Annotated in this window: 107 protein-coding genes, 1 tRNA gene, 22 pseudogenes, 1 riboswitch and 1 other annotated feature (1 of these 132 running past the window's edge); of the genes and pseudogenes, 26 read left to right on the forward strand and 104 right to left on the reverse strand. The window is 44.6% G+C overall.

The features are described 5' to 3' along the window. Nucleotides 1-103: 103 nt before the first annotated feature. The 16 genes and pseudogenes from MMY81_RS35310 to MMY81_RS15120 form a co-directional block, all read right to left on the reverse strand. Nucleotides 104-537 (reverse strand): annotated as a pseudogene (locus MMY81_RS35310) (isocitrate/isopropylmalate family dehydrogenase). Next, nucleotides 528-1,247 (reverse strand): isocitrate/isopropylmalate family dehydrogenase, encoded by a 720-nt coding sequence (locus tag MMY81_RS35315; RefSeq protein WP_374562021.1) that lies wholly within the window; start codon nucleotides 1,245-1,247, stop codon nucleotides 528-530. The pseudogene MMY81_RS35310 and the gene MMY81_RS35315 overlap by 10 nt, the downstream one beginning before the upstream one ends. 238 nt (nucleotides 1,248-1,485) lie before the next feature. Further along, a complete protein-coding gene (gene citZ, locus MMY81_RS15055) occupies nucleotides 1,486-2,601 on the reverse strand; it encodes a citrate synthase (RefSeq protein WP_252313533.1) in 1,116 nt (371 codons plus the stop codon). 328 nt (nucleotides 2,602-2,929) lie between these two features. After that, nucleotides 2,930-3,406, reverse strand: a complete 477-nt coding sequence (locus MMY81_RS15060) for a DUF441 domain-containing protein (RefSeq protein WP_252313534.1) — start codon at nucleotides 3,404-3,406, stop codon at nucleotides 2,930-2,932. A 121-nt stretch (nucleotides 3,407-3,527) separates the two neighbouring features. After that, nucleotides 3,528-3,917, reverse strand: a complete 390-nt coding sequence (locus tag MMY81_RS15065) for an FxsA family protein (RefSeq protein WP_120192602.1) — start codon at nucleotides 3,915-3,917, stop codon at nucleotides 3,528-3,530. Nucleotides 3,918-4,006: 89 nt separating this feature from the next. Then, the gene (pyk, locus tag MMY81_RS15070; protein ID WP_120192603.1) at nucleotides 4,007-5,761 is read right to left on the reverse strand and encodes a pyruvate kinase; all 1,755 of its coding nucleotides are present in this window, start codon (nucleotides 5,759-5,761) and stop codon (nucleotides 4,007-4,009) included. A 36-nt stretch (nucleotides 5,762-5,797) separates the two neighbouring features. Continuing rightward, entirely contained in the window at nucleotides 5,798-6,757 is a 960-nt protein-coding gene (pfkA, locus tag MMY81_RS15075; RefSeq protein WP_252313535.1) for a 6-phosphofructokinase, read from the reverse strand. A gap of 107 nt (nucleotides 6,758-6,864) precedes the next feature. Further along, entirely contained in the window at nucleotides 6,865-7,854 is a 990-nt protein-coding gene (accA, locus tag MMY81_RS15080; RefSeq protein WP_252313536.1) for an acetyl-CoA carboxylase carboxyl transferase subunit alpha, read from the reverse strand. Nucleotides 7,855-7,876: 22 nt separating this feature from the next. Next, a pseudogene (gene accD, locus MMY81_RS15085) lies at nucleotides 7,877-8,724 on the reverse strand (acetyl-CoA carboxylase, carboxyltransferase subunit beta). Nucleotides 8,725-8,898: 174 nt separating this feature from the next. After that, nucleotides 8,899-10,130: pseudogene (gene ystJ / locus MMY81_RS15090) on the reverse strand (NADP-dependent malic enzyme). Between the two features lie 72 nt (nucleotides 10,131-10,202). Beyond that, nucleotides 10,203-10,583, reverse strand: a complete 381-nt coding sequence (locus tag MMY81_RS15095; protein WP_252313537.1) for a hypothetical protein — start codon at nucleotides 10,581-10,583, stop codon at nucleotides 10,203-10,205. Then, a complete protein-coding gene (locus tag MMY81_RS15100) occupies nucleotides 10,580-10,996 on the reverse strand; it encodes a hypothetical protein (protein WP_252313538.1) in 417 nt (138 codons plus the stop codon). Before MMY81_RS15100 ends, MMY81_RS15095 begins: the two co-directional genes overlap by 4 nt. Next, nucleotides 10,953-11,284 (reverse strand): annotated as a pseudogene (locus MMY81_RS35320) (helix-hairpin-helix domain-containing protein). Before MMY81_RS35320 ends, MMY81_RS15100 begins: the two are co-directional and overlap by 44 nt. Before the next feature lie 47 nt (nucleotides 11,285-11,331). Continuing rightward, the gene (locus tag MMY81_RS15110; protein WP_252313540.1) at nucleotides 11,332-13,536 is read right to left on the reverse strand and encodes a DNA polymerase III subunit alpha; all 2,205 of its coding nucleotides are present in this window, start codon (nucleotides 13,534-13,536) and stop codon (nucleotides 11,332-11,334) included. Between the two features lie 134 nt (nucleotides 13,537-13,670). Beyond that, complete coding sequence (locus MMY81_RS15115; protein WP_252313645.1) at nucleotides 13,671-14,435, reverse strand: DHH family phosphoesterase; 765 nt, start codon at nucleotides 14,433-14,435, stop codon at nucleotides 13,671-13,673. Nucleotides 14,436-14,440: 5 nt separating this feature from the next. Continuing rightward, nucleotides 14,441-14,629, reverse strand: coding sequence for a DHH family phosphoesterase (locus tag MMY81_RS15120; protein WP_252313541.1), 189 nt, complete (start codon nucleotides 14,627-14,629; stop codon nucleotides 14,441-14,443). 92 nt (nucleotides 14,630-14,721) lie between these two features. On the opposite strand from MMY81_RS15120, the gene MMY81_RS15125 reads away from it, so the two are divergent. Next, on the forward strand, nucleotides 14,722-15,042 hold the full coding sequence (locus tag MMY81_RS15125) for a YtpI family protein (RefSeq protein ID WP_170146864.1): 321 nt from the start codon (nucleotides 14,722-14,724) through the stop codon (nucleotides 15,040-15,042). Between the two features lie 99 nt (nucleotides 15,043-15,141). Here the strand turns inward: MMY81_RS15125 and MMY81_RS15130 are convergent. The 3 genes and pseudogenes from MMY81_RS15130 to MMY81_RS15140 form a co-directional block, all read right to left on the reverse strand. Further along, nucleotides 15,142-16,450, reverse strand: a pseudogene (locus MMY81_RS15130) (DRTGG domain-containing protein). Nucleotides 16,451-16,725: 275 nt separating this feature from the next. After that, nucleotides 16,726-17,409, reverse strand: coding sequence for a metal-dependent hydrolase (locus MMY81_RS15135; RefSeq protein ID WP_252313542.1), 684 nt, complete (start codon nucleotides 17,407-17,409; stop codon nucleotides 16,726-16,728). Between the two features lie 77 nt (nucleotides 17,410-17,486). Further along, nucleotides 17,487-18,245, reverse strand: a complete 759-nt coding sequence (locus MMY81_RS15140; protein ID WP_252313543.1) for an SDR family oxidoreductase — start codon at nucleotides 18,243-18,245, stop codon at nucleotides 17,487-17,489. A 175-nt stretch (nucleotides 18,246-18,420) separates the two neighbouring features. On the opposite strand from MMY81_RS15140, the gene MMY81_RS15145 reads away from it, so the two are divergent. Beyond that, the gene (locus MMY81_RS15145) at nucleotides 18,421-18,882 is read left to right on the forward strand and encodes a universal stress protein (RefSeq protein ID WP_252313544.1); all 462 of its coding nucleotides are present in this window, start codon (nucleotides 18,421-18,423) and stop codon (nucleotides 18,880-18,882) included. 86 nt (nucleotides 18,883-18,968) lie between these two features. Here the strand turns inward: MMY81_RS15145 and argH are convergent, their stop codons facing one another. From argH to MMY81_RS15245, 20 genes and pseudogenes are all read right to left on the reverse strand, one after another. Beyond that, entirely contained in the window at nucleotides 18,969-20,345 is a 1,377-nt protein-coding gene (gene argH / locus MMY81_RS15150) for an argininosuccinate lyase (protein WP_252313545.1), read from the reverse strand. Further along, nucleotides 20,342-21,556 carry an argininosuccinate synthase gene (locus tag MMY81_RS15155; RefSeq protein ID WP_252313546.1) on the reverse strand — a complete coding sequence of 405 codons (1,215 nt, stop codon included), beginning with the start codon at nucleotides 21,554-21,556 and terminating at the stop codon, nucleotides 20,342-20,344. The genes argH and MMY81_RS15155 overlap by 4 nt, the downstream gene beginning before the upstream one ends. 363 nt (nucleotides 21,557-21,919) lie before the next feature. After that, on the reverse strand, nucleotides 21,920-23,353 hold the full coding sequence (locus MMY81_RS15160; RefSeq protein ID WP_252313547.1) for a Lon protease family protein: 1,434 nt from the start codon (nucleotides 23,351-23,353) through the stop codon (nucleotides 21,920-21,922). Beyond that, a complete protein-coding gene (locus MMY81_RS15165; protein WP_308215339.1) occupies nucleotides 23,350-23,673 on the reverse strand; it encodes a hypothetical protein in 324 nt (107 codons plus the stop codon). The genes MMY81_RS15160 and MMY81_RS15165 overlap by 4 nt, the downstream gene beginning before the upstream one ends. An 83-nt stretch (nucleotides 23,674-23,756) precedes the next feature. Next, entirely contained in the window at nucleotides 23,757-24,299 is a 543-nt protein-coding gene (locus tag MMY81_RS15170) for a Lon-like protease helical domain-containing protein (protein ID WP_252313548.1), read from the reverse strand. Between the two features lie 132 nt (nucleotides 24,300-24,431). Beyond that, nucleotides 24,432-25,623, reverse strand: a pseudogene (locus MMY81_RS15175) (acetate kinase). 132 nt (nucleotides 25,624-25,755) lie between these two features. After that, on the reverse strand, nucleotides 25,756-26,382 hold the full coding sequence (locus MMY81_RS15180) for a class I SAM-dependent methyltransferase (protein ID WP_252313549.1): 627 nt from the start codon (nucleotides 26,380-26,382) through the stop codon (nucleotides 25,756-25,758). 26 nt (nucleotides 26,383-26,408) lie between these two features. Further along, nucleotides 26,409-26,708, reverse strand: coding sequence for a class I SAM-dependent methyltransferase (locus MMY81_RS15185; RefSeq protein WP_252313550.1), 300 nt, complete (start codon nucleotides 26,706-26,708; stop codon nucleotides 26,409-26,411). Nucleotides 26,709-26,917: 209 nt separating this feature from the next. After that, nucleotides 26,918-27,415: pseudogene (tpx, locus tag MMY81_RS15190) on the reverse strand (thiol peroxidase). Nucleotides 27,416-27,612: 197 nt separating this feature from the next. After that, complete coding sequence (locus tag MMY81_RS34080; RefSeq protein ID WP_308215345.1) at nucleotides 27,613-27,687, reverse strand: hypothetical protein; 75 nt, start codon at nucleotides 27,685-27,687, stop codon at nucleotides 27,613-27,615. 195 nt (nucleotides 27,688-27,882) lie between these two features. Further along, a complete protein-coding gene (locus MMY81_RS15200; RefSeq protein WP_252313551.1) occupies nucleotides 27,883-28,074 on the reverse strand; it encodes a hypothetical protein in 192 nt (63 codons plus the stop codon). A 76-nt stretch (nucleotides 28,075-28,150) separates the two neighbouring features. Then, on the reverse strand, nucleotides 28,151-28,474 hold the full coding sequence (locus MMY81_RS15205; RefSeq protein WP_252313552.1) for a S49 family peptidase: 324 nt from the start codon (nucleotides 28,472-28,474) through the stop codon (nucleotides 28,151-28,153). Beyond that, on the reverse strand, nucleotides 28,471-28,686 hold the full coding sequence (locus MMY81_RS15210; RefSeq protein ID WP_252313553.1) for a S49 family peptidase: 216 nt from the start codon (nucleotides 28,684-28,686) through the stop codon (nucleotides 28,471-28,473). The genes MMY81_RS15205 and MMY81_RS15210 overlap by 4 nt, the downstream gene beginning before the upstream one ends. Further along, nucleotides 28,638-28,820, reverse strand: coding sequence for a hypothetical protein (locus tag MMY81_RS15215; RefSeq protein WP_252313554.1), 183 nt, complete (start codon nucleotides 28,818-28,820; stop codon nucleotides 28,638-28,640). The genes MMY81_RS15210 and MMY81_RS15215 overlap by 49 nt, the downstream gene beginning before the upstream one ends. 35 nt (nucleotides 28,821-28,855) lie before the next feature. Then, entirely contained in the window at nucleotides 28,856-29,101 is a 246-nt protein-coding gene (locus MMY81_RS15220; RefSeq protein WP_252313555.1) for a hypothetical protein, read from the reverse strand. A gap of 59 nt (nucleotides 29,102-29,160) precedes the next feature. Beyond that, nucleotides 29,161-30,537, reverse strand: a pseudogene (locus tag MMY81_RS15225) (amidohydrolase). 228 nt (nucleotides 30,538-30,765) lie between these two features. Then, nucleotides 30,766-31,970 (reverse strand): annotated as a pseudogene (gene thiI / locus MMY81_RS15230) (tRNA uracil 4-sulfurtransferase ThiI). Beyond that, the gene (locus tag MMY81_RS15235; RefSeq protein WP_252313556.1) at nucleotides 31,971-33,113 is read right to left on the reverse strand and encodes a cysteine desulfurase family protein; all 1,143 of its coding nucleotides are present in this window, start codon (nucleotides 33,111-33,113) and stop codon (nucleotides 31,971-31,973) included. A 127-nt stretch (nucleotides 33,114-33,240) separates the two neighbouring features. After that, on the reverse strand, nucleotides 33,241-33,534 hold the full coding sequence (locus MMY81_RS15240) for a septation ring formation regulator EzrA (protein WP_252313646.1): 294 nt from the start codon (nucleotides 33,532-33,534) through the stop codon (nucleotides 33,241-33,243). Then, nucleotides 33,456-34,931, reverse strand: coding sequence for a septation ring formation regulator EzrA (locus tag MMY81_RS15245; protein ID WP_252313557.1), 1,476 nt, complete (start codon nucleotides 34,929-34,931; stop codon nucleotides 33,456-33,458). Before MMY81_RS15245 ends, MMY81_RS15240 begins: the two co-directional genes overlap by 79 nt. Nucleotides 34,932-35,208: 277 nt before the next feature. On the opposite strand from MMY81_RS15245, the gene hisJ reads away from it, so the two are divergent. From hisJ to rpsD, 4 genes and pseudogenes are all read left to right on the forward strand, one after another. Then, nucleotides 35,209-35,631, forward strand: a complete 423-nt coding sequence (hisJ, locus tag MMY81_RS34085; RefSeq protein WP_308215340.1) for a histidinol-phosphatase HisJ — start codon at nucleotides 35,209-35,211, stop codon at nucleotides 35,629-35,631. Nucleotides 35,632-35,681: 50 nt separating this feature from the next. Continuing rightward, nucleotides 35,682-36,023: a PHP domain-containing protein gene (locus tag MMY81_RS34090; RefSeq protein WP_308215341.1), complete on the forward strand. Its 342-nt coding sequence runs from the start codon at nucleotides 35,682-35,684 to the stop codon at nucleotides 36,021-36,023. An 11-nt stretch (nucleotides 36,024-36,034) separates the two neighbouring features. Further along, nucleotides 36,035-36,498 (forward strand): annotated as a pseudogene (locus MMY81_RS15255) (GAF domain-containing protein). A 245-nt stretch (nucleotides 36,499-36,743) separates the two neighbouring features. Further along, the gene (gene rpsD / locus MMY81_RS15260) at nucleotides 36,744-37,346 is read left to right on the forward strand and encodes a 30S ribosomal protein S4 (protein ID WP_120192627.1); all 603 of its coding nucleotides are present in this window, start codon (nucleotides 36,744-36,746) and stop codon (nucleotides 37,344-37,346) included. Nucleotides 37,347-37,760: 414 nt separating this feature from the next. Here rpsD and tyrS read toward each other — a convergent pair. Continuing rightward, nucleotides 37,761-39,038, reverse strand: a pseudogene (gene tyrS, locus MMY81_RS15265) (tyrosine--tRNA ligase). 70 nt (nucleotides 39,039-39,108) lie between these two features. Next, nucleotides 39,109-39,309 (reverse strand) — a binding site (T-box leader). A gap of 127 nt (nucleotides 39,310-39,436) precedes the next feature. Between tyrS and MMY81_RS15270 the strand changes: the two are divergent. Beyond that, nucleotides 39,437-42,730: a transglycosylase domain-containing protein gene (locus tag MMY81_RS15270; protein WP_252313558.1), complete on the forward strand. Its 3,294-nt coding sequence runs from the start codon at nucleotides 39,437-39,439 to the stop codon at nucleotides 42,728-42,730. Here the strand turns inward: MMY81_RS15270 and MMY81_RS15275 are convergent. Both MMY81_RS15275 and acsA read right to left on the reverse strand, forming a co-directional pair. Next, a complete protein-coding gene (locus MMY81_RS15275; RefSeq protein ID WP_252313559.1) occupies nucleotides 42,680-42,937 on the reverse strand; it encodes a hypothetical protein in 258 nt (85 codons plus the stop codon). The genes MMY81_RS15270 and MMY81_RS15275 overlap by 51 nt on opposite strands. 160 nt (nucleotides 42,938-43,097) lie before the next feature. Next, nucleotides 43,098-44,816 carry an acetate--CoA ligase gene (acsA, locus tag MMY81_RS15280; RefSeq protein WP_252313560.1) on the reverse strand — a complete coding sequence of 573 codons (1,719 nt, stop codon included), beginning with the start codon at nucleotides 44,814-44,816 and terminating at the stop codon, nucleotides 43,098-43,100. Between the two features lie 232 nt (nucleotides 44,817-45,048). On the opposite strand from acsA, the gene MMY81_RS15285 reads away from it, so the two are divergent. From MMY81_RS15285 to MMY81_RS15295, 3 genes are read left to right on the forward strand one after another with little or no spacing between them, the layout of a single operon-like run. After that, on the forward strand, nucleotides 45,049-45,681 hold the full coding sequence (locus MMY81_RS15285; protein ID WP_252313561.1) for a GNAT family N-acetyltransferase: 633 nt from the start codon (nucleotides 45,049-45,051) through the stop codon (nucleotides 45,679-45,681). Between the two features lie 22 nt (nucleotides 45,682-45,703). Next, nucleotides 45,704-46,345 carry an acetoin utilization AcuB family protein gene (locus MMY81_RS15290; protein ID WP_252313562.1) on the forward strand — a complete coding sequence of 214 codons (642 nt, stop codon included), beginning with the start codon at nucleotides 45,704-45,706 and terminating at the stop codon, nucleotides 46,343-46,345. Beyond that, nucleotides 46,345-47,517, forward strand: a complete 1,173-nt coding sequence (locus MMY81_RS15295) for an acetoin utilization protein AcuC (RefSeq protein WP_252313563.1) — start codon at nucleotides 46,345-46,347, stop codon at nucleotides 47,515-47,517. The genes MMY81_RS15290 and MMY81_RS15295 overlap by 1 nt, the downstream gene beginning before the upstream one ends. Before the next feature lie 128 nt (nucleotides 47,518-47,645). On the opposite strand, the pseudogene ccpA reads toward MMY81_RS15295, so the two are convergent. From ccpA to MMY81_RS15365, 15 genes and pseudogenes are all read right to left on the reverse strand, one after another. Beyond that, a pseudogene (ccpA, locus tag MMY81_RS15300) lies at nucleotides 47,646-48,651 on the reverse strand (catabolite control protein A). A 261-nt stretch (nucleotides 48,652-48,912) separates the two neighbouring features. Further along, nucleotides 48,913-49,989, reverse strand: coding sequence for a bifunctional 3-deoxy-7-phosphoheptulonate synthase/chorismate mutase (locus tag MMY81_RS15305; protein WP_252313564.1), 1,077 nt, complete (start codon nucleotides 49,987-49,989; stop codon nucleotides 48,913-48,915). Between the two features lie 220 nt (nucleotides 49,990-50,209). After that, nucleotides 50,210-50,659, reverse strand: coding sequence for a YtxH domain-containing protein (locus MMY81_RS15310; protein WP_252313565.1), 450 nt, complete (start codon nucleotides 50,657-50,659; stop codon nucleotides 50,210-50,212). A 5-nt stretch (nucleotides 50,660-50,664) separates the two neighbouring features. Then, the gene (locus MMY81_RS15315; protein WP_252313566.1) at nucleotides 50,665-51,123 is read right to left on the reverse strand and encodes a DUF948 domain-containing protein; all 459 of its coding nucleotides are present in this window, start codon (nucleotides 51,121-51,123) and stop codon (nucleotides 50,665-50,667) included. A 189-nt stretch (nucleotides 51,124-51,312) separates the two neighbouring features. Next, nucleotides 51,313-52,620, reverse strand: coding sequence for a UDP-N-acetylmuramate--L-alanine ligase (gene murC, locus MMY81_RS15320; RefSeq protein WP_252313567.1), 1,308 nt, complete (start codon nucleotides 52,618-52,620; stop codon nucleotides 51,313-51,315). A 122-nt stretch (nucleotides 52,621-52,742) separates the two neighbouring features. After that, nucleotides 52,743-53,402, reverse strand: a complete 660-nt coding sequence (locus tag MMY81_RS15325) for a hypothetical protein (protein WP_252313568.1) — start codon at nucleotides 53,400-53,402, stop codon at nucleotides 52,743-52,745. 17 nt (nucleotides 53,403-53,419) lie between these two features. Then, a pseudogene (locus MMY81_RS15330) lies at nucleotides 53,420-54,519 on the reverse strand (nicotinate phosphoribosyltransferase). 157 nt (nucleotides 54,520-54,676) lie between these two features. Continuing rightward, the gene (locus MMY81_RS15335; RefSeq protein WP_120194355.1) at nucleotides 54,677-54,865 is read right to left on the reverse strand and encodes a hypothetical protein; all 189 of its coding nucleotides are present in this window, start codon (nucleotides 54,863-54,865) and stop codon (nucleotides 54,677-54,679) included. Between the two features lie 195 nt (nucleotides 54,866-55,060). Beyond that, nucleotides 55,061-56,590: pseudogene (locus MMY81_RS15340) on the reverse strand (DNA translocase FtsK); the annotation flags it as partial. A 166-nt stretch (nucleotides 56,591-56,756) separates the two neighbouring features. After that, nucleotides 56,757-57,449: a hypothetical protein gene (locus tag MMY81_RS15345; RefSeq protein ID WP_252313569.1), complete on the reverse strand. Its 693-nt coding sequence runs from the start codon at nucleotides 57,447-57,449 to the stop codon at nucleotides 56,757-56,759. After that, nucleotides 57,446-57,571: a hypothetical protein gene (locus MMY81_RS33390; RefSeq protein WP_256497918.1), complete on the reverse strand. Its 126-nt coding sequence runs from the start codon at nucleotides 57,569-57,571 to the stop codon at nucleotides 57,446-57,448. Before MMY81_RS33390 ends, MMY81_RS15345 begins: the two co-directional genes overlap by 4 nt. A 103-nt stretch (nucleotides 57,572-57,674) precedes the next feature. Beyond that, entirely contained in the window at nucleotides 57,675-58,307 is a 633-nt protein-coding gene (ytpR, locus tag MMY81_RS15350) for a YtpR family tRNA-binding protein (protein ID WP_252313570.1), read from the reverse strand. A gap of 69 nt (nucleotides 58,308-58,376) precedes the next feature. Beyond that, nucleotides 58,377-59,177: a DUF1444 family protein gene (locus MMY81_RS15355; RefSeq protein WP_252313571.1), complete on the reverse strand. Its 801-nt coding sequence runs from the start codon at nucleotides 59,175-59,177 to the stop codon at nucleotides 58,377-58,379. Between the two features lie 80 nt (nucleotides 59,178-59,257). Further along, nucleotides 59,258-59,584, reverse strand: a complete 327-nt coding sequence (locus MMY81_RS15360) for a thioredoxin family protein (protein ID WP_120194359.1) — start codon at nucleotides 59,582-59,584, stop codon at nucleotides 59,258-59,260. A gap of 19 nt (nucleotides 59,585-59,603) precedes the next feature. Beyond that, on the reverse strand, nucleotides 59,604-60,614 hold the full coding sequence (locus MMY81_RS15365) for a PTS sugar transporter subunit IIC (protein ID WP_252313572.1): 1,011 nt from the start codon (nucleotides 60,612-60,614) through the stop codon (nucleotides 59,604-59,606). Between the two features lie 129 nt (nucleotides 60,615-60,743). Here MMY81_RS15365 and MMY81_RS15370 point away from each other — a divergent pair, with 129 nt between their 5' ends. Further along, the gene (locus MMY81_RS15370) at nucleotides 60,744-61,184 is read left to right on the forward strand and encodes a YtoQ family protein (RefSeq protein WP_252313573.1); all 441 of its coding nucleotides are present in this window, start codon (nucleotides 60,744-60,746) and stop codon (nucleotides 61,182-61,184) included. A 131-nt stretch (nucleotides 61,185-61,315) separates the two neighbouring features. Here the strand turns inward: MMY81_RS15370 and MMY81_RS15375 are convergent. From MMY81_RS15375 to MMY81_RS15385, 3 genes are all read right to left on the reverse strand, one after another. Further along, nucleotides 61,316-62,676, reverse strand: a protein-coding gene (locus MMY81_RS15375; protein WP_374562048.1) for an IS1182 family transposase whose coding sequence is annotated in 2 segments (ribosomal slippage) — nucleotides 61,316-62,095 and nucleotides 62,098-62,676 — 1,359 coding nt in all. Because the reading frame shifts where the segments join, the coding sequence is not laid out codon by codon here. 130 nt (nucleotides 62,677-62,806) lie between these two features. After that, nucleotides 62,807-63,319: a DUF84 family protein gene (locus MMY81_RS15380; RefSeq protein WP_252313575.1), complete on the reverse strand. Its 513-nt coding sequence runs from the start codon at nucleotides 63,317-63,319 to the stop codon at nucleotides 62,807-62,809. Continuing rightward, nucleotides 63,320-64,393, reverse strand: a complete 1,074-nt coding sequence (locus tag MMY81_RS15385) for a M42 family metallopeptidase (protein ID WP_252313576.1) — start codon at nucleotides 64,391-64,393, stop codon at nucleotides 63,320-63,322. It lies immediately after the preceding gene. A 149-nt stretch (nucleotides 64,394-64,542) separates the two neighbouring features. Here MMY81_RS15385 and MMY81_RS15390 point away from each other — a divergent pair, with 149 nt between their 5' ends. Beyond that, complete coding sequence (locus MMY81_RS15390; protein ID WP_120194363.1) at nucleotides 64,543-64,848, forward strand: PepSY domain-containing protein; 306 nt, start codon at nucleotides 64,543-64,545, stop codon at nucleotides 64,846-64,848. An 88-nt stretch (nucleotides 64,849-64,936) separates the two neighbouring features. On the opposite strand, the gene MMY81_RS15395 is transcribed toward MMY81_RS15390, so the two are convergent. The 13 genes and pseudogenes from MMY81_RS15395 to MMY81_RS15455 form a co-directional block, all read right to left on the reverse strand. Then, nucleotides 64,937-66,853: a PTS fructose transporter subunit IIABC gene (locus MMY81_RS15395; RefSeq protein ID WP_252313577.1), complete on the reverse strand. Its 1,917-nt coding sequence runs from the start codon at nucleotides 66,851-66,853 to the stop codon at nucleotides 64,937-64,939. A gap of 29 nt (nucleotides 66,854-66,882) precedes the next feature. Continuing rightward, nucleotides 66,883-67,800 carry a 1-phosphofructokinase gene (gene pfkB / locus MMY81_RS15400; RefSeq protein WP_252313578.1) on the reverse strand — a complete coding sequence of 306 codons (918 nt, stop codon included), beginning with the start codon at nucleotides 67,798-67,800 and terminating at the stop codon, nucleotides 66,883-66,885. Then, complete coding sequence (locus MMY81_RS15405) at nucleotides 67,797-68,552, reverse strand: DeoR/GlpR family DNA-binding transcription regulator (RefSeq protein WP_252313579.1); 756 nt, start codon at nucleotides 68,550-68,552, stop codon at nucleotides 67,797-67,799. Before MMY81_RS15405 ends, pfkB begins: the two co-directional genes overlap by 4 nt. Nucleotides 68,553-68,862: 310 nt before the next feature. Beyond that, a complete protein-coding gene (locus MMY81_RS15410) occupies nucleotides 68,863-69,705 on the reverse strand; it encodes a YtnP family quorum-quenching lactonase (RefSeq protein WP_252313580.1) in 843 nt (280 codons plus the stop codon). A 78-nt stretch (nucleotides 69,706-69,783) separates the two neighbouring features. Then, a pseudogene (gene trmB, locus MMY81_RS15415) lies at nucleotides 69,784-70,423 on the reverse strand (tRNA (guanosine(46)-N7)-methyltransferase TrmB). A gap of 21 nt (nucleotides 70,424-70,444) precedes the next feature. Next, nucleotides 70,445-71,385: pseudogene (locus tag MMY81_RS35325) on the reverse strand (carbohydrate kinase family protein). Then, nucleotides 71,345-71,782 carry a phosphotransferase family protein gene (locus MMY81_RS15425; RefSeq protein WP_252313581.1) on the reverse strand — a complete coding sequence of 146 codons (438 nt, stop codon included), beginning with the start codon at nucleotides 71,780-71,782 and terminating at the stop codon, nucleotides 71,345-71,347. Before MMY81_RS15425 ends, MMY81_RS35325 begins: the two are co-directional and overlap by 41 nt. Next, nucleotides 71,779-71,955: a hypothetical protein gene (locus tag MMY81_RS15430; RefSeq protein ID WP_252313582.1), complete on the reverse strand. Its 177-nt coding sequence runs from the start codon at nucleotides 71,953-71,955 to the stop codon at nucleotides 71,779-71,781. Before MMY81_RS15430 ends, MMY81_RS15425 begins: the two co-directional genes overlap by 4 nt. Next, complete coding sequence (locus MMY81_RS15435; protein ID WP_252313583.1) at nucleotides 71,936-72,232, reverse strand: hypothetical protein; 297 nt, start codon at nucleotides 72,230-72,232, stop codon at nucleotides 71,936-71,938. Before MMY81_RS15435 ends, MMY81_RS15430 begins: the two co-directional genes overlap by 20 nt. Nucleotides 72,233-72,464: 232 nt before the next feature. After that, nucleotides 72,465-72,932 carry a hypothetical protein gene (locus tag MMY81_RS15440; protein ID WP_252313584.1) on the reverse strand — a complete coding sequence of 156 codons (468 nt, stop codon included), beginning with the start codon at nucleotides 72,930-72,932 and terminating at the stop codon, nucleotides 72,465-72,467. Further along, nucleotides 72,929-73,789 carry an alpha-amylase family protein gene (locus tag MMY81_RS15445; RefSeq protein WP_252313585.1) on the reverse strand — a complete coding sequence of 287 codons (861 nt, stop codon included), beginning with the start codon at nucleotides 73,787-73,789 and terminating at the stop codon, nucleotides 72,929-72,931. Before MMY81_RS15445 ends, MMY81_RS15440 begins: the two co-directional genes overlap by 4 nt. Then, nucleotides 73,686-74,333 (reverse strand): hypothetical protein, encoded by a 648-nt coding sequence (locus MMY81_RS15450; RefSeq protein ID WP_252313586.1) that lies wholly within the window; start codon nucleotides 74,331-74,333, stop codon nucleotides 73,686-73,688. The genes MMY81_RS15445 and MMY81_RS15450 overlap by 104 nt, the downstream gene beginning before the upstream one ends. A gap of 5 nt (nucleotides 74,334-74,338) precedes the next feature. After that, nucleotides 74,339-74,482 carry a hypothetical protein gene (locus MMY81_RS15455; RefSeq protein WP_252313587.1) on the reverse strand — a complete coding sequence of 48 codons (144 nt, stop codon included), beginning with the start codon at nucleotides 74,480-74,482 and terminating at the stop codon, nucleotides 74,339-74,341. A 105-nt stretch (nucleotides 74,483-74,587) separates the two neighbouring features. On the opposite strand from MMY81_RS15455, the pseudogene purU reads away from it, so the two are divergent. Next, nucleotides 74,588-75,444: pseudogene (purU, locus tag MMY81_RS15460) on the forward strand (formyltetrahydrofolate deformylase). Nucleotides 75,445-75,468: 24 nt separating this feature from the next. Here the strand turns inward: purU and MMY81_RS15465 are convergent. From MMY81_RS15465 to MMY81_RS35335, 5 genes are all read right to left on the reverse strand, one after another. After that, the gene (locus tag MMY81_RS15465) at nucleotides 75,469-75,942 is read right to left on the reverse strand and encodes a hypothetical protein (protein ID WP_252313588.1); all 474 of its coding nucleotides are present in this window, start codon (nucleotides 75,940-75,942) and stop codon (nucleotides 75,469-75,471) included. Between the two features lie 243 nt (nucleotides 75,943-76,185). Continuing rightward, nucleotides 76,186-76,359 (reverse strand): hypothetical protein, encoded by a 174-nt coding sequence (locus tag MMY81_RS15470; protein WP_252313589.1) that lies wholly within the window; start codon nucleotides 76,357-76,359, stop codon nucleotides 76,186-76,188. 89 nt (nucleotides 76,360-76,448) lie between these two features. Then, the gene (locus MMY81_RS35330) at nucleotides 76,449-76,667 is read right to left on the reverse strand and encodes an LrgB family protein (RefSeq protein WP_374562090.1); all 219 of its coding nucleotides are present in this window, start codon (nucleotides 76,665-76,667) and stop codon (nucleotides 76,449-76,451) included. Beyond that, on the reverse strand, nucleotides 76,667-77,356 hold the full coding sequence (locus tag MMY81_RS15475; protein ID WP_374562055.1) for an LrgB family protein: 690 nt from the start codon (nucleotides 77,354-77,356) through the stop codon (nucleotides 76,667-76,669). The genes MMY81_RS35330 and MMY81_RS15475 overlap by 1 nt, the downstream gene beginning before the upstream one ends. Next, nucleotides 77,299-77,505 (reverse strand): CidA/LrgA family protein, encoded by a 207-nt coding sequence (locus MMY81_RS35335; RefSeq protein ID WP_374562057.1) that lies wholly within the window; start codon nucleotides 77,503-77,505, stop codon nucleotides 77,299-77,301. The genes MMY81_RS15475 and MMY81_RS35335 overlap by 58 nt, the downstream gene beginning before the upstream one ends. A 75-nt stretch (nucleotides 77,506-77,580) precedes the next feature. Between MMY81_RS35335 and cysK the strand changes: the two are divergent. Both cysK and MMY81_RS15485 read left to right on the forward strand, forming a co-directional pair. Further along, nucleotides 77,581-78,510: pseudogene (gene cysK / locus MMY81_RS15480) on the forward strand (cysteine synthase A). 241 nt (nucleotides 78,511-78,751) lie between these two features. Beyond that, nucleotides 78,752-78,970 carry a DeoR family transcriptional regulator gene (locus MMY81_RS15485; RefSeq protein ID WP_120194455.1) on the forward strand — a complete coding sequence of 73 codons (219 nt, stop codon included), beginning with the start codon at nucleotides 78,752-78,754 and terminating at the stop codon, nucleotides 78,968-78,970. 78 nt (nucleotides 78,971-79,048) lie between these two features. Here MMY81_RS15485 and MMY81_RS15490 read toward each other — a convergent pair whose 3' ends face one another. From MMY81_RS15490 to MMY81_RS15510, 5 genes are all read right to left on the reverse strand, one after another. Next, nucleotides 79,049-79,756, reverse strand: coding sequence for a pseudouridine synthase (locus tag MMY81_RS15490; protein ID WP_252313590.1), 708 nt, complete (start codon nucleotides 79,754-79,756; stop codon nucleotides 79,049-79,051). Then, nucleotides 79,746-80,408, reverse strand: coding sequence for a hypothetical protein (locus MMY81_RS15495; RefSeq protein ID WP_252313591.1), 663 nt, complete (start codon nucleotides 80,406-80,408; stop codon nucleotides 79,746-79,748). The genes MMY81_RS15490 and MMY81_RS15495 overlap by 11 nt, the downstream gene beginning before the upstream one ends. Before the next feature lie 56 nt (nucleotides 80,409-80,464). Next, the gene (gene ftsW / locus MMY81_RS15500; protein WP_252313592.1) at nucleotides 80,465-81,601 is read right to left on the reverse strand and encodes a putative lipid II flippase FtsW; all 1,137 of its coding nucleotides are present in this window, start codon (nucleotides 81,599-81,601) and stop codon (nucleotides 80,465-80,467) included. Nucleotides 81,602-81,679: 78 nt separating this feature from the next. After that, the gene (locus MMY81_RS15505) at nucleotides 81,680-83,296 is read right to left on the reverse strand and encodes a putative polysaccharide biosynthesis protein (RefSeq protein ID WP_252313593.1); all 1,617 of its coding nucleotides are present in this window, start codon (nucleotides 83,294-83,296) and stop codon (nucleotides 81,680-81,682) included. 104 nt (nucleotides 83,297-83,400) lie between these two features. Beyond that, on the reverse strand, nucleotides 83,401-83,799 hold the full coding sequence (locus MMY81_RS15510; protein WP_120194377.1) for a secondary thiamine-phosphate synthase enzyme YjbQ: 399 nt from the start codon (nucleotides 83,797-83,799) through the stop codon (nucleotides 83,401-83,403). Nucleotides 83,800-83,924: 125 nt separating this feature from the next. Here MMY81_RS15510 and MMY81_RS15515 point away from each other — a divergent pair. Next, nucleotides 83,925-85,194, forward strand: a pseudogene (locus MMY81_RS15515) (BaiN/RdsA family NAD(P)/FAD-dependent oxidoreductase). A 65-nt stretch (nucleotides 85,195-85,259) separates the two neighbouring features. Here the strand turns inward: MMY81_RS15515 and leuS are convergent. Beyond that, a complete protein-coding gene (leuS, locus tag MMY81_RS15520; protein WP_252313594.1) occupies nucleotides 85,260-87,680 on the reverse strand; it encodes a leucine--tRNA ligase in 2,421 nt (806 codons plus the stop codon). A gap of 254 nt (nucleotides 87,681-87,934) precedes the next feature. Here leuS and mnmL point away from each other — a divergent pair, with 254 nt between their 5' ends. From mnmL to MMY81_RS15535, 3 genes are all read left to right on the forward strand, one after another. Further along, a complete protein-coding gene (gene mnmL, locus MMY81_RS15525) occupies nucleotides 87,935-88,900 on the forward strand; it encodes a tRNA modification radical SAM protein MnmL/YtqA (protein WP_252313595.1) in 966 nt (321 codons plus the stop codon). Beyond that, nucleotides 88,897-89,457 (forward strand): tRNA 5-(aminomethyl)-2-thiouridylate-methyltransferase MnmM, encoded by a 561-nt coding sequence (gene mnmM, locus MMY81_RS15530; RefSeq protein ID WP_252313596.1) that lies wholly within the window; start codon nucleotides 88,897-88,899, stop codon nucleotides 89,455-89,457. Before mnmL ends, mnmM begins: the two co-directional genes overlap by 4 nt. Before the next feature lie 69 nt (nucleotides 89,458-89,526). Then, nucleotides 89,527-90,084 carry a beta-class carbonic anhydrase gene (locus tag MMY81_RS15535; RefSeq protein WP_252313597.1) on the forward strand — a complete coding sequence of 186 codons (558 nt, stop codon included), beginning with the start codon at nucleotides 89,527-89,529 and terminating at the stop codon, nucleotides 90,082-90,084. 35 nt (nucleotides 90,085-90,119) lie between these two features. On the opposite strand, the gene MMY81_RS15540 is transcribed toward MMY81_RS15535, so the two are convergent. After that, nucleotides 90,120-91,178, reverse strand: a complete 1,059-nt coding sequence (locus tag MMY81_RS15540) for a tetraprenyl-beta-curcumene synthase family protein (RefSeq protein WP_252313598.1) — start codon at nucleotides 91,176-91,178, stop codon at nucleotides 90,120-90,122. A gap of 55 nt (nucleotides 91,179-91,233) precedes the next feature. Next, nucleotides 91,234-92,010: an alpha/beta hydrolase gene (locus MMY81_RS15545; RefSeq protein WP_252313647.1), complete on the reverse strand. Its 777-nt coding sequence runs from the start codon at nucleotides 92,008-92,010 to the stop codon at nucleotides 91,234-91,236. A 102-nt stretch (nucleotides 92,011-92,112) separates the two neighbouring features. On the opposite strand from MMY81_RS15545, the pseudogene MMY81_RS15550 reads away from it, so the two are divergent. Continuing rightward, nucleotides 92,113-92,630, forward strand: a pseudogene (locus MMY81_RS15550) (gamma carbonic anhydrase); the annotation flags it as partial. Nucleotides 92,631-92,822: 192 nt separating this feature from the next. Here MMY81_RS15550 and MMY81_RS35340 read toward each other — a convergent pair. The 3 genes and pseudogenes from MMY81_RS35340 to MMY81_RS33395 all read right to left on the reverse strand — a co-directional run. Then, nucleotides 92,823-93,233: pseudogene (locus MMY81_RS35340) on the reverse strand (helical membrane plugin domain-containing protein); the annotation flags it as partial. Then, a pseudogene (gene fdhF, locus MMY81_RS15555) lies at nucleotides 93,234-96,213 on the reverse strand (formate dehydrogenase subunit alpha). 150 nt (nucleotides 96,214-96,363) lie between these two features. Next, nucleotides 96,364-96,492 carry a hypothetical protein gene (locus MMY81_RS33395; protein ID WP_256497922.1) on the reverse strand — a complete coding sequence of 43 codons (129 nt, stop codon included), beginning with the start codon at nucleotides 96,490-96,492 and terminating at the stop codon, nucleotides 96,364-96,366. Nucleotides 96,493-96,652: 160 nt separating this feature from the next. Here MMY81_RS33395 and MMY81_RS15560 point away from each other — a divergent pair, with 160 nt between their 5' ends. Further along, the gene (locus MMY81_RS15560) at nucleotides 96,653-97,552 is read left to right on the forward strand and encodes a helix-turn-helix domain-containing protein (RefSeq protein WP_252313599.1); all 900 of its coding nucleotides are present in this window, start codon (nucleotides 96,653-96,655) and stop codon (nucleotides 97,550-97,552) included. A 17-nt stretch (nucleotides 97,553-97,569) separates the two neighbouring features. Here MMY81_RS15560 and metK read toward each other — a convergent pair whose 3' ends face one another. Beyond that, nucleotides 97,570-98,799: a methionine adenosyltransferase gene (gene metK / locus MMY81_RS15565; protein WP_252313600.1), complete on the reverse strand. Its 1,230-nt coding sequence runs from the start codon at nucleotides 98,797-98,799 to the stop codon at nucleotides 97,570-97,572. Between the two features lie 175 nt (nucleotides 98,800-98,974). After that, nucleotides 98,975-99,088, reverse strand: a riboswitch (SAM riboswitch). 214 nt (nucleotides 99,089-99,302) lie between these two features. Here metK and pckA point away from each other — a divergent pair. Then, on the forward strand, nucleotides 99,303-100,901 hold the full coding sequence (gene pckA / locus MMY81_RS15570; protein WP_252313601.1) for a phosphoenolpyruvate carboxykinase (ATP): 1,599 nt from the start codon (nucleotides 99,303-99,305) through the stop codon (nucleotides 100,899-100,901). Nucleotides 100,902-100,934: 33 nt separating this feature from the next. On the opposite strand, the gene ytkD is transcribed toward pckA, so the two are convergent. The 3 genes from ytkD to MMY81_RS15585 form a co-directional block, all read right to left on the reverse strand. Further along, a complete protein-coding gene (gene ytkD, locus MMY81_RS15575) occupies nucleotides 100,935-101,408 on the reverse strand; it encodes an RNA deprotection pyrophosphohydrolase (RefSeq protein ID WP_252313648.1) in 474 nt (157 codons plus the stop codon). Between the two features lie 43 nt (nucleotides 101,409-101,451). Continuing rightward, on the reverse strand, nucleotides 101,452-101,928 hold the full coding sequence (locus MMY81_RS15580; protein ID WP_252313602.1) for a YwpF family protein: 477 nt from the start codon (nucleotides 101,926-101,928) through the stop codon (nucleotides 101,452-101,454). A gap of 69 nt (nucleotides 101,929-101,997) precedes the next feature. Then, a complete protein-coding gene (locus MMY81_RS15585; RefSeq protein ID WP_252313603.1) occupies nucleotides 101,998-103,161 on the reverse strand; it encodes a MalY/PatB family protein in 1,164 nt (387 codons plus the stop codon). A 403-nt stretch (nucleotides 103,162-103,564) separates the two neighbouring features. Here MMY81_RS15585 and MMY81_RS15590 point away from each other — a divergent pair, with 403 nt between their 5' ends. Continuing rightward, nucleotides 103,565-103,927, forward strand: a complete 363-nt coding sequence (locus MMY81_RS15590) for a YhjD family protein (RefSeq protein ID WP_252313604.1) — start codon at nucleotides 103,565-103,567, stop codon at nucleotides 103,925-103,927. Between the two features lie 24 nt (nucleotides 103,928-103,951). On the opposite strand, the gene MMY81_RS15595 is transcribed toward MMY81_RS15590, so the two are convergent. The 5 genes from MMY81_RS15595 to yugI all read right to left on the reverse strand — a co-directional run bounded on the left by MMY81_RS15595 (nucleotide 103,952) and on the right by yugI (nucleotide 106,624). Then, nucleotides 103,952-104,143 (reverse strand): hypothetical protein, encoded by a 192-nt coding sequence (locus MMY81_RS15595; RefSeq protein ID WP_252313605.1) that lies wholly within the window; start codon nucleotides 104,141-104,143, stop codon nucleotides 103,952-103,954. 174 nt (nucleotides 104,144-104,317) lie between these two features. Further along, nucleotides 104,318-104,393, reverse strand: a tRNA-Ala gene (locus MMY81_RS15600). Nucleotides 104,394-104,445: 52 nt separating this feature from the next. Further along, nucleotides 104,446-104,607 (reverse strand): hypothetical protein, encoded by a 162-nt coding sequence (locus MMY81_RS15605; RefSeq protein WP_252313606.1) that lies wholly within the window; start codon nucleotides 104,605-104,607, stop codon nucleotides 104,446-104,448. A gap of 63 nt (nucleotides 104,608-104,670) precedes the next feature. Continuing rightward, entirely contained in the window at nucleotides 104,671-106,023 is a 1,353-nt protein-coding gene (locus MMY81_RS15610; protein WP_252313607.1) for a glucose-6-phosphate isomerase, read from the reverse strand. Between the two features lie 157 nt (nucleotides 106,024-106,180). Beyond that, entirely contained in the window at nucleotides 106,181-106,624 is a 444-nt protein-coding gene (gene yugI / locus MMY81_RS15615; protein WP_120194397.1) for a S1 domain-containing post-transcriptional regulator GSP13, read from the reverse strand. A 206-nt stretch (nucleotides 106,625-106,830) separates the two neighbouring features. Between yugI and MMY81_RS15620 the strand changes: the two genes are divergently transcribed. Further along, nucleotides 106,831-108,177 carry a sodium-dependent transporter gene (locus MMY81_RS15620; RefSeq protein ID WP_252313608.1) on the forward strand — a complete coding sequence of 449 codons (1,347 nt, stop codon included), beginning with the start codon at nucleotides 106,831-106,833 and terminating at the stop codon, nucleotides 108,175-108,177. A gap of 42 nt (nucleotides 108,178-108,219) precedes the next feature. Here the strand turns inward: MMY81_RS15620 and MMY81_RS15625 are convergent, their stop codons facing one another. Together MMY81_RS15625 and MMY81_RS15630 are read right to left on the reverse strand one after the other, a co-directional pair. Next, on the reverse strand, nucleotides 108,220-109,407 hold the full coding sequence (locus tag MMY81_RS15625) for an aminotransferase (RefSeq protein WP_252313609.1): 1,188 nt from the start codon (nucleotides 109,405-109,407) through the stop codon (nucleotides 108,220-108,222). Continuing rightward, a complete protein-coding gene (locus MMY81_RS15630; RefSeq protein WP_120194400.1) occupies nucleotides 109,407-109,904 on the reverse strand; it encodes an Lrp/AsnC family transcriptional regulator in 498 nt (165 codons plus the stop codon). Before MMY81_RS15630 ends, MMY81_RS15625 begins: the two co-directional genes overlap by 1 nt. 159 nt (nucleotides 109,905-110,063) lie before the next feature. Here MMY81_RS15630 and MMY81_RS15635 point away from each other — a divergent pair, with 159 nt between their 5' ends. Further along, the gene (locus MMY81_RS15635) at nucleotides 110,064-110,654 is read left to right on the forward strand and encodes a cysteine hydrolase family protein (RefSeq protein WP_252313610.1); all 591 of its coding nucleotides are present in this window, start codon (nucleotides 110,064-110,066) and stop codon (nucleotides 110,652-110,654) included. Between the two features lie 62 nt (nucleotides 110,655-110,716). Here MMY81_RS15635 and MMY81_RS15640 read toward each other — a convergent pair whose 3' ends face one another. The 4 genes from MMY81_RS15640 to MMY81_RS15655 form a co-directional block, all read right to left on the reverse strand. Next, the gene (locus MMY81_RS15640; protein ID WP_252313611.1) at nucleotides 110,717-111,187 is read right to left on the reverse strand and encodes an S-ribosylhomocysteine lyase; all 471 of its coding nucleotides are present in this window, start codon (nucleotides 111,185-111,187) and stop codon (nucleotides 110,717-110,719) included. A gap of 109 nt (nucleotides 111,188-111,296) precedes the next feature. Beyond that, entirely contained in the window at nucleotides 111,297-112,379 is a 1,083-nt protein-coding gene (locus tag MMY81_RS15645; RefSeq protein WP_252313612.1) for a DctP family TRAP transporter solute-binding subunit, read from the reverse strand. 48 nt (nucleotides 112,380-112,427) lie between these two features. Continuing rightward, nucleotides 112,428-113,693, reverse strand: coding sequence for a TRAP transporter large permease (locus MMY81_RS15650; protein WP_252313613.1), 1,266 nt, complete (start codon nucleotides 113,691-113,693; stop codon nucleotides 112,428-112,430). 27 nt (nucleotides 113,694-113,720) lie between these two features. After that, nucleotides 113,721-114,269 (reverse strand): TRAP transporter small permease, encoded by a 549-nt coding sequence (locus tag MMY81_RS15655; protein WP_252313614.1) that lies wholly within the window; start codon nucleotides 114,267-114,269, stop codon nucleotides 113,721-113,723. A gap of 633 nt (nucleotides 114,270-114,902) precedes the next feature. On the opposite strand from MMY81_RS15655, the gene MMY81_RS15660 reads away from it, so the two are divergent. After that, a protein-coding gene (locus MMY81_RS15660; RefSeq protein WP_120194407.1) for a divergent PAP2 family protein crosses the window boundary here: on the forward strand, nucleotides 114,903-115,343 show its 5' portion. Its footprint extends 42 nt past the window's final position; only the first 441 of its 483 coding nucleotides appear in the window; it begins with the start codon at nucleotides 114,903-114,905; its stop codon lies off the right edge, out of view.

The raw sequence follows: 115,343 nt of genomic DNA on the forward strand, positions 1-115,343 counted from the left end.
TCTGGGCAGTCATTATAGCTGTTGTTGCACCTGTAAAACCACTGCCGATAACGGATACTTTTCTGCGTTTAATAGCCATCTTTATTTCCTCCCAGTATCGTAATTACATGTTTTTGATAAGAGCATCTCCAAATTCAGAGCATTTTACTTCTGTCGCACCATCCATTAGACGGGCAAAGTCATATGTTACTACTTTGCTTGCAATGGTCTTGTCCATAGAACCAAGTACAAGATCAGCTGCTTCGTTCCAGCCGAGGTGGCGGAGCATAAGCTCTCCGGAAAGAATAACAGAAGATGGATTCACTTTATCAAGTCCTGCATACTTAGGAGCTGTGCCATGTGTTGCTTCAAAGATCGCGTGGCCTGTTTCATAGTTAATGTTGCACCAGGTGCAATACCAATACCGCCGACCTGTGCAGCAAGAGCATCAGAGACATAGTCACCGTTAAGGTTCATCGTTGCTACAACATCAAATTCTTTCGGACGTGTAAGAATCTGCTGAAGGAAAATATCCGCAATCGAATCTTTTACGATAATTTTGCCGTCTTTTCTGCTTTATCCTGTGCTTCATTTGCCGCTTCTTTTCCTTCTTTTTCTACAATTTCATCATACTGAGCCCATGTGAAGACTTTCTCGCCGTACTCTCTTTCAGCAAGCTCATAGCCCCATGTCTTAAAGGCACCTTCCGTAAACTTCATGATGTTACCTTTATGCACAAGCGTTACTGTCTTAAGATTTTCTTCAAGTGCATAATCAATCGCTGAGCGGACAAGGCGCTCTGTACCTTCTTTAGAGATAGGTTTAATTCCGATACCGGATGTTTCAGGGAAGCGGATGCCGGTTACTCCCATTTCTTTCTGAAGAAAATCAATAACCTTCTTCGCATCATCAGTTCCCTGCTTGTACTCAATACCTGCATAAATATCTTCCGTGTTCTCGCGGAAAATAACCATGTTTACGTCCTCAGGACGCTTAACTGGAGAAGGTACATTAGTGAAGTGACGAACAGGACGAAGGCACGTGAAAAGATCCAGACGCTGACGCAGGGCTACGTTCAATGAACGGATGCCTCCGCCGATTGGAGTAGTTAATGGTCCTTTGATAGCAATAAGGTATTCACGGATTGCTTCAAGGGACTCTTCCGGAAGCCACTCACCTGTTTTGTTATATGCTTTTTCTCCAACGAGAATTTCTTTCCAGTGAATTTTCTTTTCGCCATTGTAAGCTTTCTCAACGGCAGCATCCAATACTTTTTCAGCTGCAGCCCAGATGTCCGGTCCAATACCGTCACCTTCAATATAAGGAATTACCGGATTATTTGGTACGTTTAATACTCCGTCATTTGTTGTAATTTTTGTCCATTAGCCATTTCAAAAAAACCTCCTACTTAGAATAAGTGAACCACTATTTATTTTAATGTTGTCCTGCGGCAGAGTAAAGAGAATAAAGGAAATCCTTTATTCTCTTACTATTGCAATACCGCTATTATCTTTGATCCATCGGCACGTACTTCTGCTTATCCGGTCCTACATAATCAGCGCGGGGGCGGATTAAGCGGTTGTCGCTGTACTGTTCCAGGATATGGGCCAGCCAGCCGGAAGCACGGCTTGTTGCAAAGATAGGGGTAAACAAATCGTGATCAATGCCAAGGCTGTGGTAAACAGAAGCAGAATAGAAGTCCACGTTTGGAAGAAGGCCTTTTTCATTGGTTACAACTTCTTCTACTTTCAAAGACATATCATACCACTTCGTTTCGCCGGTTACTTTCGTAAGGCGCTCGGACATATCACGCAGATGCTTCGCTCTTGGATCGCCCTGCTTGTAGACACGGTGTCCAAATCCCATGATTTTTTCTTTGTTTGCCATAGCTTTTTTAATGTAATCTTCAGCCTTATCCGGCTCGCCGATTTCAGAAAGCATAGCCATAACTTTTTCGTTGGCACCGCCGTGCAGCGGACCTTTTAAAGCTCCAATAGCCGATGTGACACCGGAATAAATATCGGAGAGTGTTGCTACGCAGACACGTGCAGTGAATGTGGAAGCGTTCAATTCATGGTCTGCATGAAGAACGAGCGCTTTATTAAACGCTGTAATAGACGTTTCGTCCGGCTCTTCCCCATTCAGCATGTAAAGGAAGTTAGCTGCAAAACCAAGATCTGCCTTTGGAGCGATCGGCTCTTTTCCTTCACGAATACGGGAGAAGCCTGTAACGATTGCAGGAATCTGCGCTTGAATCTTTACTGCTTTACGCTTATTTGCTTCCTCATTCATTTCATCTGCTTCGTCATCATACAGGCCGAGCTGTGATACAGCTGTGCGAAGCGCAGCCATCGGATGTACTTTTTCTATTGGATACTGTTTCATAAAGTCAAATATCTCTTTTGGAACATCCATATTTGCAGCAAGATCTTTCGTGAGTTCGTTTAATTCATTTTCCTTTGGCAGATGTCCATTCCAAAGTAAATAAATCACTTCCTCAAATGTAGCATTATCTGCAAGATCATCAATATCATATCCCTGATAAGTCAGGACATCATCAATGATGGAACTGACGCTTGAGGTAGTTGCTACTACCCCTTCAAGACCGCGTGTTGTACTCATTTTAAAAACATCTCCTTTACCTTAAAGTATGATTTCCAAATTCTTTGAAAATCGAAAATGCTTACATTTCCATGAATTGTAAAATGTGCCACTCTTTTTTTAACTAGAATGGTTAGTCTGTTTACTACACAGAGTACCCTTCCCTTAAAGGCTCGATCATAATCATCATCATTCCGGATTCCTGATATAGGCGAGATTCATTATAAGCTAACTATGTAGGAAGGACTTTCACCTACTCATTATAACCATATTTCATGAATTTGTGAATCAAAGTACACAAAAAAATAACTTTCCTCTCTGTGAAGGCTGGTGCAGGAAGTTCTTCTCATTATCCGGCTCCGGATGAGGAAAAGAATTCCACCACTTTCATCGCTGTATAGGCAATACCTGCTCCGATAAGCGGACCTACAGCAACTCCATTAAACAAAACAACAGCCAGAATGGTTCCAAATACGAGGGCCGCTGTAATATGCGGATCGTTTGCAAGGAGCACCACCCCGCCTTTAGCTATAACGGCTACCGCTATGCCCGCGGCAAGCGCGATCCACGCGTAGGAAGATCTGGCTGCCTCCCCAAGCTGGCTGAACCCGATTTCCCCGGTCATGATAGGGATAAGAACCGTAAATGTAAGAATAGTAACCGCTATCGTGATACCTTTAGACTGCATAAACGGAAATACTTTATCACCCAGTCCTGCATAATGAATAACCAGTAACGCAACAATAGCAATAATCAACGTCTGGTTTTTTGCAATAATGCTGACTGCTAAAAGAAACAGCATAAAAAGTGAACCCGATGAAAACATTCCAATCCCTTCCCTCTCTAAAATGGTTCTTTTACATCTATATGTAAAGATCCGCACGCTTCTTTTCGTTCTATAAGCAAAAAAAGGCCCACTTTTCCAAGCGGGCCGGATCATATTTCACTTATCTTCTCGTTACAACAACTGTTCCGTTCCGCAGCATCCGGTTCAATATCTTTTGGAAAAGAGCTTTGGCTGAACCGCGAGTTACCGGCAGAAGAAGCAAAAAGCCGGTCAGGTCTGTTATAAAACCGGGAGTAAGCAAAAACGCGCTCCCAAGCAGAATACATGCCCCGTCCATCGCAAGGCTGCCCGGAATTTCTCCGTTCTGCATCTGCAGCTGGGCGGTTCTAATTGTTTGCAGACCTTCCTTTTTAGCCAGCCATGCGCCTATTATACCTGTAAGAATAATAAGAATTATCGTCGGCCAGATTCCAATAACATTTCCTGCCAGAATGAGCACGCCTACTTCAGCGGCTGGAATGATGATGAGCAGCAAGAGGAGCCATTTCATTTAATTCTCTCCTTTTTTTCTCTTATTTACTTATTATATACGGAATAAGCCGCCCCGTATAGCAGGGCGGCTTTTTACCGTACATCTCTTTAAAGGACGCTTGCGTGGCCGCGGTAAATATCGCCGCGTGCGCCGTCCACTGTAATTTCTTCTCCGTCTTCAAATAAATCTGTAGCCTGGTCTACTCCAACGATTACAGGAATACCGAGCGTAAGTCCGACTACGGCTGCATGCGAAGTTAATCCGCCTTCTTCTGTAATAACGGAAGAAGCCTGTTCGAATGCCGGCATCATATCTTTATCTGTGCCATACGTTATCAGAATAGCACCGGGTACCATCTTCTGTTTTGCTTCTTCAGCGTTTTTGGCAATGACTACTTTGCCGGAAGCCGTTTTCCTGCCAATCCCCTGGCCTTTAGCAGCAACTTCACCAATCACGTGAACTTTCATAATATTTGTTGTTCCTGATTCACCTACAGGAACACCTGCTGTAATGACAACAAGATCTCCATGTTCTACGCGGCCGCTTTTCAGCGCTTCTGTTACGGTGATATCAAGCATCTCATCCGTTGTTTTTGCTGCAGCGCCATGAATGGCCTTAACTCCCCAAACGAGCGCAAGTTTTCTTACAACGCCTGGATTGCTGGATACCGCAATAATCGGTGATTCCGGACGGTATTTAGATACAATTCTTGCAGTATTTCCGCTTTCCGTAGCAGATAAAATAGCGGCTGCATTTAAATTGAAAGCCGTGTGGGAAACAGCCTGGCTGATAGAGTTTGTTATCGAAACCCGGCTTTCTTTCGTTCTTTGGCTTAAAATATTTTTATACTTTAATGCCGTTTCCGTTTTGCGGGCGATATTGCTCATCGTCTGAACAGATTCAACTGGATAATCACCAGCTGCTGTTTCTCCAGACAGCATAATAGCATCCGTGCCGTCAAAGATAGCGTTCGCTACATCACTTGCTTCTGCTCTTGTCGGACGAGGATTGCGCTGCATCGAATCAAGCATCTGAGTGGCGGTAATAACCGGTTTTGCCAGCGTATTACATTTTTTGATAAGCTCTTTCTGAGCAAGCGGTACATCTTCCGGCGGTATTTCTACACCAAGGTCTCCGCGGGCTACCATCAGACCATCCGATACTTCAAGAATGGAATCTATATTGTCAATTCCTTCCTGATTTTCGATCTTTGGAACAATTTGAATGTCTTCTGCTCCATGCTTTTCAAGAAGTTCTCTTATTTCAAGTACATCAGATGCTCTTCTGACGAAAGAAGCAGCAATAAAGTCCACACCCTGCTTAATACCAAATTCAATATCTGCTGCGTCTTTATCGGTAATACCCGGAAGATTTACGCTGACATTAGGAAGGTTAACGCCTTTTTTATTTTTCAGCTCTCCGTTGTTAAGCACTCTTGTACGAAGATCTTTTCCTTGTATCTCAAGTACTTCCAGTTCAATTAATCCATCATCAAGAAGAATTTTCTTGCCTGGTTCCAAATCGTCAGAAAGCCCTGCGTAGGTTACTGAAATTTTTTCAGTCGTTCCTTCTACTTCCTCAGCTGAAACAATCAGATCCTGACCTTTTTCCAGGTTAATGGCGCCGCCGGCCATCGTGTGGGTACGGATTTCGGGACCTTTCGTATCTAAAAGAATCGCTACGTTCTTTTCCAGCCTTGCCGAAACCTCACGAAGATTATCAATTCGTGCCTGATGTTCAGCAAAATCGCCATGTGAGAAGTTCAGTCTGGCAACATTCATGCCGGCTTTCATTAATTTTTCCAGGATCACCGGGTCTTCACTTGCCGGTCCTATAGTACAAACTATCTTTGTTTTTCTCATCTTATTCCTCCTAGTATTTAATACACTGTCTCCGGATTATATAGATAATTCCTGGGAAAGGCGGTATATATCTTTATCAATGGTGTGCGTTTGACTAAGTGCGCTTTCGATGCTCTGCGATACAATTTTATTCTCACGGATTCCTACCATCTCGCCCTGCTTCCCTTCGATGAGAAGCTCCACTGCCCTGGCACCAAGACGACTGGCAAGCACACGATCTGAGCCGGTCGGCGAGCCCCCGCGCTGAATGTGGCCGAGAACAGTAACTCTTGTTTCCAACTGTGTAGCGTCTTCAATCATTTTAGCGAACTCAGGACCGCTGCCTACTCCTTCTGCAACGATAATAATGCTGTGTTTCTTGCCGCGCTGATTGCCGCGATCCAGACGGGCGAGTATCTGCTCCATATTATAAGGCTCTTCAGGAATAATAATCGTTTCTGCCCCATCAGCAAGACCTGCCCATAAAGCAAGATCTCCGGCATTTCTACCCATTACTTCGATTACATACGTACGCTCATGGGAAGTGGCGGTATCGCGTATTTTATCAATTGCATCAATGACTGTGTTAAGAGCCGTGTCAAATCCAATCGTAAAATCAGTACCAGGGATATCATTATCAATCGTGCCCGGGACTCCGATAGTAGGATAACCAAGCTCTGTAAGCTTCTGTGCACCCCGGAAGGAACCATCGCCACCGATAACGACAAGGCCTTCAATCCCTTTTTTATTTAGCTCTTTTACTGCGGTTTCCCGTCCTTCCGGAGTTTTAAATTCTTCGCATCTTGCTGTATATAATTTTGTGCCGCCTTTTTGGATAATATCACCGACATCACCTAATTGCATTTGTTCAATATTCCCGCTTATCAGGCCGGCATAGCCGTTTTTCACGCCATATACTTCCAGGCCGTGAAAAATAGACTTTCTTACTACCGCTCTAATAGCGGCATTCATGCCGGGAGAGTCTCCTCCACTGGTCAATACTCCGATACGTTTCATTTTAAATTATCCCCTTCCACATCGTATTATACGTTACCATCTCATTCATGAAAAATGTAGCTTTTTCTTTTTTTAGACCAAAAGGAAAAGTGCCTTCTGCTGTTAAGTCAGAAAGCACTAGGGTTATCTGCAGGAATGATAGCGCTATCATCATCAAATTCCCCGATATTTTTGAACTTTTCGTAGCGCTGTTCAATGAGTTCTTCCCCGCTCATCTTATTCAGATCATCTATTGAAGCTTTTAATATTTTATCTATCTGCTTCGCCTGCTCTGCTACATTATGATGGGCGCCTCCCCTGATTTCCGGAATAACCTCATCAATAATTTCCATTTTTTTGAGGTCAGGTGCTGTAATTTTCATGGTTTCCGCTGCTTTTTTTGCATGAGCAGAATCTTTCCATAATAATGCAGCTGCGCCCTCCGGAGAAATAACAGAGTATGTAGAATTCTCCAGCATGTGAATATGATTGCCTACTCCCAGAGCAAGAGCTCCGCCGCTTCCGCCTTCACCGATAACGATGCTGACGATTGGAACGCTGAATCCAGCCATTTCAAGGAGGTTTCTGGCAATTGCTTCGCTTTGGCCCCGTTCTTCTGCGGCTTTTCCGGGATAAGCGCCTTTTGTATCAATCAGGCATATAATTGGTCGATTGAATTTCTCCGCCTGCTTCATTAAGCGGAGCGCTTTTCGATATCCTTCCGGATGCGGCATGCCAAAATTCCGGCGCAGATTCTCTTTCGTGTCTTTGCCCCGCTGGTGGCCGATAACGGTTACCGGGCGCCCGTGATAGAATGCAATGCCGCCTACAATGGCTTCATCATCTCCGTACAGCCGGTCACCATGCATTTCCATAAACCCTGTGCACAGCTCATTAATATAATCAAGCGAAGTCGGCCGCTCTGCGTGTCTTGCAATCTGAACACGCTGCCATGGTTTTAAATTACCATATATTTCGTCTTCAAGCTGTTCCAGACGGCTTTCCAGCTTATCTATTTCCCCACTCATATCTATTTCTTTATCTTTTGTAAATTCTTTTAGTTCGTTAATTTTCTCACGAAGCTCCACTACGGGCTTCTCAAAGGGAAGATGGTTCATGCAGCCTCCTCCTTTCTCTATATTACGTTCTATGAATAGCCAGAATGGCGCTCAGTTTTTCTCTCATATCCGTTCGTGATATCACATCATCAAGCTGGCCGTGCTTCAAAAGAAACTCAGCTGTCTGAAAATCTTCCGGCAGCTCCTGCCTGATCGTCTGTTCAATAATACGGCGGCCCGCAAATCCGATCAACGCGCCGGGTTCCGCAAAATTATAATCACCTAGAGAAGCAAAACTTGCTGAAACCCCACCGGTAGTAGGATGTTCATGATAGATATAAACAACAGCCCTTCGCGGTCCAGCTTCTTTAAAGCAGCGCTTGTTTTTGCCATCTGCATTAAGCTGAGGACACCTTCCTGCATTCTCGCCCCGCCTGAAGAAGAAAACATAACAAACGGTACGCCATCAGATACTGCCTCTTCAATGGCACGTGCTATTTTTTCTCCTACTACTGATCCCATGCTTCCCATGCGGAACCTGGAATCCATAACGCCTGCTACGACAGGATGGCTGTCTATTGTTCCTTTTCCGGTAACGACCGCTTCATGCAGATCTGTTTTTTTCTTATCCTGTTCTACTTTTTTCATGTAGTCAGGAAAATCGAGCGGATCTGAAGAAACCAAATACGTATTTATCTCGGAAAAGGAGCCCTCATCAAAAAGGCCTTCAATTCTCTCCGGAGCAGTAATCGGCATATGATGCTGGCAGTTCATGCATACCATTTGATGTTTACGCAGTTCTTTCGTGTAAACAATGGTTTTGCATGAAGGGCATTTTGTCATAACTCCTTCATTCATACTGGCAGGCTGCTGCCTTTCAGGAGGCACTGTAGCATATCTTCTTTTTTTATTAAAAAAATCTTTTAACACGCGTACACCTTCTTTGCTTTCCTATAAAGAATGTCTATTTTTTTAAACAGAAATAAGCAGATTCACAAATAAACGGATAGAAAGCGACCGATATGCGTTAACGATCGCTTTCTTTCCGTAAACATTTCTCTTATTTTATCACGTAGCCTGTTATATATGGGAATAAATTTTAAATTAATCTTTATCGATAATAGAAAGGCGGCGTGTTTTTTCAGCCACTTCCTCCGGATCACTTCTTTACGGGCTACTCCTGTTTCCATTGCTGTTTTAGCTACCGCTGCTGCCACTGCAGGGGCAACTCTTCCGTCGAATGGATTCGGAATAACGTAATCTTCCGAAAGATCGTTGTCTGCAATTAAATCAGCAATGGCATATACGGCTGCTTTTTTCATTTCTTCGTTAATGTGCGTAGCGTTCACGTCAAGTGCTCCTCTGAAAATACCCGGGAAAGCAAGAACGTTATTAATCTGGTTTGGAAAGTCTGATCTTCCTGTTCCAATTACGTGGGCGCCGGCTTCTTTAGCCTCGTGAGGCATGATTTCCGGATCCGGGTTGGCCATTGCAAAAATAATAGGATCTGCATTCATTGTCTGTACCATTTCTTTTGTTAATGCGCCTGCTACGGATACCCGATAAATACGTCAGTATTTTTGATAATATCTTTAAGTTTCCTGAAGCCTTATCTTTATTTGTTACTTTAGCAACCGCTGCTTTTTACGTCATTCATTCCAAAAGAACGGCCTTCATAAATAGCCCCTTTGGAATCGCAGAGAATAACGTCACGTACGCCAAGACGCTGCAAAGCTTGATAATGGCAATACCGGCAGATCCGGCTCCATTAATCACAACGCGGATTTCAGAAATCGGCTTGCCGTTAAGCTTCAGCGCGTTAATCAGGCCGGCTGCTGTAACGATGGCTGTTCCATGCTGATCGTCATGAAATACAGGTATGTTCGTTTCTTTTTTTAAGCGTTCTTCTATAATAAAGCAGTTAGGAGCCGCTATGTCTTCTAAGTTAACGCCGCCGAAAGTTGGTGACATCAGCTTAACGGTTTCTACAATTTTGTCTACATCTGTAGTATCAAGGCAGATTGGGAATGCATCTACACCTGCAAACGATTTAAAAAGGACAGCTTTTCCTTCCATTACGGGAGAGAAGCTTCGGACCGATGTTTCCAAGGCCTAACACGCAGTACCATCTGTCACAACAGCAACCATGTTTCCCTTCATTGTATATTCAAATACTTTCTGCTTATCTTCAAAGATAGCTTTACACGGTTCAGCACACCCGGCGAATACGCTAAACTTAAATCTCTGGAATTGCGGACGGGTACTTTAATTCCTGATTCAAGCTTCCCCTGATTTGCTCGATGAATATGAAGGGCTTCTTCTCTTGTCGTTGGCACGTAATCCACTCTCCTTTTATATAACTGCGTTTACTCTTTAGGGCAAGTTTTTCGATAACTTGCAAAACTTCTTTAATTATAACAGATCAAACAAACTAGTTCATCATTCCGAGGGCTTAAAAACAATAAATTCTTTCGGAATATATTTTCCATTTCTTTCATAAAATGGAGGTTTGGCGATGCTTTCAAATGACTGCCCAGCTGTACCGTCTCTCTTGTACGTTCATAAAAAACGTTCACAGCCACAGGACCAGGATACTGGTTCACTACTTTTTTCACCTGTTTTATCACGCCTTGTTTTTCCAGATGTCCGTCTACTTTTAACCAGAGCATAGACCGGCTTTGAGCATGGAGTTCCGGCAGACTCAGGACAGCTTCTGCAATAATCTGGAGACTGCGCCCTTTTGCTTCTGTTCTTCCCTGAATGAGCATCGGTACTCTCTGTTCGATCAACGGCTGACTTTCCGGTAGACAAATGAAATATTACTACTTCGGCCGAAGCATCTCCGTCCGTTATCGTAAGAATGCCATTTTTTCTCCCTTTTTGTCCGGATTTCCCTGCATTCTTCTTCAATACCCGCGACCCATATTTTTTTCAGGCCTTCTTTAATATTTCCCAATTCTGCCGGTTGATAGGAAGGCAGAAAATGGCTGTATTCATCCAGAGGATGCCCGCTTAAGTAAAGGCCGGTTGCCTCTTTTTCTGCTTCGTAGGCTTCCTTGGCGGTATATGGTTCGGCCTCCACATAACGGAAATCCTCGTCTCCGGAATCGATAAGACCTCCCAGCTCTCTTTGAAACCCGGCAAACTCCAGAGCACGGTCAATAGAGGCAAGCAGCACCGTTCGATTTTTTACCCCACTCATCACAGGCTCCGGATTTAATGAGCATTTCCAGGCCGCTTCGTCCAAATTCTTTTATGTTAACACGGATACAGAAGTCAATTAAGTCTTTAAACGGCCCTTTTTCCGTTCTTCCATAAGCGAATACACTGCTTTGTTTCCAACCTGCCTGATCATGTTAAATCCAAACAGAATCTGTTCTTTTTCCAGTTTGAACGTAGAATAACTTCTGTTAATAGAGGGAGGCAGAAACGCGATGCCGCTCTTTTCCGCTTCCCTTTTGTACTGACCGAGTTTGCTTTTATTGTGCACGTGCAGAGCCAGCAGGACGGTATAAAAAACGGCCGGCTCGTTGGCTTTTAATAAGCCAGCTGATAAGAGATGACGCTGTATGCAACAGCATGGCTTTTATTAAAGCCGTAATCGGCAAAACGGACAATCGTATCATACACTTTCGAAGCCGTATCCGAACTGTACCCCTTCTGCACCGCTCCGCTAATAAACGCTTCCCTCTCTTTTTCCAGCACTTCTCTTTTTTTCTTGCTGACCGCCCGTCTGAGAAGATCAGCCTGACCGTACGAATATCCGGCCATCAGTGCAGCTATCTGCATAATTTGTTCCTGATAAACGATAACCCCATAGGTGTCGCGAAGAATCGGCTCCAGATCCGGATGGGGAAACTCCGTTTGTTCTTTTCCATGTTTACGTGCTGCATAATTAGGAATAAACTCCATTGGACCCGGCCGGTACAATGCGTTTACCGCTGTAATATCCTCAAATCGATCCGGGCGGATCTGCTGAAGGGCTTTTTTCATTCCGTCGGACTCCAGCTGAAAGACCCCATCCGTGTTTCCTTGAGCCAGCAGGGCAAAAGCCGCATCGTTATCAAGAGACAGGTTCCGAAGCGAAAACTGATGATCTTTTCGTTTTATCAATTCTTCCATACGCTGCAGCATCGATAAATTCCTCAGACCAAGAAAATCGATTTTCGTCAATCCCTGTGCTTCGAGTACTCCCATAGGATATTGTGTTACCGGCACATTGCCCTCTTTGTAAAGCAGCGGAACGTGATCTGTTAATTCGTGTCTGCTGACAATAACACCGGCGGCATGCACTGAAGTATGCCTTGGCATTCCTTCTATCTGCGCAGCCAGCTTCATCACAGCTGCAGCCGCTTTTTCCCGTGTAATAAATGCTTTCATGTCTGCGTTATCCTGAATCGTTTCCGCTATAGTTGTCTGGCGGCCCGGCTGGGCGGGGATGTAGCCGGCCAGTTTTTCAATCAGCGCCTGCGGCGTTTCCAGTATTCTTCCGATATCACGGATCGCTGCTCTCGCTCCAAACGTTCCAAAAGTGCCGATCTGCGCTACGTGGGAAACACCGTATTTTTCCGCCGTATATCGAATCACTTCATCGCGCCGGTCATCTTGAAAATCGATATCAATGTCCGGAAAACTGATCCGGTCCGGATTTAAAAAACGTTCAAACAAAAGTTCATGCTTCAGGGGATCCACATCTGTTATTTCCAGCACATAGGCGGCAAGGGATCCTGCCGCAGATCCTCTTCCCGGCCCTACAGCAATACCTGCAGCCCGGGCAAATTGTATAAAATCCTGCACGATTAGAAAATAATCGGCAAATCCGGTGTTTTCTATAATAGTTAATTCATAGGTCAGTCTTTCTTCCGCTTGAGCGGAAGGGGAGCTGAACCTTTTTTTCAGCCCTTCCCGGCATAAATAATTTAATTCTTCTACTGAATTATTTTTATATTGAAGAGGAAAAGAGGGCAGTGAGGGCGTTGATGGATGGAGGGTTACAGCGCAGGCATCAGCAATCCGCACGGCGTTCGCGGCAGCTTCCTGCTGCATTTCCGACTCCTGGGGGAAAGGCGTGAGCGCATGTTCCGGAATGTCACTTAGATCCATCTCCCGCACAGGAATCCCTTGTTTCACAGCCTGGAGTGCTATTAATGCTTTGTATTCTTTTTGATCCGCCATTCGGACATTGTTTCCTGCAACAACCGGCAGATCAAAGGCACGGGCGGCTTCTTTCCATTCTTCCAGGCCGGCTGTGCCTTCTTCTTCCGGCCACTCTAAATAAAGCCTTCCCGCTGCTACTGTATCTTTGTATTTTTCCAGCGTATCTTTCACCCAGCCTTTTTCTTTAAGCCGGATCCAGTATGCCGCTTCACTTTCTTCCCATGGAAGAACAGCAAATAAATGATCTGTTCTTCCCGCTAGATCATCCAGGGACAAGAACCTGCGCTGGCTTTCCGAAGACAAACGCATCAATTCCTGATATCCTTTGTCATTTTCGGCGTATAGAGAAAGGCAGAATGCGTCCTGATGCACCCCTTTGAGCGTGAGCTCTATTCCAATAATAGGCTTGATCCCTGCTTCCACGCAGGCATTATAAAATGGCACCGCTCCAAACATTGTATTGGTGTCTGTAAGACCCAGAGCTTCTATACGATGGTGTCCGGCCGTTTCAACCAGTTTGTTTATACGGGCCGTACTGTACAACAGACTGTATTCGCTATGTATATGAAGCCTTACTTCCTTCATCGTTACCCTCCTTTCCTGATCACTGTTCTTTCTTTAGTATGCCCCGCTTTTTTTTCAAAAACAAGAAATCCACATGGCACAAAGCCGCCTTATAAAAGGCGGCCCGTGAGTAAAAAATGTTTCATTTCAAAGGATTAAGCCTGCTGCTCCTGACAGAGACTGTTTAATTCTTCTATGATTGCTTTTGTTTCTGCCAGGTCCTCTGCTTTTGCCCCGGAAGCATTAGGATGTCCGCCCCCGTTATGACGAGCGGCTAATTCATTGATAACTATTTTTTTAGAACGGAGCCTTACCCGATAGCTGCCATCTTCATTTTCTACGAAGAAAACCCACGCTTTTATACCTTCCACATCAGCGAACACATTCATCAGTGCAGAGGAACCGTTTATGGTTACGTTATATTCCTTGAGAAGAGACTGCGTTAGATACATTACTCCTACACCGTTCGCAGATAGTTCAAAATCAGACAACACTTTTCCTTTAAGACGGACGAGCGTTTCTTCACTGCTGTAGAAGCCGGCAAAAAGGGAAGCCGGGTCAATTGGATACTTCAATGCTTCCGCAGCCATCTGCAGCGTTTTTGGAGTCGTGTTGGAATGCTGGAAGCGCCCCGTATCTCCGATAATACCTGCGTAGAAAAGCCGGGCGGCTTCCGCTGGAATTTCCCAGGCTTTTTCTTCTTTGAGCCACAGTGCAAAATACATCATCATTTCGCACGTCGAGCTTGATTTGGTATCCACCCAGGAAGGCTCTCCATATACGTCTACTTCGGGATGGTGGTCAATTTTAGCCATCTGTCCGGCTTTATCCCATCCGGTTCCATCAATTCGTTCTCTATTTGCTGTATCACAGATAATATACAGGGACTCTTCAGGCAGTGCTGCTTTTTCTTCACTCATAGACACTAGAAAAGAGAGGCCCGGCTCGTCCTCCCCTGCATGACTACATGCTTTGCCGGTTCATTATGTTTGATTAAAGCGGCAAGACCTCCCTGTGAACCAAGCGCATCCGGATCCGGCTTTTCATGCCTTAAAATAACAATGTTGTCATAGCTTTGTACCGATTCATATATTTGCTGCATTATACTGCTCATACTAATTCTCCTTTTCTGATGTTCTGTAGTGAGTATTGCGGACGGTCTTTATAAAAAGGTACAATGAAGCTGCTAAGAAAGGAGAGATTTACTTGTCCCAGTTTTTTATTATTCTGATTGTCGTTTCTGCGGCATTTTACCTTTTTCAAAAAGTAAAAGCGTTCCGTGCCTCTTCTCCCGGCCTGAAAAGGTGGACGCAGACTAAAGCAAATATCAGCCTCGGCACAGCTCTTGCTTCAGTAGGACTGCTGCTGTTGTTTACGAACCGCGGCCTTGTGGATATTATTATTGGAAGCATATTTACCCTTCTTGGAGCGGCAAATATTCTGCTTGGCATGCGGGCTTATAAATTATACAAGCCTTATGCTGCTAAAGAAGTAGAGCAGGAGCGTAATCAACGGGAACCTTCTTAATTATTTAGTATACTGACATTTACAGGCTGCCGTTCTTACAGAAACCGGCTGCCTGTTTTTTTAGATGTTCTAAAAATGGCTCTGTCTGTCCCGCTGCACTTATCGATCGAGCAGCTGTGCCATCATTAATGCTTTTCCAACAATAGCACCCTTATGGTAGAGCTCTACATCAATTTTCCCATTTTTTCTTCCTACATCGAGCATTTTCCCTTTTAAATCAATTGTACTTTCAATTTGTACAGGCTTAATAAAATAGATTGTAATATTCTCTACAGAAATGTCGCCGCGTTTGTACTGCTTCAGCAGACGGCTTCCTGTTTCCGTTACAAGAGTGGTCAGGACGCCATAAGAGATCATTCCAAGGTGATTGGTCATCTGCGGACTCAGCTCACACTTATACACATATTCCGAACCCGGTTCCGTTTCATGAAAACACTTGTAACGAGGTCTTCAATCGTTTCTCCTACGTGCGGCTGTCTCTGTACCATCTGCAGCGCTTTTAGCACATCCTGACGGCTGATCACGCCAAGGAGGTGACGGTGATCATCAATAACAGGGAGAAGTTCAATCCCTTCCCATACCATGACATGGGCGACAGAAGCGATACTTGTCCGCTCATTTACGGTAATCGGAGATTTAGTCATTACTTTTTCGATTGGAGTTGTCATCTGCGCTCCGAGCACATCCTTGGCTGCTACCATTCCCTGCACTTTCATATCTTCACTGATTACCGGATAACGGCTGTGGCCGGTACGTCCGTTCATTTCATGCCATTTATCAACCGTATTGTCCGTCGTCATGTAATACGTATCCTGAAGAGGAATGAGAATATCATCCACGATCGCAATTTCTTTTTTAATTAACTGATCATAAATGGCCCGGTTAATCATCGTTGCAACCGTAAAGGTATCGTAGCTTGTCGTAATGACCGGAAGTCCCAGTTCATCGGCAAGTGTGATAACATTTTCATTTGTATCAAATCCGCCCGTAATCAACACAGCGGCTCCTGCCTCCAGGGCCAGCTTATGCACCTGATAGCGGTTTCCAACAATCAGCAGATTCCCGGCTTCTACGTACCGCATCATCGCTTCCAGCTTCATCGCGCCGATTACAAATCGATTCAGCGTTTTATGGAGTCCATTACGTCCACCCAGTACCTGGCCGTCTACAATATTGACCACTTCTGCGTAAGTGAGTTTTTCTATGTTTTCTTTTTGCTTCTTTTCAATACGTATGGTCCCAACCCGCTCGATTGTGCTGACAAGCCCTTGATTTTCTGCTTCTTTAATGGCCCGGTAAGCGGTACTTCACTTACCTCCAGCGTTTTCGCTATCCGCCGCACCGATATTTTCTCCCCCACATCCAGATCCGTAATATGGTGGAGAATTTGTTCATGCTTTGTTGTCATGTTCAAGCCTCCTCTTTTCCCAAACCTCTATACCTTTTTTCTCTATCGTTTCAAACTGTATTACTCTTATTATACGTTTCTGTTATATACAATTCAACTAACCTCTTTCTGTCAGGTGTTTCTTCTGTTCGCTGTATAAAACAGCCGGCTTTTCACCCATTCATTATTAATACAGCTGCCCCTTGAAAACGAAGCTTTGGAAAACCTGTTCTATTCAGGTAACTAAAAAAAGCTGCTTTCCGTCTCCGGAAAACAGCTTCATCCTATTACAGTTTTTATAAGTCGGTGCCTTCGCCGGCACTCCATGCAGCTCCATCAGCCGGGGAAATGGAAGAAACAAAAGCTTCCGGATCCTGCTTAATCGGCGGCATCGTGTTGTAATGAATCGGTACCGTGAATTTCGGTCCTATCCACTCTACTGCCTGTTTTGCATCTTCCGGTCCCATCGTAAAATTATCGCCGATTGGTACAAACAGCAGATCAATGTTATTGCGTTCGCCTATCATTTTCATATCGGAAAACAGCCCGGTATCTCCCATATGATAAATGGTTTTTCCTTCAGCTTCAAAAAGGATTCCGGCCGGCATTCCCATATACGTAATGGTCTGCGTTTCTTCGTCCATAAAGGAGGAACCATGAAACGCCTGGGTGAATTTCACTTTTCCAAAATCAAACGTATAGGCTCCGCCAATATGCATAGGGTGGGTGTTAAGACCTTTCCAGCCTAAATAAGTAGCCAGCTCAAACGGCGCTACGATCAGCGCATCACTTCTTCTTGCAATATCTTCTGTATCGCCGAGATGATCATTATGACCATGTGTCAGCAGAATCACATCTGCTTCCACTTTCTCTGCCTCAAGGTCTGTTAAGCCGTTTCCCGTAATAAAAGGATCAATTAAAATGGTTTTGCCGTTCGTTTGAATTTTCACTACTGAATGTCCATGGTAGGTTACTTTCAACGTCAACACTCCTTTTGTTCTGTCTCGATTTATTTCTCCCTTTTGTATACCTTTCTTCTACGGATTTTAAACAAAAGTTACCTGCGCTTATGTAATACGTCCACCCCGCCGGTCACTTCCATCACCGTACCGGTAATCATATCGGAATCTTCCTCACATAAAAATAAAATCGTCCGGGCTATATCCCCGCCGGTACTCGGACGCCCCACCGGAATACTGCTGTCCTTTACCAGTCTGGCATCTTCTATGCCGGCTTCTTTATAATCTGATGTAATGACTCCCGGGCACACCATATTTATCGTTATTCCGTTTTCCGCCTCTTCCACCGCTGTTGTTTTCACAAGAGAGGAAAGACCGGATTTAGCGGCCGCGTAGGCGGAACGATAGGGCCACGCGGGGGCCTGTCCGGCTCCCTGAAATCCATAGGCTATTACTCTGCCATAATGCTGTTCTCTCATAATCGGCACTGTTTCTTTTAGAAGATAAAACATCGAACTTAGATTTCCTTCTATCATTTCATGCCATTCCGCCGGCTCATAATCCATCAGTTTTTTTGGTTCAAAAATATACGGTCCCGCATTATTAATCAGCAGATCAATCCTGCCGAAACGTTCTTTCGTTTCCTGAACCAGCTGTTTAATGTCTGCAGGTTTTGTAATATCTGCATTTATACACTGCAGACGCTCCTCTGCCCCGGCCCAGTCTGCCTTTAATTTCTCCACCGCTTTTTTGTCATTTCTATAGCTGATGGTAACAGAGTAGCCTTTTTCCAGCAGCATGTCTGTTACTTTCCGTCCCAGTCCTTTTGATCCTGCTGTAACTAGTGCATGGCGCATGATTAGTCCTCCTCGTAACACGATCTTTCTATGTATACTTTCATATTCAATATCCTTTATCATCATACTATGCTTTCAGGCTTCCGTAAAAATATTGTGCTCATGTTCAGCGCTTTCATCCTTATGATATACTAAAGGTATCTACTGTCGTACACTCTTCAAAAGGAGGATAACCATGGGCAAATATCAGCATATACTAGTAGCCGTAGACGGTTCGCAGGAGGCAAAAACAGCGTTCAAAAAGGCGATGGAGCTTGCGGACGAATACAAGGCAGCGTTAACTATTGCTCATATTATTGACACCCGTACTTTCGCTACGGTCGAGCATTATGACAGGGCAGTCGTTGCCCGGGCAGAAGGATACGGCCAGGACCTTTTGGACAAATATGCAGCAGAAGCAAAGGACGCAGGATTAACTGATGTAACAACGGTGCTTGATTTTGGTTCCCCAAAAGTAAAAATACCAAAAGATATTGCCCGAAAAACAAAAACGGACTTAATTATTACAGGAGCCACAGGCCTGAACGCTGTAGAACGTATATTTATAGGGAGTGTATCAGAGGCTATTGCCAGACAGGCGAAGTGCGATGTTCTTATCGTCCGTACAGCGACTCATCCTGACGAGCCCCCTTCGTAACAGCGGCCTGAACATCATATGAAACCTGTGTTGAAGACACAAAAAGCCCTCACCATTTTGAATGGTGAAGGCTTTTTTAGAGTTTATTATTCTGCCAGTTTTCCTTTGGCAAGACCAATCGCATGGCGAACCTGATCAAATCCTGTTCCACCTGCGCTGTTTCTTCTTGATACTACTGTAGAAGGCTTTAACACTTCATAAATATCGTCTTCAAATAGAGAGCTGGCTGCTTTATACTCTTCCAGGGACAGGTCCAACAGAAAAATATTCTGTTGAATGCAGGTCAGCACCAGTTTTCCAACTACTTCATGAGCTTCCCGGAACGGCATTCCTTTGGTCGCCAGGTAATCAGCCAGCTCTGTAGCATTGGAAAAATCGGAGTGGGTTTCTTTATTCATCACTTCTGTATTGACCGTCATCGATTCAATCATGCCGGTAAAAATGTTTAATGACCCTTTTATCGTGCGTACCGTATCAAACATGCCTTCTTTGTCTTCCTGCATGTCTTTATTGTACGCAAGCGGAAGGCCTTTTAAGAGGGTAAGCATAGAAAATAAATTTCCGTAGACTCTGCCCGTTTTCCCTCTGATTAACTCCGCCATATCCGGATTTTTCTTTTGCGGCATAATACTGCTGCCGGTAGCAAATGCGTCATCCAGCTCAATAAAGCGGAATTCCTGGCTGGACCAGAGAATCATCTCTTCTGCGAGTCTGGATAGATGCATAATGCTCATTGCTGATGCACTCATAAACTCAATAATAAAATCCCGGTCACTTACGGCATCAAGGCTGTTTTCGTAAATTCCGTCAAACCCGAGCAGCTCCGCTGAATAGTGGCGGTCGATAGGAAACGTCGTTCCCGCCAGCGCCCCGGCTCCAAGCGGTGATAGATTCACACGCTTTAAGCTGTCCTCAAAACGATCAACATCACGCTGAAGCATCCAGAAATATGCCATCAGATGATGGGCAAAAGATATCGGCTGGGCCCTTTGCAAATGGGTGTAGCCGGGAATAATCGTTTCTACGTGCGCCTCCGCCTGGGTTACAAGCGCCGTCTGCATATTTTTTAAACTTTTTATGATTTCCTTTGTCTGCTTGTTTAAATACAGGTGCATGTCGGTTGCCACCTGGTCGTTCCGGCTCCGGCCCGTATGAAGCTTACCGCCGAGCGGACCGATTTCATCGGTTAGGAATTTCTCAATGTTCAAATGAATGTCTTCATTTTGGACACTATACTCCAGCTCACCGGCTCTCGCCTTTTCTCTTACAGTGTGAAGACCTTTTTTTATCGTCTCGGTTTCTTCATCTGTGAGAATACTGGTTTTGTTCAGCATCTCCACGTGAGCCAGGCTTCCTTCGATATCTTCTTCTACCAGCTCTTTATCAAAAGAGATGGATGCCCCAAAGGCATCCACCCATTCTTCTGCTGTTTTCGTAAATCTTCCGCTCCAAAGCTTTGTCATACATTAACACCCTTCACACCGTTTTTATTAACCTGGCTGTGAACTTTTGTTGGAAGACCCCATAGGCTGATAAATCCAACTGCTGCACTGTGGTCAAATTCATCACCCGTAGAATAGGTGGCAAGATTTTCGTTATAAAGGGACAAGTCGGATTTTCTTCCTTCTACAATAGCATGTCCTTTAAACAGCTTAACTCTTACCAGTCCGGTAACGCTTGTCTGCGTTTCTTCAAGGAAAGCGAGAAGAGCTGATCTAAGCTGGGAGAACCAGAGACCTTCATAAATAAGCTCGGCAAATTTCTTTTCTATAACCGGCTTGAAGTGCGCTACTTCTTTAGGAAGTGTAATATCTTCAAGTTCTTTATGAGCAGTCAAAAGCGTAGTAGCACCAGGGCATTCGTAAATTTCTCTGGACTTAATGCCGACCATTCTGTTTTCCACGTGGTCAATTCTGCCGACGCCGTGCTTGCCTGCTACGTCGTTCAGGTGAAGAATGAGCTCATCAAGTTCATACGCTTTACCATCGATAGCGACAGGCTTGCCCTGTTTGAATTCAATTTCAATAACATCCGCTTCGTCCGGCGTTTTTTCAAGCGGTGTGGTTAAATCGTAAGCACCTTCCGGCGGTGTAGCCCATGGATCTTCTAGAATACCGCACTCATTGCTTCTTCCCCATAAGTTCTGGTCTACAGAATAAGGATTGTCGAGATCTACAGGAACTGGAATATTGTGCTGCTTGGCATAGTCAATTTCTTCGTCTCTTGACCATCCCCAGTCTCTCACTGGAGCAATAACTTCCAGGTTAGGGTTCAGTGCCTGAATGGAAACTTCAAATCTCACCTGGTCGTTTCCTTTTCCTGTACAACCGTGAGCTACCGCATCTGCATTGTACTCTTCTGCGATTTCAACAAGCTTTTTGGAAATAAGCGGTCTCGATAAAGCTGAAACGAGCGGGTATTTCAATTCATACATAGCGTGTGCCTGCATGGCTGGAAGTACAAAGTCCTCTGCAAATTCTTTTTTCGCGTCGATGCTTATCGATTCAATTGCGCCGACTTTCAATGCTTTATCTTTTACAAACTGAAGGTCTTTCCCTTCTCCTACGTCCAATCCTACTGCGATAACGTCGTAGCCGTTATCTTTCAGCCATTGGATTGCCACCGATGTATCAAGTCCTCCGGAATATGCTAATACTACTTTTTTCTTTGCCATTCTCTTTCCCTCCATTTATATAACTCTTATCCATGTGTGATTGAATATTCATACTGACTTTATTATTTTTATACATTCACCTGCAAAAAATATAAGAGGTTTTATCCTCTTACTTTGGCACGCTCTCAGCGGCGTCCTTTGCTATTTATTACTTTAACAACTTCTATTAGCTTTTGCAACACTTATTCATAAAAAAGCATAAAAATTTATATTTGAATCTGCAGCGTTTGTTAAAAATTCATATGTTTTCTTTATAAACAGAGGGTTTCTGCCGATTATTTATTCATTTATCTTTTTGCTTTATAAACCATCATGCATAAAAACTGCATTATATGTTATAAAAAGCTAATATAAATCATCTTTTTACTGTTTTCTATCTATTTTCTTCATTTTATTCACCATTGCGGTAATACGCTGCTGCACCATGCCGTATACACTTTGCTTTTCATACAATCCATCTGCCGTTCTTTCTCCCCCGGGAACACCGGTTAAAATTTCCATTCCTTCTTTTATAGAAGATACAGCCCAAATATGAAAAAGTCCTTTCTCTACAGCTTCAATTATTTCATTACGCAGCATCAGGTTTCTGCTGTTGAGCTTTGGGATTATCACCCCATGTGTACCGCTTAATCCTCTTCGTTTACATACGGCGTAAAACCCTTCGATTTTTTCATTGACGCCTCCGATTGGCTGCACGTCCCCAAACTGGTTAACAGAGCCGGTAACCGCAATGTCCTGTCTGAGCGGGATTTGTGCCAGAGAAGACAGAAGAGCATAGAGTTCCGTACTTGATGCACTATCTCCATCCACCATGTTATACGATTGTTCAAAAGTAATGCTTGCCGCCAAAGGCAGTGGATCATCCTGGGCAAATTCTGCCTGCAGATAACCGGAAAGAATGTGCAGCCCTTTCGTATGGATCGGTCCAGTTAAAAAAGATTCCCGGTCTATATTAACGATTCCATTTCGGCCGACGTACGTTCTGGCGGAAACTCTTGTAGGAAGCCCAAATGACAGCTCTCCTTTTTTGGAAACAACAAGGGCATTAATCTGGCCAACAGCTTCCCCCTCTGTGGATATCATAATCGTACCTTCATCAATCGCGTCCTGCATTAATTTTTCCATTTGATTGGTTCTGCTTTGTTTTTCATTCCGGGCACGCTTTATATGCTCCGCCTTAATGAAAGCCGCTTCATCTTTACGCGCCCAGTAATCCGCCTCCATTAATAACTCTGCGATGAGATGAAAGCGTGCCGACAGCTTTCTTTTGTCATTAACAAGGCGGGTGCTGTAGTCGATGATTTTAGCCAGCGCCTGTTTATGCACATGCAGAAGCTGATTCCGGCGGCAGATATAGGCAATAAAAGCCGCATATTCCTCTATATGCCTGAACGTACGATCCATACTTGTTTCAAACTCAACCTTGACGCGGAACAGCTTTCGGAATACTTCATCCGTCTGAAAAAGATAATCAAACAAGGAAGCCGTACCGATTAAAACGACTTTCATATTAACCGGCAGCGGTTCCGGCTTTAGAAGACTTCGGGAAACACCAGCCGCTTCATCAGCCAGAGCTTCCATCCTCAACAGCCCGGACCGCAGCATCTGCTTTAAAGCCTGCCAGCTGTATGGATGGGACAACAGCTCAGCCGCTTCCAAAATAAGAAAGCCTCCATTTGCTCTATGAAGGGCTCCGCCTGTGAGCATGCTGAAGTCTGTCTCCAAACTCGGCAGCACTGGTTTCTGATCCACTTTTCCAAACAGGTTGGCATAGGAAGGGTACGTTTCATAAATCACAGGAGCGCCCTGTTCTTTTTTATGGCTGACCAGGACATTGACGGAAAAAATAATCGGTATGTTCCCGCTGTTTTTTCATCTTTTTCATGAAACAATGTCTTCCATTTTTTTATTATTTCACTTCGGATATTTTCTATATACGAAACAGCTTTCGGTACACCAGTATAAGCCTCTATCATTTCTTCAATAGGCCCGTAGACGGCGCGTCCGACCATCAGTTCTTCTGCATCCTGCCACTTCTTTTTAATGGATCGGCGCATGATCTGCTGCTGTCTTAACGTAGCATTCACATCTTTCGTAAGAATTTTGCTTTTCTCCATTATTTTCTGTTTTGTGGATTCGTCCAGTTCCTGAAAAGACTCCTCAGAATGAGGTACTCCTTCTTTAGTAAGCGGTACAGCTACTACCCCTGCTGCTTTTTATCCAATGTGAACTGCTGATCCAGAGCCCTTTTTTCTAATTCCTGCCATTTATCGTGAAGTTCGTTTTCCTGTATCTGCGCCATATTCATTTTCTGCTGTTCAAAGCTGTCGCCAGTCAGTGCTTTGTTAATTTCTTCCTTAATTTCATTCATCATCTCTTCTATATGAGCGGCAAACAGATTCCCTTCCCCTGCCGGAAACTCTATAAAAGCCGGAGCACTTGGAAAATCAAAATTATGTATATAAACAATATCAGCAGGAGCGGCCTGCTTTACTGCGGCCTGCTCTGTTTTTAACCGGGCAAATGTTGTTCTTCCAGTACCGCCCGGGCCGGCTAAAAAAATGTGATGGCCGTCATGCTTCATCTGCAGGCCAAATTCCATAGCCTCCTGGGCCTGCCCCTGTCCAATTAGTTCAATAGGTGTTTTTTTTAGTTCCTTTGTTGTTTCGAAAGAGAAACTATCCGGATCACACCTTGCAGCTAACTGTTCCGGAGACAGAATTAAATCTTGACGGCAGATCAATACAATCACTCCTTATTTGGTGTCTATATACCTTTCTCTCCGCTGGATGTATTTCCTGCTTTCCTGAAAAAAAACCGACACCTTTATTGACAGAAGTGACTGCCAGTAAAAGTGCCGGTTTATATTTATATTCTACTGCTGCCCGCTGAACGCCAGAGCGTCCCGTGCGATCATTACTTCTTCATTGGTTGGAATAACGAAGATTTTAACAGGAGAATTTTCTGCGCTGATTTCTGCTTCTTTTCCCCGTGTCTGGTTTCGTTCTTCATCAAAATGAACACCCATGAAGCCAAGCCCTCTGCTTACTTTTTCTCTTACGGTGATGCTGTTTTCGCCGACACCCGCCGTAAAGACAACAGCATCTACTCCGTTCATGCTTGCAGCATACGCACCGATATATTTATGGATACGTGAAGCAAATACGTTCATTGCTGTCTCGGCGCGTTCGTTTCCACCTTGGCTGCTTCATCGATATCACGAAGATCGCTTGAGAACCCGCTCAATCCAAGCATGCCGCTCTCTTTGTTCAATACGTGAATAACTTCTTCTGCACTTTTGCCTGCTTTTTCCATGATATAAGGAATAAGAGCAGGATCCAGGTTTCCAGACCGGGTCCCCATGGTTACGCCTGCCAGCGGGGTAAAGCCCATCGATGTATCCACGGACTTTCCTCCGTCTATCGCAGCAATACTCGCACCATTTCCAATATGGCAGGAAATAATTTTGACATCTTTTTGGTCTTTGCCAAGCATCGCTGCAGCTCTTTCTCCTACATACTGATGGGATGTGCCATGAAAACCGTATTTACGGATACCGTATTTTTCATAATACTCATAAGGAATACTGTATAAATACTTATCCTTTTTCATCGTTTGATGAAAAGCCGTGTCAAATACTGCCACAGAAGGAACATTTGGAAGCACCTGTTTAAATGCCTTAATTCCCATAATATTCGCCGGATTATGAAGAGGAGCCAGTTCACTGAGCTTTTCAATTTCCGCTATCATGTCATCGTCATTAAAGCGGAAGCGGAGAACTTCTCGCCTCCATGGACGACCCGGTGACCGATTCCATTAATATCATCGAGTGACTGAATAATTTCTTTTTCAGTCAAAAACGCAAGCATTTCTCTTACAGCGTCAGCATGATCATTGATAGCAGGATGAACAGTGTGTTCTTCCCCATCAAATTCAATCGCCATCACTGTACCATCCATTCCAATTCGTTCTACTAAACCTTTTGCAATAATTTTTTCTTCCGGCATATGAAGGAGCTGGAATTTCAACGATGAACTCCCAGCATTGATAGCCATAATTTTCGGCATGTAAAGCGCCCCTTTTTCTACTTTCTTTCAAACCTTTTCTATTTAAAACATTTCAACAGATAAAAAGCAAGAAAACCCTATTGCATCAGGGCATTCAAGCTTATATTTGTAAGCGGTTCCTACCGCAGTGCATTAAGAAAATCCTTCTTCTTTAAACCAGTTGTCAATACTTTTCATCATTTCTATCATTGCTTCGCGGTTTGAAAATGACGGCATTTCTGCAAGCAGTGCCTGTCCGGGCTGTCTGACATTCGGACCTCTTTTTTGTATAATCCAAATACTTTTGGCAAACTGCTGATCTTTAAACATAGAACCCGGCAGCTGCAGCAGCCCCAGAGTAAATGCATACTTTTTAATGACACGCTGCAGATCCTCTGACTGATCGCTCTCAAAAATAAAGTTTGGCACAAGCAGGAGCATGACTCCATTTTCTTTTAATTCCTTTAACGTGCTTTCTATCATAAGATGATGCACGTAAGGCTGGCCGCCTGTTACATTTAATTCATACTGCGCTGCTGCTTCCTGTTTAGGATAATATCCTACAGGAAGGTCGGTAACAACTAGATCTGCCGGAATCTCCGGTAGCTTTTCAATGCTGTCTTGATGAAACAATTCTACGGTATGTTCCTGCAGATTGGAAAGAACGTAGGCAATATTCAGCAGAGTTTCGTCTACCTCTGCCCCGTATGCCACAACCTCTTTATTCAGCTGATTTAACACTGCCGTAAGCAGGTTGGCTGTTCCTACAGCAGGATCCATTACAGCTTTAATTTCTTTTTTAGCTGTCAGTTTTCTGCCAGATAACCCATAAACATAGCTACCGCGTCCGGCGTCATCGCATGATGCGGCTGCACATTTTCTTTCATTCCCTTTATAACGGCCAGCTGGAAGGCTTTTCTTATCTCTTCACGTTTCATTTCAGGCGGAAGGCCAGCTTCAAGCTTTTTCTGGAGCTCCTTTTTCTGTTCGTCGGGAAGCGACTGAACAACCTCCTGCTGAAGAAGATTTTCTCCGGCTTCCGCCAGCGCTTCCAAGTAAGTTAAGCCCAGGCTTGCTGCACCGCCCCGGTCATTTGATCGATCCATTCATATAACGCTTCTGTATTCGTTTGTTCTGCCATTTTCTTTCCTCCCATAATTCATGCCTGTACCCTTGCTTCACAACGTGTGATAGTATATCAGACCTTTAGTCGATCCTCCACCATGGAAGCCGCCGGCTGTTTTAAAAATGATGTAATCCCCGCATCATAAAAGCCTCTACAACATTGTAGAGGCTTCTTTATGATCAATTCTTATTAAATCAGGCTTTTAGCATGCTTCAGTGCTGCTTCATAATCAGGATGTTCGGATACTTCCGGTACAATCTGCTTATAAGCAACTACTCCTTCGCTGTCTATAACGAATACGGAGCGTGCCAGCAGGCGCATCTCATCGATTACAACGCCGTAGCTTTCACCAAAAGATAAATCACGATGATCAGATACTACTTGTATATTATCTATTCCGCTGCCGCACACCAGCGCTTCTGCGCAAATGGAAGATCGTTGCTGATCGTTAATATCTGCACATTATCAAGCTCAGCCGCTTCTTCATTAAACCGTCTGGTCTGCTTGTCGCATGTGCCTGTATCAATAGAAGGTACGACGCTGATTAAACGCACTTTCCCTTCGAAATCGGACATTTTCACTTCGGATAAATCATTTGCAAGAACGCTGAAATCCGGGCAAGATCGCCTTCATTCACCTCTGCACCTCGAAGCGTAACCGGGTTCCTTTAAATGTAACGTTGGCCATGGAAATTCCTCCTGTAAGTTAGTCTAATTAGTACTATACCCTGTTATCCCAAATGAATAAACGAACGCTCTTACTTTTCAGCGTGAATTACTCTCGTATCAGAGAAAATATCATGAATTCCCTGCTTTTCATCTGTAAAAGCCACAACCAGATACAAAACATTGGTAACACGAGCAGCCGGTGAATCAGACGGCCGACTACTTCCTGAAAAATAAGTCACTCCAGCGGAGAGGCAGCATGTCTTTTCGCACTACTTTGAGTCCGAAAATCATTTTTCCAAGCGTCTGCCCGGTTATTTTTTGTCATAATCAAAAAATACAAGTACATAACGAGCCCGCTTAACAGGCCCTGAATCGTAAAGAATTCCAAAAGTGAAACAGATCCCGCGTTAAAAAACGCAAGCGGGCTGAGCAGAATACCATTTACCGCAAAAACGATCAGCAGATCTGCAGAATAGGCCCAGAATCTCATCCAAAAACCAGCGTAGCGCTGCAGTGGTTTAATTCCTTCTGCGGATTGGAAGAAGCTGTGTCTTTTGACGAATGTTCTGCTTCAACGCCGGCTGTATCGTTATGCCTTTCTGTGTTTTCTGCCGGATGTGATCCGTTCTCTTTTAAACTGGTCCGGTTCCCGAGTTTCATCCTCGTGTTTCTTATCATCAGCCACTGTCACCCCTCCTCTCTAGTCCGTGTATAATACATAGCCGTGGAGAATTAGATGTGGTCAGAAGTTCTTTTATACCAAGCAGTTCCGCATCTTGAACAAACAGGCTTCTCGCTCCGGCTCCACAAATGAATTAACGGAAAATCCAGCTCCATACTGTACAACGCGGGCTCCTTCCAGATCTTGTTCTTCTTCCATAAACGCTATCGTATCATCCATCGTGCCAAGTTCATCAATAAGATTAAGATCCCGCTGTTCTCCGGTATAAATACGCCCGTCTCCGATTTCGCGTACTTCTTCTTCGTTTATATCCCGGCCGTCAACGATAACCTGAACGAAATCATCGTACATGTCATCTACTATGGATTGAAGAATTTCTTCATCTTCTTCTGTCATTTCTGTTCCTGGAGACATAATGTCTTTAAACTCACCGCTGGTAATGGAATTTTCTTAATTCCAATATTATCGGCCAGCTCGGAATAGTTAATGCTCTGCATAATAACGCCTATTGAGCCTGTTATTGTAGCAGGGTGGGCCACAATTTTGTCAGCAGGAGCTGCTATGTAATAACCGCCCGATGCTGCCTGGTTTCCCATCGTAATATACACCGGCTTCTCGTGTTCCTCCTGAACGCTGACAATTGCGTCGTGTATTCTGCACTCTCCACTACACCGCCGCCTGGAGTATTCACTTTTAGAATAATTCCGTCCACGTCATTGGAGCTTCCTGCCTGTTCCAGCATGTACAAAAACTCCTGATGGTTTGTAGCCGCCTGCATCAAACAGCGATCCTTCCCCTGTATCCTGGATCACTCCCTGCAGGTCGAGCACGGCAATTGTATTCCCGGAGCCATCCCTGCCTGTAGCTCTTCTTCTTCAATTCCTTCCATTCCTCCGGTCTGGCTTCCTCCTCCTGCAAATTCGCTCCAATTAGCGCTTGCAAGAGAGGAAACCGCCTGAATCCAATGGAAACAACAATAACAATGGCTGCTATTACCAACGCAATCCATCTTTTAAAATTCATGCTATCCCTCCTCTTTGCTATTCTCTCACAGGCATTTCGTTATTTCCAGCGTCTTTCCATTATCTTCTATACTGCCAGCTTCCGCCTACAACAGTGCCGATTACGTTTGTGCTTAATACAGCGTCCACCGGGATGGAAAATAAGTCCTGATCCAGTACGGTAAAATCAGATTTATAGCCTGGAGCAATACAGCCCAGCTCTTCTTCAAGACCGACAGCTTCCGCACTTCCTCTCGTATAGAGACGAACAGCCTCAAATACAGAAAGTTTTCTGCTCCGGCAAATAGCCGTCATGTGATTCGTCCGGTCTCCGTCTCGTCACAGCAGCAAAGATCCCTTCCAACGGATCTGCGGATTCTATCGGGCATCTGATCCTCCTGCGCAGATAAGACCTTCATCCAGCAGGGTTTTCCACGCAAACGAATAAGGCATTCTTGCGGATCCAAGTCTTTCTTCGACCCAGGGGAAATCGGAGAGCACAAAGCTTGGCTGCAGATCCAAAATAACAGACAGCTGTTTCAAACGGTTAATCAGCGGCTTATCTGCTACCTGAACGTGAATAATCCGATCCCTTTTCCCGGCTGGCACCGGATACTTTTCCATTGCAGTAACTACCAGTTCCAGTGCCCTGTCACCTATAGCATGTACCGCTACTTCTTTTCCGGCTTCTCTTGCCCGCCTGACAATAGCAAAAAAATCATTTTCGCTGTGAATAGCCATACCAGAAGTATCCGGAGCATCATTGTAGGGCTTTTTCAGCCAGGCAGTCCGCCCTCCCAGTGCGCCATCGGAAAATATTTTCACGGCGCCAAACGTTACAAACGGATGCACAGGAGGCTCCTCTGCAAACAGTTCCTCTGCTACTTCGTGATGCACGAGCAGGTTTGCACGAAGCGCTCTTTTTTCTCCCAGCACTTTGTAAAACGTTTCATACGTTTCTTGAAAGCTGTTGTAATAATTTAAATCCTCCGTGTGTCCGCCTGTTAAACCCATGGAAAGCATATGATCAACTGCAAGCGTAAGCGCCTTTTCCAAATACTCCTTCGTAACAGGCGGCATTACCTCTTTTACCATATCGGCAGCCTGATCAAGCAGATAACCGGTTGGCGTTCCTTTGGCATCCTTAACGATCATTCCGCCCGGGGGATCGGGTGTCTTTTCATGTATGGAGGCCTTCTTCAGCGCTTCAGTATTAGCAAGCGCTGCATGACGGCAGATCCGCGTCAGAATCATCGGATTGTGTGGAGCCAGTTGATCAAGCTCCTGCTTATGAAAAATTTTACGATCTGGAAACTTATTTTCATTCCAGCCCTCTCCTATAAGCCATTCGCCTTCTTTCAGGAGAGCTGCTTTATCCACGATCAGCCGCTGCATTTCCTCCGCTGTTTCACAGCCGGATAAATCAAGGGTGAGCATTGTTTCCCCGAGGCCGATCATATGGAGATGACTGTCTGTAAATCCCGGATAAAGAACAGCACCTTCCAGGTTTTCCTCCCGATCTATTTGACCAGCATATGTTTTTTTTCAATTCCTCTGCGGAGCCGGTCATAATTATTTCTTCCGCTTCTGTATAAACTGCTTCCGTCTTGTCGCCTTCTTGTTTCATCGTATAGATTGTCCCGCCGTGCCAGAGTGTTCCCATTGCTATTTCCTCCCTGTATTTAATTAAAGAAGTGAATCAATGCCGCCTGCCGGTGCTGCCGAAGCAGATATCGTTATCGTTTCTGTTTGCTGCACCGCCTCTTCCACGAGAGGTTCATAGTGAAAATCGTTTTCAAAGCGGGAGGCTTTCCCCCTCAGAGGCTTTGTAACAGAGTCTGTCGGAAGAAAAATCGTGCAGCAGTCTTCATATGGACGAATCGATATGGGATAGGTGCCAATGGTTTCTGCCAGTTTCCATTACATCTTCTTTATCCATAGCAGCAGCGGCCGGATAACCGGCATAGTTGTTACTTCATTAATAGTATACATGCTCTCAATCGTCTGGGATGCTACCTGTCCGATACTCTCCCCATTGATAATAGCCTGGATATTTTCTCTTCCGGCTACTTTCTCAGCGATGCGAAGCATCATTCTTCTCGTCACAGTCATTTGATAGCTCGAATGAATATGATCCCTGATGCCTGTTTGAATGCTGGTAAAAGGAACAATGTGCAGCCTGATATCCGCCCCATATGCGGACAGCACCTCGGCTGCATCTTTTACTTTCTGAAGGGCATGGCTGGTTGTGTACGGGGGACTGTGAAAATGAATTGCTTCAATCGTAACGCCTCGTTTTAGAGAAAGATAACCCGCTACCGGGCTGTCAATACCGCCGGAGAGCATTAACAGGCCGCGGCCTCCGGATCCAACCGGAAGACCTTTAGCACCGGAATCCGGCCGCAGCTGATATACGTGCCCTGCTCTCTTATATCAATAGTTAGTTCTACCTGCGGCTGATGGACATCGACCGACGTTTCTTCAGTATGTTCTAGTACCCATCCTCCGACGGCTGGATTTACCTTCTGCGAAGATACCGGGAAATTTTTGTACGCTCTTCTTGCACTCACTTTGAATGTGTTTTTTGCTCCATCGTAAGCTTTAAATACAGCCAAAGCTGTACTCCGTATGGACTCAATGCTGTTATCCGCTTTTGCTGCCAGACTTAAAGAAGAAATACCAAAAACAAAACGGATCTTTTCCGCTACTTCTGTGCCATTTTCTCCATGCAGTTCAATGATAATCCTGCCATAGGTTCTTTTTGCTTTCACATCCGGAAAAGCAGTTATCACCTGGCGGATATTGTGCAGAAGCTGTTTTTCGAACAACTTTCTGTTCTGTCCCTTTAGAGCAAGTTCCCCGTACCTCACGATTATATGATCAAATATCATCTATTTTCCTCCTACAACTAATTGAACAGCAGGAAAGATGCTGCTGCACGCTCTAAGCAGCTCATCTATATCCTGTTCTGTTGTTTCTACGCTTAAACTGATTCGAAGGGCTGTTTCTGCCCTGTCTTTCGTAAAGCCGCATGCGCCAAGTACTGAATCGGTATTTTTTTCTTTAGAAGAGCACGCAGACTTTGACGATATATAAATCCCCCGGCCGGATAATTCCTCTACTATAGCTTCCGGCTTGGAGTGCTTAACAGAAATATTTAAAATATACGGTACGCTGCAGGATGCAGGTGTATTAATTTCCACTCCTGCCATCTCCTGATAATGATCCGTCATCTTTTTATGCAGCTCCCGCAGCCTTCCACTCGATGTCTGATAAGCTTCCCGGCTTAAACGAAGGGCTTTCACCATAGCCGCAGCCGCCGGAACATTTTCCGTACCCGCTCTCATTCCGTTTTCCTGGGCCCCTCCCATTATCAGCGGCGCCGGATTTTTTCCTTTTTTCTTCACAAGAATTCCCGCTCCTCTTACTCCGTGAAATTTATGGGAAGAAAGGGAGTACAGATCGACGTACGCCAGGTCAATAGGCAGCTTTCCGGCTCCCTGTACATCATCTGTGTGAAAGTATATTTTAGGAAATGCCGACAGCTCCCGTCCTATCTCTTCTATCGGCTGCACGGTTCCCATTTCATTTTGTACTCTTATAATAGATACAAGTACAGTATCTTTACGCAGAGCCTGTATAACCTGTGAAGCAGTGATACGACCATCAGATCCGGGCTGTAAATACGTCACTTCAGCTCCCTGTTTTTCCTGATCCTGAAACTGCTTCAATACGGACGGATGTTCCATTACTGTAGTAACGGCATGCTTCCCCCTGGAAGCAAGAGCCTTCATCGTACCCTGAACGGCCAGAGCATTCGATTCGCTGCCGCCTGATGTGAATATAACTTCTTCGGCTTCCACGCCTAGCATAGAGGCAGCGGAGTCTCTTGCTTTACTCAGCAGAATGCCTGCATCCCGGCCCAGTTGATGCATGGACGAGGGGTTGCCGAAATAGTCCCTGGAAGCTTTTATAAATGTTTCCATCACTTCCGGCCAAGGCTTTGTTGTTGCGCTGTTGTCTAAATAAATCATGGCGTCCTGCCTTTCTATTTTTCTTCGTTCATTATACTCTTCTCAACGTAATATCCTACCACATTTCCTGCATGATGTACGTTTTCGCGAAACAAAAAAAGCCGTCTGCCAGAGACGGCTTTTTCTTCTACTGCTTTCCAAATTCCAGCAGCACTTCACGTATATTTGAATTCTTCTTTTCCATTGCCCCTACAGCTGTATTAACAGCGTCATCGTAACGGCCTTTATGGAAATGCTTTTCTGCTTCTTTGAACTGCTCATGGAGCTCAGCATCGCTGCTTCTGTAACGATTCCCATATTGAATGGCAAGCTCCGCCATTCTGACCTGCTCGAGTGTGGCGATCAGGCGCTGATGAAAGCGGCGTACACTTTTATCTGCTTCATCGACATCTGCATTGGCCCGGGCAATTTCCACCGGCACTTCATCCAATGTCTGTTCTCTGCTGCTTTTACGTTCTCATCCGCATCATCCAGATCATTTAAAAGCGGGGATGGAATTCTCGGCATAAACGACCGCTGCAGAAGCATTTCATCCTCCAGCAGCTGGCGCTTTACGGAAGCAAAAGTGTCCAGTGCTTTCTTTTCGTCTTTACGAAGCGTGTAAAGTCTGTCTTTGAGCTGCTGAATTTCTTTCGTAAGGCCGCTCCATTCCTTACGGTGTTTTTCGAGCTGGCTGCGCTGTTCCGAAAACGTCTGGGTCCGGTTAAGATTGGCATCCTGGAATAAGCGCCAGTTTCTAATCGTATCGTCCATTTTCACTGCCAGCCTGTCATGCTGCTCTTTGTCTTCCATTGGAATTAAGTAGCTGACTTCGACTTTCGCTTCTTCGCGCTGAAGGTCTGCCAGCTTCTCTTTTAATTTTCTAAGCTGTTCTTCAAGCTGCGGTATTTCTGCCTGTACGGCTCCACGGGCATCAACCTCTTTTTCAAGCATTTCATAGGTTGCTTCCATGAAACTTCTTATTTCTTCAATTCTGTCTTTTACCTTTTCCAGCTCAAACTCTTCACAGCTTTCTTTTAAAGCGGGCAGTTCCTGTTTATATTCTTCAATCTGCTCGTATAACGAGAGATGTCCGAGCGGATAGCCCTGACCTTCCATGTTCTCTACACCGCGCTGCAGCTCCCTGAGTTCAGAAGGCAGTTCCATATCGAGGTCCTTTAATAAAACAGGAATTTCCTTCATCTGGGCGTTCTGCACTTCCAGATCGTGGTCGACCTGTTTCAGCGTCTGTCGGGCTGATGTGTAATTGCCTGCCTCCCGGTCTTCTTCGAACGAAACCAGCGCCTGCTTCATTTCCGTTTTTCGTTCCTCAAAAACCGGTGCTGTTTTTCCAAGTGACAGAGAGTGCTGCAGAAGATGCCTTGACATCGCGTCAAATTTTGCCTGTGTTTCAGAAATTCCTGCTTCATTTTCTTTCTCGCTGTGCACAAGCTCATCGACTTCTTTAAAAATAACGTCTATCTGCGCTTCTATATCCTGAAGCTGGTTCTCTACCGCCGTAACCAGCTCTCTCGCTTTTCCAAACCGATATTTATTGGCCTGCTCTTCGATATCATAAAGAGCTTTTTCAATATCAGGGATGTGTGTGCCGACGATGTCATCCCAGTCTTTACGCCAAAGTTCAAATTTCTCTTCCGTTTCCCCGGAAATTTTCAACCCTTTTACTTTAGCAATCTCTTCTGCGACCGGCCGGCTTCCCAGTTCGATTTTCCAATTTTCCAGCCTGTCTACGTCTTTGTATATTTTTCTTCTTGAGAGGGTTCCATAAATAACAACAGCTACAACAATCACCAAAATAGCTAAAAGGATAAACTCCATTCCATTTTTCACTCCAGTTTCAACAACATATGTTTGAATTATATTTTTACTGCGGCACTGCTCGTGCTTTTATATGTATACATGAATCAATATGGCAGCTGTTGTTTCTTCTCTGTCAAAGAACATAAGCTTTTATCGGAAAACATGTATTCATGGTTTGTTTATTTTTTAATCAATGACTTTATGATAACATGTAAAGGCTCTCGTGTGAGAGTTCGTTACATAAATATTTCAGAAATATTATCCGGTATTATAAATCCGGGAAGGATGAAGTCTTATGAACCCAAAGCGCGATGGCCACGTCCATACGCCATTCTGTCCCCACGGTACGTCCCACCCTATGGAAGAATATATTGAAAAAGCTGCTGCAGGAGGAATAACTACTTTAACTTTCGCCGAACATGCTCCTCTGCCTGAGGGGTTTACTGACACCGTACCTGATAAAGACAGCGCAATGTCTTTGTCAGATCTGGAAGCTTATCTAATGAAGCTGGAAAACATTAAAAAATCCTATAAAAACGATATCACGATCTTAACCGGCCTGGAAGTCGATTATATTGAAAGGTATGAAAAAGAGACGGAACAGTTTCTTACTACGTATGGGCCGCATTTGGATGACAGCATTCTTTCTACTCATTTTCTGTTAGCTGATGGAGAATATACCTGCATGGATTACAGTCCTGAATTTTTTTTTCATTAGTAACCCAGACAGGCTCAGCAGATGCGGCGGCCCGTTTATACTTTGAAACGGTGCTGCTGTCTGTAAAATCTGACCTTGGGCCGTTCAAACCCGTACGACTGGGCCATATGACGCTCGCTCACAAATTCCAGCGTAAATTCCCGCTGAAACAGTACCCTGCCGATTTAGTCCATCAGATTCTGTATGCCGTTAAAGAGCAGCATATGGAGCTTGACTATAATGGCGCAGGCACGGCTAAGCCCCTCTGCAGGGAGCCCTACCCGCCTGAATGGATCGTAAAAGAAGCAATTAAGCATCAGATTCCCCTTGTATACGGGTCAGATGCCCATCAGCCCGCTGAGCTGTTTCAAGGCGTTACGGATCTTTATATTAATAAAAACATTCATTTATAAATAAAGGAGATATGAATATGCATACCGCCCCGCTGCACCTTATAAACAAACAACTTGATGCCCTTCTGGAAGGAGAAACCGATCAAACAGCTAACCTGGCCAATGCTTCTGCCTTACTGTACCAGCACTTCTCTTCAGTCAACTGGGCCGGGTTTTATTTGTATTCCCAAAAAGAGAATGAACTTATTCTAGGCCCTTTCCAGGGTCTTCCGGCCTGCGTTCGTATTGCCATAGGAAAAGGAGTATGCGGCACGGCCGCTCAGACGTTTGAAACGCAGCGCGTTGAAGATGTCCATGCTTTTCCGGGGCATATTGCCTGCGACAGCGCCTCCGCTTCTGAAATCGTCGTACCTCTTGTAAAAAACGGTATCCTTCTCGGAGTACTCGACGTGGACAGCCCGGAACAAAATCGTTTTTCAGAAAAGACCAGAAGATTTTGGAAGAATTCGCTGCTGTTCTTTTAAAGCATATTTAACATGCTTTCCTTCTATTGACTTGACAGCTTTAAAAGGATATAATGGTCTTTGTGCAAAAAGACAGCCAGGGTAAGCCTGCCATGTTCGATATTTCTACATTTTTTCCTATGCTCTTTAGGAGTGTAAGGTGTATTGCGTACCCTCCAGCTGTCGAGGTGAAGATACATGAAAATAAAATGGGCATAGCGGGAGATTGCCAACGTTGCTCTTTTTCAACTATTTTATTATAAAGGAGATTACTTGTATGTCACGTTATACAGGACCATCTTGGAAAAAGTCACGTCGTTATGGAATTTCTCTTAACGGCACAGGAAAAGAATTAGAAAAAAGACCTTATGCACCAGGTGAGCACGGACCAACACAACGCAAAAAGCTTACTGAATACGGCCTTCAGCTTCAGGAAAAGCAGAAGCTTCGTTTCATGTACGGCTTAAATGAGCGTCAGTTCCACCGCACTTTCGAAATCGCAGGCAAAATGCAGGGTGTTCACGGCGAAAACTTCATGGTTCTTCTTGAAGCACGCCTTGACAACATCGTGTACCGCCTCGGTCTTGCACGTACGCGCCGTGGTTCACGCCAGCTCGTTTCCCACGGTCACGTAACTGTTGACGGTAAGCGTGTAGATATTCCTTCTTACCGCTTAAAGCCAGGCCAGGTAATCGGTCTTCGCGAAAAGTCACGCAACCTTACTTCTATTAAAGAAGCTTTGGATGTAAACAGCTACAAGCCTGATTTCGTCAGCTTTGACGAAGAAAAAATGGAAGGTTCGCTTGATCGTTACCCAGAGCGTTCTGAACTTCCTGCAGAAATTACGGAAGCCCTTATTGTTGAGTGGTATTCCCGTTAATAAAGAAAAGCAGCCGGCGGGCTGCTTTTTTTTATTTTATATCGTCCGTATTCTATTTAATAACCAGCAGTCCGCTCCTTTAAGGAACAGTCATAGGACAGATAAAGAACACGTTATATTCCTGGTTTTTCAGAGCCAAATAAAAAAGCAGCCGGTTTGGCTGCTTCAGATTGTCGAGAAAGTGTTCCATTTTGTATATCCATAAATGATCTCGAATATTTTTAAAGTTTTTTGTGAAAAGAAAATAAACAAGGATAACTCCTGCAGAACAGCCATAGAAGAAGTTAAAGAGGCGTTTTTCCTCTTTAGCTGAGGCATGGCCTGCGGAAAGCATCTCCTGTAAAGGTTTTGTATAAAAATAACTATTTTTTGTCTTTTTCAACAGCCTGAAGCAGCCGGTTTGTCTGCTTTTTTCTATTTAAATGATACCAGCGCGTATTTCTTTTTTTCCTCTTCTAACAATAGTGTACATACCGCCTATTTTATCTTCTGCGGATAATTGCTTTTGCAGGTCAGTGCACCGGTCACCATTTATATATACAGCTCCGTTTGTAATATCTTCTCTAGCCTGTCGTTTGGAAGGCGACAGTTTGGCTTCAACAAGCGTATCAATTAAACCAGGTTCTTCCTCCGCCCCTGCCTCATGGGTAGGAACATCTTTAAATCCCTGGGCGATTTCTTCAGCGGAAAGCTTCTTCACATCGCCCCCCCAAATAAGGCTGCGGAGATATTCTGCGCCTGCTCTACTGCTTCTTTACTGTGGACAAATGCTGTAAGTTCTTCAGCCAGCTTCTGCTGAGCTTCTCTTTTTTCCGGTGCTTCCTGCATTTTTTGCTCATATTCTTTTATTTCTTCCGCCGGAAGGAACGTAAAGTAGTGCAGAAACTTAATAACGTCTCTATCATCTGTATTTATTAAGAACTGGTAAAACTCATATGGCGTTGTTTTAGACGGATCGAGCCAGATTGCTCCTCCTTCTGTTTTACCAAACTTTGTGCCGTCTGCTTTTGTAACAAGGGGGATGGTGAAGCCAAATGCTTCGGCTTTCTGCTCTTCATCCGCACTTTTTCTGCGGATAAGCTCAAGCCCTGCCGTAATATTTCCCCACTGGTCGCTGCCGCCGATCTGCAGGCGGCAGTTTTTTTCTTTAAACAAATGGAGATAATCCAGGGATTGAAGAATCTGGTAACTGAACTCTGTAAAAGAAATACCATTCTTAATTCTTGATTCTACTGATTCTTTAGAAAGCATATAGTTGACGCCAAAATGCTTTCCGACATCCCGTAAAAACGTAATAACGCTCATTTCCCCAATCCAGTCGAAATTGTTTACAATCTCTGCTCCATAGTCTCCCGTAAAATCAAGATGCTTCTGCAGCTGGCTGCGGATTCTCTCGCTGTACATTTTTACTACGTCTTCTTCATTCAGCGACCGTTCAACGCTTTTCCCGCTCGGATCGCCAATAAATCCTGTTGCGCCTCCTACTAAAGCAAGCGGTTTGTGTCCGGCCAGCTGAAACCGGCGCATCGTAATAATAGTAAGCAGGTGACCGATATGAAGGCTGTCGCCTGTTGGATCGAATCCACAGTACAGCGTAATGGATTCTTCGCTTAAAAGTGCCTCCAGCCCTTCCCTGTCAGTAACCTGATTTACTAGTCCTCTTTGTTCCAAATCCTGTAAAATAGTCATTATGTCTCTCCTTTTTGATTTAAACACTCGTACACTGCGGCTATCAGACAAATAAAAAAAGCCCGCTTTTAATAAAAGGGACGATGTTTACCGCGGTACCACCCTTTTTTAAAAGCAAAGCTTTTCACTCAAGCCGTTAACGGCGGCCGCCGTCTTCATTTACTAAAGAAGCTCGGATAACGTAATTCACTTTTTAATATGTACCGGCTTTCACCAGCCGCCGGCTCTCTGTTACAGGGATTAAAAAGCTACTTCATTTCGTCTGCGCTTTTGTATTATTTACGATAATCACCATTTAACACCGTTTTTTCTAAGATGTCAAGCATTGATGCCGATGGTCTCTAGTTTAAATATAGGTCTTTTTTATGCTATAATGAGCTAGAAATTTAGGGGGTCGCTGCATGAAAAATTTTTTATACAAAGCAAATAAACGAGTAGATTGGTTTAGAGGAAAACAGCTGGGAGAGGAATCCTATTCCCGTTCCAATATTATTATAAATATTGTTCTTGTTGCTGTTATTGCTGCTATTTCGTCTATCCTTTTTATCGGATCGGTCGGTGCCGGCTTTTTTGTATCGCTGGTCGATGATCAGGAAGCACTGAATGAAGAGGAAATGCGTGCGGAAATTTATGATTATGAGCAGGCCAGTGATATGTATTTTGCCGGTGGTGAATCGCTTGGCAACGTTCCTGCCGATATTGAAAGAAAGCAGGTACCACTTGAAGATATCTCCGATAATCTCGTAGATGCAATCATTGCTACGGAAGATGAAGATTTTTATGATCACGACGGCATTGTGCCGACTGCATTGCTCCGGGCTACATATCAGGAAATAAGCAACGCAGGCACCCAGACCGGGGGCAGTACGTTAACCCAGCAGGTTATTAAAAATCAAATTTTAACCAACGAAGTAAGCTTCGAAAGAAAAGCAAAAGAAATTCTTCTTGCCCTTCGTCTTGAAGGATACCTGAGCAAAGAAGAAATTCTGGAAGCCTACCTCAATCTGGTGCCTTTCGGCCGAAATGCAAACGGCTTAAATATCGCCGGCGCCCAGTCTGCTGCCGAAGGAGTATTTGGAGTAGATGCTTCAGAACTCAATATTGCCCAGGCTGCCTTTATTGCAGGCATGCCTCAAAACCCGTACGGGTATACTCCGTTTGAAAACAATGGGACAGTCAAAGACGAATTCGAAGCAGGCATTAATCGTAAAAACCGCGTATTAAATGATATGAATGAAAAAGGCTACATTTCTGAAGAAGAGTACGAAGAAGCAATGGCTTATGATATTGAAGAAAATTTAGCAGAGCCAAGTGATACCGTTACAGATGAATATCCTTATATCACAAGTGAAGTCCAAAGAGAAGCATCGACAGTTCTGCGCGAGCAGATGCTTGAAGAAGACGATGTAGATCTCGATGCAATGGATGAAGAGGAACGCGAGCAGACGCTTGAACAATATACAGCGGATGCCAGAGAGGATCTCGCCATCGGCGGATATGATATTCATATTACGGTAGATAAAAGTATATATGACGGCATGCAGGAATCCATTGAAAGCTCTACATGGTTCGGACCGGACCGCACAAATGGCGACATCACCGAACAGGAAGAAGTCGGCGCAATGATGATTAATAATCAAACAGGAGCCATCATCAGTTTTGTCGGCGGCAGGGATTATGAAACCCAAAATTTAAATCATGCTACACAAACGTTCAGACAGAACGGCTCCACGATGAAACCGCTTCTTTCCTACGGTCCTCTGCTGGATAGTGGCGAACTGCATCCAGGTTCTACTGTAGCAGATGTACCGACAGACTATACTACCGGAACGGAGATCAACAATGCAGGCAGTGATTTCGAGGGCTTTATCCCGGTCCGCGAAGCACTTCAGCGCTCGCAGAATATCCCTGCGGTCAGAAGCTTCTGGGAACTGGAACAGGAGGAAGCTAAAGATCATCTGGAAAGTCTTGGCTTCACGAGACTTTCTGAAGAGGAACCCGTTGAATCAACTGCTTTGGGCGGACTGGAGAACGGTGTTACCGTATCGCAGAATACGAACGCTTTTTCAACGTTTGCTAATGAAGGCCAGTACCATGAGAGTTATATGGTAGAACGTATTGAAAAGAAAAATGACGGAGAAGTAACGTACGAACATGAAACGGAAGAAACAGAAATATTTTCACCACAAACGAGCTATTTAATGGTTGATATGCTCCGTGATGTTCTTGAATCACCTGGTACAGCCTCACAGCTTTCTTCTTACCTCGATGTTGACGGAGACTGGGCCGGAAAAACCGGTACGACAACCGATCAGGTAGATGCCTGGTTTGTAGGAATGAACCCGGAAGTCACGATGGGCATCTGGCTTGGCTATGATAACCGTGAACAGCAGAATCAGCTGGAAAGCCCCTACAACGGCTATTCCTACAGCGAACGAACCCAGAATATATGGGCGGACTTGATGAATGCTGCAAACGAAGCAAACCCTGATGCTGTAAATACAGACAGCACCTTTGAAGAACCTGATGGAATCGTTGAACAGGAAATATGCGGTTTATCCGGCCTGCTTGTTTCTCCGATGTGTGAAGAAGCCGGACTCGCTGTAACAGATTTAATGAATGAAGAGTTTGTACCAACGGAAGAAGACGACAGCCTGCAGGAAGGCGACCTCGTAGAAATTGACGGAAGCACCTACACTGCCTACGATGAAACACCGGATGACTTTACTCTATCAGGAATTATTATGGATGAAGATTACTTCGAAGATATTGATAACCCGGCAGAGTATTTCCCTGAAGATATAGGAGATATTACGGTGGACCGGGAAGCACCTGATAATGAAAGAGACCCTTCTACTGTTTCAGGGGTATCAGGCAGCGGAGACGAGCTTACCTGGTCGGAACATCCGGATGATGATATTGTCGGCTACAGGATATATGAAGGCAGCAGTGTTGAAGATACTGTTGTAGGAAAAGACAACACATCCGCGAGCGTTGGATCCGGTACTTTCACTGTAAGAGCCGTAGATACCCGTGGAAGAGAATCTTCTAATTCTGCAAGCACAGACATTTCATCCGGCACAACGGAGACAGAAAACGATGATGAATCAAGTAATGATGAAAGCTCAGAAGACGAAAGCACTGAATCTTCGCCTTCCAATACGCCGGACGAAGGTTCTGGAGAATCGGAAGACTCTTCTGAAGAAAGTCCTTCTACTACAGAAGATGAAACAAACAGCACTGAACAGGAATCAACTGAAGAAAGTCCAGCAGAAGAAAATAACGACGAAAACAATTCTCCAAATGAAGAAGATTCTGGAAGCAGCGATGGTTCAAATGAAGAGGAAAACTCTTCCGAAAACGGCGGCAGTGAAGAACAGACACCTTCAGATAATAATACTGCCCCACCGGCTGAAGAGGATTCTTCTCCTGAACCTGCTGAAGAACCAGAGACTCCGGAGGAACCGGAAGAACCAGCCCCTGAACCGGAAGAAACTCCAGAAGAACCGCAGGAAGAAGTCCCTGTGGAAGAACCCGCCGATACCAATGGATCAGGTTCAGAAACGGATGACTCCTCCGGCTCAGAGACTCCATCTGAGGAAAGCAGCGGCACCAGCACAGAGTCTGAAGAGGAAAACCGGTTCTCAAGGCAGCGGCTCTTCTCCGGTAAATCGGGAAGAAGAGGAAGAAACTGAAGAAGAAGCCGATACAGATCCGGAGCCGGAATCCAGTCCGGAACCGGATTCCAGTCCGGAACCGGATTCCAGTTCAGAACCGGAAAACGCTTCAGAGACGGATAGCAGTTCCGACACCCAAGCAAATGCTGAACCTGAGGAAAGTACTGAATCAGAAGACAGCCCGGAACCAGAGGAAGAATAAACAATTTTCCGATCAACTCTCACGAACCCCCCTTTCTAAAAGGAAAGGGGGGTTCGGACTGTTAACAAAACAAGAAATACGTATTTTTATACAGAAACCTTTACATCGGTGCTTTCCACAGCTTCTTTTTGATACGCTAAAAACCCTCATTTCCTTTTCAGGAATGAGGGTTTTTAGCGTATATTATTCTTCCATTGTAGATAGATCACCTGTAGGAAGATCAAGCTCCCATGCTTTAAGCACACGTCTCATGATCTTTCCGCTTCTTGTCTTAGGAAGTTTGTCTCTGAACTCAATTTCACGCGGAGCCGCATGAGCTGCCAGTCCTTCTTTAACGAAGACTCTGATCTCTTCTTTCAGCTCATCAGTTACTTCATAACCGTCGCGAAGCGCAACAAATGCTTTAATAATTTCACCTCTGACAGGATCCGGTTTACCTATTACTCCGGCTTCAGCAACAGCAGGATGTTCAACCAGTTTGCTTTCTACTTCAAACGGCCCAACACGTTCGCCGGACGTCATAATTACGTCATCAATTCTTCCCTGGAACCAGAAGTAGCCGTCTTCATCCATATACGCGGAGTCACCGGAAATGTACCAGCCTGCCACCTCGAAATAGCTGTTAAACTTCTCTTCATTGTTCCAAATCGTTCTCATCATGGAAGGCCATCCGCTTTCTATAGCCAGGTTACCCATTCGGTTTGCCGGGAGCTCTTCGCCCTGATCGTTCACAATCGCAGCTTTCACGCCTGGAATCGGCTTGCCCATAGAACCGGGCTTTATTTCCATTGATGGGAAATTACAGATCATCTGCGCCCCTGTTTCAGTCATCCACCACGTATCATGTATACGAAGATTGAATACTTCTTCGCCCCATCTTACCACTTCGGGATTAAGAGGTTCGCCTACGCTTAGAATATGTCTTAATTTGGAAAGATCATATTTTTTTACTACTTCATCCCCGGCGCTCATCAGCATTCTAAAGGCTGTTGGAGCACTGTACCATACTGTTACTTTGTAATCCTGCAGTGTCTGGTACCAGTCCTGAGGGCTGAAACGGCCTCCTCTCACTACATTCGTAGCTCCGGCAAGCCATGGGCCGAAAATGCCGTAGGATGTTCCTGTAACCCAGCCTGGGTCGGCTGTGCACCAGTATACATCGTCGTCTTTTAAATCAAGCACCCATTTGGCTGTCTGGTAATGCTGCAGCATAGCATTATGGACATGAAGTACACCTTTTGGCTTACCTGTAGACCCGGAAGTATAATGAAGAATCATTCCGTCTTCTTTATCCATCCATTCCGGCTCGAATTCGTCGCTGGCAGCACTCATTCTTGAATTAAAGTCCATGTACGGACCTTCTTCTTTTACATCTTCTCCGTAAATAAATACCGTATCCAGTGCAGGAAGATCATCGACAGGCACTCTTTCCAATAAAGTAGGCGTTGTAAGAAGACCCTTTGCACTGCTGTCTTCCAGACGGTCTCTGACTGCGCCTTCCATAAAGGCTTCAAATAACGGCCCTACAATTGCTCCTGCCTTAATAGCACCTAGAATAGCAAAGTACAGCTCGGGGGACCTTGGCATGAAAATAAATAAGCGGTCTCCTTTTTCGATTCCTGCTTCTTTTAACATATTTGCAGCTTTATTTGTATGCTTTTTCATCTGCTCAAACGTATATTCTTCATTTCGTTCAGCGTCGCTGTAATACAGTGCTATTTGATTTTTCTTTTCGGGCATATCCGCGTACCGGTCAATCGCTTCATGAGCCAGATTTATTTTACCTGTCTCATACCAGGAAAATTCTTTCTCAATATCCTCCCATTTAAATGTCTTCGCTGTATCTTCATAATTTTTTAAATTGTGATCTCCGTCTCTTGGAGGAAGCGCTTTCAGTTGCATTAATGATCGACCCCTTCTGCTAAATGATATGTGTTCTATTACACATTATAATATAATATGAATATTTCTTCAATTTATAATCCGGCAAATTTAGGCCTTCTGACGCTGACTATTAGTTACTGTAGGGATTCTACCGAAGAAATTCCCTTAAATCCCCAATATTTTTTTCAGGTGTTGTATAATAAAAGTAATTCTATCATTAGTTCATTATATGCTAAAAGGTGGTACTTGGATGAACCATAAGAAGAAATACTATTCGAAGGAACTGGAATTCAACGGCAGAACACTGCTTATTGAAGGTCCTATATCCGGAAAAAAAATTCATGAGTACGAACTGCACGAAGGACTGGTCGCTTTCCGTTCTCCATCTGAACAAAAGAAAGCGCTTATTAGTATTGCTGACCTTCCGGAAGGCCGTATTAACGTTGTAGTGGACGACAACACAATAGTCGGTTACGTCACGTTTGTGTATCCAGATCCTCTGGAACGTTGGTCGGAAGCTGAAATGGAAGAACTCCTTGAACTTGGTGCGATCGAAGTAGCCAAAGATTATCGGGGAGCTAAACTAGGCTCCAATCTGCTTACTTTCTCCATGCTTGATGATGCGGTGGAGGACTTTATTATTATCACAACAGAATATTACTGGCACTGGGATTTAAAAGGAAGCGGCCTGAGCATTTGGGAATATCGAAAAGTAATGGAAAAAATGATGAATGCCGGCGGTCTCGAATGGATGGCAACAGACGATCCGGAAATCAGCTCCCACCCCGCCAACTGCCTGATGGTACGTGTCGGCAAAAGAGTTTCCCAATCTTCCATGCAGAAATTCGATGCTATCCGGTTCACTAACCGCTTCATGTACTAACTGCAAAAAGGAGGACATAAATATGCTCGTTGAAGAAATTATGAAAACAGACATGATAAAAATAAACAAGGATACTACCATTCAGGAGGCAATGGACCTGCTGCAGAAACACCGTATCCGCCATATTCCTGTTGTTGATGAGGATATGCTGATTGTAGGTATCGTTTCCGACCGTGACATAAGAGATGCGAGTCCATCTGTGTTTCAGCTGAATGCGCTGAAAGAAGAATTAAACCGTCCTGTGTCGGATATTATGAAGTACCCTGTTATTACAGCCCACCCGCTCGATTTTGTAGAGGAAGCAGCCGTTGTATTATTTGAAAACGATATCAGCGCCCTCCCTGTCGCTGTCGATGATAAACTTGTCGGTATGCTGACAGAAACTAACGTCCTTCATACCATTGTGAAGCTTACCGGGGCTCATCAGCCTTCCTCCCAAATTGAGGTAGTCGTTCCAAACATTTATGGTCATCTGGCTGATCTATCTGCTTTATTTAAAAAGCATAAAATTAACATAACGAGCGTTCTCGTTTATCCCAGCGAAGACCTCAAGCATAAAGTGCTTACCTTCCGGGTTCAGACGATGGATCCCCGTCCGATCATGAACATGATTGAAGAAGCCGGATACCATGTGAAACGCCCGCATTTTCCGGGGATAGAGTAATGATTAAGGATGCTGTTTTCGTCTATTCAGAGGACCAGATGCAGTATAAGTTTAATGATGACCATCCTTTTAACCATCTGCGTCTTCGTTTAACCTATGACCTTCTTCTTTCCCTGGGTGTTATTCAGGAAGACGACATACTTACTCCCCGTATGGCAACAGATGAAGAAATTAACCTTTTTCATGATGACGCTTACATCGAAGCTGTTCAGGCAGCTGGTAAGGGTACATTGAGTGAGGGAATTGCTGCCAACTACGGGATAGGTACAGAGGATACACCTATTTTCAAAAATATGCATGAAGCATCTGCCCTGCTCGTAGGCGGTACACTGACCGCCGTAGACGCCGTTATGCAGAATAAAGCTCAGCACGCCCTGCATCTTGGCGGCGGGCTGCATCATGGGTTCCGCGGCCGCGCTTCGGGCTTTTGCATATATAACGACAGTGCGATTGCAATTGAATACATGCGCCGCCATTACGGAGCCCGTGTCCTGTATATTGATACCGATGCCCATCACGGTGATGGTGTGCAGTGGGCGTTTTATGACACGCCGGATGCCTGTACTCTCTCTATTCATGAAACGGGCCGGTACTTATTCCCAGGCACTGGGAGCGTCAATGAAAAAGGACAGGGACAGGGCTTTGGTTTTTCTATTAACGTGCCGGTGGATGCTTTTACGGAAGATGATTCGTTTATCTCCTGCTACGAAACGGCGATAGAAGAAGCTGCTGCTTTTTTTAAACCTGACGTCATTCTCACTCAAAACGGCGCGGACGCTCATTACTACGATCCTTTGACTCATCTGTCCTCCACTATTAAAACATTCGAAATGATCCCCCGCCTGGCGCATAAGCTTGCGCATAAGTACTGCGGAGGAAAATGGATTGCCGTAGGCGGCGGCGGATATGATATATGGAGAGTCGTGCCAAGAGCATGGTCTATGCTGTGGCTGGAAATGATAAACCGTCAGGATCTTTTAAAGCATCCAATCCCTCCTCAGTGGATAGAAACCTGGCAGGAGCAGTCGCCGCACCCGCTTCCCGATAAATGGACAGATCCGGAAGACATGTATGAGCACATTCCCCGCCAGGCGGAGATAACCGGGAAAAATGAAAAAACACTGGAAAAATCGCTGTACTATATTCGAAATGAAAAGAAAACGAAGAAATAAAAATATGGCACCGCTACTATCTGCAGGCGATCATGAACGCCGCAGCCGCAATAAAATCCCATCTAAAAAAAGCTGCGTCTCTCGAATAGAGATGCAGCTTTTTCTGCGGACCAAACCATTAAGTCCTGTTATTTCAGCGTACTTGAGTTTCTATATTCCAATCTATGCGGAAGTACTACTACTTTTTCATCTACTTCTTCTTTGTTCATATACTTTGTCAGCAATCTCATCGATACCGCACCAATGTCATACATAGGCTGCACTACTGTCGTCAGTGTTGGTCTCACCATAGTTGCAAGACGCGTATTATCAAAGCCGATTACTTCTACCTCTTCCGGCACTTTTTTTTTCTTGATCCTGAAGGCCGTGAATAACTCCTAAAGCCATCTCATCTGTTCCTGCAAAAATAGCACTCGGCGGATTGCTCACTTTCATGAGGGTATCTGCGGCCTGTATACCGGAATCATACGTATAGTCGCCGATCGCTACTAAAGAATCATCAAAGTCGAGGTTTTTTTCAGTAAATGCCTTTTTGTAGCCGCTGAACTTCTGAAATCCGTTCACCGGATCCTCGAGAGAACCGGACACCATACCTACACGGCTGTGTCCAGCCTCTATAAGCTCTGTCACTGCATCAAAAGAAGCCTGCTGATAGTCAATGTTCACTGAAGGAAGTTCGCCGTCCTGATCCACTGTGGCAGCCAGTACTACCGGCACAGGAGAACGCTTGAACTGCGTTACATGTTCTTCCGTGATTTCACCGCCCATAAATAAAATCCCATCCACCTGCTTTTCCAACAGCGTATTAATCAGGCTGATCTCTTTATCCTTATTCTGGTCAGAGTTGCACAGAATAATATTGTACTTGTACATAGTTGCAATATCTTCAATACCGCGGGCTAGTTCAGCGAAAAAGATATTGGCAATGTCCGGGATAATGACTCCTACCGTGGTTGTTTTTTTGCTGGCAAGTCCTCTTGCGACAGCATTTGGACGATACCCGAGCCGTTCAATGGCATCGAGCACCTTTTTTCTTGTTGCCGGCTTTACATTCGGGTTTCCGTTTACTACACGGGACACCGTAGCCATCGATACTCCCGCTTCTCTTGCCACATCATAAATAGTTGTATTCAATGAAAGGCCTCCTTTTTTTCCATCTTTACTTCATACATTTATTGCTATCATATTATAACTTAAGGAGGTTCTGCAATTCCTTTAAGCCTTATTCTTGTGTATTTCATGAAAATTTATTAATTTTTTCATAAAATATTTCCTATACGATCTTATTCTATTTTCCTGTGTATAGCAAATAATAAAGCGTTTTATCCAAACAAAAACAAAAGAGGCGAGAATCGAACCAGGTCGATTACTCTCCTCTTTTATCGTTTGAATCGTTTAGTATTTGTATAGTCCTGAGTCACGAAGCGATGTCAGGAAATCCTGGAACTGTGGAATGTTCATCTGCTGGGCAGAGTCGGAAAGCGCTACGGCAGGATCCGGGTGTACTTCCGCCATAACAGCATCTGCTCCAATAGCAAGTGCAGCTTTCGCTGTTGGAAGAAGCAGGTCTCTTCTGCCTGTTGAGTGTGTTACGTCCACAAGGACCGGAAGATGAGTTTCCTGCTTTAAAATAGGCACGGCTGAAATATCAAGCGTGTTACGCGTTGCTTTTTCATACGTACGGATACCGCGCTCACAAAGCATAATGTTTGAATTACCTTCGGAACTGATATATTCTGCTGCATTAATGAATTCATCAATCGTCGCAGAAAGGCCTCTTTTCAATAATACAGGTTTATCTACTTTACCAACTTCTTTTAAAAGTTCAAAGTTCTGCATGTTTCTTGCGCCAATTTGGATAACATCGATGTATTCTGTAGCCATTTCTACATCTTTCGGACTTACAATTTCGCTGATAACGACCATATCAAGTTCATCCGCTACTCTTTTAAGAATTTCGAGGCCTTCTTTACCAAGCCCCTGGAAATCATAAGGAGATGTTCTCGGTTTAAACGCTCCACCTCTGAGAAGCTTCAGCCCCTGCTCTTTCATTGCTTTAGCTACTTCGTATACCTGCTCGTAGCTTTCTACTGAACATGGACCAAGGATAAGGCGCTGATTACCGTCTCCTACCATCTCTCCTTTAAGATCAACGATAGTATCTTCTTGTTTCTTTTTGCGTGATACAAGAAGGGCTTTACGGTTGTCATCTTCCTGAATTTCCAGGCTCGCTTTGAAGATCTGCTTAAATAAATGCTGAACTGTAGACGTTTCAAAAGGTCCTTTATTGTTTTCAGCAATTAAATCAAGCATGTTTCTTTCTCTTACCGGATCAAATCTATTTTTGCCTCCTGTATCTTTCACCTGGCCGATTTTTTTAGCCAAAGAAGCTCTTTCATTAATCAAGTCCAAAATTTGAAGGTTTACTTTATCTAGCTCGTCTCTTAGTGCATCCAGCTGTTCGTTACTCATAACCTGCTCCACTCCCTAGTCTTTTCTGCTTTTTATGATTATACTGCTATTATAAACGAAGTTTATTACTATGTCAGCCTTTTTTTCTTTATTAATTAGACGCTTTTAAGCGTTAAAGCGTTTTATGCTGAATTAAAAGCTTTTATTCAATAAATTTTCTTATAAAATTTTGTTTAATCCCATTAAAAAGCCCGCATTTTTAGATGCGGGCTTTTTCATTTTAATTTGAAGGTTTGTTATTATTCAAGTCGGATTGAAGTTTTTCTACTTCTGATTTAATTTTTGAAGACTGCTCGCTGTCTGCGTGCTCCAGCTCTTCTGTTAATTCATCAGCAAGCTCATCCGCTGTTTTTTCTGAATCGGTTTTCACGTTTCCTGCTGCATCGGATGCAGCTGACTTTACTCTGTCGTAAAATTCATTTGAGTTTTCGCTGACGCTTTTGGCAATAGTAGATGATTTTTCTTTAGCTGTAGATGCCCACTGCGATCCTTTATCATAAGCGGTGCTTGTGAAATCGGAAGTTCTGGTGGTAGCTGATTTAGTGCTGTCCGTAATGTCTGTACGAAGCTCGCTTCCAGACTTAGGAGCAAGCAGCAGTGCAGCACAGGCGCCTGCAATACCGCCAATCAGCGTGCCAATCAAAAAATCTTTGGAATTAGTATCTGCCATTTTGATTACACCCCAGTCGTCGTATTCGTATTTTGAGCTGTTGATTCGGGATGCGGCTGTCTTGCCTGCCATCTCGTGTATAAATCAATAGCTGCATTTCCCCACTGCATTGCGCGGGCTACCTGATCAGACTGCTGTTTGGACTGCGTCGTGACGGTATCAGACATTTCTTTAAAAGTGTAATTTATTGATTGCACTGAATCACCAACATCTTTCAATGACTCAAACAGTCCATTCAAAGATTGGGATTTTTGCTGTACATCATCCACAATTAATGTTGATTTCTGTACAAGATGTTCTGACTCCGTTGTGATACCTTCCACTTGTTTCTCTACACGGTCCAGCGTTCCTGCTACGTTCTGCATCGTGCTTGAAGCAGCTTTAAGGGTCTGGACAATGAATATAACAAGCACAGCAAACGCTATTGCAACGATTAATGCGCTTATGTAGAGTAAGATTTCCATAAACGTACTGCACCTCCTTCTTTACCTATTTTAAATACCACTCTTACTGGAAAGTGAAACATTAATATTATCATTCTTTTTCTATTTTAACTAAATTTTCTTATAAGAAAAGAAGGTTTTGTCTTTTTATTGAATTTTCCTCCGTCTTTCATAAAAAAAAGCACCTGCATCTTAACAGGCGCTTTATCTTTATTCCGGCACGTTCGCTACATTTTCGTAGGCCTTTTGAAATTTTTGAATATCGCCGGCACCCATGAATAAAATAACGCCGTCTTTGTGCTTGGTAAGCTGATCCATATCTTCTTCGGAAATCAAAGAGGCTCCTGGAATTTTTCTTTGAAGGTCTTCGATCGTTAATTCTGTATTCTGCTCACGGGCAGATCCAAATATGCTGCAAAGATAAACATGGTCCGCCTGCTTAAGGCACTCTGCAAAATCATCCAAAAATGCCTGGGTTCTTGAGAACGTATGAGGCTGAAAAACAGCAATTACTTCTCTGGTGCTGTATTTCTGCCGCGCTGATTCAATGGTTGCCTTAATTTCTGTTGGGTGATGGGCATAATCATCGATCAATATTTGATTGTCGACTTTCTTCTCTGAAAACCGGCGTTTCACGCCGCCGAAGCTCTCCAGCTGTTTCTTGATAATTTCTGCCGGCATTTCCTCATAGTGACAGAGGGCAATAACTCCCAATGCATTGAGCACATTGTGGCGGCCGAAGCCGGGAATGGAGAACGTACCATAACGATCTCCTCTAATATGCACATCAAATGAAGTGCCCGCTTCACTCGTCTGAATATTATCCGCATTAAAATCATATTTACCGTCAATGCCGTAATACATAATAGGGACAGAGGCATGCAGGCTCTGCAGGTGCTCATCATCACCACAGGCTACAATGCCTTTTTTCACGCCCTGTGCCATTTCCTGAAAAGCATCGACTACATCGTCTACGTCTTTAAAGTAATCGGGATGATCAAAATCAATGTTTGTCATAATCGCATAATCCGGCTGATATTCCAGGAAGTGACGACGATACTCACAGGCTTCAAACGCAAAAAACGCACTGTTTTCCTCGCCTTTTCCCGTGCCATCTCCGATTAGATAGGAAGTCGGTTTATATGCTCTCAGCACGTGGGCTAAAAGACCTGTCGTTGACGTCTTTCCATGGGAGCCGGCTACGGCAATAGAAGTGAAACGGTTTGCAAATTCTCCAAGAAACACCGGGTATTCCATAACAGTCATACCCAATTCTTTTGCACGCTTTACTTCTTCATGATTTTCCCCGTAGGCAGCTGAAGAGATAAGAACCTGGCCTTCCTTAATGTTCTCTTCCTGAAAGGGATAAATGGGAATGCCTCTTTCTTCGAGAGGAAGCTGGGTAAAGAATGGCTTTTCTACATCAGAACCTTGTACTGGTATCTTCATATCATGCAGGATTTGTGCCAGGGCACTCATTCCTGATCCTTTAATTCCAATTAGATGGTGCGTATTCATGTTAAATACCTCCAGTATTCATCCTGCTGTAGGGCAGGGACCTTTAAATCAAGTCTCAGGCAAACACTTCATCATTATAGCAGATAGGTGTCTGCCGTCCAATAAATGTCCTTATAATCCTGCTAATGACCTAGAACATGCCTGTACCATATAATACCATGATCTTTTGCAAAAAGTCTCTTGTATTCCGGGGAAGGTCTGCCATTTTTTTCACTGTTCCAATAATAGTCTGCTTCTTTTTCATTTAAGCAAACCGGCGCCGGTCTATGAAGGGAATACGTTTTGCCGCGGTATGTAATCGTTCGTACGAGCACAACGGGTGATGGGAAGGAATCATCTGTTTCGGATGGAAAAAGATGAATGGTTGACTTAGAAGAGTTCTCCAGAAAAAACCGCCCATCTAAAATAGAATCTTTTCGTTCATTTATGGAAAAGAGTTCAAGGGCTGATACCATAATCAGCGCAGCCAGCTGGCGCTGGGTCGAAGAGAGCGAGGCTGCCTCCGCTTTAATAAACTGGTCAAACAGCCTGGAACCCGCGACGCTTTTATAGTCGTATTTCATCCAGTCCAAAAAATTTATATTCCATTCCCCATGTTCGAGCTCAGCGGTCGGACACCCGGTCCATTCTTCAAATAAATGTTTAGCCCTCACTTTTTCCCGAAGGTTGGTATTGGCCTCCACCCATTCCGAAAAATGGCTCAATAAAGAAATCAGCTCTTCATCTGCTTCCGCCTGCTGCTGTTTTTTGTATGCCTGAAAATCAGGAATATCATTTGACATGAGGCACCCCTGCTTTTCTAATTAATTTTTTCCAAACGTGGATTCGGCCGGTGTTTCCTGCCTGATTTTGCTTCATGCTCTCCATTAAGCAGCACGTTATCACCTGTGAAACCAATATGAATTTTAAGAAGACTGCCCCCGACCCCGTACATATCTATCGGAACCTGCTGGTCTTCATACATCGCGATCCGATCGACTGTAAAACCGCCGCTGGCTACAATTTTCACATGCTGAAAGCCCTCTGCATCAAGTGCTTCACGAAGAGCGAATATAAGCTCCGGATTAACGCCGCGCGGATCAAAAGCACCCATCACTTCCGGATTCCTGCAGAAATACTGATCTACTACACCGTTGGATGTGTCCACGCGCACCCTTTTAAATCTTCACCAAAGGCACGGGCCACTTTTAATGCATCTGTAATAACATCATTATTATAATCAACCAGCGCCATCAGCTCATCTTCCGGATATGTCTCTTGGTAAGCTCTCGTAGCTTCGACAATATCCCCCTGGAACAGCTGAATTAAAGCGTGGGGCATCGTTCCCATTCCTTTTTTCCCCCACCATTCGCTCATAGCGTGCGTAGCCTGAGCCGTTGAACCGCCTATATGCGCTGAGTAGCCGTCTCCTGCCTGCTGCGTAAAGTGATCGTCTCTGTCGCCCATAAAAATAACAGGCTTTTGTATGCCTGAACGGCGGGCTGCTTTTACTACGTCATATACGTTTGTTGCCACTGACGTTCTTCTCGCGAAAATACCATCGATGACCCCTTCAAGAAAACCAAAGTTCTGATAAGGCCCTGTTACAGAAAGAACTGTTTCATAAGGAGCCACTTTATCTCCATCTTTTAAAGACAGAATCTCCAGGCTTTCCGGATCTTCCGCAAACGTTTTAATTAAAGCAATGACTTCATCCGTACCGCACAGTACCGCATTTTCTTTTTGAAAAAACTGCGTAGTAACAATATCTTTGGTTTTATACTTTCTGGCAATTTCTCTTGTTTTTAAAAAGTAAACAGCAGAAAACCAGCCTTCTCCCACCCGCTCATCAAACTTGAATGTCTTATTTGTTAAACGGCTGATCTCTCCACGCATCTTATATTCTATTTCTTTTGGCATAAACAGACTCCTTGTATACTGGGCCTTTACGATAGTTTCGGGGCCGTATCTTTATTTAGTGGATAATCTTAAAATGAAGTCCGCGCATGATGCCGCGGACTTCATTTGATTGATAGGCAGTATTCCAGATAACGGTGCCTGCCTAAATCGTATTCATTTAGTGAATCAAGGCGGTTTTTCCTTGTTCCATAATAACTGCTTCTACTATTTCCTGTGCATCTTCTGCTTTCACGCTGCCAAATCCGTACTGCAGCACAATCGAAATATTTTTTTCGTAATCTGTTAACAAAGCCAAAACCTCCGGATAAACAAACTCCAAAAGAATGTTCAGCTGAATCTGTTCCATAAGAGCTCCCTCCCTGGTTGTAAGAAATCAGCTTGCCTGGAAAGCATGACAACAGTTCCGCATAAGCGGCCTGCCTATTTGTTTGAAGCCTTAGGAAAATGGTTGTTACATTTGTTATCTCTTATCATATAGAACCTTAAAGTAATTGACAAGACTTTGCATTTAAAAGGAGAAATGCAGGGCACCCGCCAGGTCTTAGGAGTGGCTCATATCTTCTAGTTCTCTGGGCGACACAAGTACCTTTCTCGGCTTGCTTCCCATAGCTTCTGACACAAATCCTTTTGCTTCCATCAGGTCAATCAGCTTGGCTGCCCGGTTGTAGCCGATGGAAAATTTTCTCTGAAGCAGGGAGGAGGAAGCCCCGCGGTGCTCACTGACAAACACGCAGGCTTCTTCAAATAAGTCATCCTGGACTTCAACAGCCTCGGTCTGCTTTATTAATTCATCCTGTTCGATAAAGTAATCCGGTTTGCTTTGATTTTTTACGAAATCTGTCACTGCCTCAATTTCTTCATCGGTTACAAACGTACCCTGAACCCGAATCGGCTTGGGCGCTCCATTTGGATAAAACAGCATATCGCCTTTTCCGATCAGTCTTTCTGCTCCACCCATATCAAGAATCGTACGCGAATCAATCTGGGAAGATACCGCGAACGCTGTTCTGGAAGGGATATTGGATTTAATCAATCCGGTAATAACATCTACAGAAGGACGCTGGGTCGCAAGCAGCAGATGAATGCCGCATGCCCTTGCTTTCTGGGCAATCCGGCAGACTGAATCTTCTACTTCCTGAGGGGACACCATCATTAAGTCGGCTAATTCATCAATCACAATGACAATGTAGGGCATTTTCGACGCATAGTTTCCCTGCTTTTGCATTTTTTCGTTATATTTTCTGCTGTCTCTTACTCCTTCATGCGCAAGTTTTCTGTAGCGGTCTTCCATTTCCTGAACCGCCCATTTCAGACCTGCTGTTGCTTCTTTTGCATCATGAATAACCGGAGTCACAAGATGGGGAATATCTTTATAGGCAGCAAGCTCTACCATTTTCGGATCGATCAGCATCAGCTTTAAATCCTCCGGGGAAGCTTTATAGAGCAGGCTTATCAATATAGAGTTAATACAGACACTTTTTCCGGATCCTGTAGCACCGGCTATCAGCCCGTGGGGCATCGTCTGCAGATCTGCTGTGATCGGAGCACCGGAAATATCAAGGCCAAGCGCTACCGTCAACGGAGACTCACTGCGGATGAATACATCCCGACGCAGAATTTCTCTTAAAAATACAGGCTGGCTTTCTGCATTAGGCACTTCGATGCCAATGGCATTTTTCCCTGGAATCGGTGCTTCCATCCGAAGATCTTTCGCAGCCATAGCAAGCTTAATGTCATCTGTCAGATTAGTAATTTTATTCACTTTCACTCCCGGTGCCGGCTGAACTTCGAACCTTGTAACGGAAGGGCCTTTCGTTACTTCAGAAACCACGGCTTTGACATTAAAATTGCGAAGGGCTGCTTCAAGCTGCTCCTGCTGTGCGGCCAATGATGCCTCATCATCATTTGAGACACGAAGCGGCGGGTTTAATAAAGAAAGAGAAGGATAAATATAGCCGCCTTTGTTTTTTCTGCCGGCCGGCTGAGAGTTCAATCGCCTTTTTGCGGGCATCATTACATTATAAGGATTCTTTTCCTGCGTTTCTTCAGAAGCGGTTTCCGCCTGGCTTCTGTTACTGTGCTTGATGGTTTTTCCTGGAACGAGTCTCCTCGAAAGAGAAGAGTGCGCACCTTCGATTCTTCTTTTCTGCCGGTCTGTTCATTTATTTCGTCTTTCACTTCGATTACCGGAGCCCGGCGTGCTTCTATTTTCCGCTTTTCATTCGGCTTTGGAATCTCTATTTTTTCACCAGCGGGGGATTTGAAGGTTGCTCTTCTTGTTCCTCCGGATAAAGATAAGCTTTTTTTTTAAGCTCTTTCTGTTCGAAAGAAGGAGGTACTTCCGTGTCTTCCTGTTGATATTCGCGGCTTTTCTGTTCATCGGCCTTCGGTATATCTGTTTGTTTGTATTCTGGTTTTTTCTTTAACGAGTCGCGGTGGAGCGGGAAATTCTCATAACCAAATACAGGAGAAGGAATGTGTCGTGCTTTAAAATCCCTCCCCTGGAAGTAGCCTGACTCTGTCTTTTCGGAAGCAGCCGGTTCATGGATCGGGTCCATCCGCTTCTCCGTACGTTTTGGCTTCTGGTAAGGTTCTGCCTGGCGTTTTTCTGTTCTTTGAGATGGTCGTTTCTCCGTTTTTGGAACAAACGCCGGCCTGTCTTTTTTATTCCGTTCAAAAGCAGGTATATCATAGATGTTCTGCCGGCGCTGTCTGGCAGCGCTGTTTGCTTCCTGTTCTCCCGGCTCCTGCTGTTCCACGTCTGCTTCTGTTTCATCGAGGGACAGCGGAAAGCGGAACTGACCTTTCTGCGGATAATGATGAAGCACACGCTGTTCTTTTTTCTTTTCCCGTTTAAATGGTTCCACAGGCTCTGCCTGATATATTTTTTTATCTGTCATATTTATAGGAGTTAAAGGGGGCTGTTTCACGCGGCCCTTCTGATTAGGTTCACTTTTTGGTTTTTCATTTTTTTTTCAATATAATCATTTTCATCTTCGCCAAGAAAAAATGACTGAAGGGACTGCATCCATCGTTGAAATGATCCGGCCATTTATATTTCACTCCTGTCGGTGTTAAGCTTAAGTATCAGCCGTTCTTTCTCTATTGTAAAGGAGCAGGAAAAAATCCACTAGCCCCGCTAGTGGATTTATTCATTATTTTTCACTTTTTTTTGCGTGGTATTGGGATAAAAAGTCTTCTCCGGTCGTATATTCTTCATTTAGGATATAAATTCCCTCTTTTTGAAGGTGGGAAGGCAGGACAAGTTCTTTTGCAGAACAAATCATTCCGTTGGAAGCCACACCGCGGAGTTTTGATTTTTTTATTTTCATTCCAGTCGGCATATAGGCACCTGGAAGCGCAACGGGTACTTTCTGGCCTTCTTCTATATTGGAAGCTCCGCAGACAATCTGCGTAGTTCCGCTGCCGATATTAACCTGACATACGTTCAGCTTATCTGCATCCGGATGCTTTTCAATCTCCTCAAGATACCCTACTACAAAAGAAGGTTCAGCCGGCACTGCTACCGTTTCTTTCACTCCGTTTTCATCGAGTGCTTTCTGGATTAACGCCACCAGCGCTTCATCCACTGCGAGCATTCCCTCTCCGTGAACCGTTCCATAGGAAGAAGCTGAAAAGATTGTATAACCGGTCGTTTCCTTTGTTTGTTCGTGGTAAAGCCTCGCTACATTGCCGTGTACTTCTGTTTTTCTTTTTTCTTTCGCAATTTCTTTTAAAGAGACTAATAGTGTATCTCCAATACCCTGCTTGTTATAAAAAACGTTCATGATTATAAGCTCTCCTTTTTCTGCACATTCGTACCATATTGTACCACAGGTCTGCTGAAAAATGAGCCTTTAATTACGGTCCGGCTTCTTCTTTGCCAGTATAAACACAGGTTCTAGTTTACCATCAGCGTACGTGAAGGAAAGAGCGGTTACCGGAACTTTGCCATCGTGGAAAAAGCGGAAAACAATCTGGCCGAGCACATCAAAGCCCTGCTGGTTTTGAATATCGGCGAATATGAGGCTGTCCTGATGCGGAACAGCTACAGCAAGCTCTCCGGATGTTTTAGCATCCATTTCTTCAAGAAGCTTCTCGTTTAAGATCCGGCTTGCATCATACCCGTCTTTTGCATTAACGAAATAAAAAGTATTTCCCGCAACCGTTTCTGTTTTGTAGGATACATCAAGCGAGCGCAGATTAAACAGCGCCGCTTCTTTAATTGTCTGTTCCGACAAACCTTCCGCTGCCAGAGCATCTTTATCAAGCAGCGTATAGGCCTCTCCCATATCAAGAGCATAGTAAACCCTTGTTTCTGCCGTATGATCGGATGTTAACAATTTCTGTCCGCTGCCTTTTTCCGTTGGGAAGGAGGTGGAGCGGATAACCGGATAAATATAGGCTTCGCGTCCTTTAATCTTAATGTCTTTTTCCATTGCTTCCAATGAAACGGTAATAAAACGGACTGCATCCTCTACCGATTCCTCCGCCTTTTCCCCGTGTTTTGCCAGCCATTTATTCAGATCAAGCTCCACCCCTTTTTTAATCGTTGTATGATCTACCCGGAGTGTAGTGGTTTCTTCATCGTATGACATGACACGGTTTTTGCCGGCCAGCTCTTTTTCGAGTATTGATTTCAATTCATTAATTTCCATATTAACGGCCTCCTGACCTGGTTACATGCAAACGGCGCTTCACAGAACCTGCTGTAGATAGCGCCGTTTATCTTATTATTTTACGCCTTTTCTTTTAATGATTCATCAAGAAACTGCTTAATTTCTTCCGGTGTTTTTCTATCCCTGCTTACAAAACGATGGAGTTCACTGCCCTTTGAAAACGTTAGAAAACTTGGAATTCCCATAACACCCTGCTCCTGGCAGATCTCAATAAGCTCATCTCTGTCCAGATGATAAAAAGTAAAGGAAGAATACTCTTCTTCAATAGCAGGAAGCTCCGGTTCAATGACGCGGCAGTCCGGGCACCAGCCGGCAGAGAACATAATAACTGCGGCTTCTTCTTTGATCGCTTCATTCCATTCTTCTCTAGTGTGTATATTCTTCATATGGCTGACACTCCTTTTTTTATCCTTGATCTATTTTCATATCCCCTAGTTTAATCCAATTTCGTTTCCGCATCCACTCAGAGAGGCTGAGACTGATGACGGCCGGTCCTGCGATCTGCAGAAGAAAAATAAGACCGACAATCCCCCAGGTCCAGCCCATACTCTCAAGCGTCATAATAGGACCAACCAGACCACTTGTACCCATCCCTGCACCGGCTGCGTTGTTTTCCATTAAAAAAACCATCGTTGATAATGGAGCAAACACAGCCCCTGCCACTGTAGGCGGAATAAGTATTAAAGGGTTTTTAATAATATTGGGGACCTGCAGCATAGAGGTTCCGATTCCAAGAGCTGCCAGACCGCTTACTCCGTTTTCCCTATAGCTGCTTACGGCAAACCCTGCCATCTGGGCGGCACATCCTACGGTAGCCGCTCCGGCTGCTATTCCTTCCAGCCCGAGCATGATGGCTATAGCTGCGCTTGATATCGGCGCGGTGAGCGCCAGTCCCATGAGTACCGCAACGAGTATTCCCATTATAAACGGCTGCTGGGCTGTTGCCCACATAATCAACTCGCCGAAGGAAACAAGTGCGCTCTGCAGGACGGGTCCTACAAACGAAGCCACTGTAAATCCAGACGCAATAGTTACAAATGGCGTTACAATAATATCGAGCTTTGTTTCTTTAGAAACGAGCTTACCAAGCTCAATAGACAGCAGGGCGGCAATAAAGGCTCCAGCCGGGCCGCCAAGCTCTGCCCCGGCTGCTCCTGTCACTACCGCCGAAAATAAAACGAGCGGCGGTGCTTTCAAGCCATATGCTATGGCTGCTCCTATAGCAGGGCCCATCAGTCCCATGGCAAGAGTACCCATATCTATAAAAAAGGGCCAGTTCACCTGTTCACCAACTGTTTGAATAATTAAACCGATAATAAGGGAAGAAAATAAACCTAAAGCCATATAGCTGAGCGCCGTCACGCCGTATGTCTTTACAGATATATTTACACCCTTACGCAAAAAAAAGGACTTCATCTAAGAGCCTCCTGTCATTTACTTTTCTTCAACTTCTCTATTATAATAATCCATTCTCCGGATTACAAGCAGGTTTTATGTAAAGCGAAAAAGGCTATGAATAGGGAGAGACAGAAGGAGGGATCATTTATGCAGCTAAACGTATATCTAGCCGGCCAGATACATGACAACTGGAGAGAGGACTTTCGGGAGAAAGCAGAAGATAAAAACCTTCCGCTCACCTTTTCCAGACCAATGGAAAATCACGAGCGCTCTGATAATATTGGCGAAGAAATTTTAGGAAAACAGCCAAACTCTATCGCAAAAGATGAAGCAGCTTCGAGCTTTAATAATCTGCGGACACAGCTGTTAATGCAGAAAGCCGATGTCGTTGTTGCATTGTTTGGAGAACAGTATAAACAGTGGAACACTGCTATGGATGCAAGTGCCGCCTTGACCATGCAGAAACCGCTTATCATTATTCGGCCAAAAGAACTGCATCATCCTGTAAAAGAACTGGCAAATAAAGCAAATGCGGTGGTGGAAACACCAGAGCAGGCGCTCCAGGCTTTGGCTTATGTGTTTGATTAAGCAGCAAAGAACGCTTCTCCCATAGCGGAGAAGCGTTCTCAGGTTGTTGAGAAATGAAAGAAACAAGGTTGTTTTTTCCCGTGGATCGTTCGATCCACGTTTTTTTCACTTCTTTCGCAAAAAATCGTCCTCTAAGCCGACCGTTTGGCGAGATAGAGGGCGATTTTTTTCATGTTTTGACAGGCAGCGGTGAGATGGGCCTGCGCTTGGACAGACGGGTGCCCGCGATACCGCGTGTACCGAAAACCGTGGAGCTCTTTGGCATCGCCAAAGCTCCGTTCGATGGTCTGGCTGCGTAAATGGTACAAGGCTTTTCCTGTCTTCGTTCGTTTTCTTGCTCGCGCCCGGTCTTTCCCATCCTCCCATATAAGTCGGCTAATTAACCGGGAGGAAGCGGCAGGCGAAAAACAAGTCTCCCGCATCGGACAGCCCTGACAGTCCTGCGGGCGGGAACGATACTGACGATATCCTTCCCGATCGGTAAGGCGGTAGGTCAACATACAGCCCATCGGGCATACATAGGCTTTTTTGGACGCGATGTATCGAAACTTCCGTTTCGGCAGGTACCGGCGGCTTTTTCCGTAGCGACGGTATCCCATCACCGCATAAATTCCCTGCTCTTCGAGCTTTTTGCACAAATAGCCTGTAAAATAGCCGGCGTCGAGCGCCACCGCCTCTACCGGGAAATCAAACGTAGCCCGCTGCACCTCCAGTCGGTCCAGATACGGATCCGCATCGTGGACGTTACCGGGCGTGATATAGGTATCGGTAATGATATTATATTTGGCGTCCACCGTCCGGTGGTCGAGGTAGAAAAATCCCTGCGGTTTGCCATCTCGCATCATGAATCCACTATCCGGATCAGTCCGACTGATTCGGGTCATCGCTGGGTCGGCGGGCTTCCTCTCCTTCCGGGGTCCGAGCGCTTTTTTCCTTCTTTTTCCCGATCGGCTTGCACTTCGGCTTCCAGTTCTGCTAGATAGGCAGGAACTTTGGGGGATTTGGCTTTACGTAGAAATTTGTTTTTATTGGCATTCGCTTTGACATGGGTGGAGTCACTCACTAAAATCCGACCGTCCACCAATCCATGGCCCTCTGCTTGATGAACAATGGCATTAAAAATATCTTCAAATACGGTGGTATCCAGAAACCGGGTCTGACGGTTCCAGCTGATCGTGGAATGATCTGGAATGCGATCCGTCAGAGAAAGACCAAGAAACCAACGATAGGCGACGTTGGTCTGAAGCTCTTTTTCCAATTGCCGTTCCGAACGAATGCCATAAAAATAGCCGATAAACATCATTTTAAACAACGTGATCGGTGGAATGGAGGGCCGACCGATGGTCGGCGAATAATAGGCAGCCAGTTTTTCTTCAATAAACTGAAAATCAATCATCGTATCAATGGTGCGGAGAAAGTGATCAGCGGGCACCAGTTCTTCTACAGAAACAGTCACTTGATCGCGTCGATGGTTTTTGGCTTTGCCAAGCATCTTAGGATCGCCCCTTTTCTTTTCAGTATACGACCATTCCAGCTGCTTGCCCACAAAAAAACTGCCGAGAAAGAAAACTTTCTCGACAGCCTGAGAACGCTTCTCCCATAGCGGAGAAGCGTTCTTTTTCTTACTTATGGCTGAAATACTGTCTCTGCCCTTCCAGCAGCTGAACAATGTGGGAAAACATGGACGTTCTCGAGATCATCCCGTTGGTAAACACGCCGACAGCTCCTTCTTGATGACTGACTCCGCTCCGGGAAGTATAATCATCCATAATGTCTTTAAGTTCTTTTCCTTCCCGAAGGGGGACGAGAAATCCATCAGGCAGAGCCAGTCTCGCTCCGGAAGCTGTATATACCCGGCTTTCATCAGCGAGAGCGCCCCAGCTGCATAAATACAATGTGCCGTCGACCAGCATAATGCCGCCCTCCAGGCCAATTCCCCAATTCCCTACATCTGAGCAGGCCCGGGCCCGTTCTATCGCTCCTTGCCTTGTTTCCTGATCGCTCATCGGCTGCCCGCTGATTGTTACCTCCACGGGTTTTCCTATTATATGAAAAGCTTCGGAATACACAGAACGAACGGCATTGATTTTTGTTTCGTTTAAAGACCCGACTGTAATTAATGGAGACGTGTTCAATTATACCTGGCTCCTAATGCTGTCCAGGGTTGACTGATCGGTATTCTGAACCAGTTTCACGATCAGTTCCTTAGCTGCTGCATAATCGTCTACGTGCATAATCGAGGCTGCCGTATGAATATAACGAGAGCAGATACCAATGACTGCTGAAGGCACTCCTTCATTTGATGTATGCACCCGTCCTGCATCTGTTCCTCCCTGCGACATAAAAAACTGGTAGGGAATGTTATTTGATTCTGCGGTATCCAAAACAAAATCACGCATGCCTCGGTGTGTAATCATCGTCCGATCAAATAAACGCAGGAGGGCTCCTTTTCCAAGATGTCCAAATGCATCTTTTCCACCGGTCGCATCGTTGGCCGGACTTGCATCCAAAGCATAAAACACATCCGGCTTGATCATCTGCGAAGCGGTGGCCGCTCCGCGCAGCCCTGCTTCTTCCTGTACCGTAGCTCCGGAATACAGCCGGTTAGGCAGTTCAGCATGCTGCAGTTCTTTCAAAAGCTCAATAGACAAGCCTGCTCCGTAGCGGTTGTCCCATGCTTTGGCCATAATTTTCTTTGGATTAGCCATAGGCGTGAATGGGCAGATCGGCAGAATCGGCTGGCCGGGACGGATCCCGATTTGGGCGGCGTCTTCTTTATCATCTGCGCCAATATCTATGTACATACTTTTCAAAGGCATTGGCTTGGAACGCTGCGACTCCTCGAGCAGGTGAGGCGGTGTCGAACCAATAACCCCGGTGACAGGCCCGTTATCTGTTATAATCTGCACCCGCTGTGCCAAAAGCACCTGGCTCCACCAGCCGCCCAGCGTCTGAAAATTAATCATTCCTTTGTCATTTATGGATTTCACCATGAAGCCTACTTCGTCCATGTGTCCGGCTACCATCACTTTAGGACCGTCTGGATTTCCTGTTTTTACGCCGAAAACGCTCCCCAGATTATCCTGAATAACTTCCTCGCTGTATTTAGCAAGCTCGGTTCTCATATAGTCTCTCACCTGATGTTCAAATCCCGGCGCTCCAGGGAGTTCCGTAAGTATTTTAAACATATCCATAGTTTCCTGATTCATGTTGTACTCCTTTCGTGACTCAAACGATTTGGTTTTATTTTACCGAAGGTTTAACTTTTTATCTACCTTGGGAATATATAGACATTGGAAAAAATCATTCCATACGATATAATAAGTGGAAACGAGAAATGGAAAGGCAGGTTTGAATAATGAAAACAAGCGATATTCTAGTTGGGGTCGGCGTTGGAATTGTAGCCGGCTATGCTCTAAGTGAATGCACTGCAAAGGACCAAATCTCGCCCGAAAAAGCCTTGAAAAAGGTTAAGGAAAACGTGAAGGATCACATTTCCATTAACGGCTCCTGGATTCATATGACTCCGGAGAACTACAAAAAAGACCAGCTGGAATACCGGGTTTACCGTGGCGGCCTTTCCAGCACCAAAGAAGGCAGAACAAGCCAGATGGACTTTATTGTGGATGCCAAAACAGGCACCATTCTTGAGCTTTCTTCTTAAAACAGATGTATCCTCCCTGTACGGTTTTTGTGCAGTGGAGGATTTTTTCATACAAAAAAAGAGCTCCCATTCGGGAACTCTTTCTTTTTTATGCGCGGATAGGTTTTTTGAGAATCGCTAGCAGAAGCATAGTGACAACAGAGCCGATCAGGATCGATAATGCATACAGCCATGGGCCGCCGCCCTGCACAGCGTTCAGGAAGAATACGATAAATCCGCCGTGGGGAGCCAGAAGTTCTGAATTAAAGAACATTGCCAGGCCGCCCGCTGTAGCCGAGCCAATTACTGCGGCCGGAATAACCCGGGCCGGGTCTGCTGCAGCGAATGGAATAGCTCCTTCTGTGATAAAGAAGCCGCCCATTAGATAGTTGGAAACACCAGCATCTCTCTGCTCTTTTGTGAAACGGTTTTTAAAGAATGTAGTAGCAAGCGCGATTCCGATTGGCGGAACCATACCGCCGGCCATTACGGCTGCGTGCGGTGCGAAGTTGCCTGCTGTGATCATGGCGATACCAAATGTAAAGGCTGCTTTGTTAATTGGACCACCCATATCGACTGCCATCATACCGCCTAACAGAATACCAAGCAGAATGATATTTCCTGTACCAAGTCCTCCGAGCCAGTCCTGAAGGAAAATATTCAGGGTAGCTACCGGCGGGATAATAATAAAGTACATAATTAAACCGGTAATCATAATGTTTAAAACCGGGTAGAACAAAATCGTTTTGATTCCGTCGAAGATTCTTGGAAGTCCTGCGAGAGCTTTTTTAATACCAAGTGCCATATAACCTGCAAGGAAACCAGCAATTAGTCCTCCAAGAAAGCCAGCTGTAACCGGATCTTCCCCGACTCCTTGCGTGGCCATTAAACCGGCTATCATACCAGGCGCAAAACCTGGACGATCGGCAATGCTCATTGCGATAAATCCGGCCAGTACGGCAATAAAGAGTCCAAAGGCAAACTGTCCGCCGATGGCGTTAAGAGCTACAGCGAAAGTGTTTTCCGGCTCGATGCCCCATAAGAAGGAAATGGCGATTAATATACCACCACCGACAACAAATGGAAGCATATTCGATACACCGTTCATTAAATGGCGGTAAATTGTGTTAATCACGCCCCGTTTTTCGCCGGTATTCTCTGATTTAGTATCCGATCCGGACGCTCTGTGAATGGAAGCGTCTTTTTGTTTCGCGCGGTTGAGCAGCTGTTCCGGCTTACGGATACCGTCTGCTACCGGTACGGAAATAACAGGCTTCCCATCAAAGCGGTCCATTTCTACTTTTGTATCAGCTGCGACGATAATCGCATCGGCATTGGCTATATCTTCATCGGTCAGACGGTTTTTCACGCCGTCCGAACCATTCGTTTCCACTTTCAGACGCATGTCCATTTCTTTGGCTTTCGCTTTCAGGGAGTCAGCTGCCATGTACGTATGGGCAATACCTGTAGGGCAGGCAGTTACCGCAAGATATGTCGGTGTGCCGGCATCTGCCGCACCTCCAGCAGGTGAAGCCTGGGCTGTCTGCTCTGCTTCATCTTCTCCAAGCTTTTCTTTTTCTTTCTGATCTACCGCTTCCAGAATTTCTTCTTCGCTGGAGGCCTGAAGCAGCGTTTCGCGGAAGCCTTCATCCATTAACAGGGTGGAAAGCCTGGAAAGTGTCTGCAGATGGCTTTCATTTGCGCCTTCACTGGCAGCAATCATAAATACTAAATGCGCCGGCTGGCCGTCTAGTGATTCATAATCTGTTCCGCCTTTTGAGCGCCCAAAAGCGATGGAAGGTGTCTGCACCGCACTTGTCTTCGCGTGCGGTATAGCAATTCCTTCACCGATTCCGGTCGTGCTTTCATTTTCTCTCGTCAAAATAGCTTCACGGTAACGATCCTTATCGCTCAGACGCCCTGCATCATCAAGCTTTTGCACTAACTCGTCAATGACGCCGTTTTTTTCCGTAGACCGCAGATCAAGAATAATCGTGTCTTTCTTTAACAGTTCTGTAATTTTCATAACCATTCACCCCTCCAAATTACTATATGTTATAACCTTGTACACTCCATCTGCCCCAGCAGCTCTTCCACCTGTTCTTTTGTGCAGAACGTTTCTGAAAACGCAGTAGCACTTCCAGTTGCCACCGCAAAGGAAATAATATCTTCCGGCGTACTCTGCTGCTTCTGGTGTTCATAAATAAATCCAGCTACAAGAGAATCGCCGGCACCTACTGAATTAAGCGGTTTTCTCGAAGGCACCTTTGCGACCATCCGGCCGCCATCATGTAAATACAGTGCGCCTTCTCCCGCCATCGAAATAACGACATGGCTTACGCCGAAATCTTCCCGAAGCCTGCTGCCGTAATGCACAGCCTGCTCCATCGTTTCTACTTCCGCGTTATACAGCTCCGCCAGTTCATGATGGTTCGGCTTCACAAAATCAGGTCCTGCTTTTAATGCTTCTTTCAGGGCTTCTCCGCTCGTATCCAGGTAACAGGTAATATTTTTTTCTTTTAACAGGCGGATCATTTCTTTATAAATCGTTTTCGGCAGGCTCGCAGGAACGCTTCCCGCGAGAACGACACTGTCTTCGGAGGTTAATCCGGAGAGCTGGTCTTCAAGTTCCTTTATATTTTCTGCTGAAATCTCCGGCGAAGCACCGTTGATTTCAGATTCTGTATCCCCGCTGATTTTAATATTAATCCGGGTATCACCCTCTACTTGAATAAAAGAGGAGGTAATACTTTCTTTTGACAAAGTGCTCTCAATGTATCCGCCGGTGAATCCACCGACAAAACCAAGCGCTCTGCTCTCGGCTCCCATTCTCTGAAGCACCCTGGATACGTTAATCCCCTTGCCGCCAGGATATTTCCATTCACGGCTCGTCCGGTTTACGCTTCCTTCTTTAAAATGAGGAACTTCGATGACATAATCAACTGCTGGATTAAGCGTTACGGTATAAATCATATCTCCACTACCTTTACTCTGGTTTCCTGCTGAATTTTTCTGAGCTGATCTTTATTGGCATAGCTGCTGGTGACAATCTGGGCGTCTGAGAGTTTTCCTACGTTTGCAAAAGAGACATCGTAAATTTTTGAATGGTCAGCAATGATCACGGCTCTCGTCGAATAAGAGATGGCTGTATGTTTGACAAGGGCTTCATCGGGATCCGGTGTGGAATATCCATAGTAAGGATGAATGCCGTTAATACCGACAAAAGCTGTATCAAAGCGGAATTCCTTAAGCGTGGAAGCTGCCTTTTCTCCTGCCAGGGCTGCCGTGCCCGGCTTGGCACGGCCACCGGTCACATACGTTGGAATGTTATGCTGTAAAAGCAGCGGTACATGGGTGATCCCGTTTGTTACAACCGTTACCTGTTTGTCTTCTAAAAAAGGAATGAGTGCAAGTGTTGTTGTGCCGGCATCCAGAAATATACTTTCTTTTTCTTTCACCATGGAAGCTGCCCATTCGGCAATTTTATATTTTTCCGGCTGGTTTGCAGCTTCTTTTTCTGCAATAGTAGGCTCATATATTTTCTGACGGGATAAAGAAGCGCCGCCGTGAACCCGCTTAATGAAATTATCCGATTCAAGATCATTTAAATCTCTTCTTATCGTGGACTCGGATGCCCCGGTTTTATCAACGAGATCCTGAATCGACACGACTTCTTTGAGTTTTAATTCCTGAATGATGGCTTCTTTCCTTTGAGCATGCAGCAACTTCTCTCCCCCTCTTGTATGCAATTTTCAAAAAGTAAGCGTTTACTTTTTAATCCTCTGCATGAATTAATGATCTCTTAAAAAGATAATAACATCACTTTCATTCAAAATCAATCAAAATAAATCATAAATAGGCAATTATTTTTTAATATCATTCATTTTCCTTCAAAATTGGTCATTAAATCACAAAAAAAACAGCCATTTGGCTGTTTTAGCGGGTTAATAGAATATTTTATTCATACAATCGTGATGGTAGGTTATTGCTAGCCTAAAATAATATAAATAAAAGCGTAGAAAATACAGCAGGGCTTTAATTGCTCTTTTCTATTGTTTGTTTTGGCTGGCCGCTGCTGTCGTATTGAATTGCCCGGTACTTATAGTCGTGATAAAAAGTAAACCATGCTTCGTTATTGTAGCCTATATCCATATATTTTTGTTTGACGGCAATGGAATCCATAGGATAGTCATCATAAGCCATGACCCACAGTACATTCTGGTGGGCATGGGTGCCCATATTATCGGCCATATGAATCAGCATATTATCTTCCTGTTCAATCGTAAGCAGACTGATTCCTGCACTGTGTCCCCCTGTCCATTGCAGTTTCAGGCCGGGCAGAAGTTCCAGTTCCGTATCAAAAAGTTTTACCTGATGCTCAATTGGCTTCCAGTTTTGTTTCCAATACGTACTTTTGGAACGGATATTGGGATTTGTAAGCTCCTCCCACTCTTTTCGTGAAATATGAACTGATGCTTCAGCAAAAACCGGAACTTCCTGTTCGTTCTCCCATTTCACCAGCCCTGCGCAGTGGTCAAAATGCATATGGGTCATTAATACGTCATCAATGTCCTCCGGCTGCAGCCCGAGTGATTTTAGATCTTCTTCTACAAAGGATTCTTCTGTAATACCTAGATTTTTCATTTGTTTTTCATTAAATCTGCTGTTTCCCAGTCCAGCTTCCAGCAGAATATTCTTTCCATGTCCTTGAATTAAAATAGGATCTGACCTTAATTCAATCTGGTTGTTTTCATTAACGGGATATTTCTTTGACCATAATGCTTTCGGAACAACTCCGAACATAGCCCCGCCATCCAGATGGGTTACGCCTCCACGAAGCCATCTCAGTGTGTAATCCCCAATACGAAGTGTGTCCATGCGGAAGTCTCCTTTCTATTTATGTAATCGCTAACATTATTTAGTATATCATTAAAGAGAGGCCGGAGCCCCTCTTATCTATTGAAAACGGGCGCGCAGCATGTAAATCGGCTGTCCCTTTTCGGCAAATTTGGCTTCATATTCTGTCATAATTTTCCTTCTGCTTCTTCACTTTGATGCAGATCCAGTCTCACCGTCTCAAATTTCATGCCAAATTGGCTCATGCTTTCCAGCGAATACTCAAACAGCCCCTGATTATCCGTTTTAAACTGAATCATACCGTCCGGTTTGAGAACTTTCTTATATAGTTCTAAAAACAATGAATAAGTTAGCCTTCGTTTCTCATGTCTTTTTTTAGGCCATGGATCCGTGAAATTAATATACAGCTGATCTACTTCGTTTTCCGCAAACATCTGATCCAGAAAAAAAACATCGCCGTTGATAAAGCATAAATTATCCGGTTCTTCCTCAACTGCACGCTGCACACCGGTTACAAGCACACTGTCGTAAACCTCAACGCCGATGTAGGAGATATCGGGGTTTGCCAGGCTCATATCATTTAGAAACTTACCCTTTCCGGTCCCTACTTCCACATGAATCGGCCGCTCGTTTCCAAATTCTTTTTTCCATTGGCCTGCAGGCGCATCTTCGCCGAGCTTTACATATTTTTATTTTCGTTAATATAGTCCGAAGCCCATGGCTTATAACGTAATCTCATAGCATAATACTCCTTGTTTATTTATTTTAGTCTGTTGACGTCTTCTCTCAAAGGGAGAGCGGCCATAGCCCCTTTCACAGAAGCGGCCAGTCCTCCCGACACACTTGCTGCACGGGCAATATCCATCCATTCTTCCTTTGAAAGATGTTGGATTGGCTGTCCTTTTTCAATGATGGCACTCAGCAGGCCGGAAACATAGGCATCTCCCGCCCCCGTAGTGTCTACCGCATCTACCTTTTCGACAGGAACGTCCCACTTTTCTTTTCCCACGATAAGGGTACTGCCCAGCTCCCCTTTCGTAATAATAAGAACGGGAATATTATATTTCTGCATCTGTTGAAGCGCACTGTCCTCATCTGCTTCACCACTGATAAGCTCCAGCTCTTCTTCTGATACTTTAACAATATCTGCTTTTGGAAGCATCTCCTTAATCTGTTCAACAGCTTCTTCTATCGACGGCCACAGGGCCGGACGGAGTTGGGATCAAAAGAAAGAAGCATCTGCTTTTCCCTGGCAGTATTTACTGCTTTATAGGTGGCACGGCGGGTGCTTTCTCCTATTAATGAGATAGAACCGTAATGCAGGACAGAAGCTTTTTCAAATAGATCTTCTTTAATGTCTGCTTCTTCGAGCAGTTGATCTGCAGCCGGATTAATGTAAAAATCAAAAGCTCGTTCTCCATTACTGCTGTTGGTTACAAACACGACGCCTGTTTTTGTTTCTGTTGTAAAAGAGATCATCTCTGTTTTAACACCAAAGCCTTGAAGCGTATCAAATAAAAACCTTCCCATTACGTCCTCTCCAAGCTTGCCGGCAAAATAGGAATCGATCCCCATTTTTGCCAGGCCGACTGCTACATTGGCCGGAGCCCCGCCAGGGCTTTTAATAAACTGGGAGTTGGAACTGTCTGTTGGAATAAAATCAATTAAAGCTTCGCCTAAACAAATCACACCTGGTTTCATTGTAGTTCCTCCTTATGTATGATTCTGGAAAATATGCCTCTCTGAGAGCCAGAGAGGCATAGGTATCATTATTGTTCCCGCTTTTTTCTGCGGTAGTTTTAAAAGAAGCTGTTTGTAAATAAGTGATCCATTGGGAAGCCGTCAGCAGGTCATTTTTGCGCTGATGCTCCAGCGCCTGCTGCAAAGCATGGGACACAACGTACCAGTTCATCTTTGTTTTAAGGGTTTCTGTTAACGATAGTCCGTAATGATCAAGCCATGCTGTCCATTCTTTTTCCGGAATATATTCATGAAGAAGCAGGCCGATATCATAGGCCGGATCTCTGACAGAAGCACTGTCCCAGTCGATAAGATATAGATCTCCCCGGCTGTTTACGATCCAGTTATTATGATTCATGTCTCCATGGCAGACGACCTTTTAGCCGGCGATACGTACTGAAGTTCTTCTTTTAAATAACAGATGGCATCCGCCATAGCCGGATGTTTTTCCTCGAGATTATGATAGCAGTTCTCTAATTCTTCGACGATAAGCTCCGGTGTTCTCGGCTTATTACCGATACGCTGAAACATATCCAGCAGCTCTGCGAAGAATGGATTTTGAAAGAAGCTCTGCCACCTGCCGCTCGCCCATATCTTTCGCGCGCAGTTCCCTGCTGTTGACCCACTTTTGTGCTGTAATCACGTCCCCATTTTCCAGGCGCTTTGTCCACAGAAGTTTTGGAACGATCCCTTCTGCAGAAAGAACAGCTAAAAAGGAGAGGAATTTCTTTTCAGAAAAATTTTCCGTTCCCCCATCCAGGCAATGTAGGCTTCCCCGCTTGATCCTCCTGCCGGCTTTACGTTCCATCCGTCTCCTAATTGAAATTCCAATATATTCACTCTCGTTTTGTTTGTGTCATCTGAGTTTTCATAATGGAATCCTTTATTATTTATTCGCCTGTACAGGCCTTTTTATACTTGCGCAACAAGAACAACGGTGCTCAACGGCGGTATCGTTATCTCATTAGAGCGAATCGTTCTTAATGGTATCAAAGAAGCTATATCTCCGTCAACGATCATATGAAACGTTTTCTCTTCATTCAGCGGAAGCGTCTGTTCAAGCGGAAAGCATTAAAAAACAGCTGCAGCTCTTCCACTTCATTTTCCCACTTCACCGCTGTACAGCCATTCTCTGTCGACAGTACTTCAAAAGCACTTCGGACTGCTTCCTTACTGTCCAGACGAAGCACTGCATTTTTTTTTCGGATCTCCAGCAGGTTTTTAATATAATTTATAGATTCTGCATTGCGGTTCTTCTGTTCCCAGTCCAGCTGATTGATCCATATCGGCGATTTGTAGCTGTTTTCCACCTCATGCTTTGTCCGGTAGAACTCCTGTCCTGCATGGAGAAAAGGCACTCCCTGCGAAAGAACGACGATAGAAGAAGCAAGCCTGTGCATCCGTTTAATGTCTTCTGTTTCCATTTCCGGCCTGGTCTGCCACGAGCTATCCCACAGCGTAGTTATCATGGCATTCCACATAATTAATGGACTGCTGCGGCGATTCAAACAAGGGACCCTGCTCCATTTCTTCCAGTACAGAGCCGCTTAGATAAAAAAGGAAGTTCTGCGGCATTTTCTCCTCCTCCGTTTACAAATCCCGGGTTTGCCAGGTCCATGTGGCTGCCTTTGGAAAAATCCCTGACACCGTCATTGAAAAAACCAACAGCCGGGAGCTCGCCGGCATGATCGAGTGTAGCTCTCTGCTCCGGAGGAAGGCTCGTATCCAGATCCCATCCTTCCCCGTAAAACAGACTGTCTTTCTTACGTTCGGATACCAGTTCTTCTGCCAGGCGGATCGTTTCGATATCATGAATTCCCATAAGGTCAAACCGAAAACCGTCTACATGATAAAAATCCATCCAATGCTTTAAGCTGTCCAGTATATACTTTCTCATCATTCCCCGTTCCGAAGCAGTGTCGTTCCCAACACCAGTTCCATTTGATAACTCTCCCGAATCGGTAAAGCGGAAAAAATAGCCGGGTACCAGTATAGACAGTGGAGACGTCTCTGCATTGTAAAAATGATTGTATACGACGTCCAGCACAAGCCGTAGGCCGTGGGCATGAAGGTGGTTAATAAACTGCCAGCATTCTTTCACTTTTGCTGTTGGATCGAGCGGATCGCCTGCATAGCTTCCTTCTGGTACAAAGTGGTGAATCGGATCATAACCCCAGTTGTAGGCGGGAGGGTATTCTGTTTCGTCTACACTGCCAAAATCCTGAAGCGGCAGAATTTGTACATGTGTAGCTCCCAGATCTTTAATATAGGTTAAACCGGGAGAGACGGCTTCTCTGTTTTTTTCCCATTTTGGTCCATGCCCCGAATTTCCCTTTCTGGTACATACCGCTCTTGTAATGGGCACTAAAATCTCTCATATGCACTTCATAAATAACGGCATCCACCGGGCTGGAAAAAGCGGGAAGTGACACAGGTTTTCCAAGGCCCAGCTTTTGTGTATCTATGACAACGGAAGCGTGACCGTTGACCGTTGACGAGACTGCGTAAGGATCTGCAGTCTGATGATAGTCCCCGTTAATCAGCACTTCATATTGATAAGCCGCTTCATGTAGAGACCGTATCGTGGAAAATCGGTAAACCCCTTTTTCGGTACGTTTCATCGGCAGTCGTTCCAATACAATATCGGTGTTGGCCGTATCTACTAAAAGAACGTACGCCTCCTCTGCTACAGGGGTCCAGACTGCAAAGTTTGTTCTGCTGTTCTCGCAGACGGCTCCGAGATCATTGCCATCGTAGTAATATTTCTCTTCAAATTCGGGGGAACGCGGACTTTCTCCGATTTCTATAATAATGTCAAGGTCTTCCTCATCCGATAAAATCCGGTATCTTACACCTGATTCCAGTTCTTCTGTCATGTGAAGAACCGTTCTATCCTCCATTATTTTCATGTTTTCTATTTGCAGCTTTTCTTCTTCATGACCCGGACTATATACAGCGCTTCCATATTAATATCTGCCGTATGAATTATTGTTACAGTCTGCAGGTTATTCATGAAGGCTTTAATCGTTCTGCTTTCTGTCGCAGCGGATGAATTCATCGTCTTTCGCTCCTCGTGTGATAATCTTTTTTTTCTATAGAAAGAGTGATATAGTATTATCCGTTCCATTATAAAAATGCAGTTCCAGCAAACAGGAGGATATTTATGAGTAAATCATCTCAGCATAGAGCAAGGCTTCTTATTTCCTGCGCCGACCAGCCCGGTATTGTAGCGGCCGTATCCGATTTTTTTTTTAAACAGGGCGCTAATATCGTACAGTCGACCAATATACAACCGATCCGGAGAACGGCATGTTTTTTCATGCGTATTGAGCTTGATACAAACCAGCAGGCTTCTGTACAGGAGCTTCGGGACGCTTTCTCTACAGTCGCCGCTTCTTTCAATGGACTGGCGCCTCGAAGATGCACAAATAAAAAAGAGAATCATTTCGTATCAAAAGAAGATCACTGCCTTCTCGAGCTTCTATGGCGCTGGCGTTCCGGGGAACTCGATGCAGAAATCCCCTCATTATCAGCAACCATGAAACGATGAAAGATGTGGCAGAAAGCTATGGTATTTCTTTTTATCATATACCTGTTGATAAAAAGAATAAACAGTCTGCGGAGTCTGAAGCATTAAGATTAATTGCTTCCCACCGTGTTGATGTTGTCGTTCTTGCACGGTATATGCAGATTCTAAGCGAGTCATTCGTCGAATCGCTTGAAAATAAAATAATCAATATCCATCATTCTTTCTTCCGGCTTTTATCGGCGCCAACCCATATCAGAAAGCATTGACCGTGGCGTTAAATTGATTGGGCCACAGCCCATTATGTAACAAATGATCTGGACGAAGGGCCGATCATCGAGCAGGACGTTCTGCGCGTCAACCACCGTTATGCCGTAAAAGAATTAAAAGTAGCAGGCAGAAACGCAGAGAAGCTCGCTCTTGCCCGTGCAGTAAAATGGCACATTGAAGATAAAGTTCTCGTTAACCAGAATAAAACGATTGTGTTCCCATAAATGTGTTAAATCGGCCGTCCTCTTTTACTGATCAGAGGGCGGCCGATTTTTCATGCGTGATTGAGTAAGCGTATGCTTAAAAAGAGCTTCTGCCGCCTGTATTTGGGCGCGCTTCACAGGAGACGGATTTCTTTTTTTTGCTTCCAGCCAGGCGGGAAGCGTCTGTTTATCTATTAATTCAGCTGCTCCTGCATACCCCTTCCGGTCGATAATCGAACCGGGGGCAATTATTTCTTTTTTGATCGGGAGTTCAATGCCGTCTGCTTCCATAATAGTTGCAGCCATGCTCGTCATTCGCTGCATAGGAATAGCAGGATTAAGGGTTTTGGTAATGGTGCCTTCTGCATATTCATTCCAAAATCTTCCTGTTGATGTATCAAATACGCTGTTCATTTTTCCTTCCAATAGAAACATGCAGATAATTTCTGTCGGAGTTATCACAATAATATCCAGTTCTACAGGCGCACTTTTTATATGAAACACCGGACGGAATAACACAAAAAATTGTCCGGCATTCTCTTAGGAAATATTTTAAATGCTGGTTATAACGAAGGGATGGAGCAATGGTTGATTCCTCCAGCAAAGACGTACTTGCCCACCGCAGCTGTGATTGAAACAGCTCTTCGTAAAACGCTTCAATAAGCTGTTCTTTTGTTTTCCCCCGGTAAAACGCAAGAATATCCTGCTCCGGCGGGTTCTTTTCAGGCGCAGCAGCTTCTATAGTCGTACGGCGGTGTTTTTTCAGAATCGTTCTTCTGAAAAAATTCTCTTCGCTTTAAACCATTCTTCTTCCACCGGTTCCGGTTCTTCCAGAGGTTCATTGATAGAAGAGGTGTTGGCTTCAAGCCAGGCTGCTTTCATTTTCTTCCAGCGTTCCTGTTTAAATCTGGAAAACTGGCTGGAATAATGGTACATATCAAGCTCATACCGTGATGCATAGTCAGATAGCTTTTAAAAGCTGGGCCATAAACGCTCTCCTCTCTTACTATATAGTATACACAATCTCAGGCCTTCTTATTTAAAAACGAGAATGCCAGCAGAGGAGCGATGATCGAAACAATAATTGCACTGACGGTCATCGCAACTGAACTGGCTGCTCCTTCTTCTTCACTATTTTCAAGTGCTTTTGCGGTTCCAATAGCGTGAGCTCCGCTTCCCATTGCCATTCCTCTCGCAAAGGGGTGGGTAATACGAAACCATTTAATAATGTAAGGTGCCATCATCACCCGCCGATTCCAGCTATCATTACAAATACTGCCGCAAGAGCGGCTATCCCATCCAGGGACTCAGCTACGCTCATCGCAATAGGCGCCGTGACGGATTTCGGCAGAACAGAAGCAAGAAGTTCCTGTTCATTTGTAACTAATATGGAAAGACCCCATCCTGAGGCAGTCCCTGCTGCTGCACCGACAGCTGAGCTGCAGAGAATAGGAATGAAATAGCGCCTTAGTAATTTCCGTTGACTATACAGCGGGTAGGCCAGAGAAACAACAGCCGGTCCCAAAAAATATTCGATCCACCGGCCTCCCTCCATGTAAACAGGATAGGCGATGTTTCCCGCCTCCAGCACTCCGATAATAAGCAGCGTTCCAATCAGGACAGGAAGCGTGAACGGAGAGGGAAAACGTTTGTACAGCTGCTTTGCAGCTATATACATTCCTACCGTCAGCATAATCATTAATACAGCAGTGATCACATTATTCATGTTTCTGCTTCCTCCCATCAACTGCTGCGCCGTTACGCCTGCCAGCGCCATGACGATAAAAGTACTCACAAGCGTAATGCCTACAAGCCATATACCCGATCCGTAAAAAGTGAATAATACTGCATAATGCCGACCGTCACCGAGAAAAATCAGCGGCATGTTCCGGAGCACAAGAGCGGTTCCTTCCTGAATCCAGCGTGGATCCAACAGGCGAGCTGAAAAATGGCCATAAATAATAAAATCATTCCAAGTATGCTTCCCGGCACCGGCAGATTGAGCCACTGCTGAAGCAGAGAGCCCGCACCATAAAATAGAAATAGAACAGCAATATGTAGAATCAGGCGAAATAAAGCCATATAGTGGGACACCTCTTTACGATATGGTAAAATTCTGTTGAAGTCTTGATAAAATGCGCAGAAAGCAGGGATTGCATGCTTGTTGTAAACAATGTATCAGAATTAGTAGGAAACACGCACTAGTTAAATTAAACAGACTGCCCGAATCCGGCGGCGCTGATGTTTATTTAAAACTTGAATATCAGAATCCAAGCGGCAGCGTAAAGGACCGCGCTGCTTTAAATATGATTAAAACAGCAGAAGAGCAGGGCCTGATTCACAAAGACACTGTTATTATTGAGCCAACCTCAGGTAATACTGGTATCGGCTTGCGATGACCGCATCCGCCCGCGGGTATCAATCTATTTTAGTTATGCCTGATACGATGTCGCTCGAACGGATTAATCTGCTCAAAGCTTATGGAGCAAAGGTAGAGCTGACGCCGGGAGATAAAAAAATGCCCGGAGCGATTGAACGTGCTCACGAACTGGTTTAAAGAAATTCCCATGCCTATATGCCGATGCAGTTTGAAACGAAGCTAATCCGGAGGCCCACCGGCTGACCACCGCGCTGGAGATTAAAGCAGCCGTTGAAGAAATAGGCAGGCCGCTCGCCTCGTTTGTAGCTGCATCCGGTACTGGCGGCACGATTACAGGTACCGGCGAAAAATTAAAAGAATTCTATCCTGATCTTGACGTGCTCGTCGTGGAGCCCTTCGGCTCCCCGGTGCTTTCAGGAGGGAAACCTGGTCCGCACAAGCTCGTTGGTACAAGCCCCGGCTTTATCCCTCCAATACTCAATCAGCAGGTATACAGCCGGATTGATACAGTAACCGATGAAAATGCTTATCATATCACAAGACGGCTGGCCAAAGAAGAAGGGATCCTGGTGGGACCTTCTTCCGGCGCCGCCTGTTATACTGCTTTAGAAAAGGCTAAAACCCTTTCGCCGGATGAAATAGTGATTGCTATTGCCTGCGATACAGGAGAGCGCTATTTGAGCACGGATCTATTTGAGTTTGAATAAATAATAGGTAAAAAGACTCCATATATTAAGATTATATGGAGTTTTTTTTAGAAAATTGGAAAACCTTCGGAATTATTGTACAATAAGAGAGTAAAGGGTGCTGTTTTTTTGTAAAATATATTATCAGCTGTCTACTCAATACACTCTAGTTATACCATCAGACCCAGAACCCATTGACCTATTACATAAAGCAGCTTCCCTCTACAACGTGCTTTATAAATCATGGATAAGGAGTGGTTTTTTGAGAACTTCAACCGACCGTATGATCACGCGAGTAAAGTCCATCTATATTTATATCAAACAGAAGGGGACAGTGACAACGACAGAATTGGTTGACGAGTTCGGAATCACACAGCGGACGATTCAAAGAGACTTGAACGTTTTGGAGTTTAATGACCTTGTTCACAGTCCTTCAAGAGGAAAGTGGGCAACTACCCGAAAGCGCGTAAAAGCATCCTGATATGCTGAAAGCTGTTTCATCCTATGCTGATTGTAAAGCACACAACCCTCCGGTCTGCAGCCGGAGGGTTGCTGTCTGTCAGGAATTCTGCAGCTCTTCTATTTCTTCCTCACGTAAATCCCTGTATTCTCCAGGCTTCAGCTTAGGATCCAGCGAAATGCTGCCAATTTGAATTCTTTTTAAAAACAGCACTTCCTTACCGACAGCGTGGCACATTCTTTTCACCTGATGAAATTTCCCTTCCGAGATCGTTATATGCACCAGCTTCTCCGCCTCATCGACTTCCTCGAGAACAGCAGGCTTTGTCTCATATCCATCATCAAGAACGATACCTTGCGTAAATGCCTTTTTGTCTTCTTCTGTCACGTTCTCGTCCAGCACGGCTTCATATACTTTAGCCACGTGTTTTTTCGGAGATGTAATACCGTGGGCAAACTTACCGTCATTGGTCAGAATCAACAGCCCTTCCGTATCTTTATCGAGCCGTCCCACTGGAAAAGGGCGGCGTACCAGGTCGTCCCACTCCAATATATTTACGACTGTTTCATGCATATCGTCTTCTGTTGCCGAAATTACACCCTGCGGCTTGTTCATCATCAGATATACGAATTCCCTGTACTCCACCGGCTCCCCTTTTACCGTTATCATGTCTTTATCTGGATTTACCTGTGCAGAAAAACTTTTTATCTTTTTTCCGTCCGCTTCTACAGCACCCTGCTTTACAAGCTTTTTCACTTCCGTTCTCGTACCGTATCCCGTATGGGCCAGAAGTTTATCAATTCTCATTCTGCTCCTCCTTCTGCTTCCAGATTTTCTTTACAAAGCCTCCATGTTCACCGCGAATATGTGCATGTATAACCCCGGCCGGAATCTGCTGCAGGACGGCCGTTCTTACCGGCTCTGGAATGTTTTTGGCTGTGAGCTTTTTTTCAAGCTTTAAAATAAGGTCTACCGTCTCCTCCACTGCTGTCTGGTTCGCTTCGAGGACTTCTGTTTCTTCTCCGTGTATTACGTTAAAAGAACCTTGAAGCCATTTTTCGAAATAGGTTTTTTCTGTCGGAAAGCTTTCCGGCACGACGAAAGTTCCACCGTTTTTTTCCAGGTCGGCCTGAAGGGCGTGTCCGGCAAATTTTGCCGGCACTATCGTATAGCCGGGATAAAGCGTTTGAATGTCTTCTCTCCGGATAGAAGTTGACGTAATATAAACTGCAGCATGTTCAGGAAATGTATGAATATTTTCTTCCAAAAAAGATAGAGCGGCTTCTTCTGGAAGCGCAATAATAACATTTGTATACTCTGGAAACGAAACCGGTGGTATATAATACGCATTACTATTTTCATCTACGTGCTGTTTTGTTCTGTTATAGACAGGGAGCGGCTTATCCGGATGGGCATTGATTATCATTTTTGCAAGTTTTCCAAATCCGATTATTAACATAGATAATTCTCCTTCGTATTATAAAAGTAAAAAGGAAAAACGCTACCTATAACAATCTAGATAGCGCTCGATTCCTGGGCGGACTTTTTACGGTCCAACGATGTATATTTAGAAATATTAGCTAGAATACCTAGCAGAATCATTGTTACCAGAAGCGAGGATCCGCCATAGCTCATCAGCGGAAAGGTAAGCCCTGTAATTGGCATTAATCCTGTAGCAGCGCCGGCATTAATGACCGCCTGGCTTAAAAGCTGAAAAACAATTCCGAAAGCAAGCAGCGTACCAAACTGGCTGCGGTTGCGAATGCCAATTAATGAGCCTCTCCAGGCTATTATTCCGAGACACAACAGTATGAAACCAATCCCAAAAATACCGAGTTCTTCCGCCACCACGGCCAGAATAAAATCTGTATGCGGTTCCGGCAGAAAGTGCATTTTCTGTACGCTCTGCCCAAGCCCTGTGCCGAACAAACCGCCGTGGGCAAAAGCAATATACGATTGGATAAGCTGATAGCCGCTTCCGCTCGCAGCCTCTGCGACTTCAAAAGGATCGCGGAATGCGGTCAGACGCTGCACCCGGTACGGCTCAATTGCGGCCAGAATACCAATTACAACAGCTGCCACCGCTCCAAGACCGGCAATATGACTTATCTTAGCACCTGATAGGTACACGATAACCCCGGTAGTCATAATAATAGATGCGGCCGTTCCTATATCAGGCTGAAGGGCAATTAAAGCAAAAATGACAACAATCATAACAAGCGGAGGCAGAACGCCCGTCACTAATCGATTGATATACGTTTGTTTTTTTGAATATACGTATGCTAAGTATATAATCACCGCTATTTTAACAAATTCAGCAGGCTGAACCGTAAACGGCCCTATATTGAACCAGCTTGTCGCTCCATTTACTTCATTGCCGATTATCAGTACCAGAGTAAGCGATACAATCGATATCAGCATCAAAAAAGGAATAAATACCTGGAAACGCCGGAAAGGAAAATGCATAAAAAAGATAAACATCAGGGTTCCCAGAATAAAAAAGATAAGCTGTCTTTGAAAAAAGTGCGCAGGATTATCATATAGATCAATAGCAAGCGGGAAACTGGCGCTGTAGATCATAACCAGCCCAAAAATGGCGAGTGCAAAAGCAGCCCCGATCATCCACCAGTCGTAATTTTTATATTTTTGCACGTTGATTATTCACCTCAGAAGCCTTTCTTTTTAGAGTATAGCATGCACTATGCATCGCTGCCTTTACGCAGAAAGCATTTATTTTTTAAGAATAGAAAACCGGTCTCCGAGAACCTTTCCGGCCAGGCCGATTTTCACCGTAATAATGAAGTAAAGAAGGATGCCTGTGACCATTGCAAATAGTTCTATAAGAAGTGCATTCATCCAGGAAACGAGCGGGAACAGCTGCTCTGCTCCTTCTTTAACGATAATCACCCCAAGACTCATCACAATCGTAACGGCAGTAATTAAAATGGTCCGTTTGATTAAAGGACGAAAATCAAAATCAGCGTACTTCGCAATAATTACCAGATTGAAGATAATAGCTGCGGTAAACCCGAGGAACGTACTGATGATAGCTCCCATGGAACCGAGTGCAATTAAAAGCGGGTACGTTAAAATCAATTTTATTAGAATTCCCACTATAAGCGAAAGCACAGCAAAGCGCTGCTGGTTAATGCCCTGCAGCATCGCCGCACTCACAGAAAACAGGGAAAACAGAATGGCTACCGGCGCATAATAGCGCAGAATATATCCGCCGACTTCAATATCATTTAAGCCGAACAAAAGCGCAAATGTAGGATATGACAACAGCATTAATCCGGCAGATGCCGGTACAGCCAAAAAGATAATAATTTGGAAAGCCTGTGTAATCTGGTTCTGCAGGACTTCATCATTCTGACTCGTAAATGACTTGGTAATTGCAGGAATCAACGTAACGCTCATCGCTGTTGCAATAGCTACCGGAATCAGAATCAGGCGGTGTGCCGAACCGGAAAACACGCCGTACATCGTTTCTGCTTCTCCGAGCGTATAGCCGGAAGCGGTAAGCGCATTGTTAAATGTAAATAAATCCACGAGCTGGAACAGCGGAATAGCCAGCCCAACAAATGAGAATGGAAGGGCGTACATAATAAGCTCTTTGTACATATTAGATAGCGGCAGGTTGTGATCGACCGTGCTTTCATTTACCTGCTGATCAATAAAATGCTTTCTTTTCTTCCAATAAAATAGTAATACAGCCAGTCCTCCAAGACCGCCGACAAAAGCGCCGAATGTAGCAAATCCTACTGCTGTACCAAGGTCTCCATCCATTATGTAAAGAACAGAATATGCCATGCTGAGAATAAATACGATACGGATCAACTGCTCAAGAACCTGGGAAACAGCTGTAGGCCCCATAGACTGATTGCCCTGGAAATAGCCGCGGATTACTGCCATCGCCGGTATAATGATCAATGCAACACTGACCATCCGGATAACAAACGTAACATCTATCAGGGAGTTCCCATCCAGATCGCTTGGATCACTAATAATCCATCCGGAAATGACGGGTGCCATGGAGAATAATACCAGAAATGCAAGTAAGCCGGTAATACTCATAAACAGAATACCGGTTTTCAACAGGCGCTGGCCCGTTTTATAGTCTCCCATCGCATTATATTTGGAAACGAATTTTGAAACGGCCATCGGCACACCGAGAGTGGCCATACTGAGCAGAATCACATAGGGCTGGTAACCGTATTGGTAAAGAGCCAGCCCCTGCTGGCCCACCATTGCTACAAAAGGGAAAACATATATCATGCCTAGAATTTTTGAGGCGAACGTTGCCATCGTTAATATCATCGTACCACGTAAAAATTTCGAGTCGGTCATACATTCATCTCCAATTAGTTACTAAATCTCATCCTTGAGAATTTTACCATAATTTTCACTGAGAATCTTGTAAATCATTGGAGAAGAACAAATATTTTATCTTATTACCCTATCATTGCTTTTAAATAATAGGTTCTCGTCCGGGGGCCGTCAAATTCGCAGAAATAGATTCCCTGCCATGTCCCTAGCACTAATGCTCCATCAGCAACAATAATCGTCTGGCCCGTCCCTACGGTGCTTGCTTTCAAATGAGAAGCCGTATTTCCTTCCGCATGGCGGTACTTTTCATGATCCCATGGGTACACTTCATCGAGTCTCATAATCATATCTTTTTTTACGTCGGGATCTGCATTTTCGTTCACCGTAATACCTGCGGTTGTGTGGGGGCAGTACACTGTAATTGTGCCATCGCTGACAGCCTGTTCTTTTACATATTTTTCAACTTCTCTTGTAATATCAATAAACTGATCTCTTGTTTTTGTTTTCAGCTGCATTTTTTTCATTGCTTTCCCAGCTCCTTTTCACTGCCGTTCCCATAGTGGGAGACAGCATGATTATTTGTTATGATAGGATTACTTCAAAAATACACGTTGATGACAATATGTTTATACAAGGAAAGGATATCATAATGCGATACGATACCATAGTGGTAGGAGGAGGACCCGCCGGCCTGATGTCCGCAGCAGCGGCTGCTGAACACGGGGCACGCGTCCTTCTGCTTGATAAAGGAAAAAAACTCGGACGCAAGCTTGCTATTTCCGGCGGAGGACGCTGTAATGTCACAAACCGGATGGAACTTAAGCAGCTTATTGAGCATATACCCGGTAATGGAAAATTTATGTACAGCCCTTTTTCCAATTTTAATAACGAGGACATTATTGCTTATTTTGAAGGACTCGGCATTGAGCTGAAGGAATATGGGTCGGATGTTTCCGGTAAATGATAAAGCCGTCACCGTCGTGCAGACTCTTTTACAGGAACTCGACAGGCTGCAGGTGGAAACGAGAAAACAGACAAAGGTTGCTTCTCTTCTGATTGAAAATGGCAGAATCGAAGGGCTGGTTCTGGAAAACGGAGAAAAGCTGTACGCTCCTTCAGTTATCATTGCGACCGGAGGCAAATCCGTTCCGCAGACAGGAAGTACCGGAGACGGTTATCCGTGGGCGGAAGCTGCGGGTCATACGATTACGGAACTTTATCCGACCGAGGTTCCGATTACATCCAGCGAACCGTTTATCCAGCAGAAAGTGCTGCAGGGGGCATCATTTCAGGACGTGGCTTTAACTGTGATGCAGCCAAAAGGGAAAAAAATCAAAACCCACCGCGGCGGATTTATCTTTACTCATTTCGGCGTCTCCGGTCCGATCAGCCTGCGCTGCAGCCAGTACGTGGTGAAGGCGTTGAAAAAATACAAAACGGACACGATCCCTTTATCACTTGCCCTGTATCCGGACAGCAGCCCGGAAGCTATTTTTCAGCAGTTTATTACCCTTAAAAAAACAAACGGCACAAAAAACAGTAAAAACGCGCTGAAGTCGTGGCTCCCGGAAAAAACACTGCTTTTCTTTCTCGAACGTGCCGGTATTGCTGCCGACGAACCGTTGGATACTATGACAAACGATGCCCTGCGAAAGCTGGCTGATCTCCTGACGGACTTTCGGATTGAAGCAGATGGCACGCTGTCGATTGAAGACGCGTTTGTTACCGGTGGAGGCATTTCCATTAAGGAAATTGATCCGAAGCGGATGGAATCGAAAATGACGGAAGGACTGTTTTTCTGTGGAGAAATCCTTGACGTGCATGGTTATACGGGTGGATTTAATATCACCTGTGCGTTTTCTACCGGTTATTCCGCAGGTACAGCCGCCGCTGCAATGAAAAACACAGCACCTCTGTAAAAAGAAAATACAAAAAGAGCCTATTCTCTACATTCGAGATTAGGCTCTTTTTGTGAAGACAGTCTTTAGTTGGCTACAATATTCACGAGCTTCCCAGGGACTACGATCACTTTGCGGATCGTTTTGCCTTCGGTTTCTTCTTTGATTTTTGGCTGTGCCATAGCAAGTTCTTCCGTCGCTGCTTTATCTGCTTCTCTCGCGATCAGCAGTTTGGATTTCACTTTGCCGTTTACCTGTACAACAATTTCTACTTCATCTTCTACGAGCATGTTTTCATCATAAACCGGCCAGGGCTCATAGGTAATTGTGCCTTCATGGCCGAGATACGACCAAAGCTCTTCTGCCAGATGGGGGGCAATGGGAGACAGAAGCTTTGTAAACCCTTCTATGAATGGCTTAGGAAGTTCTTCCTGCTTATATGCTTCATTTATAAAGATCATCAGCTGGCTGATGCCTGTATTAAACCGAAGATGCGTGAACTCTTCAGTAACTTTGGCTACCGTTTTATGATACGTTTTTTCGAAATCGCCGGACGGTTCTTTGTTCGTAACTGCCTGACTTAATTCGTTATCATTTTTGATAAACAGACGCCATACTCTGTCGAGAAAGCGCCTGGCGCCCTCTACCCCATTCTCTGACCAGGCAATCGAGGCGTCAAGCGGACCCATAAACATTTCATACAAACGCAGCGTATCCGCCCCGTGGGTTTTAACGATCGTATCCGGGTTTACTACATTGCCTTTGGATTTGCTCATTTTTTCATTGTTTTCCCCAAGAATCATGCCCTGGTTGTATAAACGCTGGAACGGTTCCTTTGTAGAAACAACGCCAATATCATACAGCACCTTGTGCCAGAAGCGGGCGTATAACAGATGCAGCACCGCATGCTCGGCACCGCCGATATAGATATCAACCGGCATCCAGCGTTTGAGTTTTTCTTCATCTGCCAGCTTTTCCGTATTATCCGGATCGATATAACGAAGGTAATACCAGCAGCTTCCTGCCCACTGCGGCATCGTATTGGTTTCGCGGCGTCCATTCATTCCTGTTACTGGATCCGTAACTTCGAGCCAGTCTTTTGCGTTGGCAAGAGGAGACTCCCCCGTACCGGATGGCTTAAACTCATCCATATCCGGAAGAACGAGTGGAAGCTCTTCTTCCGGAAGCGCGCTCATGCTGCCATCTTCCCAGTGGATAACAGGAATTGGTTCACCCCAGTAGCGCTGGCGGCTGAAAAGCCAGTCGCGCAGCCTGTACGTGACTTTCTTTTCCCCGGTGCCCTGCTCTTCCAGCCATGTAATCATCGCTGTAATTGCTTCTTTTGTGCCAAGGCCGTCCAGAAAACCGGAATGGATGTGGGCACCATCACCTGTATATGCTTCTTCTTCAATGCTGCCGCCTTCCAATACTTGAATAATCGGCAGATCATATTTTTTCGCAAATTCATAGTCACGCTGATCGTGGGCGGGAACGGCCATAATAGCGCCGCTTCCGTACGTGGACAATACATAGTCCGCAATCCAGACAGGAACTTCTTCTCCGGTCACCGGATGAATTGCATATGCTCCGGTAAATACGCCGCTTTTTTCTTTCTGCAGTTCCGTGCGCTCCAGATCACTCTTTGTAGCTACTTCTTTTTGATAGGTCTCTACGGCCTGCTTTTGTTCCGCTGTCGTAATAGCAGGTGTGAGCTCATGTTCAGGAGACAGCACGCAGTAAGTCGCTCCGTACAATGTATCGGGACGTGTCGTAAACACGGTGAAAGATTTCGTGGAGCCTCTCACGTTAAAGGTGACTTCCGCTCCTTCCGAACGTCCAATCCAATTGCGCTGCATGTCCTTAATGCTTTCCGGCCAGTCGAGATCTTCAAGATCCTCGAGAAGACGATCAGCGTATTCAGTGATCTTAAGCATCCACTGCTTCATCGGACGGCGTTCCACCGGGTGGCCGCCGCGTTCGCTTTTTCCGTCAATGACTTCTTCATTAGCCAGAACGGTTCCGAGTGCCGGGCACCAGTTTACGGCGATTTCATCCATGTATGCCAGGTTTTTATTGTAAAGCTGGATAAAAATCCACTGGGTCCATTTGTAGTAATCCGGATCCGTCGTATTAATTTCGCGGTCCCAGTCATAAGAAAACCCCAGAGATTTAATCTGGCGTTTGAACGTGTCAATATTCGATTTCGTAAAGTCACGCGGGTGCTTTCCAGTATCAAGGGCAAACTGCTCTGCCGGCAGGCCGAATGCATCCCAGCCGATAGGATGAAGCACATTGTATCCCTGCATCCGTTTCATTCTGGATAAAATATCGGTAGCTGTATAGCCTTCCGGGTGGCCTACATGAAGCCCTGCGCCTGATGGATAAGGAAACATATCCAGAGCATAATAATCCGGATTATCATTTTGTTCATCTTCTAAACGGAAGGTTTTGTTTTCTTCCCAGTACTGCTGCCATTTCTGTTCGATTTCCTGATGCGGAAATGCCATGTTTACAGCCTCCTCTTTCTCTATATCACGATTATTCCTGTGTTTTTTACCGCAGAGATACTATGTATAAATACATTATATCGTACTTTCGCTTTCTTCACTGAAAAATGGTAATCAATATATGATATTTTATGGATTAACCCCTTGCCTGTCAAGGCAGAGCAGGTATAACCCTATTCCACCGCTGGGTTTTCAAAAATAGGCGTGATAGAATAAAGGATACACTAGATTTACTTATACAGGGAGAGATACACATGAATGCAGATACAGCCTCTCCATTACTTTGGGGAGACAAACGATATTATACATGGAATCATCAGCTGAAAAATCATTTCGGCGAAAAAATTATTAAAGTTCCTCTCGACGGCGGCTTTGACTGCCCCAACCGGGACGGATCTGTCGCTTCCGGCGGCTGTACGTTCTGTTCCCAGAGAGGTTCCGGGGATTTTGCCGGAGACCGGGGAGAAGATATTATTGATCAATTTCACACAGTAAAAAACCGGATGAACCGAAAATGGAAAAAAGGAAAATATATTGGATATTTTCAGGCCTTCAGCAACACATATGCCCCGGTGGAGGAATTAAAGGTGATGTTTGAAAGCATTCTCAGACAGGAGGATGTTGTTGGGTTATCTATCGCTACGCGCCCCGACTGCCTGCCGGATGACGTCGTTGAGTATCTTGCTGACCTGAATCAGCGGACGCATCTCTGGGTGGAGCTGGGCCTTCAGACCGTGCACGAACGCACCGCCCTGTTAATTAACCGGGCCCATGACTATGAGTGCTATAAAGAAGGCGTGGAAAAGCTTAGAAAGCACAATATTAACGTCTGTGCCCACGTGATCAACGGCCTGCCTCTGGAAACCCCTGAGATGATGCTTGAAACGGTGAAAGAAGTAAGCAGACTCGATATTCAGGGCATTAAGATTCATCTGCTGCACCTGCTGAAGAAAACCCCGATGGTAAAGCAGTATGAAAAAGGACTTGTCGAGCTGATGTCACAGGAAGACTATATTCAGCTGACCGCAGATCAGATTGAAAGGCTCCCTGCTTCTATTACGATTCACCGCCTCACCGGTGACGGGCCGGCCGAGCTGATGATAGGACCAATGTGGAGCATGAATAAATGGAGCGTATTAAATGGAATTGATGATGAACTGAAAAGACGCGGCAGCTGGCAGGGTAAATTTGCCGCAGGCGTTCAGGAGACTTCCCGATGAAGATGCCGGGCGTTCTTCCATTCGGACGTCTTCTTTTGGAAAAATACCTTCATAAAGGTGCAGCAGCCATCGATGCTACGGCCGGAAAAGGCGCAGACACTTTATTTCTGGCTGAACGTGCAGACCTGGTGTACGCCTTTGATATTCAAAAACAGGCGATTAATGCGACAGCCCAGCGCATTGATCAGGCAGGATATACCAATGTACACCTTATTCACGACAGCCATGAAAAAATACTGGAATGGGTGCCTCAGGAAGTGATCAACAATACAGCTGCGGTTGTGTTTAATTTAGGCTATCTTCCCTCCGGGGATAAAAGCATCACGACGACCACCTCTTCTACCATTCGAACGCTGGAAAATCTGCTTCCTTCCCTGCCTAAAGAATGCGGCATTCTTATTACAGCTTATCCGGGACACACAGAAGGCGCTCGCGAGCAGAATGCCGTAGATAAATACATTTCTGCATTGAACCAACACTCCTTTCATGCAGCCAAATACCAGTTTATCAATCAGATAAATCATCCGCCTCTTGTATATGCTTTGGAAAAAAGATAAATCTTACTATATAATAATGAAAGTGCGGTGCAGACGCCGTGCAAATTTACCAGGGAAGGGGCCGTAATAATGCCAACGATTGATTCCATTATTGAATTTAACCGGACATTTGTAGAAAACAAAGAATATGAGAATTATGAAACGTCAAAGTTTCCCAACAAAAAGCTGGTTGTTTTAACTTGTATGGATACCAGGCTTTCAGAGCTTCTTCCAAGAGCGATGAATCTGCAGCAGGGAGACGCCAAGATCATCAAAAATGCTGGTGCTGTTCTTTCTCACTCCTATGGAAGTATTATGAGAAGTATTATTGTAGCGCTGTATGAACTACAGGCAGAAGAGATTGCTGTAGTTGGTCATTATGGCTGCGGCATGACCGGTCTGGAGCCGGAACCTCTTCTTGAGAAAGCATACAAAAATGGATTAACGGAAGAAAAAGTAGCAGAGATTGAAGCTTCCGGCAATAACGTCCGGGAATGGCTGAAAGGCTTTGAAAATGTGGAAGACAGCGTACGCCAGAGTGTAAATATTATACGCAGGCATCCCTTTCTTCCCGCAGGCACCCCGGTGCACGGACTCGTCATTTCTCCAGAAACCGGCGCGTTAACCGTAGTAGATAAAGCAGAATAAAAAGAAGAGCCCTGCCGGCCGGCAGAGCTCTTCTTTTATGTTGTTTTACGAAACACCCACGAATTTAAATAGAAAAAGGCTGTGGGAAGACCCCCGAAGCGGATAAAGCGGCCGGCCGTTTTTTTTAGTTCCGGCCGCTTCTGGACCTTTTCATCTGCTAAATAAATGGCGATAATGCCTTTATTTAATAACGAATGAAACGCCGCATCAGGTAGACGCTTCAGGCGCTTTTCGCCCTCCTGCTTGAATAATTCCATCCGGCGCACCATCGTTTCTTCATCCTCGTAGTAAGCACAGAAATTCAGTTCGTCGTCCTGAATATCCTCTTCCTGATCGATGAAGTAATCAAGCAGAATATGCATGCCCTGTACGTAAGGGAAATAGCTGTTCTTGATGGCCTCCGCCTGCCACTCCGCAAGATGGCTCCGTGAAGCATAAGCGGCGAGGGCATAAATACCAAGGGTAGAGCCCGTAGACGCGCTGAACTCGTACCAGAACATATCGGGCACATGATGTTTTTCTTCTTCGAACCATTCCGTTAAAAGCGGTTCCCGATCTTCTTTTTTCACATGTTTGTAAACCTGCAGGTTTCTATAATGCAGAGAGAGCTCTTCCATCGAAGGACGGGCATGAGAGAATCCTGGGAAAACCGAAACATGCTGCTGACAGGCCTCTACGAGCTCCTGCAGAAATCCATTATCTTCGGACTGTGGGTGATGTTCATAATATGGATAAGCTTTCTCTTCCGGAGATAAAGCGATTCGAAGCGCTTCATGAAGCGAACGAAAATCCCTTTTATCAAAAGAATCGGTCTCATCACATAAACTATCCAGATAATCACAGATAATCTGGTACGCTACGATAAAACGAAGCAGGTCTTCGCGTATCTCTTTTCTTGTTAAAAGAGCATACACGCCTCCTCCTTCGCTGTGAAACGTATTTTCATTAATGCTGTTCAATGCATGCCCGCGGAGATCCGCATTCGGGATGCCTGCTGCTTTTACGCGCCATTCATCCAAAATCGTATGGACACGCGGCACAATTTCTTTTTTTATGTGGTACATCAAAGTCCACATCGTTGTTGGGGCGCTCACTATAATTAAATCCTCCTATTGCATAATAAATTATAAAACACGATGCCATTGTACCCTATAACCTCATATGAATGAAATACATCATAAATCGGAATATTTCTTCACGCTCCGGTTCATTCAGCAATTCGTGGTATAACCCTTTCCACTCCCGCAGGGAACGATCCGTGATTTCAAGCTTGTTAAACCAGTGGTGTGTAGCATGTTTATCTACAATTAAATCAGTGCCTGCCTGCATCACAAGCAGAGACACATCCGGAAATTCCAGGGCATCTGCGTGGCTTTGCTTCATCGCTTTGAGCAGTTCCTGATACCACCTAACCGTCACGGTAGATGTGTTCCATTCATCCGTTTCGTAGGAGGCTCTGGCCTCTTCATTTCTTGTAACATCCGCCGCCTGAATACCCGAACTGGAACTAAAGGTCGGCTTTAGACGATGCAGCATTTTTGTGCTTAAATCTTTCATCCGACCCGGCGGCTGATACAGGCTTAAACACGGAGAAGACAATACAACTCCCCGGATCCGCATGCGTCTTTCCATCAGGATGCGGATCGTAACCAATCCTCCCATACTATGCCCGAATAAAAAAACAGGCAGGTCATACCCTGCAGCTTCTGTATACCAGGTAAATACGGCATCTATGTACTGGTCAAAGCTGTCCACATGCCCTCTTTTTCCACGGGTTCTTCCATGTCCCGGCAGATCACCGCTTACGACGTTAAACCGCTGGCGGTTCAGCTGTTCAATCATCCACTCATACCTTCCATGGTGCTCCCCGTTGCCGTGTACAATAACGACGGTCGCTCTCGGCCTTTCGACTAACCATGTTTTCATCACGTTACTGACCCGCCTCTCCTGCTTACTTCTCTGTTTATTTTAATTTTGATACACTAGTACTATAAGTGTACAATATATTGACTCATATAGGAGGACTTCATGAAAATATATCCTTATCACGGCATTTATCCAGAGATTGCATCCAGTGTCTACCTTGCAGATTACTCCATTATTACTGGTGATGTAAAAATCGGAGAAGAATCAAGCATATGGTTTCATACAGTGATCCGGGGGATGTGGCTCCTACTATTATCGGAAACCGGGTCAATATTCAGGACCATTCCGTGCTGCATCAGAGTCCGAAAAACCCTCTTATTTTAGAAGACGATGTAACAATAGGCCATAAAGTAATGCTTCATAGTGCCGTTATTCGTAAAAATGCATTGATTGGTATGGGCGCTACCATCCTGGACGGTGCGGAAATAGGGGAAGGGTCTTTCATTGGAGCGGGCAGTCTCGTTCCTCCCGGAAAAACGATTCCTCCTCATTCCCTTGCATTCGGAAGCCCTGCTAAAGTGATACGCGAACTGAATGAAGAAGACCGAAAAGATATGGCACGCATCCGCCAGAGTTATGTAGAAAAAGGCCAGTACTATAAACAGATAGCAGAAGAAGAAAATAAAAAAACAGCAGAACAGCTGATATTTTTGCATATCAAAAAGCACCCATCTGTAGGATGGGTGCTTTTGTTTGGTTTTATACGTCTGTATCGGGAGCTTTTTCTCGTTTGGCATCGCTTCGCTTTGAGCCGGTGCCTGCCCCATTCCCTGCAGGAAGCTTACCATCAGGGTAACGGTGCGGTTGACTTCCGGATCCCTCAGCAGCTTTAACAGAGAGAAAATATTTGTTTTATGTGGATTTTCCTCTTCCTCGGAAACCCGCTCCAGCCCATTGTTTAAACGGTCCAGCATAGGCTTAATCTTGTCTACATCAATAGAGCCCGCGAGACCGCCCATTAGAAGAAGATTTTTGATGCTTTTCGTGACACCAGGCTGATCAATGGTTTTCACGAGAATATCCATCACTTCTTCTCCTTCTTTCAGCAGGCCGTTAATAATAGTCAGAACGCCCTTACTCTGTAAACCGTTCAGAATTTCAATTGAGCTTAGAATTCCTTCTTTATTAGCTAAAAGAACTTCTTCAATTTCTTTTAAGTCCTGTTTCTTTTGTTCTTCTTCACTAAGGGTGCGCCTTTGAATAGAAGTAATCGGCTCTGCCATTTAAGACTCCCCCTTTTTCACTAAATCTTTCGTGAGGCCGCGGTTTTTCTTAACCGTATCGCCCGGGAATTCGTAATCATCGCGTTTCCATTTACGGTGTACTTCCACCCCTTGTTGAGGCTGTGGATTACCATAACGGAAGTTATGCTTCGGAAGCGGCGTTTCACCTTCTGTTTCCAGTACTTCCATTTTAGCTTTTACTTCTTTATACGCAGGCGTATCGGTATCTTTATCTGAGTAGCTGCTTGTTAAGAGGTTAATAGCCGCATCTCCGCTGTCATTCATTGATACATACAGCTCATTGCCTGCTACTCTCTCCGTTACAATACATCTTACTTTAATGGCACCGTATGGAGAAATAATTCGTACAAGAGAGCCGTCTTTCACATTGCGCTCTATTGCCAGTTCAGGAGAAACTTCAACAAAGTTATTTGGCGTTTTGTCTTTAATACCTTGAGAACGGTACGTCATATTTCCTTCATGGAAGTGCTCAAGCATTCTGCCGTTGTTTACATGCAGATCGTACTGCTCTTCGTATTGTACAGGGACTGTCCAATCTACAGGGTACAGTCTTGCCTTGCCGTCAGGGAACGGAAATTCGTCCAGGAACAGTACCGGTGAGTCTGTACCGTCTGCAAATACCGGCCACTGCAGGCTGTTATAGCCTTCCAGGCGGTCATAGGAAACTCCTGCAAAGATATCTGCAAGTGAAGCTGCCTCTGCCATGATTTCTGATGGGTGGGAATAGTTCCATTCAGCTCCCATTGCATTAGCCACTTCCATAATGATCTGCCAGTCCGGCTTGGATTCCCATTGGCTCCAATGCTTTGTAAAGTCTTTGGAAACGACGCTCCGTGTTTGTGAACGTACCGTCTTTTTCAAGACTTGGGCTTGCCGGAAGTACAACGTCAGCAAACTGAGCTGTACGGCTGAGAAAGACATCCTGTACTACATAGAAGTCAAGCTTGGCAAGAGCATCCTGTACATAGTTGATGTTTGAATCAACCAGGCTCATTTCCTCCCTTTAAGTACATAGCTTTCAGCTTGCCGTCATGAATGGCATCAATCATTTCGTGGTTGTTCAAACCTTTTTCGGATGGAAGGTCTACTCCCCACACATTTTTATATTTCGCACGTACTTCTTCATCCATTACATCTTCATATCCAGGCATTTTGTCAGGCATGCTTCCAAAGTCACTTGCACCCTGCACGTTATTATGTCCTCTAAGCGGATAAGCACCTGCACCCGGCTTGCCGTAGTTACCTGAAACGAGAAGCAGGTTGGAGATCGCTGTGCTCGTGTCGCTTCCTCCTAAATGCTGTGTAACACCCATAGCCCAGAGAATACAGGTTGTTTCTGCTTCATAAACGCTTTTCGCAATTTCGATTATATCTTCTTTAGCTATTCCTGTTTTTTCAACAGCATAGTCAAGCGTGTATTTATCCAGGTTGGCTTTGAATTCATCAAGGCCGTTTACTCTCTCCAAGGAATTTCTTATCTTCCCATCCCTGATCAAGAGAATATATTTTGCTGCCGCAGAAAGCCAGATCAAGTCTGTACCCGGGTTTGGACGGACAAACAAGTCAGAGCGCTCCGCCATTTCGTGCTTACGCAGGTCAGCAACAATAAGCTTTTGATCTCTGAGCTTATGGGAGCTTTTTACTCTTGTTGCCAGTACCGGATGGGACTCTGAAGTATTTGTGCCGACACCAATAACAAGTGCGGAATTTCTAATATCTTCAATGCCGCCTGAATCCCCGCCATAGCCTACGGTCCGGAAAAGTCCCATTGTCGCAGGAGACTGGCAGTAACGGGAACAGTTATCAATGTTGTTGGTTCCAATAACTCCGCGTCCGAGCTTCTGCATCAGGTACGATTCTTCGTTTGTTGTTTTTGAAGAACTGATAAAGCTGAGGGCATTAGGTCCATGTTCTTCTTTAATAGATGTAAATTTCGATTTAATAAGAGCGATGGCTTCATCCCATGTAGATTCTACAAAAGAATCGCCTTTACGGATAAGCGGCTTTGTTATACGTTCTTCACTATTTGTATAATCCCAGCCGAACTTACCCTTCACACAGGTTGAAATTCCGTTTGCCGGTGCTTCTACCTGCGGATCTATTTTTAATATGTCGCGTCCCTTAGTCCAGACGTCAAAGCTACAGCCTACTCCACAGTAAGTACATACTGTTGTTTTGTTTTTTCGATGCGGCTTTCACGCATAGCGGCTTCCATATCAGAAATGGCCAGAATAGAACTGTAGCCTGTTTCCACCTGCTTGGTTACTTCTATCATTGGACGCAGTGTCTGCTGGTCAATTCCTGTCATGTAGCCTGCTTCTCCCACCATGGATTTTTCAATGAGGGCGTTGCATGGGCATACTGTTGAGCAGTGACCACAGGATACACAGGAGGACTCATCAATCGGTACATCATTATCCCAGATAACACGCGGCTTCTGGCGCTCCCAGTCAATAGTAAGCGTTTCTGTCACCTGAACATCCTGACAGGCTTCTACACAGCGCCCGCAGAGGATACACTGATCCGGATCATAGCGGTAAAACGCATTTGTATTATCCTCTTCGTAAGGTTTCGGTTCAAAAGGCTCGCTTGGTGGTGCTCTACTTTCATTTCTTTCACCGTATTATGTATTTCACAGCCGCCATTATTATAATCACAAACTGTGCAATACAACTCATGGTTATGCAGAATCCGGTCCATTGCTACAACTTGTGCTTCCTGTACATCAGATGATACAGAATCTACCACGTCTCCATCATTCAAGGCGTCGAGCATCCTCTAACCATTTCCCCGTTCACTTTAACCATGCATGTATCACAGGTTTCAATGGCTCCAAGGCTTGGATGATAGCATACGTTAGGAAGTTCTGAAGGTTTCCAATTGTATATTGCAGGACACTTTGGTCATTTTCTACTGTTTTCTTTTCACCGTTAAAGGTGATTTGAATTCTTTCCGGCAATGTTCATCTCCTTTCTACTATTGTTAAGCTGCCAAACCCGCTATCGAGTTTATAGACCTAAACTATAAAAAGTATATACCCCTCATTGCCGTTTGACAAACGTAAAGGGAGATGATCCAAATTATGTAAAAATGCCGTACTGTCCTTCAATTAATGTTTGTGGGGAAGATTAAGCGGCGTTAGTTGGGAAAAGCCTGTAAAAAGTACATCCGTCCCCTGAAAATTCATTATTATTACGCATACTGCTGCTGCAGCAAACACGTATCCTACTTTATTCAATCAAATCACCTCCTCTTCGTAAAAGTAGTATAATATAACTACTACTTATTAACATTTTCCTTTATAAGCCATTTATAGGCATTTATATAGATTTTTACTTCCATCTTTAGTACCTGTTGGTTATAATAATTATAGGAATAAACAGAAAGGAGGAAATCTAGTGGACTTTTCGAGAGTAGGAAAAAAAATTCAGGAGCTGCGCCAGTATAATCATATGACCCAGGCTGAACTGGCTGATGGCATCTGCACCCAGGCCCAGATAAGCAAAATCGAAAACGGCTCTATTATCCCGTATTCGAATACGCTGTTTCAAATTGCTGAAAAACTTGGCGCTGATATGTATTATTTCTTTGAAGAGGCCGTTTCAGAGCGCCCGGACTACGTGCAGGACGTTTTTGACCAGCTTGAGGAATGCCGCTTCACGCAGGATTATAAACAGATGGAAGCTTTGATTTTATATGAAAAAGACAACCCTCTTTTTACGCCCCCTTTGTACAAACAGTACATAGCCTGGCATAAGGGAATTTTTTTATACCATCTTTATAGAAAAACGGAAGAAGCCTTCGAGCAGCTTCTATTCTCCATCTCGATTGACCCTAATCCTTCTTTTACCGAAAGAAAAGCCGAAATAAGCAACTCTTTAGCTGTTTTTTATAATCTGGAAGAACGCTACGAAGACGCTGAAGCACTATGTAAAGAGGCGCTGAATAAATGGAAGCAGATGAAAAAAAGAAAAAATCCTTCTATTGAAATGAAATTAACTTACACGCTCGCCATTTCACTCACAAAACAAAAGCGCTATAAAGAATCAGCGCAGTGGTGTGAAAAAGGCATAAAACGATGTCTGGAGACAAGAACTATGTATGTTTTCGGTGAGCTGCTTTATCAGAAGGGCCGGAACCTCCTGCTGATGGGAGAGACCGAAAAGGGGCTCGAGCATTGGAATGAAGCTTTGGGGATGTTTAAATCCACCCGGCAGCATCATTTGGTCGATTTAATGGACAAAGATATGAAACAGTTTATAAAAGACGGCGTATTAAAAGAAATACACTACGAATAAAAAAAGACGACCCCATTTTAGGGCCGTCTTTCTTTTTTATTGTTTTTTTCTTTTGCCAGCTGATTCAGCAGTTCCGCTTTATCTGTTTTTTCCCACGGCAGATTTACGTCTGTACGTCCAAAGTGGCCGTAGGCAGCCGTCTGTCTGTAAATAGCACGGCGAAGGTCCAGCATTTTGATGATCCCTGCAGGACGCAGGTCAAAATTATCTTTCACCAGATCTACCAGTACGCTTTCCGATACTTTTCCGGTGCCAAATGTTTCCACCGCAATAGATACAGGACGGGCAACTCCGATAGCATAGGCAAGCTGTACTTCGCATCGTTCTGCCAGTTCAGCAGCTACTATATTTTTCGCAACATAACGAGCGGCGTACGAAGCGGAACGGTCTACTTTTGTCGGATCCTTCCCTGAAAAGGCTCCGCCTCCATGACGCGAATATCCTCCATACGTATCTACAATTATTTTTCTACCTGTCAGACCGGCATCCCCCTGAGGACCACCGATAACAAACCTGCCGGTCGGGTTCATAAAGTAATTTGTTTCTTCATCTAAAAGAGCTTCCGGTACAACAGGGTCAATAACGTGTTCTCTAAGGTCGCTGTCTATCTGCTCCAGCGTAATATCTTCCTGATGCTGGGCTGAAATAACAATCGTTTCTACACGAAGCGGCTTCCCGTCATCGCCGTATTCGATCGTTACTTGTGTTTTTCCGTCGGGACGAAGGTAAGGAAGAATTCCTTCTTTTCTCACGTAGGTCAGCCTTCTGGCCAATTTATGAGCAAGGGAAATTGGAAGAGGCATTAATTCTTTTGTTTCGTTATCTGCATAACCAAACATAAGACCCTGGTCTCCTGCACCAATTGCCTCCAGCTCGTCTTCTGTCATTGAACCTTCGCGCGATTCCAGCGCTACGTCGACTCCCTGGGCAATGTCTGCTGATTGTTCGTCAATAGAAGTAAGAATGGCACACGTTTCGGAATCAAAACCGTATTTTGCCCTGGTGTATCCCACCTCTTTTAGCGTTTCTCTTACAATCTTTGGAATATCTACATACGTAGATGTACTAATTTCTCCAGCAACAAGCACAAGGCCTGTATTCACTACTGTTTCACAAGCTACTCTCGCATTTGGATCATGCGATAATATCTCATCTAATATTGCATCTGAAATTTGATCACACAGTTTATCAGGGTGTCCTTCTGTAACAGACTCTGATGTAAACAGGCGGCGTCCAATTGTTTCCATGAAATATCCTCCTTTTTATCCTGCTTATAACTTATTCTGCCGTACTTCTGCCTGCTGCATAATAGTATGCACGCTGCCTAAGCCGCCTTATTATATAGAAGAAGAAGAGAAAGAAAACACAAAACCCCCTTTTCCATGGCGAGGAAAAGGGGGTTTCTATCCGTTCCTTTTTCGCCTCTTATCTTCCAAGACGACAGTCGTCTCTCCAGGTTAGCACCTTTCCGTTTCACACTTTCGGATGGTTGCCGGGTTTCGCAGGGCCTGTCCCTCCACCAGCTCGGGATAAGAGTATCCGTTCGAAAAATATGTTACCTCAGTTCCAATCTCTTGTCAAATAAAGCATTTTCCTATGCTGTATGTCTAAAAAAAATTTTTTTCCATTAACAGAATAGCGTGATTTATTTTTGAAAATTTCCACTAGTAGTATAGACTAATATTTTTAATGTGTTATACTAATTAACAATTAGATGATACTATTCAAGAAAAGAAAGGATTTTGCCGCCATGACTACTTTAGATTTTTCCAATGAAATTCATCACCTTCTTCATGGTGACAACATTCATATGAATCTGCCCGTTTCACACCTTGTAGAAAGAGCGTTGGCCAGAAAAGAAGGTATTCTTACAGCCAGTGGAGCCCTTAGTGTGGAAACCGGTAAATATACGGGCCGTTCTCCAAAAGATAAATTTATTGTTGAAGAAGAGAGCGTACTAAATGATATAGACTGGGGCCCGGTAAATCAGCCGATCTCCAAACAGATCTTCACGGACCTCTATAGAAAAGTAATGACTCATCTTGCTGAACAAAAAGAACTGTTTGTCACGCAGGCTTTTGCAGGAGCAGACCCTGCCTACCGGCTTCCAATCCGTGTGATTAATGAAGATGCCTGGCATAATCTTTTTGCCAAGCAGCTGTTCATCCGTCCCTCGGAAGAGGAACTGCAGACACACGAGGCCGGCTTTACGATTATTTCTGCTCCGCACTTTAAAGCAGATCCTGCCGTGGATAAAACATCTTCAGAAGCATTTGTTATTATTTCATTCGAAGAACGTATTGTACTAATCGGCGGCACCGAATACGCCGGAGAAATGAAAAAATCGATTTTCTCCGTCATGAACTACCTTCTTCCCCAGCAGAACGTATTGTCTATGCACTGTTCAGCCAATGTTGGCACAGAGGGTGATACCGCTTTGTTTTTTGGTCTTTCCGGTACAGGGAAAACTACTCTTTCCGCTGATCCGAACCGCTACCTGATCGGAGACGACGAGCACGGCTGGTCCGATAATGGTGTATTTAACATTGAAGGCGGCTGCTATGCTAAATGTATTAATTTATCTTTCAAAAAAGAGCCCCAAATCTGGAATGCTATTCATTTTGGAGCTGTTATTGAAAATGTTAAAACGAATAAAGAAAGCCGGACCCCTGACTACGATAATGTATCCTTAACGGAAAATACGAGGGCCGCCTACCCGTTGGACAGCATTCCCAATACGATGATGCCGAGCATTTCCGGACATCCATCCACTATTGTGTTTTTAACGGCTGATGCTTTCGGCGTGCTGCCGCCCATCAGCAGACTTTCCAAAGAACAGGCTATGTACCATTTTCTAAGCGGATACACGAGTAAGCTTGCCGGAACAGAACGTGGTATTACGGAACCAGAGGCTACTTTTTCCACATGCTTCGGTTCTCCATTTCTTCCTTTGGAAGCATCCCGTTATGCGGAAATGCTTGGAGATAAAATAGAACAGCACGAGGTAAATGTGTTTCTTGTAAATACCGGCTGGTCCGGTGGTCCTTATGGTGTAGGGGAAAGAATGAACCTTGCTTATACGAGAGCGATGGTTCAGGCAGCACTGCAGGGAGAACTGCAGAACTGCGAAACGGTCAAGGATCCATTTTTCGGCCTTCATATCCCGCTTCGCTGTCCCGGCGTGCCCGATGAGGTGCTTCAGCCGAGACAGACATGGAAAGATACAGCCGCTTATGATGAAAAGGCTAAAGAGCTTTCCCAGCAGTTCCAGGAAAACTTTAAAAAATTCACTTCTGTTTCCGATAACATTCGAGCCGCAGGCCCGAGCGTGTTCGCTTCAGCAGAATAAAGAAAAGCACTGCCGGCAGCCGGCAGTGCTTTTTCATGTCCAATTTCTTTGTTTAAGCTCAGTAAGGCAGTAAGGAATAACGTCATCTCTCATTAAAAAACTAAAGGTCGCCTTATTTTTTAAATCTGCCGGAAGCTCCCTGCAGAGAACCGGTCCAAGGGTTTCCATATAATCCTCTTTCGGGATGAGTTCTTCTACCCGGGCAAAATATACATTTTTATAAATAACCTCTGCTTTTCCTGTTACTTTATACTGTCCAAGCCATTCGACGGAAGCTAGAACGGCTCCTGTTTCCTCCCAGACTTCCCGCACCGCTGCGTCGTCCGGAAGTTCGCCGGCTTCCACTTTCCCGCCCGGAAATTCCAGTCCGCGCCTTGAATGCCTGGTAAGCAGCCACTTCTCTTTATACCGGCAGATTACCAGCACATGTCGCGGATCCGAAATAAAACCATGATCGTTAAATGTCAGCTGTACTTCATTTTTATAGTAATCCTGGAACGTAAAAATGTTCATGAAAAGCTCCTTTAGCTCGTGTTCCTGCCGGCCTGTTTTAGTTTGTACTGCCGAATGATTCAAAAATACGCTGGGCCATTTTTGCTGACCGTATTCTGGAATTTTTTTTGCGCACCTGAAATTCTTCAATCATTTCCGATCCCGTATATCCTTCTTTAGCAAGATCTTCTAAAATCATCTGCGAGACATCTTCCTGGCCGCCTGCCATCTTTGCCTTAATCAACAGGCTGATGCCTTCGCTTAAATCAGACTGGTCCATTACTGTTCCTGTCATGATCGCCGGTTCGTTTCGGGGGTCGGTAATGATAACTTCTATAACAAGTGGATTTTCCTGATCTCTGGAATGAATAAACCAGGTCTCCTGATCCCGGTCGACTACTGCATTAATAAGCCAGCTCCCGTCTTTTTCTTCCCGGTTGATAATTAATCCTTCTTTTAAAGGAATCGGAAGGTGGACAATCTCTCCATCTTTCTGCTCCAGGCATTGAAAGGACACAAGCCGAAACGTCTTCATTAAGGTTTCCCCCCGCTGTCATTCTATGTAAAAGAGGCCGAAGCCGGCCTCTTTCTGATGCCCGTTATCTTAAAGAGCCTGATACGCTTTATATAGACGCTGGAGACCTTCTTCTACGTTGGCACGGGGGCAGGCTACATTAATACGGATAAAACCTGCTCCCTCTGTTCCAAAAATGTGGCCGTCACTTACCGCCAGCCTGCCTTCCTCACGCAGCCAGTTCTGCTGCTCCGTGGCAGAAAGACCGAGGGCTCTCATATCAATCCAGATTAAATAGGTGCCCTGCGGCTTGATCACATGAAGATCCGGCATATTGCTTTCCACATAGTCTTTAACGTATTCCACGTTCCCACGAAGGTATACAAGCAGCTCTTCCAGCCATTCTTCGCCTTCACGGTAGGCCGCTTCTGCTGCAGCCGTTGCAAACGGGTTGTTAATTTCTACAAATTCGTCTGCCAGATGTTTTTCATAGGCTTTTCTGGAGTCTACCTGGTCAAATACAACATATGATAAAGATAAAGCAGCCAGATTAAAGGTTTTGCTTGGCGCCATGCACGTCATTGTTTCCACTCCATGCTCTTTTGCTATGGTGGAAAAAGGAGTGTGCGTGCCTTCCAGAATCAAATCTGCGTGTATTTCATCCGACACGACAAACACGCCATATTGTTTACAAAGAGCAGCTACTCCCTGTAGTTCTTCTTTTTCCCAGACACGTCCGATCGGATTGTGCGGGCTGCAAAGCAGAAGCATTTTCGCTCCCTGCTTCATCTGTTCTTCGAGGTTTTCCAGATCGAACGTAAACCCTTCGTCTGTTTCTTTTAAAGGATTTTTCATCATTTTACGTTCATTATTATCAATAAGCGCGTAGAACGGGTAGTAAACCGGCGGCTGAATAATCACGCCGTCGCCTTTTTCTGTAAAGGTCTGAATTAAATGACTAATGGCAGGAACGACTCCCGGCGTAAAAGCAAGCTGCTCCTTTTCTACTTTCCAGTTAAAGCGCTTTTCAATCCACGCGAGTGTTGCTTCCTGCAGACTTTCAGGCCTGCGGTGATAACCAAACACACCGTGATCTACAATTTTCTGCATTTCATCGAGCACATGCCTAGGTGCCTGAAAATCCATATCGGCTACCCACATTGGCCATAAATCACTTGATCCGTAACGTTCTGCTGTAAAGTCCCATTTCATTGAGTTCGTTTTCTTTCGATCAATTACATTTTCAAAAACCATGTCCTGCAGGCCTCCCAATAGCTGTTGTTTTCATATTCTCCATATATCTTTCTTTAGTTTGCCTCTTTTATGCTTATTTTTCAAGAGGAAGGGGTCGTATCTTCTCCTTCTGGCTTTTGTCTTTTCTTATCTGGTACAGAATTAAAAATCGGGAAAGAATTGCCCCCTTCCCTTACAACGAAGCTGAGATAGCTGAACATCAGTTTTTAAGATAGCATTTATTCTATTTCCCAATACTTTTACCCGCTTTTCTAATGTTTGTATAAGCCGCTTTCTTTGATCTTCCAATATCCCCTTGAAGCTGGTTTACTATCCTGCCCGAAAAAACAATAGGAATAAATACGTTTAAAAGAACACACGTTCGTGTATACTAATAATAAGAGAACAAGGGAGGCGATTCATCATGAATGAAGACTGCCAGGGGTTAATCGACAATTATATTTATTCTATTTTTCTTTTAAAAGCATTACAGCGCGATTGCAGACAGCTGAATAAACAATTGGCACTCGGGCTCCACTACCAGCTGTATTTCAAAGAATTAATGGAAGACCTGAACCATCATATTGAAAACCTTGAACAGGAGATGAAACAAAAGCAGCTCCGTGTTATTTTTCCTTCTACTTATAAAACAGAAGTTCTGCTGTTTCACGTGGAGATTAATGGACACTGGCAGGAGCTGTCGATCCCTTCGAGCGATACGAAACGAATAACCGGTAAATACTTTATCAGCAGAGCCCGCCGGAAAGCCGGCCTTTCAGCTGTATAACAAGCACAGGACAGGAGAGTTCTCCTATCCTGTGCTTTTCTGCTTCTTCATTTCTTTGGTTACTTCATTTTTGAACCCTTCAAACTGGCCTGCCATCTGCATCGTCCGCTTAATTAGTCTCATTTCCGCCGTAATAGCATGCGTCGGTTTATCCATAAGCTCCAGCAGCATCTGCTCATCCACCAAATAAAGATAACGATTAATCGCATATTTCATCTGTAAAGCCCCCCTCCAGCTTTCTAAATGTGGTTACCGGGTCTTTTGTCTTTGCTACAAAGCTAACGAAATGAAAGAGAAAACGGGTCACAAAAAATGCTGCTTTTCGATGAAAAAATAAAAAAACAGCAATGGGCTGAGTGTATCTCAAACCATTGCTGTTAATATTATGTATGGTGGAGCATAGCGGGCTCGAACCGCTGACCTCTTGGCTGCCAGCCAAGCGCTCTCCCAGCTGAGCTAATGCCCCATACTTGGAACGACAAGTTTTATTATAAGTTGATTTACACCGCATGTCAACGTTAAAAAATTAATTCCAGCACAATCCATCCCAATGCCGCTGCAATGCCGGTAATGAAGGATTGATAAATACTTTCTTTGCGAAATGATCTTTCGCGTACCAGATCAAGAATCATCCATCCAATAAAGATGGCAATACCGAATATAACTGCTTCAATAAACATAAGCCCCGCCTTTTAATAGGAACATCCGCCCTCTGATTAGAGAACGGATGCTCTGCTTTATTTTTATTTTAATCGTTTTTCAAGTTCTGCTTTCCGGTCCTCAAACCCGGGCTTGCCGAGAAGAGCAAACATGTTCTGCTTGTAAGCTTCCACTCCGGGCTGGTCAAACGGATTCACACCCATCAGGTAACCGCTCATTGCGCATGCTTTTTCAAAGAAATATACAAGATAACCGAAATAGTATTCGTTCATTTCAGGTATTTCAACAATGAGGTTTGGCACCTGCCCATCGGTGTGGGCTAACAGAGTTCCCTGAAACGCTTTTTTATTTACATAATCAATCGACTCTCCGGCCAGATAGTTCAATCCATCCAAATCATCTTTGTCTTCTTTAATCAGGATGTCTTCGCCGGTATAATTTACATGCAGCACTGTTTCAAATAAATTGCGTCTGCCTTCCTGCACGTACTGTCCCATCGAATGAAGATCTGTTGAGAAATCAACGGCAGCCGGGAAAAGGCCTTTATTGTCTTTGCCCTCGCTCTCACCGAACAGCTGCTTCCACCATTCGCTGACAAAGTGCAGGCGCGGCTCGTAGTTCACAAGAAGTTCCGTTACATATCCTTTGGCGTAAAATGCCTGACGGATAACTGCATACTGGTAGGCATCGTTATCTGAGAGGCTTTCACTGCCCAGCTCATTTCTTGCATCCCGGGCGCCCTGCATCATTTGTTCAATATCAAGCCCTGCTGCTGCTATGGGAAGAAGGCCTACTGCTGTGAGAACAGAATAGCGTCCTCCTACGTCATCCGGGACAACAAAGGTTTCATATCCCTGGCCGTCAGCAGATGTCTTAAGCGCCCCTTTGCTTTTGTCTGTAGTTGCGAATATACGCTTTGCTGCTTCTTCCTGGCCATATTTGTTTTCCAGCCATTCTTTAAACACCCGAAACGCAATAGCCGGCTCTGTCGTTGTTCCTGATTTGGAAATAACATTTACGGATACATCTTTGCCTTCGATAATCTGCAGAAGATCGCGGAGATATGTCTGGCTCATCTGGTGTCCGGCAAAATATACTTCCGGCCCTGTCCGGTCTTCCCCGGACTGCTGGTTGCGGAAGCTGTGGGAAAGGCTTTCGAGTGCCGCTTTCGCTCCAAGGTAGGAACCGCCGATACCAATAACAATGAGTACGTCCGAATGACTGCGGATCCGCTCCGCCGCCTGCTGGATTCTTGCAAATTCTTCCTGATCGTAATCTTCCGGCAGATCAACCCATCCTAAGTATTCACTTCCGACACCGGTTTTTTCATGAATCTGTTTATGGACAGTGGAAACCGCAGCCTGTGCCTGCTCCAGTTCTTCTTCTTTAAAAAAACCAAGCGCATTGCTGTAATCCAAACGAATATGATTTGACATGTTTCATCGTACTCCTTCCATTTATATCCTCTATTCCAATGTAAAGAAGGAATGGAGGCAAAGCAAGATTTTTTTACAGGATCATGCTGTTAATAGGAAAATGATTGGTTTGGCGTATAAAAAAAGCAGCTGTCCGTTAATGAACAGCTGCTGCTTTCTACTTGCGGATTCTTTTGTTAAGATCTGCCTGGATTTCGTTGGACTGCTTCAACCAGTCTTTAAGCTTGTCTTCAAGTGTGTTAAAACCCTGTGCTTTCTGCTGGACTGGAGCACTCTTGGAAGCGCCTGCGTATCCTGCACCGCGGCCGCTGCTTCCGAAATCTTTTCTTTCTTTTCTTTCAGGTTTCTCTGGGGCTTCCTGAGTATCACGGATAGATAGAGAAATTTTCCCGGAAGATTCTTCAATAGACTTAATTTTAACTTTTACCTCATCACCGACAGAAAGTACGTCATTTATATCTTTCACATACCCATGCGCTACTTCAGAGATATGAACCAAACCTTGTTTTTTTGTGTCAAGGGCAACAAAAGCTCCGAAAGGTTTAATCCCGGTTACCTTTCCTTCAACAGTGCTACCAACTTCATACTGCTCTACCGTCATGCAAACATCTCCTATAACTATTTATTAACTTAATAATTATACCATATTTCCTGCTTTTCTGCAATTTGAAGTCTGACTATTTTTCTCCTGTACTTTGCTTTCTTTTCTATAGAGCGCTTGACAAAAGAACGAAAATTCAGCTACTCTTTAACACTGTGTATAAAACAGAACTAACCATTTTCTATAGGAGAAAGCAGGTATATAAAGTGAAACAGGCACGAGAACAATGGACATCCAAAATTGGATTTATTCTGGCAGCAGCCGGATCTGCTGTGGGGCTTGGCGCCGTCTGGCGGCTGCCGTATGTAGCAGGAGTAAATGGCGGAGGGGCCTTTTTTCTAATTTTTCTCTTGTTTACGCTTCTGCTTGGCAGTTCCCTGCTGCTTGCAGAGTTTATTATTGGAAGAAAGACGCAGAAAGATCCTATTTCCGCTTTTAAAGAACTCGCTCCAAACTCCTCCTGGTATATGATTGGGGTACTGGGGGTTGTGTCGTGCTGTTTGATTCTTTCTTTTTACGCCGTTGTCGGCGGCTGGATCGTTACATATTTATTCCGGAGCATCTTCGGAAGCCTGACCGGCCGCTCCAGCGGAGAATACAGCGAGCTGTTTGCTTCAATTATCTCTAATCCGTGGGAAGTAGGCGCCGCTCATCTCGTATTTATTATTATTACTATTCTTGTTGTACAAAAAGGCATCCAAAAAGGGATTGAACGGGCGAGTACGATTATGATGCCGCTGCTGTTCATTATATTTTTGCTGCTTGTTGTCCGTGCTGTGACGCTTGATGGCGCAGCGGAAGGCATCTCCTTTTTCTTATCGCCTGACTTCAGCCAGGTTACCGGAGAAACGGTATTATTTGCTTTAGGACAGGCTTTCTTTTCGTTAAGTCTCGGTGTTTCTATCATGATCACCTACAGCTCCTACCTGTCGAAACAGGACAGCCTGATTCATTCTGCCGGCTCCGTCGTCGGCCTTAGTATTCTAATTGCCTTTCTTGCCGGACTGGCTATTTTCCCAGGCGTATTTGCTTTCGGGCTCCAACCGGATGAAGGACCAAGTCTCATTTTCACCGTACTCCCTGCCGTTTTCAGCGAGATTGCTTTTGGCGGGCTGTTTTTAAGCCTTTTTTTAATGCTTTTATTATTCGCAACGCTGACTTCTGCTTTTTCCCTATTGGAAATTGTAGTAACAACCGCGGCTAAAAACAATAAACAGCGCCGGAAGAAAGCGGCCTGGATCGCCGGCCTTGCTGTTTTCCTGCTTGGCATTCCTTCCAATCTTTCTTTTGGGGTGCTCGCGGACTGGAATGTTTTCGGGGATACGTTTTTTAATCAAATCGATTTTCTGGTCAGCAATATCCTGCTTCCCCTCGGCGCGCTTCTCATTTCTATTTTTGTGCCTTTAAAGATGAAGAAGCCCGTATTAAAACATGAACTGCTGACAGGCACCAGCCTGCATCCGCGTTATTTTGAAGTCTGGTACTTTCTTATAAAGTATGTCACGCCTGCTGCTATTGTTATAGCAATGCTTGACTTGCTTGGTTTTCTGTAGCAGCAAAAAGCGGGCCCCGTTGATGAGCGGGGTCCGCTTTTTTTACTGCGCAGCTTTTCGTTTGGATAAAAATCGCTCTATCCGGCTTACTGCCGTTTTTAAAGAATCCATGGAAGTTGCATAAGAACATCGGACATAACCTTCTCCGCCTTCTCCAAACACACTCCCCGGAACGACAGCTACCTGCTCTTCTTTTAACAGCTGCTCCGCAAATTCTTCTGAATTTAATCCTGTATTCTGGATGGAAGGAAACAGGTAAAAAGCGCCGCCCGGTACATGGCAGTCCAGTCCGATCTCTTTGAAAGCTTCAATCATATAGTTGCGGCGCTGCCGGTAGCTGATGACCATCCGCTTCACATCATCCTGTCCGTCACGCAGTGCTTCCAGCGCTCCGAACTGCGCCAGCGTGGAGGCACACATCATCGTATATTGATGAATCTTAAGCATTGCCGCAGAAATATCTTCCGGTGCGCAGACATAGCCTACTCTCCACCCTGTCATAGCAAACGCTTTGGAGAAGCCGGATATTAAAATGGTGCGGTCTTTCATGCCTTCAATTTTAGGAAAACTACAGTGTTTCGTATCATAACTTAGCTCTGCGTAGATTTCATCAGAAATCACCATTAAATCATGTTCCTTAATAACCGCCGAAAGCTCCAGCAGCTCCGATTCTTCCAGGATCGTTCCGGTTGGGTTATTCGGAAAACAGACAATCACAGCTTTTGTTTTAGGTGTAATCGCCTCTTTTAATTCAGCAGGCGTTAGTTTAAATCCATTTTCTTTTTTTGTCTGCACGGGCACTGGTATTCCCCCTGCAAGAGACACAATCGGAGCATAGGAAACAAAGCTCGGTTCGACCACAATCACTTCTTCTCCAGGATCAACAATCGCACGGACGGCAATATCAATTGCTTCGCTTGCCCCAACGGTAACGACAATTTCGGATTCCGGATCGTACGGCGTATCAAAACGTTCTTCCAGATAGCGGGTAATTTCTTTTCTAAGTTCCAGCATCCCTGCGTTCGCTGTATATGCCGTATACCCGCGTTCCATCGAAAGAATGCTGGCTTCTCTTACATTCCAGGGCGTAACAAAATCAGGCTCGCCCACTCCTAATGAAATAACATCTTCCATTGTAGAGGCCATATCAAAAAAACGGCGGATGCCTGACGGTTTAATGTGCTGCACTGTCTGTGATAAACGCTGTTTTCGTCCCGTAGTGGATTCCATTATGGAGACACCACGATTCTTTTATCGCCTTCTCGTTTCTCTCCAAACACGACACCATCATGCTTATATGTTTTCAGCTGAAAGTGAGTAGTCGTTGAAATAACCGAATCAAGCGCCGATAATTTTTCCGATACAAACCTCGCAATTTCTGTCATTCTGCCGGCTTCAATCGTGACTGATAAATCATAGGCACCTGACATTAAGTAAAGAGCCTTCACCTCAGGAAAGCGGTGAATGCGTTCTGCTACTTCATCAAAACCTACACCTCTCTGCGGTGTTACCTTCACATCAATCATTGCAGTTACCCCTTCGTACCGGCGCACCTGGCTCCAGTCAATAACCGTAGAATAATTAAGGATAATATTTTCATCTTCTAGTTTTTGAATAATCTGCTCTACTTCATCTATAGTCATTTCTGTCATTTTTGCGATCGTTTCTATATCCAGTCTTGCATTTCCCTCAAGCAAATGAAGAATTTCCAACTCTTTGTGATCCATCCTGCACACTCCTCCCAGAACTGTTCTTGCTGTCTATTGTCTTATATTTATCCCCTATCATATCATATTTACAGAATATCCTGGAGTGAAAAAAGATTAAACTTCAACAGATCCGGGGAATAAGGGAATATCTCTTATTAAAAGAAAGGAGCATGTTTGATGAGCAGCGACGCACCACACATTCACAAAAAGTCCAACACGGCTTTGTTAGTTATAGATATGATAAACGATCTCGAGTTTCCAGGAGGGGAGGATCTGCTTCCCTATGCTTCAAAAGCAGCCGACCGTATTAATGACCTGAAGGATCGTGCAAATGAGCAGGGCATTCCCGTGATTTATGTAAATGACAACTACGGCAGATGGCAGAGTGATTTCAAGGAAATTTATGAATCCTGTGCAGATGAAAGCAAACGGGGAAGCGATGTCACAAAGAAAATGAAACCGCTGGATGAAGACTATTTTGTACTCAAACCTCAATTTTCTGCTTTTTACGCCACGCCGCTTGAACTGCTTTTGAATCATCTGGAAACAAAAAACCTTATATTGACCGGTGTATCCGGCGATAAATGTATTCACTTCTCTGCAAACGACGCTTATATGAGAGCCTACAATTTATATATTCCATCTGACTGTATGGCCTCGGACGAAGAGGAGAATAATAAACTGACACTCGAATTAATGGAAAATGTAAATGGAGCTGACACCACGCCTTCCACTGAGCTTTCGCTCGAAGAAATAAACCGCAGGTAAAAAAACTAACAGCTCTATTGAAAAAGAGTCTTACGCGGCAGCTGCCGCGTAAGACTCTTTTATTAAAATACCTGTTCTAATTCTTTTTTATCCTGATCGAGCCAATACTTCATCCATTTCTTAGCGCCTTCCAGGTCGTGAAGCTTTGCCTGTCCGCACTGCAGTTCTGTAGCAGCCGGTACTTCTTCAATAGGAAGAGCCGCGTGCATTGTTTTTTCCAGAATATCAATAAGCTCAGAAACCTGAGGCTCTCCGTTCATAATGAGGTAAAAGCCTGTCTGGCACCCCATTGGAGAAAGATCAATCACTTCAAAGTGGTCGTACTCTTCTGCAAAATCGCGGATATTCAGCGCAAGCAGGTGCTCAAGCGTATGAATCACCGGCGGCTGCAGGTTATCCTTGTTCGGCTGGCAGAAGCGTATATCAAATTTATTTACAACACCATCTGTGCCCACCTTTTGTACTCCTGCCTGGCGGACGTACGGTGCTTTTACTTTAGTATGGTCTAATTCAAAGCTTTCTACTCTTGCCACAATAACACTCCTCTTCTATCTAGTCTTATTCAACATCATACAATGAATAAAGTTAGATGACAAACATACCGCCATGTAAAAAGCCGAAGCGGAATCACCGCTTCGGCTGTTATAGATTATTGGGATGTTTCTCCACTTTCCACTTCTTCGATTTCTCCTTCAAGCTTTTCCAGAATAGCCGCTGCGTCTTCTCCGCTGTTTCAGCAAAGAAGTCACGCTGCGGTACAGCAAGCTCGCGGAAAGCGTCACGCTGCTCTTCTGTTAACTCTGTTACTTCCGTCGGCGTATCCGTATTCTCTTCAATATCTGTTAACAATTCTTCGTTAAGGCGCTCCTGAAGCGCATAGCTTTCATCGCGCATTTCGTCAACGGTTTCATCGATCATGCCCTGAATATCTTCAGGAAGGTCGTTGTAGAAATCAGGATTGACTGTGGTCATCGCTACATATGTGTTGTGGTTGGAAATAGTCATATAATCCTGTACTTCATGATAGGAGGAATCCTGGATAAAGAAGATAGGATTTTCCTGGCCGTCTACTGTTCCCTGCTGTAAAGCTCCATAAAGGTCCCCTGCGCTCATTACTGTTGGATCAGCACCGTAGGCTTCGTACGAGCGCTGGTTCAATGGAGAGTCCTGCGTCCTCATGCGGAATCCTTCAAAATCTTCCGGCTCCGTCAATTCTCTGCTTCCCGTCCACTGCGTAGCGCCTTCTGTCCAGAAGCTGAGGGGAAGAATACCACTTTCCTCATACAATGCAGCCAGGTCTTCATTTAATGCTTCACTTTCATTTAAAAGCTGATGCGTAACTTCCTGATCGTCCGGGAGCAGGAACTGAAGCGAGAAAATCTGTCCCTCTTCTACCATTGTTCCCGTAAAACCGGGAGAAACGATGGCAAATTCTACAGCTCCGTTCTGCAGCTGCTCCACCTGATCGACTTCACTTCCCAATCCGCCAAACTCAAATACGTCCATATTAATACGTCCGTCTGATTTTTCATTCAAACGATTCGCAAACTCTTCTGCGTATTCATATTGAACCTGTCCTTCATTTTCTTCCGTTACAAAACGCCAATCATATGTTTCTTCTCCATCGCCGCCGGCTTCTTCATCACCGCCACCGCCGCACGCCGATAATACGAGCGCTGACACCATTGCTGAACCTGCCAGCCATCCATACTTTCTTTTTCTCATTATGTTGTCCCCCTTAAGTATAATAAATACTATATATTCACTCCCGCTCTAGAGCAGGAAAAGTGAAAGTGGTTCAAAGATAATAACAATAATGCCAATGAGTACCATCATTACAATAAATGGAGGAGTTCCCCGTATCGTATCCATGTAGGATCGGTTAAATACGGCGCTTGCCGTAAATATATCAACTCCAAACGGCGGAGTGGCTGATCCGAGTGCTGCCTGGAAAGTGATAACAATCCCGAGATGAACCGGATCGACGCCTGCCTGCATCGCAGCAGGGTAGAAAATAGGAGTTAAAATAAGAATTACGACAATTGGATCCACAAACATACACCCAATAAAAAAGAAAATAGATACAATTAAAAGAACATATATCGGTCCCGGATCTCCCGAAAGAAAAGTATCGGTAATGAGCTGCGGAATTCTTGCAAACTGAATCGCCCAGGCAAATGCCTGACCGCCCGCTACGAGAATAAACACAGCAGAAGTAACCAGGCCGGTTGATAAAGCCACTTTTGGTATTTCCATAATTTTAATAGAACGGTAGATAACCACTTCCAGCAAAAGAGCGTACAATACAGAAATAGCCGCCGCTTCTGTCGGCGTAAATAATCCTGTGTAAATTCCGCCTATAATAATTACCGGAAAAAATAAAGGTAAAATCGCTCTGTATGTAACAATGCCGCGTTGTTTCCAGCCTATTTTTTCTGCCAGCGGAATGTTATTAATTTTCGCATGAACATAGCCGTAAAGAGCAAAACATAAAAGAACAAGAATACCCGGGCCAATACCTGCAATAAATAAATCACCTACGGAAGTGCCTGAAGTTAAGGCATAAATGATCATCGCGATACTCGGCGGTATAATAAGCGCCACGTCGCTAGCGTTAATAATAAAAGCAATTGCGGTTGAATCTTTATACCCTATTTTCAGAAGCCTTTCCCTCATCGGCCTTCCAATAGCAACAACCGTCGCCTGGGTGGATCCTGAAATCGAGCCGAATACAGCACACGCCGCTGCTGTTGTTATCGCATAGCCTCCGCGCAGGTGCCCGACAAAAGCGCCGATAAAATCAAGAAGCCGGTTTGATGTGCGTCCCTTTGACATAATGTCAGCCGCAAAGATGAATAATGGAACAGCCAGCAGGGCATAGTTTGAAATACCTTCCAGCATCTGCTGAACCATAAAAAATGGTTCTACGTTTGGAAAGAAAAATATGACGACTACCAGTGGAGCAAGAATAAGCGGAATCATCATTGGAAAGCCCAGCATAAGGAATACAAACATTATTCCAACAAGTGTTAAGATCATTTGTGTGTCCCCCGCTATCTGAATGAATTATATGTTTGTAGGATTTTCCACTTCGCTGTCTGAATCATAGTCCTTGCGTTCAGCAGCCAAGTACACTTCTTTGTTTCTTACATTCACCCAGAAATTTCTGAGAAACTGAATGCCCCCAAGCGTAAATCCTATAGGTGCCCATATGAGCATCCAGTAATAAGGAAAACGCAGAGCGGATGTGGTTCTGCCTGAATTATATACAGACATCACATATTCGTATGAATAAAAAGCTAAAACAAATAAAATAATGGCAGTAACAAAAGGAATAATGAGAGCAAGCGCTTTTCTCGGCTTATAAGGTACATTATCAAAAACGGCAGACATGCTGATGTGCCGGCCCTGTCTGGCTACATAGCTTATGCCCATAAAAGTCGCCATATAAAGAGCAAGCTGACTGATTTCTTCAGTGAACGCCCAGCTGCCCATATTCAGGTTACGGCTTACCGTATTTCCTGCCACCATGACTGTAATGGTAATAATGGACAACGCTAAAATAGCCTCTTCCACTCTCTTTAGACCAACATCCAGCCATTTAAGTATTTTCATTTTACATCGACATCCATTCTGTAGGAGTATACTGATTATTTGTTCCCTGATACTTTAGGCATACTTCTAATAGTAAAAGAACCCTTCCTTCTATTCAAATACGGTCAACGGGTTTAAAAGCCCGTAAAGAAGGATAAACAGCTGTATAGTGTCCATATCATTGTCATTTCTTTCCTTATCTTCTTATACTCCCTTTCCAGCTGCCTGTTTTATAAACAGTTTGTGAAGATCAGGCATTTGTTCTGTGATAGAAAGCCTGTCTGTGATAGGGTAAAAAGGTAGGATTTGTGCAGAATATAAATATTTTGCGCCTATAGTATTAACAAACAAATAAAAACAAATTAATCCTGATGCGAATATTTACATCCTATAATAAATTAGTTAAATGATCACAGGGCTTGTCATATTATGTACTAAAGTTTCCTTGTTTCTTTATGTTTTTCATATGTATAAAGGTTTTTGTAATTATAACAATTTTCCGAAAAATATAAAAGAGTTAGTTCTTTAAAACTATTTCAAGATGCTTTTGCCTTTATTATTTTATATTAGAAAAGTATATGTGTACGCGTACAGTTACTGAAACATCATTTATCACGTATCAGGAGAAATTAATGGAGAGGAAGATCATATTACATGGAAATCATAAATAACTTTCCATTATGGGTAGCTTTGTTTTCTATCCTTTTTGCACAGGGCATCAAGATTCCCCTGGCCTTTATTGCTTCAAAAAAATGGGATATGACTTTGGTTACAAGTACTGGAGGCATGCCAAGCTCGCACTCTGCAGCCGTCACCTCCGTTTGTACAGCAATCGGCCTAGAGCAGGGATTTGATTCCTCCATGTTCGCTGTGTGTACTATTTTCGGCGTTATCGTTATGTTTGATGCTACCGGTGTCCGCCGTCACGCGGGATATCACGCGACAATGATTAACCAGCTTGTTGTAGATTTTAATAAATTTGTTACCGAAGCCAGAACATGGCAGAAGAAAGAAGAAACAGAAAAGCGGGAGGAATTGAAAGAACTGCTCGGCCATCAGCCGGTGGAAGTATTCTTTGGTGCCCTACTCGGTATT

The sequence above is a fragment of the Sinobaca sp. H24 genome (assembly GCF_023845525.1).

Bases quoted from the DNA above. Each gene is read 5' to 3' on its own strand.
- MMY81_RS15220 (WP_252313555.1), bottom strand. From the start codon at position 29,101: ATGAATTTTAAAAGATGGATTGCGTTGGTAATAGCAGCCATTGTTATT.
- MMY81_RS15410 (WP_252313580.1), bottom strand. From the start codon at position 69,705: ATGGACACACTTCGTATTGGGGATTACACACTGAGATGGCTTCGTGGA.
- ytpR (WP_252313570.1), bottom strand. From the start codon at position 58,307: ATGAACGTTTTTTATAACAAGCAGGGTATTGGAGATACACTATTAGTC.
- MMY81_RS15295 (WP_252313563.1), top strand. From the start codon at position 46,345: ATGATTAAGGATGCTGTTTTCGTCTATTCAGAGGACCAGATGCAGTAT.
- MMY81_RS15180 (WP_252313549.1), bottom strand. From the start codon at position 26,382: ATGGATCCTGCTGTAGGAACAGCCAACCTGCTTACGGCAGTGTTAAAT.
- MMY81_RS15355 (WP_252313571.1), bottom strand. From the start codon at position 59,177: ATGGAAATTAATGAATTGAAATCAATACTCGAAAAAGAGCTGGCCGGC.
- MMY81_RS15115 (WP_252313645.1), bottom strand. From the start codon at position 14,435: ATGAGTGAAGAAAAAGCAGCACTGCCTGAAGAGTCCCTGTATATTATC.
- MMY81_RS15425 (WP_252313581.1), bottom strand. From the start codon at position 71,782: ATGAATCATAATAACTGGATCGTAAACAGCCGGGGAGATCTATATCTT.
- MMY81_RS15580 (WP_252313602.1), bottom strand. From the start codon at position 101,928: ATGAAGACGTTTCGGCTTGTGTCCTTTCAATGCCTGGAGCAGAAAGAT.
- MMY81_RS15360 (WP_120194359.1), bottom strand. From the start codon at position 59,584: ATGAAGAATATACACACTAGAGAAGAATGGAATGAAGCGATCAAAGAA.
- MMY81_RS35335 (WP_374562057.1), bottom strand. From the start codon at position 77,505: ATGGCTTTATTTCGCCTGATTCTACATATTGCTGTTCTATTTCTATTT.
- MMY81_RS15655 (WP_252313614.1), bottom strand. From the start codon at position 114,269: ATGAAAATACTTAAATGGCTGGATGTTGGTCTAAAGAGAGTGGAAGAG.
- MMY81_RS15140 (WP_252313543.1), bottom strand. From the start codon at position 18,245: ATGCGCCATGCACTAGTTACAGCAGGATCAAAAGGACTGGGACGGAAA.
- MMY81_RS15365 (WP_252313572.1), bottom strand. From the start codon at position 60,614: ATGAAGTCCTTTTTTTTGCGTAAGGGTGTAAATATATCTGTAAAGACA.
- MMY81_RS15635 (WP_252313610.1), top strand. From the start codon at position 110,064: ATGAGCAGCGACGCACCACACATTCACAAAAAGTCCAACACGGCTTTG.
- MMY81_RS15285 (WP_252313561.1), top strand. From the start codon at position 45,049: ATGAACCATAAGAAGAAATACTATTCGAAGGAACTGGAATTCAACGGC.
- MMY81_RS15470 (WP_252313589.1), bottom strand. From the start codon at position 76,359: ATGTACCATTATTCCAGCCAGTTTTCCAGATTTAAACAGGAACGCTGG.
- MMY81_RS15335 (WP_120194355.1), bottom strand. From the start codon at position 54,865: ATGGAACAGATTCAGCTGAACATTCTTTTGGAGTTTGTTTATCCGGAG.
- pfkA (WP_252313535.1), bottom strand. From the start codon at position 6,757: ATGAAACGTATCGGAGTATTGACCAGTGGAGGAGACTCTCCCGGCATG.
- MMY81_RS15490 (WP_252313590.1), bottom strand. From the start codon at position 79,756: ATGAGAATTGATAAACTTCTGGCCCATACGGGATACGGTACGAGAACG.
- MMY81_RS15630 (WP_120194400.1), bottom strand. From the start codon at position 109,904: ATGGATCACAAAGAGTTGGAAATTCTTCATTTGCTTGAGGGAAATGCA.
- MMY81_RS15370 (WP_252313573.1), top strand. From the start codon at position 60,744: ATGCAGCTAAACGTATATCTAGCCGGCCAGATACATGACAACTGGAGA.
- MMY81_RS15145 (WP_252313544.1), top strand. From the start codon at position 18,421: ATGGGCAAATATCAGCATATACTAGTAGCCGTAGACGGTTCGCAGGAG.
- mnmL (WP_252313595.1), top strand. From the start codon at position 87,935: ATGAATGCAGATACAGCCTCTCCATTACTTTGGGGAGACAAACGATAT.
- MMY81_RS15590 (WP_252313604.1), top strand. From the start codon at position 103,565: ATGAATGAAGACTGCCAGGGGTTAATCGACAATTATATTTATTCTATT.
- MMY81_RS15585 (WP_252313603.1), bottom strand. From the start codon at position 103,161: ATGGTTTTTGAAAATGTAATTGATCGAAAGAAAACGAACTCAATGAAA.
- MMY81_RS15450 (WP_252313586.1), bottom strand. From the start codon at position 74,333: ATGAAAATAATGGAGGATAGAACGGTTCTTCACATGACAGAAGAACTG.
- MMY81_RS15455 (WP_252313587.1), bottom strand. From the start codon at position 74,482: ATGAATTCATCCGCTGCGACAGAAAGCAGAACGATTAAAGCCTTCATG.
- MMY81_RS15165 (WP_308215339.1), bottom strand. From the start codon at position 23,673: ATGGAGAAAAGCAAAATTCTTACGAAAGATGTGAATGCTACGTTAAGA.
- MMY81_RS15185 (WP_252313550.1), bottom strand. From the start codon at position 26,708: ATGGATCGATCAAATGACCGGGGCGGTGCAGCAAGCCTGGGCTTAACT.
- argH (WP_252313545.1), bottom strand. From the start codon at position 20,345: ATGACAAAGCTTTGGAGCGGAAGATTTACGAAAACAGCAGAAGAATGG.
- MMY81_RS35330 (WP_374562090.1), bottom strand. From the start codon at position 76,667: ATGATGGCACCTTACATTATTAAATGGTTTCGTATTACCCACCCCTTT.
- MMY81_RS15310 (WP_252313565.1), bottom strand. From the start codon at position 50,659: ATGGCAGATACTAATTCCAAAGATTTTTTGATTGGCACGCTGATTGGC.
- pfkB (WP_252313578.1), bottom strand. From the start codon at position 67,800: ATGATTTATACCGTAACGCTTAATCCAGCAGTTGATTATGTCATCGAA.
- MMY81_RS15110 (WP_252313540.1), bottom strand. From the start codon at position 13,536: ATGAAGGAAGTAAGGCTTCATATACATAGCGAATACAGTCTGTTGTAC.
- pckA (WP_252313601.1), top strand. From the start codon at position 99,303: ATGACTACTTTAGATTTTTCCAATGAAATTCATCACCTTCTTCATGGT.
- MMY81_RS15200 (WP_252313551.1), bottom strand. From the start codon at position 28,074: ATGATAAGAAACACGAGGATGAAACTCGGGAACCGGACCAGTTTAAAA.
- MMY81_RS15495 (WP_252313591.1), bottom strand. From the start codon at position 80,408: ATGTTAATAATCGGATTTGGAAAACTTGCAAAAATGATAATCAATGCC.
- MMY81_RS15435 (WP_252313583.1), bottom strand. From the start codon at position 72,232: ATGGAACGTAAAGCCGGCAGGAGGATCAAGCGGGGAAGCCTACATTGC.
- MMY81_RS15390 (WP_120194363.1), top strand. From the start codon at position 64,543: ATGAAAACAAGCGATATTCTAGTTGGGGTCGGCGTTGGAATTGTAGCC.
- MMY81_RS33390 (WP_256497918.1), bottom strand. From the start codon at position 57,571: ATGGCCGGATCATTTCAACGATGGATGCAGTCCCTTCAGTCATTTTTT.
- MMY81_RS15430 (WP_252313582.1), bottom strand. From the start codon at position 71,955: ATGTTTCAGCGTATCGGTAATAAGCCGAGAACACCGGAGCTTATCGTC.
- MMY81_RS15235 (WP_252313556.1), bottom strand. From the start codon at position 33,113: ATGATTTATTTAGACAACAGCGCAACAACAAAGCCTTGGCCGGAAGTG.
- hisJ (WP_308215340.1), top strand. From the start codon at position 35,209: ATGAACCCAAAGCGCGATGGCCACGTCCATACGCCATTCTGTCCCCAC.
- MMY81_RS15385 (WP_252313576.1), bottom strand. From the start codon at position 64,393: ATGAATCAGGAAACTATGGATATGTTTAAAATACTTACGGAACTCCCT.
- MMY81_RS15645 (WP_252313612.1), bottom strand. From the start codon at position 112,379: ATGAGAAAAAGAAAGTATGGATGGCTGGCAGGTTCAGCAATGGTGTCA.
- accA (WP_252313536.1), bottom strand. From the start codon at position 7,854: ATGAACCATCTTCCCTTTGAGAAGCCCGTAGTGGAGCTTCGTGAGAAA.
- MMY81_RS15610 (WP_252313607.1), bottom strand. From the start codon at position 106,023: ATGTCAAATCATATTCGTTTGGATTACAGCAATGCGCTTGGTTTTTTT.
- MMY81_RS15065 (WP_120192602.1), bottom strand. From the start codon at position 3,917: ATGAAATGGCTCCTCTTGCTGCTCATCATCATTCCAGCCGCTGAAGTA.
- MMY81_RS15535 (WP_252313597.1), top strand. From the start codon at position 89,527: ATGCCAACGATTGATTCCATTATTGAATTTAACCGGACATTTGTAGAA.
- MMY81_RS15595 (WP_252313605.1), bottom strand. From the start codon at position 104,143: ATGAAATATGCGATTAATCGTTATCTTTATTTGGTGGATGAGCAGATG.
- MMY81_RS15315 (WP_252313566.1), bottom strand. From the start codon at position 51,123: ATGGAAATCTTACTCTACATAAGCGCATTAATCGTTGCAATAGCGTTT.
- MMY81_RS15545 (WP_252313647.1), bottom strand. From the start codon at position 92,010: ATGAAAACATGGTTAGTCGAAAGGCCGAGAGCGACCGTCGTTATTGTA.
- MMY81_RS15100 (WP_252313538.1), bottom strand. From the start codon at position 10,996: ATGAGTGGGGTAAAAAATCGAACGGTGCTGCTTGCCTCTATTGACCGT.
- mnmM (WP_252313596.1), top strand. From the start codon at position 88,897: ATGAAGATGCCGGGCGTTCTTCCATTCGGACGTCTTCTTTTGGAAAAA.
- MMY81_RS15205 (WP_252313552.1), bottom strand. From the start codon at position 28,474: ATGACAGAAGAAGATGAAGAAATTCTTCAATCCATAGTAGATGACATG.
- MMY81_RS15650 (WP_252313613.1), bottom strand. From the start codon at position 113,693: ATGATCTTAACACTTGTTGGAATAATGTTTGTATTCCTTATGCTGGGC.
- MMY81_RS15290 (WP_252313562.1), top strand. From the start codon at position 45,704: ATGCTCGTTGAAGAAATTATGAAAACAGACATGATAAAAATAAACAAG.
- murC (WP_252313567.1), bottom strand. From the start codon at position 52,620: ATGAATACGCACCATCTAATTGGAATTAAAGGATCAGGAATGAGTGCC.
- acsA (WP_252313560.1), bottom strand. From the start codon at position 44,816: ATGCAACTGAAAGCGCTTCCTCCAAGAGACGGAGATCACAATTTAAAA.
- MMY81_RS15060 (WP_252313534.1), bottom strand. From the start codon at position 3,406: ATGTTTTCATCGGGTTCACTTTTTATGCTGTTTCTTTTAGCAGTCAGC.
- MMY81_RS15305 (WP_252313564.1), bottom strand. From the start codon at position 49,989: ATGAGTAACGAACAGCTGGATGCACTAAGAGACGAGCTAGATAAAGTA.
- MMY81_RS15505 (WP_252313593.1), bottom strand. From the start codon at position 83,296: ATGACCGACTCGAAATTTTTACGTGGTACGATGATATTAACGATGGCA.
- yugI (WP_120194397.1), bottom strand. From the start codon at position 106,624: ATGACGGTAGAGCAGTATGAAGTTGGTAGCACTGTTGAAGGAAAGGTA.
- MMY81_RS15120 (WP_252313541.1), bottom strand. From the start codon at position 14,629: ATGAGCAGTATAATGCAGCAAATATATGAATCGGTACAAAGCTATGAC.
- leuS (WP_252313594.1), bottom strand. From the start codon at position 87,680: ATGGCATTTCCGCATCAGGAAATCGAACAGAAATGGCAGCAGTACTGG.
- rpsD (WP_120192627.1), top strand. From the start codon at position 36,744: ATGTCACGTTATACAGGACCATCTTGGAAAAAGTCACGTCGTTATGGA.
- MMY81_RS15395 (WP_252313577.1), bottom strand. From the start codon at position 66,853: ATGAAAATTACAGAACTGTTAAAGAAAGACACGATTATTCTTGATCTG.
- MMY81_RS15215 (WP_252313554.1), bottom strand. From the start codon at position 28,820: ATGCTGGAACAGGCAGGAAGCTCCAATGACGTGGACGGAATTATTCTA.
- MMY81_RS15155 (WP_252313546.1), bottom strand. From the start codon at position 21,556: ATGGCAAAGAAAAAAGTAGTATTAGCATATTCCGGAGGACTTGATACA.
- metK (WP_252313600.1), bottom strand. From the start codon at position 98,799: ATGGAAACAATTGGACGCCGCCTGTTTACATCAGAGTCTGTTACAGAA.
- MMY81_RS15625 (WP_252313609.1), bottom strand. From the start codon at position 109,407: ATGGAATCCACTACGGGACGAAAACAGCGTTTATCACAGACAGTGCAG.
- MMY81_RS15605 (WP_252313606.1), bottom strand. From the start codon at position 104,607: ATGTTTATTGAAGCAGTTATATTCGGTATTGCCATCTTTATTGGATGG.
- MMY81_RS15510 (WP_120194377.1), bottom strand. From the start codon at position 83,799: ATGAAAAAAATGCAGCTGAAAACAAAAACAAGAGATCAGTTTATTGAT.
- pyk (WP_120192603.1), bottom strand. From the start codon at position 5,761: ATGAGAAAAACAAAGATAGTTTGTACTATAGGACCGGCAAGTGAAGAC.
- MMY81_RS15245 (WP_252313557.1), bottom strand. From the start codon at position 34,931: ATGGAGTTTATCCTTTTAGCTATTTTGGTGATTGTTGTAGCTGTTGTT.
- MMY81_RS15325 (WP_252313568.1), bottom strand. From the start codon at position 53,402: ATGTCAAATGATATTCCTGATTTTCAGGCATACAAAAAACAGCAGCAG.
- MMY81_RS15270 (WP_252313558.1), top strand. From the start codon at position 39,437: ATGAAAAATTTTTTATACAAAGCAAATAAACGAGTAGATTGGTTTAGA.
- citZ (WP_252313533.1), bottom strand. From the start codon at position 2,601: ATGAGTACAACACGCGGTCTTGAAGGGGTAGTAGCAACTACCTCAAGC.